The sequence below is a fragment of the Kitasatospora sp. NPDC036934 genome (genome assembly GCF_055608425.1).
The window spans coordinates 168,938-284,280 of sequence record NZ_JBVJQR010000010.1 but is presented as its reverse complement, the minus strand read 5'-3'; the positions used below and the strand labels follow the sequence as shown (position 1 = coordinate 284,280).

At 72.3% G+C, this 115,343-nt stretch carries 90 protein-coding genes, 1 pseudogene and 1 riboswitch (2 of these 92 running past the window's edge); of the genes and pseudogenes, 38 read left to right on the top strand and 53 right to left on the bottom strand.

Annotation, left to right across the window (positions count from 1 at the left end; all coding sequences use genetic code 11):
* From ACZ7BZ_RS18005 to ACZ7BZ_RS17920, 18 genes and pseudogenes are all read right to left on the bottom strand, one after another.
* Positions 1–30: the start of a hypothetical protein gene (locus ACZ7BZ_RS18005; protein ID WP_470359137.1), read on the bottom strand. Its footprint begins 132 nt before the window's first position; 30 of the gene's 162 nt are visible here — the first part of the coding sequence; the start codon lies at positions 28–30; its stop codon lies beyond the left edge, outside the window.
* Positions 31–376: 346 nt separating this feature from the next.
* Positions 377–1,963, bottom strand: a complete 1,587-nt coding sequence (gene serA / locus ACZ7BZ_RS18000; RefSeq protein ID WP_465740882.1) for a phosphoglycerate dehydrogenase — start codon at positions 1,961–1,963, stop codon at positions 377–379.
* A 234-nt stretch (positions 1,964–2,197) separates the two neighbouring features.
* Positions 2,198–3,196 (bottom strand): ketol-acid reductoisomerase, encoded by a 999-nt coding sequence (gene ilvC / locus ACZ7BZ_RS17995; RefSeq protein ID WP_380460523.1) that lies wholly within the window; start codon positions 3,194–3,196, stop codon positions 2,198–2,200.
* A gap of 104 nt (positions 3,197–3,300) precedes the next feature.
* Positions 3,301–3,825, bottom strand: a complete 525-nt coding sequence (ilvN, locus tag ACZ7BZ_RS17990) for an acetolactate synthase small subunit (protein WP_030286969.1) — start codon at positions 3,823–3,825, stop codon at positions 3,301–3,303.
* A gap of 35 nt (positions 3,826–3,860) precedes the next feature.
* On the bottom strand, positions 3,861–5,708 hold the full coding sequence (locus tag ACZ7BZ_RS17985; RefSeq protein ID WP_470359136.1) for an acetolactate synthase large subunit: 1,848 nt from the start codon (positions 5,706–5,708) through the stop codon (positions 3,861–3,863).
* A gap of 329 nt (positions 5,709–6,037) precedes the next feature.
* Positions 6,038–9,076 (bottom strand): putative bifunctional diguanylate cyclase/phosphodiesterase, encoded by a 3,039-nt coding sequence (locus ACZ7BZ_RS17980; protein WP_470359135.1) that lies wholly within the window; start codon positions 9,074–9,076, stop codon positions 6,038–6,040.
* Between the two features lie 374 nt (positions 9,077–9,450).
* Positions 9,451–12,498, bottom strand: coding sequence for a helix-turn-helix transcriptional regulator (locus ACZ7BZ_RS17975; RefSeq protein ID WP_470359134.1), 3,048 nt, complete (start codon positions 12,496–12,498; stop codon positions 9,451–9,453).
* 134 nt (positions 12,499–12,632) lie between these two features.
* Positions 12,633–12,791: a hypothetical protein gene (locus ACZ7BZ_RS17970; protein WP_380460528.1), complete on the bottom strand. Its 159-nt coding sequence runs from the start codon at positions 12,789–12,791 to the stop codon at positions 12,633–12,635.
* A gap of 363 nt (positions 12,792–13,154) precedes the next feature.
* On the bottom strand, positions 13,155–14,666 hold the full coding sequence (gatB, locus tag ACZ7BZ_RS17965) for an Asp-tRNA(Asn)/Glu-tRNA(Gln) amidotransferase subunit GatB (protein WP_470359133.1): 1,512 nt from the start codon (positions 14,664–14,666) through the stop codon (positions 13,155–13,157).
* Positions 14,667–14,739: 73 nt separating this feature from the next.
* Positions 14,740–14,997: a hypothetical protein gene (locus ACZ7BZ_RS17960; protein WP_380460531.1), complete on the bottom strand. Its 258-nt coding sequence runs from the start codon at positions 14,995–14,997 to the stop codon at positions 14,740–14,742.
* Positions 14,994–16,487 carry an Asp-tRNA(Asn)/Glu-tRNA(Gln) amidotransferase subunit GatA gene (gene gatA / locus ACZ7BZ_RS17955; protein ID WP_380460533.1) on the bottom strand — a complete coding sequence of 498 codons (1,494 nt, stop codon included), beginning with the start codon at positions 16,485–16,487 and terminating at the stop codon, positions 14,994–14,996. Before gatA ends, ACZ7BZ_RS17960 begins: the two co-directional genes overlap by 4 nt.
* Positions 16,488–16,492: 5 nt before the next feature.
* Positions 16,493–16,789: an Asp-tRNA(Asn)/Glu-tRNA(Gln) amidotransferase subunit GatC gene (gene gatC, locus ACZ7BZ_RS17950; RefSeq protein WP_470359132.1), complete on the bottom strand. Its 297-nt coding sequence runs from the start codon at positions 16,787–16,789 to the stop codon at positions 16,493–16,495.
* 173 nt (positions 16,790–16,962) lie between these two features.
* A pseudogene (locus tag ACZ7BZ_RS17945) lies at positions 16,963–18,714 on the bottom strand (putative bifunctional diguanylate cyclase/phosphodiesterase); the annotation flags it as partial.
* A gap of 385 nt (positions 18,715–19,099) precedes the next feature.
* The gene (ligA, locus tag ACZ7BZ_RS17940) at positions 19,100–21,388 is read right to left on the bottom strand and encodes an NAD-dependent DNA ligase LigA (protein WP_470359131.1); all 2,289 of its coding nucleotides are present in this window, start codon (positions 21,386–21,388) and stop codon (positions 19,100–19,102) included.
* A gap of 19 nt (positions 21,389–21,407) precedes the next feature.
* Positions 21,408–22,418 (bottom strand): methionine synthase, encoded by a 1,011-nt coding sequence (locus ACZ7BZ_RS17935; protein ID WP_470359130.1) that lies wholly within the window; start codon positions 22,416–22,418, stop codon positions 21,408–21,410.
* A 35-nt stretch (positions 22,419–22,453) separates the two neighbouring features.
* The gene (locus ACZ7BZ_RS17930) at positions 22,454–23,143 is read right to left on the bottom strand and encodes an SDR family oxidoreductase (RefSeq protein WP_465740584.1); all 690 of its coding nucleotides are present in this window, start codon (positions 23,141–23,143) and stop codon (positions 22,454–22,456) included.
* Between the two features lie 13 nt (positions 23,144–23,156).
* Positions 23,157–23,681 (bottom strand): LOG family protein, encoded by a 525-nt coding sequence (locus ACZ7BZ_RS17925; RefSeq protein ID WP_380460541.1) that lies wholly within the window; start codon positions 23,679–23,681, stop codon positions 23,157–23,159.
* Positions 23,682–23,784: 103 nt separating this feature from the next.
* A complete protein-coding gene (locus tag ACZ7BZ_RS17920) occupies positions 23,785–24,246 on the bottom strand; it encodes an NUDIX hydrolase (RefSeq protein WP_470359150.1) in 462 nt (153 codons plus the stop codon).
* Positions 24,247–24,263: 17 nt separating this feature from the next.
* Here ACZ7BZ_RS17920 and ACZ7BZ_RS17915 point away from each other — a divergent pair, with 17 nt between their 5' ends.
* The 4 genes from ACZ7BZ_RS17915 (at position 24,264) to ACZ7BZ_RS17900 (ending at position 27,155) form a co-directional block, all read left to right on the top strand.
* Positions 24,264–25,043 (top strand): GntR family transcriptional regulator, encoded by a 780-nt coding sequence (locus ACZ7BZ_RS17915; RefSeq protein WP_470359129.1) that lies wholly within the window; start codon positions 24,264–24,266, stop codon positions 25,041–25,043.
* Between the two features lie 165 nt (positions 25,044–25,208).
* Complete coding sequence (locus tag ACZ7BZ_RS17910) at positions 25,209–25,334, top strand: hypothetical protein (protein WP_470359128.1); 126 nt, start codon at positions 25,209–25,211, stop codon at positions 25,332–25,334.
* Entirely contained in the window at positions 25,334–25,651 is a 318-nt protein-coding gene (locus tag ACZ7BZ_RS17905) for an ATP-binding protein (protein ID WP_470359127.1), read from the top strand. The genes ACZ7BZ_RS17910 and ACZ7BZ_RS17905 overlap by 1 nt, the downstream gene beginning before the upstream one ends.
* A gap of 346 nt (positions 25,652–25,997) precedes the next feature.
* The gene (locus ACZ7BZ_RS17900) at positions 25,998–27,155 is read left to right on the top strand and encodes a methyltransferase domain-containing protein (protein ID WP_470359126.1); all 1,158 of its coding nucleotides are present in this window, start codon (positions 25,998–26,000) and stop codon (positions 27,153–27,155) included.
* Positions 27,156–27,195: 40 nt separating this feature from the next.
* Here the strand turns inward: ACZ7BZ_RS17900 and ACZ7BZ_RS17895 are convergent, their stop codons facing one another.
* The 3 genes from ACZ7BZ_RS17895 to ACZ7BZ_RS17885 all read right to left on the bottom strand — a co-directional run bounded on the left by ACZ7BZ_RS17895 (position 27,196) and on the right by ACZ7BZ_RS17885 (position 30,915).
* Positions 27,196–28,377, bottom strand: coding sequence for an alpha/beta hydrolase family protein (locus tag ACZ7BZ_RS17895; RefSeq protein WP_470359125.1), 1,182 nt, complete (start codon positions 28,375–28,377; stop codon positions 27,196–27,198).
* Between the two features lie 122 nt (positions 28,378–28,499).
* The gene (gene mnmA, locus ACZ7BZ_RS17890) at positions 28,500–29,636 is read right to left on the bottom strand and encodes a tRNA 2-thiouridine(34) synthase MnmA (protein ID WP_470359124.1); all 1,137 of its coding nucleotides are present in this window, start codon (positions 29,634–29,636) and stop codon (positions 28,500–28,502) included.
* 97 nt (positions 29,637–29,733) lie between these two features.
* The gene (locus ACZ7BZ_RS17885; RefSeq protein ID WP_470359123.1) at positions 29,734–30,915 is read right to left on the bottom strand and encodes a cysteine desulfurase family protein; all 1,182 of its coding nucleotides are present in this window, start codon (positions 30,913–30,915) and stop codon (positions 29,734–29,736) included.
* A gap of 157 nt (positions 30,916–31,072) precedes the next feature.
* Between ACZ7BZ_RS17885 and ACZ7BZ_RS17880 the strand changes: the two genes are divergently transcribed.
* Positions 31,073–31,849: an IclR family transcriptional regulator gene (locus ACZ7BZ_RS17880; RefSeq protein WP_470359122.1), complete on the top strand. Its 777-nt coding sequence runs from the start codon at positions 31,073–31,075 to the stop codon at positions 31,847–31,849.
* Here the strand turns inward: ACZ7BZ_RS17880 and ACZ7BZ_RS17875 are convergent.
* From ACZ7BZ_RS17875 to ACZ7BZ_RS17840, 8 genes are all read right to left on the bottom strand, one after another.
* Entirely contained in the window at positions 31,755–32,414 is a 660-nt protein-coding gene (locus ACZ7BZ_RS17875; protein WP_380460550.1) for a trimeric intracellular cation channel family protein, read from the bottom strand. The genes ACZ7BZ_RS17880 and ACZ7BZ_RS17875 overlap by 95 nt on opposite strands.
* Positions 32,415–32,641: 227 nt before the next feature.
* Entirely contained in the window at positions 32,642–33,688 is a 1,047-nt protein-coding gene (locus tag ACZ7BZ_RS17870; protein ID WP_470359121.1) for an ABC transporter ATP-binding protein, read from the bottom strand.
* Positions 33,689–33,722: 34 nt separating this feature from the next.
* Positions 33,723–34,793: an ABC transporter ATP-binding protein gene (locus ACZ7BZ_RS17865; protein WP_470359120.1), complete on the bottom strand. Its 1,071-nt coding sequence runs from the start codon at positions 34,791–34,793 to the stop codon at positions 33,723–33,725.
* Complete coding sequence (locus tag ACZ7BZ_RS17860) at positions 34,790–35,800, bottom strand: ABC transporter permease (RefSeq protein WP_470359119.1); 1,011 nt, start codon at positions 35,798–35,800, stop codon at positions 34,790–34,792. The genes ACZ7BZ_RS17865 and ACZ7BZ_RS17860 overlap by 4 nt, the downstream gene beginning before the upstream one ends.
* A 99-nt stretch (positions 35,801–35,899) precedes the next feature.
* The gene (locus tag ACZ7BZ_RS17855; RefSeq protein WP_470359118.1) at positions 35,900–37,678 is read right to left on the bottom strand and encodes an ABC transporter substrate-binding protein; all 1,779 of its coding nucleotides are present in this window, start codon (positions 37,676–37,678) and stop codon (positions 35,900–35,902) included.
* Positions 37,679–37,745: 67 nt separating this feature from the next.
* Positions 37,746–38,735 (bottom strand): ABC transporter permease, encoded by a 990-nt coding sequence (locus tag ACZ7BZ_RS17850; RefSeq protein WP_470359117.1) that lies wholly within the window; start codon positions 38,733–38,735, stop codon positions 37,746–37,748.
* Between the two features lie 479 nt (positions 38,736–39,214).
* A complete protein-coding gene (locus ACZ7BZ_RS17845) occupies positions 39,215–40,150 on the bottom strand; it encodes an enhanced serine sensitivity protein SseB C-terminal domain-containing protein (protein ID WP_470359116.1) in 936 nt (311 codons plus the stop codon).
* A 115-nt stretch (positions 40,151–40,265) separates the two neighbouring features.
* Positions 40,266–41,072 (bottom strand): enhanced serine sensitivity protein SseB C-terminal domain-containing protein, encoded by an 807-nt coding sequence (locus ACZ7BZ_RS17840; protein ID WP_470359115.1) that lies wholly within the window; start codon positions 41,070–41,072, stop codon positions 40,266–40,268.
* Positions 41,073–41,259: 187 nt separating this feature from the next.
* Positions 41,260–41,365, top strand: a riboswitch (glycine riboswitch).
* Between the two features lie 243 nt (positions 41,366–41,608).
* Here ACZ7BZ_RS17840 and gcvT point away from each other — a divergent pair.
* From gcvT to ACZ7BZ_RS17815, 5 genes are all read left to right on the top strand, one after another.
* Entirely contained in the window at positions 41,609–42,730 is a 1,122-nt protein-coding gene (gcvT, locus tag ACZ7BZ_RS17835) for a glycine cleavage system aminomethyltransferase GcvT (RefSeq protein ID WP_380459172.1), read from the top strand.
* 99 nt (positions 42,731–42,829) lie between these two features.
* The gene (gene gcvH, locus ACZ7BZ_RS17830; RefSeq protein WP_380459175.1) at positions 42,830–43,210 is read left to right on the top strand and encodes a glycine cleavage system protein GcvH; all 381 of its coding nucleotides are present in this window, start codon (positions 42,830–42,832) and stop codon (positions 43,208–43,210) included.
* 82 nt (positions 43,211–43,292) lie between these two features.
* Complete coding sequence (gene glyA, locus ACZ7BZ_RS17825; protein ID WP_470359114.1) at positions 43,293–44,561, top strand: serine hydroxymethyltransferase; 1,269 nt, start codon at positions 43,293–43,295, stop codon at positions 44,559–44,561.
* A 182-nt stretch (positions 44,562–44,743) separates the two neighbouring features.
* Entirely contained in the window at positions 44,744–46,111 is a 1,368-nt protein-coding gene (locus tag ACZ7BZ_RS17820) for an L-serine ammonia-lyase (RefSeq protein ID WP_470359113.1), read from the top strand.
* A gap of 309 nt (positions 46,112–46,420) precedes the next feature.
* Positions 46,421–47,092: a hypothetical protein gene (locus ACZ7BZ_RS17815; RefSeq protein WP_470359112.1), complete on the top strand. Its 672-nt coding sequence runs from the start codon at positions 46,421–46,423 to the stop codon at positions 47,090–47,092.
* A gap of 4 nt (positions 47,093–47,096) precedes the next feature.
* On the opposite strand, the gene ACZ7BZ_RS17810 is transcribed toward ACZ7BZ_RS17815, so the two are convergent.
* Both ACZ7BZ_RS17810 and ACZ7BZ_RS17805 read right to left on the bottom strand, forming a co-directional pair.
* The gene (locus tag ACZ7BZ_RS17810) at positions 47,097–48,659 is read right to left on the bottom strand and encodes an MDR family MFS transporter (RefSeq protein WP_470359111.1); all 1,563 of its coding nucleotides are present in this window, start codon (positions 48,657–48,659) and stop codon (positions 47,097–47,099) included.
* Between the two features lie 23 nt (positions 48,660–48,682).
* The gene (locus ACZ7BZ_RS17805; RefSeq protein WP_470359110.1) at positions 48,683–49,276 is read right to left on the bottom strand and encodes an NADPH-dependent FMN reductase; all 594 of its coding nucleotides are present in this window, start codon (positions 49,274–49,276) and stop codon (positions 48,683–48,685) included.
* A 142-nt stretch (positions 49,277–49,418) separates the two neighbouring features.
* Between ACZ7BZ_RS17805 and ACZ7BZ_RS17800 the strand changes: the two genes are divergently transcribed.
* Positions 49,419–50,165, top strand: a complete 747-nt coding sequence (locus ACZ7BZ_RS17800) for a TetR/AcrR family transcriptional regulator (RefSeq protein WP_470359109.1) — start codon at positions 49,419–49,421, stop codon at positions 50,163–50,165.
* A gap of 92 nt (positions 50,166–50,257) precedes the next feature.
* On the opposite strand, the gene ACZ7BZ_RS17795 is transcribed toward ACZ7BZ_RS17800, so the two are convergent.
* On the bottom strand, positions 50,258–51,118 hold the full coding sequence (locus ACZ7BZ_RS17795; RefSeq protein ID WP_470359108.1) for a DMT family transporter: 861 nt from the start codon (positions 51,116–51,118) through the stop codon (positions 50,258–50,260).
* A gap of 305 nt (positions 51,119–51,423) precedes the next feature.
* The gene (locus ACZ7BZ_RS17790) at positions 51,424–51,858 is read right to left on the bottom strand and encodes an ATP-binding protein (protein WP_470359107.1); all 435 of its coding nucleotides are present in this window, start codon (positions 51,856–51,858) and stop codon (positions 51,424–51,426) included.
* On the opposite strand from ACZ7BZ_RS17790, the gene ACZ7BZ_RS17785 reads away from it, so the two are divergent.
* The 3 genes from ACZ7BZ_RS17785 (at position 51,851) to ACZ7BZ_RS17775 (ending at position 54,093) form a co-directional block, all read left to right on the top strand.
* Positions 51,851–52,837, top strand: a complete 987-nt coding sequence (locus ACZ7BZ_RS17785; RefSeq protein ID WP_470359106.1) for a helix-turn-helix domain-containing protein — start codon at positions 51,851–51,853, stop codon at positions 52,835–52,837. The genes ACZ7BZ_RS17790 and ACZ7BZ_RS17785 overlap by 8 nt on opposite strands.
* Entirely contained in the window at positions 52,834–53,034 is a 201-nt protein-coding gene (locus tag ACZ7BZ_RS17780; RefSeq protein WP_470359105.1) for a DUF397 domain-containing protein, read from the top strand. The genes ACZ7BZ_RS17785 and ACZ7BZ_RS17780 overlap by 4 nt, the downstream gene beginning before the upstream one ends.
* Positions 53,035–53,244: 210 nt before the next feature.
* On the top strand, positions 53,245–54,093 hold the full coding sequence (locus tag ACZ7BZ_RS17775; protein ID WP_470359104.1) for a hypothetical protein: 849 nt from the start codon (positions 53,245–53,247) through the stop codon (positions 54,091–54,093).
* Between the two features lie 267 nt (positions 54,094–54,360).
* Here the strand turns inward: ACZ7BZ_RS17775 and ACZ7BZ_RS17770 are convergent, their stop codons facing one another.
* The 4 genes from ACZ7BZ_RS17770 to ACZ7BZ_RS17755 form a co-directional block, all read right to left on the bottom strand.
* Positions 54,361–54,858: an ATP-binding protein gene (locus tag ACZ7BZ_RS17770; protein WP_470359103.1), complete on the bottom strand. Its 498-nt coding sequence runs from the start codon at positions 54,856–54,858 to the stop codon at positions 54,361–54,363.
* Positions 54,859–55,056: 198 nt separating this feature from the next.
* On the bottom strand, positions 55,057–56,292 hold the full coding sequence (locus ACZ7BZ_RS17765; RefSeq protein WP_470359102.1) for a L,D-transpeptidase: 1,236 nt from the start codon (positions 56,290–56,292) through the stop codon (positions 55,057–55,059).
* Between the two features lie 163 nt (positions 56,293–56,455).
* Positions 56,456–57,685, bottom strand: a complete 1,230-nt coding sequence (locus ACZ7BZ_RS17760; protein WP_470359101.1) for a L,D-transpeptidase — start codon at positions 57,683–57,685, stop codon at positions 56,456–56,458.
* Between the two features lie 173 nt (positions 57,686–57,858).
* On the bottom strand, positions 57,859–59,085 hold the full coding sequence (locus ACZ7BZ_RS17755) for a L,D-transpeptidase (RefSeq protein WP_470359100.1): 1,227 nt from the start codon (positions 59,083–59,085) through the stop codon (positions 57,859–57,861).
* A gap of 193 nt (positions 59,086–59,278) precedes the next feature.
* On the opposite strand from ACZ7BZ_RS17755, the gene glgX reads away from it, so the two are divergent.
* A complete protein-coding gene (glgX, locus tag ACZ7BZ_RS17750; RefSeq protein WP_470359099.1) occupies positions 59,279–61,486 on the top strand; it encodes a glycogen debranching protein GlgX in 2,208 nt (735 codons plus the stop codon).
* A 39-nt stretch (positions 61,487–61,525) separates the two neighbouring features.
* Here the strand turns inward: glgX and ACZ7BZ_RS17745 are convergent, their stop codons facing one another.
* Positions 61,526–62,959: a family 2B encapsulin nanocompartment shell protein gene (locus ACZ7BZ_RS17745; protein ID WP_470359098.1), complete on the bottom strand. Its 1,434-nt coding sequence runs from the start codon at positions 62,957–62,959 to the stop codon at positions 61,526–61,528.
* 292 nt (positions 62,960–63,251) lie between these two features.
* Between ACZ7BZ_RS17745 and ACZ7BZ_RS17740 the strand changes: the two genes are divergently transcribed.
* Positions 63,252–65,081, top strand: coding sequence for an ABC transporter ATP-binding protein (locus ACZ7BZ_RS17740; RefSeq protein ID WP_470359097.1), 1,830 nt, complete (start codon positions 63,252–63,254; stop codon positions 65,079–65,081).
* Entirely contained in the window at positions 65,078–66,946 is a 1,869-nt protein-coding gene (locus ACZ7BZ_RS17735; RefSeq protein ID WP_470359096.1) for an ABC transporter ATP-binding protein, read from the top strand. Before ACZ7BZ_RS17740 ends, ACZ7BZ_RS17735 begins: the two co-directional genes overlap by 4 nt.
* 96 nt (positions 66,947–67,042) lie before the next feature.
* Here the strand turns inward: ACZ7BZ_RS17735 and ACZ7BZ_RS17730 are convergent, their stop codons facing one another.
* Together ACZ7BZ_RS17730 and glgP are read right to left on the bottom strand one after the other, a co-directional pair.
* Positions 67,043–67,942, bottom strand: a complete 900-nt coding sequence (locus ACZ7BZ_RS17730; RefSeq protein WP_470359095.1) for a COG1361 family protein — start codon at positions 67,940–67,942, stop codon at positions 67,043–67,045.
* A gap of 90 nt (positions 67,943–68,032) precedes the next feature.
* Positions 68,033–70,729 (bottom strand): alpha-glucan family phosphorylase, encoded by a 2,697-nt coding sequence (gene glgP / locus ACZ7BZ_RS17725; protein WP_470359094.1) that lies wholly within the window; start codon positions 70,727–70,729, stop codon positions 68,033–68,035.
* Positions 70,730–71,814: 1,085 nt separating this feature from the next.
* On the opposite strand from glgP, the gene ACZ7BZ_RS17720 reads away from it, so the two are divergent.
* The 7 genes from ACZ7BZ_RS17720 to pyk all read left to right on the top strand — a co-directional run bounded on the left by ACZ7BZ_RS17720 (position 71,815) and on the right by pyk (position 84,669).
* Positions 71,815–73,770, top strand: a complete 1,956-nt coding sequence (locus tag ACZ7BZ_RS17720) for an alpha-1,4-glucan--maltose-1-phosphate maltosyltransferase (RefSeq protein ID WP_470359149.1) — start codon at positions 71,815–71,817, stop codon at positions 73,768–73,770.
* On the top strand, positions 73,767–75,491 hold the full coding sequence (gene treS / locus ACZ7BZ_RS17715) for a maltose alpha-D-glucosyltransferase (protein WP_380459232.1): 1,725 nt from the start codon (positions 73,767–73,769) through the stop codon (positions 75,489–75,491). The genes ACZ7BZ_RS17720 and treS overlap by 4 nt, the downstream gene beginning before the upstream one ends.
* A 253-nt stretch (positions 75,492–75,744) precedes the next feature.
* On the top strand, positions 75,745–77,235 hold the full coding sequence (locus tag ACZ7BZ_RS17710; protein ID WP_470359093.1) for a maltokinase N-terminal cap-like domain-containing protein: 1,491 nt from the start codon (positions 75,745–75,747) through the stop codon (positions 77,233–77,235).
* A gap of 61 nt (positions 77,236–77,296) precedes the next feature.
* Positions 77,297–79,633 carry a 1,4-alpha-glucan branching protein GlgB gene (gene glgB, locus ACZ7BZ_RS17705; protein ID WP_470359092.1) on the top strand — a complete coding sequence of 779 codons (2,337 nt, stop codon included), beginning with the start codon at positions 77,297–77,299 and terminating at the stop codon, positions 79,631–79,633.
* Positions 79,634–79,782: 149 nt separating this feature from the next.
* A complete protein-coding gene (gene pta / locus ACZ7BZ_RS17700; protein ID WP_470359091.1) occupies positions 79,783–81,927 on the top strand; it encodes a phosphate acetyltransferase in 2,145 nt (714 codons plus the stop codon).
* On the top strand, positions 81,924–83,147 hold the full coding sequence (locus ACZ7BZ_RS17695; RefSeq protein WP_470359090.1) for an acetate kinase: 1,224 nt from the start codon (positions 81,924–81,926) through the stop codon (positions 83,145–83,147). The genes pta and ACZ7BZ_RS17695 overlap by 4 nt, the downstream gene beginning before the upstream one ends.
* Before the next feature lie 94 nt (positions 83,148–83,241).
* Positions 83,242–84,669 carry a pyruvate kinase gene (gene pyk, locus ACZ7BZ_RS17690; RefSeq protein ID WP_470359089.1) on the top strand — a complete coding sequence of 476 codons (1,428 nt, stop codon included), beginning with the start codon at positions 83,242–83,244 and terminating at the stop codon, positions 84,667–84,669.
* 85 nt (positions 84,670–84,754) lie between these two features.
* Here the strand turns inward: pyk and ACZ7BZ_RS17685 are convergent, their stop codons facing one another.
* From ACZ7BZ_RS17685 to ACZ7BZ_RS17670, 4 genes are all read right to left on the bottom strand, one after another.
* Entirely contained in the window at positions 84,755–86,170 is a 1,416-nt protein-coding gene (locus tag ACZ7BZ_RS17685) for a hypothetical protein (protein ID WP_470359088.1), read from the bottom strand.
* Positions 86,167–86,883: a DUF6114 domain-containing protein gene (locus ACZ7BZ_RS17680; protein ID WP_470359087.1), complete on the bottom strand. Its 717-nt coding sequence runs from the start codon at positions 86,881–86,883 to the stop codon at positions 86,167–86,169. Before ACZ7BZ_RS17680 ends, ACZ7BZ_RS17685 begins: the two co-directional genes overlap by 4 nt.
* 177 nt (positions 86,884–87,060) lie before the next feature.
* Positions 87,061–87,732, bottom strand: a complete 672-nt coding sequence (locus tag ACZ7BZ_RS17675; RefSeq protein WP_380452975.1) for a DUF6230 family protein — start codon at positions 87,730–87,732, stop codon at positions 87,061–87,063.
* 725 nt (positions 87,733–88,457) lie between these two features.
* Positions 88,458–89,444, bottom strand: a complete 987-nt coding sequence (locus tag ACZ7BZ_RS17670; protein ID WP_470359086.1) for a tetratricopeptide repeat protein — start codon at positions 89,442–89,444, stop codon at positions 88,458–88,460.
* Positions 89,445–89,827: 383 nt separating this feature from the next.
* Here ACZ7BZ_RS17670 and ACZ7BZ_RS17665 point away from each other — a divergent pair, with 383 nt between their 5' ends.
* Complete coding sequence (locus ACZ7BZ_RS17665) at positions 89,828–90,457, top strand: TetR/AcrR family transcriptional regulator (RefSeq protein ID WP_470359148.1); 630 nt, start codon at positions 89,828–89,830, stop codon at positions 90,455–90,457.
* A 128-nt stretch (positions 90,458–90,585) separates the two neighbouring features.
* Here the strand turns inward: ACZ7BZ_RS17665 and ACZ7BZ_RS17660 are convergent, their stop codons facing one another.
* The 3 genes from ACZ7BZ_RS17660 to ACZ7BZ_RS17650 all read right to left on the bottom strand — a co-directional run bounded on the left by ACZ7BZ_RS17660 (position 90,586) and on the right by ACZ7BZ_RS17650 (position 93,463).
* Positions 90,586–92,271 (bottom strand): acyl-CoA mutase large subunit family protein, encoded by a 1,686-nt coding sequence (locus ACZ7BZ_RS17660; RefSeq protein ID WP_470359085.1) that lies wholly within the window; start codon positions 92,269–92,271, stop codon positions 90,586–90,588.
* 222 nt (positions 92,272–92,493) lie between these two features.
* On the bottom strand, positions 92,494–92,832 hold the full coding sequence (locus ACZ7BZ_RS17655; protein WP_380452969.1) for a DUF3817 domain-containing protein: 339 nt from the start codon (positions 92,830–92,832) through the stop codon (positions 92,494–92,496).
* 94 nt (positions 92,833–92,926) lie between these two features.
* Positions 92,927–93,463: a MarR family winged helix-turn-helix transcriptional regulator gene (locus ACZ7BZ_RS17650; RefSeq protein ID WP_380452967.1), complete on the bottom strand. Its 537-nt coding sequence runs from the start codon at positions 93,461–93,463 to the stop codon at positions 92,927–92,929.
* A gap of 498 nt (positions 93,464–93,961) precedes the next feature.
* Here ACZ7BZ_RS17650 and ACZ7BZ_RS17645 point away from each other — a divergent pair, with 498 nt between their 5' ends.
* Both ACZ7BZ_RS17645 and ACZ7BZ_RS17640 read left to right on the top strand, forming a co-directional pair.
* The gene (locus ACZ7BZ_RS17645; RefSeq protein ID WP_470359084.1) at positions 93,962–95,605 is read left to right on the top strand and encodes a M4 family metallopeptidase; all 1,644 of its coding nucleotides are present in this window, start codon (positions 93,962–93,964) and stop codon (positions 95,603–95,605) included.
* A gap of 428 nt (positions 95,606–96,033) precedes the next feature.
* Positions 96,034–97,656 (top strand): M4 family metallopeptidase, encoded by a 1,623-nt coding sequence (locus ACZ7BZ_RS17640; protein WP_470359083.1) that lies wholly within the window; start codon positions 96,034–96,036, stop codon positions 97,654–97,656.
* 112 nt (positions 97,657–97,768) lie between these two features.
* On the opposite strand, the gene ACZ7BZ_RS17635 is transcribed toward ACZ7BZ_RS17640, so the two are convergent.
* Positions 97,769–98,086 carry a DUF3817 domain-containing protein gene (locus tag ACZ7BZ_RS17635; RefSeq protein ID WP_380452961.1) on the bottom strand — a complete coding sequence of 106 codons (318 nt, stop codon included), beginning with the start codon at positions 98,084–98,086 and terminating at the stop codon, positions 97,769–97,771.
* Positions 98,087–98,332: 246 nt separating this feature from the next.
* Here ACZ7BZ_RS17635 and ACZ7BZ_RS17630 point away from each other — a divergent pair, with 246 nt between their 5' ends.
* The 5 genes from ACZ7BZ_RS17630 to ACZ7BZ_RS17610 all read left to right on the top strand — a co-directional run bounded on the left by ACZ7BZ_RS17630 (position 98,333) and on the right by ACZ7BZ_RS17610 (position 102,108).
* A complete protein-coding gene (locus ACZ7BZ_RS17630; protein ID WP_380452959.1) occupies positions 98,333–99,130 on the top strand; it encodes a DUF2127 domain-containing protein in 798 nt (265 codons plus the stop codon).
* 73 nt (positions 99,131–99,203) lie between these two features.
* Positions 99,204–99,842, top strand: coding sequence for an AIM24 family protein (locus tag ACZ7BZ_RS17625; protein ID WP_380452957.1), 639 nt, complete (start codon positions 99,204–99,206; stop codon positions 99,840–99,842).
* Positions 99,842–100,492 (top strand): AIM24 family protein, encoded by a 651-nt coding sequence (locus ACZ7BZ_RS17620; RefSeq protein ID WP_380452955.1) that lies wholly within the window; start codon positions 99,842–99,844, stop codon positions 100,490–100,492. Before ACZ7BZ_RS17625 ends, ACZ7BZ_RS17620 begins: the two co-directional genes overlap by 1 nt.
* A 263-nt stretch (positions 100,493–100,755) precedes the next feature.
* Positions 100,756–101,553 (top strand): AIM24 family protein, encoded by a 798-nt coding sequence (locus ACZ7BZ_RS17615; RefSeq protein WP_470359147.1) that lies wholly within the window; start codon positions 100,756–100,758, stop codon positions 101,551–101,553.
* Positions 101,554–101,592: 39 nt separating this feature from the next.
* Entirely contained in the window at positions 101,593–102,108 is a 516-nt protein-coding gene (locus tag ACZ7BZ_RS17610; protein WP_470359082.1) for a MarR family winged helix-turn-helix transcriptional regulator, read from the top strand.
* 72 nt (positions 102,109–102,180) lie between these two features.
* Here ACZ7BZ_RS17610 and meaB read toward each other — a convergent pair whose 3' ends face one another.
* A complete protein-coding gene (meaB, locus tag ACZ7BZ_RS17605) occupies positions 102,181–103,137 on the bottom strand; it encodes a methylmalonyl Co-A mutase-associated GTPase MeaB (RefSeq protein WP_470359081.1) in 957 nt (318 codons plus the stop codon).
* A gap of 115 nt (positions 103,138–103,252) precedes the next feature.
* Positions 103,253–104,446, bottom strand: coding sequence for an acetyl-CoA C-acetyltransferase (locus ACZ7BZ_RS17600; RefSeq protein WP_350504354.1), 1,194 nt, complete (start codon positions 104,444–104,446; stop codon positions 103,253–103,255).
* 254 nt (positions 104,447–104,700) lie between these two features.
* On the opposite strand from ACZ7BZ_RS17600, the gene mce reads away from it, so the two are divergent.
* The 3 genes from mce (at position 104,701) to ACZ7BZ_RS17585 (ending at position 111,416) form a co-directional block, all read left to right on the top strand.
* Positions 104,701–105,144: a methylmalonyl-CoA epimerase gene (gene mce, locus ACZ7BZ_RS17595; RefSeq protein WP_380452946.1), complete on the top strand. Its 444-nt coding sequence runs from the start codon at positions 104,701–104,703 to the stop codon at positions 105,142–105,144.
* A gap of 497 nt (positions 105,145–105,641) precedes the next feature.
* On the top strand, positions 105,642–110,369 hold the full coding sequence (locus ACZ7BZ_RS17590) for a hypothetical protein (protein ID WP_470359080.1): 4,728 nt from the start codon (positions 105,642–105,644) through the stop codon (positions 110,367–110,369).
* A 117-nt stretch (positions 110,370–110,486) separates the two neighbouring features.
* Positions 110,487–111,416, top strand: coding sequence for a coiled-coil domain-containing protein (locus tag ACZ7BZ_RS17585; protein ID WP_188306039.1), 930 nt, complete (start codon positions 110,487–110,489; stop codon positions 111,414–111,416).
* Between the two features lie 84 nt (positions 111,417–111,500).
* Here ACZ7BZ_RS17585 and ACZ7BZ_RS17580 read toward each other — a convergent pair whose 3' ends face one another.
* Together ACZ7BZ_RS17580 and ACZ7BZ_RS17575 are read right to left on the bottom strand one after the other, a co-directional pair.
* On the bottom strand, positions 111,501–111,812 hold the full coding sequence (locus ACZ7BZ_RS17580; RefSeq protein WP_380452942.1) for a hypothetical protein: 312 nt from the start codon (positions 111,810–111,812) through the stop codon (positions 111,501–111,503).
* Entirely contained in the window at positions 111,809–112,606 is a 798-nt protein-coding gene (locus ACZ7BZ_RS17575; protein ID WP_470359079.1) for an alpha/beta fold hydrolase, read from the bottom strand. The genes ACZ7BZ_RS17580 and ACZ7BZ_RS17575 overlap by 4 nt, the downstream gene beginning before the upstream one ends.
* 183 nt (positions 112,607–112,789) lie before the next feature.
* On the opposite strand from ACZ7BZ_RS17575, the gene ACZ7BZ_RS17570 reads away from it, so the two are divergent.
* Positions 112,790–113,794 (top strand): ABC transporter ATP-binding protein, encoded by a 1,005-nt coding sequence (locus ACZ7BZ_RS17570; protein WP_470359078.1) that lies wholly within the window; start codon positions 112,790–112,792, stop codon positions 113,792–113,794.
* A gap of 1 nt (position 113,795) precedes the next feature.
* Entirely contained in the window at positions 113,796–114,563 is a 768-nt protein-coding gene (locus ACZ7BZ_RS17565) for an ABC transporter permease (RefSeq protein WP_380452936.1), read from the top strand.
* Positions 114,564–114,589: 26 nt separating this feature from the next.
* On the opposite strand, the gene ACZ7BZ_RS17560 is transcribed toward ACZ7BZ_RS17565, so the two are convergent.
* Entirely contained in the window at positions 114,590–114,913 is a 324-nt protein-coding gene (locus ACZ7BZ_RS17560) for an ATP/GTP-binding protein (protein ID WP_380452934.1), read from the bottom strand.
* A gap of 229 nt (positions 114,914–115,142) precedes the next feature.
* Here ACZ7BZ_RS17560 and ACZ7BZ_RS17555 point away from each other — a divergent pair, with 229 nt between their 5' ends.
* Positions 115,143–115,343: the 5' end (the start) of an LLM class flavin-dependent oxidoreductase gene (locus ACZ7BZ_RS17555; RefSeq protein ID WP_470359077.1), read on the top strand. 1,110 nt of this gene lie beyond the right edge of the window; 201 of the gene's 1,311 nt are visible here — the first part of the coding sequence; it begins with the start codon at positions 115,143–115,145; its stop codon lies beyond the right edge, outside the window.

Here is a 115,343-nt window from a genome sequence, read left to right as displayed (position 1 = left end):
AGTGGCGTGGCGGTCGGCGGTGGTGGGCATACCGGGCTCCTTGGAAGCGGCGCGCGGGGCGCGGCGGGAGGGACGGGAGAACCAGGGGTGTCGCGCGCGGCACGCCCCGAGAAGGGTGGTGACGGACGACGGGGAGGGCGCGCGGGGCAGGGGTCGCCTGCCCGTGGGGGCGCACGCGCACACGGGCCGCAGGCCCTGGCTACAGGGGCGGCACACCGTATGGCCCTTCCACGGTACGACCCCGGCCCGGCCGTGTCTGCACGAATACTTGGATTTCCTAGTATCTGAGACGGGGGCCACCCGGGAGGACGCAGCAGGGCCCGGACCGCCGTCGGAACGGCGGTCCGGGCCCTGGTCAGCGCCGGGGCGGGGTGGCTCAGCCCAGGTCGACCGAGCGCGCGAAGCGGGCGCCGATCTCGGCGGCGATCACGGTCAGCACGTCCTGCGGGATCTCGCTGTCCACGGTGATGGAGGCGAGGGCGCCGCCGCCGTCCCGGGCGACCTGCATGCCCGCGATGTTGATGCCGGCGTCGCCGAGGTGGCGGCCGAGCACGCCGACCACGCCGGGGCGGTCCTCGTACTTGAAGAAGGCCATGTGGTCGGTGAGCGCCACGTCGACGTCGAAGGTGTCCACGCCGACGATCTTCTGGGTCTGCTTCGGGCCGGCCAGGGTGCCGGAGATGGCGATCTCCTCGCCGTTCGCCAGCGTGCCGCGCACGGTGATCACGTTGCGGTGCTCGGCGCTCTCGCTGGAGGTGGTCAGCCGGACCTCGACGCCGCGCTCCTGGGCGAACAGCGGGGCGTTGACGTAGGACACCGTCTCCGCCACCACGTCCTCGAACACGCCCTTCAGCGCGGACAGTTCGAGTACCTTCACATCGTGCTGGGTGATCTCGCCACGGACCTCGACGTCCAGCCGGACGGCCACCTCGCCGGCCAGCGCGGTGAAGATCCGGCCGAGCTTCTCGGCCAGCGGCAGGCCCGGGCGCACGTCCTCGGCGATCACGCCGCCCTGGACGTTGACGGCGTCCGGCACCAGCTCGCCGGCCAGCGCCAGGCGCACCGACTTGGCGACCGCGATGCCGGCCTTCTCCTGCGCCTCGTCGGTGGAGGCGCCCAGGTGCGGGGTGGCGACCACGTTGTCGAAGGCGAACAGCGGGGAGTCGGTGCACGGCTCCTTCGCGTACACGTCCAGGCCCGCGCCGGCCACCCGGCCCTCGCGCAGGGCGCTGGCGAGCGCCTCCTCGTCCACGATGCCGCCGCGGGCGGCGTTGACGATGCGCACGCTCGGCTTGACCTTGTGCAGCGCCTCGTCGCCGATCAGGCCGATGGTCTCGGGGGTCTTGGGGAGGTGGACGGTGATGAAGTCCGAGACCTCCAGCAGCTCCTCCAGCGAGACCAGCTTGACACCCATCTGCGCGGCGCGGGCGGCCTGGATGTAGGGGTCGTACGCGACGATCTTCATCCCGAACGCGGACATCCGCTGGGCGACCAGGACGCCGATCCGGCCGAGGCCGACCACGCCGAGGGTCTTCTCGCTGAGCTCGACGCCGGTGTACTTGTTGCGCTTCCACTCGCCCTGCTTGAGCGCCGAGTTGGCGGGGGCGATGTTGCGGGCGACGGAGATCAGCAGGCCGCAGGCGAGTTCGGCGGCGGTGACGATGTTGGAGGTCGGCGCGTTGACGACCATCACGCCGGCCTTGGTGGCGGCGGCCACGTCAACGTTGTCCAGGCCCACGCCGGCCCGGGCGACCACCTTGAGCCGGCGGGCGGCGGCCAGCGCCTCGGCGTCGACCTTGGTGGCGGAGCGGATCAGGATCGCGTCCACGTCGGCGATCGCGGTGAGCAGCTCGGTGCGGTCGGCGCCGTTGCAGTGGCGGATCTCGAAGTCGGGGCCGAGGGCGTCGACGGTGGCGGGCGAGAGCTCTTCGGCGATCAGTACGACGGCGCTTTTGGAGGTCACAGTGCTCACGACAGTGTTGTCCTTAACTGTCCGGTTCCCCCGGGCACGTAGGTGGCGTGGAGGGCGGGGGAAGGTGGCATGGCCGCGTAGGTAGACGCACGACGCTGTGGGCCTGACGCGCACTCGGGAGTGTATCGGCGGGCAGAGTACGGGGCTGCTCCCGTCCGGCGAAATCACCCGGACGAGAGCAGCCTACTTGTACAAGGGAGTTACACGAGAGAGGGGCGAAGAGCCTCAGGCCTTCTCGTTGACCCAGCTCATCAGCGAGCGCAGCTTCTTGCCGGTGGTCTCCAGCAGGTGGTCCTCGTCGGCCTTCTTGTACTCGTTGTACTTGGGCAGGCCCGCCTTGTACTCGGCGATCCAGGTGTTGGCGAAGGTGCCGTCCTGGATCTCGGCCAGGACCTTCTTCATCTCGGCCTTGGTGTCGGCGGTGATGATGCGCGGGCCGGTGACGTAGTCGCCCCACTCGGCGGTCTCGGAGACCGACCAGCGCATCTTCTCCAGGCCGCCCTCGTACATCAGGTCGACGATCAGCTTCAGCTCGTGCAGGCACTCGAAGTAGGCGATCTCCGGCTGGTAGCCGGCCTCGACCAGGGTCTCGAACCCGGCCTTCACCAGGGCGGCGGTGCCACCGCAGAGGACGGCCTGCTCACCGAACAGGTCGGTCTCGGTCTCCTCGGTGAAGGTGGTCTTGATGACGCCGGCCTTGGTGGCGCCCAGGCCCTTGGCGTACGACAGCGCCAGGGCGAAGGCGCCGCCCGAGGCGTCCTGCTCGACCGCGACGATCGCGGGGACGCCGCGGCCCTCCTCGTACTGGCGGCGGACCAGGTGGCCCGGGCCCTTCGGGGCGACCATGCAGACGTCGACGTCCGCCGGGGGCTTGATGAAGCCGAAGCGGATGTTCAGGCCGTGGCCGAAGAACAGGGCGTCGCCGGCCTTCAGGTGCGGGGCGATGTCCGCCTCGTAGACGTCGGCCTGGATCGGGTCCGGCACCAGGATCATGATGACGTCGGCCTCGGCCGCGGCCTCGGCGGGGGTGACCACGCGCAGGCCGGCCTCCTCGGCCTTGGCACGGGACTTGGACTCCGGCTTCAGGCCGACCCGGACGTCGGCGCCGGAGTCGCGCAGGGACAGCGCGTGGGCGTGGCCCTGGCTGCCGTAGCCGATGACCGCGACCTTGCGGCCCTGGATGATGGACAGGTCGGCGTCGTCTTCGTAGAACAGCTCGGCCACGGGGGCACATCTCCTTGCGTGATGGGTGCCGGGGTTCCCAGCCTAGGTCGGCCCGGCGGGGTACGGATCGTTGCTTCAGAAGGTGAGACGGTTACGCGCTGCGGTTACGCGCTGCGGTCGAGGGCGCGCAGCGAGCGGTCCGTGATGGAGCGCGCGCCGCGGCCGATGGCGACCAGGCCGGACTGGACCAACTCCTTGATGCCGTAAGGCTCCAGCATCCGGAGCATGGCCTCCAGCTTGTCCGAGCTGCCGGTGGCCTCGATGGTCACCGCTTCCGGCGACACGTCGACGGTCTTGGCACGGAACAGCTGGACGATCTCGACGATCTGCGACCGGGTCTCGTTGTCGGCGCGGACCTTCACCAGGACCAGTTCCCGCTGGATCGCAGCGGACTGGTCGAGTTCGACGATCTTTATCACGTTCACGAGCTTGTTGAGCTGCTTGGTGACCTGTTCCAGCGGGAGGTCCTCGACGTTGACCACGATCGTCATCCGGGACACGTCCGGGTGCTCGGTCGGGCCGACGGCGAGGGAGTCGATGTTGAAGCCCCGACGGGAGAACAGCGCGGCGATGCGGGCGAGCACGCCGGGCTTGTTCTCGACCAGGACGGAGAGGGTGTGCTTGGACATGTGGTTCCTCAGTCGTTCTGGAGGGTTCGGGGCGGTCAGTCGAGATCTTCGCCGAAGTCGGGCCGGACGCCCTTGGCGAACTGGATCTCGTCGTTGCTGGTGCCGGCCGCGACCATGGGCCACACCATCGCGTCCTGGTGGACGATGAAGTCGATGACCACCGGGCGGTCGTTGATCGCCATCGCCTGCTCGATGACCGCGTCCAGGTCCTCGGGGCGCTCGCAGCGCAGACCGACGCAGCCCATCGCCTCGGACAGCTTGACGAAGTCGGGGATCCGGGTGCCCTGGGCCGGCGGGGCGATGCCGTCGTGGTCCGGACCGGAGTGCAGCACGGTGTTGGAGTAGCGCTGGTTGTAGAACAGCGTCTGCCACTGCCGGACCATGCCCAGCGAGCCGTTGTTGATGACCGCGACCTTGATCGGGATGTCGTTCAGGGCGCAGGTGACCAGCTCCTGGTTGGTCATCTGGAAGCAGCCGTCGCCGTCGATGGCCCAGACCACCGACTCCGGACGGCCCGCCTTGGCACCCATCGCCGCCGGGACGGCGTAGCCCATGGTGCCGGCGCCACCGGAGTTGAGCCAGGTGCCGGGCTTCTCGAAGCGGATGTACTGCGAGCTCCACATCTGGTGCTGGCCGACGCCCGCCGCGTAGATCGCCTCCGGGCCGACGATCCGGCCGATCCGCTCGATGACCTGCTGCGGGGAGAGCTGGCCGTTCGGGGCCGGCTCGAAGCCCAGCGGGTAGGTCTTCTTCCACTCGTCGAGCTTCTCCCACCACTCCGTGTAGTCGCCCTTGTGGCCGGCGTCGAACTCGGCCTGGACGGCGACGATCAGGTCGGCCAGGACCTCGCGGGCGTCGCCGACGATCGGCACGTCCGCCGGGCGGTTCTTGCCGATCTCGGCCGGGTCGATGTCCGCGTGCACGATCTTGGCGTACGGGGCGAAGCTGTCCAGCTTGCCGGTGACCCGGTCGTCGAAGCGGGCGCCGAGGGTGAACAGCAGGTCCGACTTCTGCAGCGCGGTGACGGCCGGGACGGAGCCGTGCATCCCGGGCATGCCCAGGTGCTGGGGGTGGCTGTCCGGGAAGGCGCCGAGGGCCATCAGGGTGGTGACGACCGGGGCGCCGGTCAGCTCGGCGAGGATCCGCAGCTCGGCGGTGGCCTGCGCCTTGAGCACGCCGCCGCCGACGTAGAGCACCGGGCGCTTGCTGCCGACCAGCATCTTCGCGGCCTCGCGGATCTGCTTGGCGTGCGGCTTGGTGACCGGGCGGTAGCCGGGCAGCGCGGTCTCGACCGGCCACCGGAAGGTGGTGGTGGCCTGCAGGGCGTCCTTGGCGATGTCGACCAGGACGGGGCCGGGCCGGCCGGTGGCGGCGATGTGGAAGGCCTCGGCGATCACCCGGGGGATCTCGGCCGGGTCGGTGACCAGGTAGTTGTGCTTGGTGATCGGCATCGTGATGCCGCAGATGTCCGCCTCCTGGAAGGCGTCGGTGCCGATCGCCTTGGAGGAGACCTGGCCGGTGATGGCGACGACCGGCACGGAGTCCATGTAGGCGTCGGCGATCGGGGTGACCAGGTTGGTGGCGCCGGGACCGGAGGTGGCCATGCAGACCCCGACCTTGCCGGTGGCCTGGGCGTAGCCGGTGGCGGCGTGGCCGGCGCCCTGCTCGTGCCGGACGAGGATGTGGCGCACCTTGACCGAGTCCATCAGCGGGTCGTACGCGGGAAGGATGGCCCCGCCCGGGATGCCGAAGACGGTGTCCGCGCCCACGGCCTCGAGCGAGCGGATGAGCGACTGGGCTCCGGTCATGGTCTCGGCGACGTGCTGGGGAGCATGGGCGGCCGGGTTGTCCCCGCGGCGGGGGGATGCGGCGTGCTCGGTCATCTGCCTGTCTCTTCTCGGGTTTTGCCGGTCCGGTACTGCGGGCCCCGGTGGTGCGAGGGTGGGGTCCCGGTCCGGGCCGATCGCCGGCTCTGCCTCAATCGTCCCGCTCGATCCGACAAGTCGGACTCTTCGGGCCGGTCGGGGCCAGGGGTCTTGCGGAGGGAACAGCGTCAGTGCAACAAAAAACCCCTCGTGCCCAAGGGCATGCGAGGGGTGGCGCGTCGGTCTGTCACGAGCGGGGCGTGTGAACCCACTCAGCCGACGCGCCCGCCAAGTACGAGAATTCGGGTGCGCATGGCAACGACCATCCTCCCGTCCGGGGTGGCGTGTCAAGCAGGTGGGATGACCGTCTCGCCATGCGGACCTGCTCCCGGACCGGCCACGGCCCGGTGTTCGGGCAGGTCGGAGGCCCCGTGGTGATGTACGACACGTCCCCCCGGGGAGTCCGGCCGGCCACTCGTACGGGGGTCCGCGGCCAGGTAGCCGCGGCGGGCGGAGAGCGAACCGAGCGGCTTGGGCAGCGGGTAGCCGCGGCGGCCCAGTGCCCGGCGCAGCCGGGTCTCGTCCAGCGGCGGGGCGAAGGCCGAGCCCTGGGCCAGCCGGCAGCCCAGCTCCTGCAGCGCGGCGACCTGCCGGGGCAGGTCCACCCCCTCGGCGGCGGTGGCCATCCCGAGGTCCCGGCCGAGCCGCAGGACGTGCCCGGCCAGGGTGCGGCTGAGTCCGGACTCGCCCAGGTCCTGGACCAGCGTGCGGTCCAGCTTCAGCCCGTCCAGCGGCAGCCGGGCGAGCGCTCCGAGCGAGCCGCCGCCCGCGCCGTAGCCGGCCAGCCAGGTGGAGACGCCGAGCCTGCGCAGCGCGGCCAGTCGGCGGCCGAGTTCGTCGGCGAGCCGGTCCGGGCCCATCCGGGCCACCTCGATCACCAACCCGTCGGCCGGCAGTCCGCTGTCGCGCAGCGCCGCGGCCACCGTCTCGTACAGGCCGGGCGAGCAGAGCCGCTCGACGGAGAGCCGGACGGCCACCGGGACGGGCGCCGGCGCGCCTCGGCCGCGGGCGGACGGGTCGCGTCGGCCGGCCGCGGCGGTGACCGCCTCGTGGATCAGCCAGCGGGAGAACCGGGCGCCGGCGTCACCGTGCTCGGCCGAGCGCAGGAACTCGGCCGGGGTGAGCAGCAGTCCGCCCGCCGAGCGCCAGCGCGCCTGCGCCTCGACGGCGGTGATCGCGCCGCTGGCGAGGTCCACCACGGGCTGGTGGAGCAGGGCGAACCCGCCCTCCCGGACAGCCACCCGCAGCCGTTCCTCCAGGTCGCTGCGGCGCTCCAGGTCGGCCCGCATCGCGGGGGTGTAGAGCACCACCCGGCCCTTGCCCTCGGACTTGGCCCGGTACATCGCCAGGTCGGCGTTGCGCATCAGCTCGTCGGCGGCGGCCCTGGGGTCGGCGGCCGGACCGCGTTCCGGGGTGCCGAAGGCGATGCCGATGCTGGCGGCGACGCCGAGTTCCACGCCGCCGATCCAGTACGGCTCGGACAGCGCGACCCGCAGCCGCTCGGCCAGTTCCTGGACCTGCAGCTTGCCGAGCGGGCCGCAGACCAGCGCGGCGAACTCGTCGCCGCCGAACCGGGCGACGGTGTCCCCGCAGCGGACGGCGCCCTGCAGCCGGCGGGCGGCCTGCACCAACAGTTCGTCGCCGACCTGGTGGCCGGCGGTGTCGTTGACCGCCTTGAAGCCGTCCAGGTCGAGGAAGAGCACCGCGATGCCGGCGCCGGTGCCGCCCTGCTGGCCGCGGGTGCCGAGGGCGCCGCGCAGCCGCTGGGTGAACAGTGCCCGGTTGGGCAGGTCGGTGAGCGGGTCGTGGAACGCGTTGTGCTGCAACTGGGCCTGGAGCATGACGCGTTCGGTGACGTCCCGGCTGTTCAGCAGCAGCCCGTCGCGGTGCCGGCTGACGGTCGACTCGACGTGCAGCCACTCGCCGACGCCGGAGCTGATCCGGCACTCCACCCGCGCCGAGGACTCGACGGTGCCCGGGGTGCGGTGCGCGGCGAGCCGCACCCGCGCCAGGTAGCGGCGGACCTCCGAGAGCACCCGGCCCACGTCCTCGGGGTGGACGAGGTCGAGCAGGTTGCCGCCGACCAGTTCCTCCGGGTCCCGCCCGTAGACGCCGAGCGCCGCCGGGGAGACGTACGAGAGCACGCCGTTGGCCCCGGCGATCATGATGACGTCGCTGGAGCCCTGGACCAGGGAGCGGAAGTGCGCCTCCTTGTGGGCGAGCTCCTGGGCCAGCGACAGGTTGTCGAGCAGCATGACGCCCTGCCTGAGGATCAGCGCCAGCCCGACGGTGCACGCGGCCGCGGCCACCACGCGGTCCAACTGCCGTCCGCCGAGGGCGTTGTAGAGGATGCCCGCGGTGCACACCGCGGCGGCCGCGTACGGCGTGAGCGCGCTGAAGGTGGTGGCCACCCGGCGGCGCGGCAGGCCGCCTGCCGAGGGGTGCTCGCGCAGCGGTCGGCGCCAGCGCGAGGACCACGGCGCCCACGCCAGCAGCAGGCTGCCGGCGAACCAGCCGGCGTCCAGCAGTTCGCCGGAGTGGTAGCTGCTGTGCAGCTCCGGGGAGGTGAACAGGGCGTCGCAGGTCACGGTGACGGCGAGCGCGAGCATCGCGGTGTGCACCGCCGCCCGGTTGCCGTCCCGGCCGCCGAAGCGCAGTCCGACCACCAGGCTGACCAGCAGGATGTCCAGCACCGGGTAGGCCAGGTTGAGCGCCAGGTCCAGCGGGGAGCCGGTCTCGCCGGCCGCGATCCGGCCCAGCGCCAGGCTCCAGCCGAGGGTGAACAGCGAGCCGGCGATCAGCCAGCCGTCCAGCAACAGGCACAGCCAGCCGGCCGCCGAACGCGGGTGCTGGGCGAGCACCAGCACGCCGGTGATGGCGAGCGGGGGGAAGAGCAGGAAGGCGTACTGGGCGAGCGAGCCCTGCGGCACCGTGGCGGTGCGCACGACCACCTCGTACCAGCCCCAGGTGCCGTTGCCGAGGGAGACCATGAACGAGGAGAGGCCGAACAGCAGCCAGGCCGGGCGGGCCTGTCCGCCGACCGTGCAGCCGTACACCAGGCAGGACAGCGCGGCCGCCAGGGCCGCCGCGGCGAGCCCGAAGTCGCCCATGAACTGGGCGAGTTGGTGTGATCCCCAGCCGGTGGAGGCGCCCAGGGCATAGGCCAGGCAGAGCCCGCCGAGGGCGAGGCCGGGCAGCGTGCGGCCAGTCCGGAGCCGGCCCAGCGGGCCGCGCCCGGCAGGTGCGGGCGGGTCGGCGGCGGACGCGTCGGCGGGCGGCGCGCCCGGTCGTCCGGCTCCGGGCAGCACCGTATCGGTGGAGCTCACTCGGCCTCTCCCCCTCCGGCCCGGGGCCTGGCGCCCCGGCCACGGACCACCGGCCGCGTACCTCTCGGCCGTACGCGGCGGCCTGGCGCCCCGTCAGGACGGCGACCCAGGGGGTGGGCGACCTTTCGGCCACCGCACCGCACCGATGCTCCCGCTCGGGACCCTACACCAAATCCGTCACTCAATGACACGCACACTCAACTTAGAGTAATGGCGACAAGGTGGGGAAACGGAGCGGAATCCGACCGATCGGCCCGGTTGGCGGCGGCGCGCGGGCGGGGGCTCACGCGGCGCGCACGGGAGCACGCGACGGCGCCCGCCCACCCGGGGCGGCCCGTCGCCGACCGTCCGGGAACGGTCGGCGACCTGCGGATTCACCGGCCCGAGGGGGCCAGGTCATCGGGGAACAGCCGTAGCCGGTGGGCCAGCGCGGCGGCCTCGCCTCGACCGCCGACCTCCAGCTTGCCCAGGATGTTGGACACGTGCACGCTTGCGGTCTTCGGAGAGATGTACAGCTCCTCGGCGATCTGCCGGTTGGTCCAGCCCCGCGCGAGCAACCGGAGCACGTCCCGCTCACGGGGGGTGAGCCCGAAGGAGTCCCCGACGGCCTGGACCGGCACCGCCGCGGCCGGCGGGCGCTCGGCCGGGGCCAGCACCAGCCCGGCCCGCTCGGCCAGCGCGGTGACCTGCGCCCCGAGCGGTCGGTCGCCGCGGACGGCCGCCAGTTCGCCCGCCTCGCGCAGCAGTTCGGTCGCGGGCTCGCGCCGCCCGGCCCGCACCTCCGCCTCGGCGGCCCGCAGCAGGGCCAGCGCCAGGGGGTACGGCAGCCCGGTCGGCCGCAGCTCGGTGACGGCCCGGGCCCACTGCTCGGGGGTGTCCGCGGCCGCGGCCCGGGCCAACTCGGCCTCCAGCAGCCGGGCCCAGCCGTGGTGCAGCGGCGACTGGGGCCGCAGGTCGGCGGCGGCCGCGGCGATCGCGGCCAGCACCCCGGCCCGGCCCGCCTCGGTCTCCGGCCGCCCCAGGTTGTCCGCCTCCACCCCGGCGGCCTCCACCAGCAGCGGGTAGACGTCGGACTCGTAGCCGAGCCGCCCGTCCTCGGCGAGCGCGGCGAGCAGTTCGGCCCGGACGTCCAGCGGCCGCCCGTTGTGCGCGGCGATCCGCACCGCCAGCCGGCTGATCGGCACGGCGTGCTGCGCCTGGCCGACCCGGTTGGCGGCCCGGGCCTGCGCCAGCATGGTCGCCGCGCTCGCGAAGTCCCCGTGCAGTACGGCGAGGTCGCCGCGCATCCGGTCCAGGAACTCGCCGTGGGAGCCGGGCAGTCCGATCAGTTCGCTGGCGGCGAGCAGTTCCTCGGCCTCCCGGAGCCGCCCGAGGTCGGTCAGCGCCTCGACCAGGTTGCCGGTGAGGATGTTGCCGATGTTGCGCTGCAGCCCGTTGCCGTCCGCGAACTCCAGCCCCTCCCGGGCCAGTCGGACGGCCTCCTCGGCCCGGCCGAGGCCGCGCTGCATGCTGGCCAGGTTGTTGATGCCGCGCAGCAGGAGGTCCGGGATGCCCAGCAGCCGGGCCCGCTCGATCGCCTCGGTCAGCTCGGCCAGCCCGCCCTCGGCGTCGCCCAGCAGGTCGTAGCGCAGGCTGCCGAGGGTCATCCGGGCGTGCACCTCGACCGAGTGGGCACCGACCTGCCGGGCGATCCGGATCGCCCGCTCGGCCAGCTCCAGGTGCTCCGTGCGCGGGGTCCTGACCACCGCCACCCCGGCGGCCAGCGCGAACACCTCGGCCTGCACCGCGGACGGCGGCAGGTCCTCCACCAGCCGGTGCGCGCGGGTGATCTCCTCGTCGTCCCCGGAGCGGCGCAGGTTGCCCAGCATCCGGGCCCGGTTGATCCGGAACCAGGCCGAGCGCACCGGGTGCTCCGCCTCGTCGACCAGCCGGAGCCCGCGCTTGGCCAGGCTCAGGCCGCGCTCGCGGTCGCCGCAGCGCCGGGCCGCGACCACCGCCTCGGCCAGCACGTCGACCAGCTGGATCCGGTCGCAGTCGGCGTCCGCGGGGCTGTGGTCACAGGAGCCGGGCGGGTAGGTCTCGGCCCAGTCGTACGGGCGCAGGGTGTGCGTCAGCACCTCCTCGGAGACCTGGTCCCAGAGCTCCAGGGCCCGCTCCAGCATGCCGAGTTGCTCGGCGAAGGCGTTGCGCCGACGGGCCGCCCGGGCGGCGTCCAGGGCGGTCGGCAGGGCCCGGGCCGGGTCGTGCGCGTGGTACCAGTAGTTGGCCAGCCGGGCGGGCAGCGCGTCCGCCGGGACGAGCTGCGGCCGGGCCTCCACGGCGAGCGCGAACTTGCGGTTGATCCGGTGCCGTTCGCCGGGCAGCAGGTCGTCCGAGACGGCCTCGCGGACCAGCGCGTGCCGGAACCGGTAGCCCTCGCCCTCGCTGTCCGGGCGCAGGATGTTGGCGCCGACGGCCGCCCGCAGCGCCTCGATCAGCGCCTCCTCGTCGTCGGCCAGGACGGCGGCCAGCAGGGCGTGTTCGACGTGCGAACCGCCCTCGGCGGCGATCCGCACCACCCGCTGGGCCTCCTCGTCCAGCCCCTCGACCCGGACCAGCAGGATGTCCCGCAGCGAGTCGGTCAGCCCGGCGCCGCAGCCGTCGTCGAAGGCGGTGGCCAACTCCTCGACGAAGAACGGGTTCCCCTCGGAACGGCGCAGGATCCGGTCCACCAACTGGCGGTCGGGCACGGCGGTGCCGAGGATCCCGGCCAGCTGGGCCGCCACCTCGCGGCGGCCGAAGCGTGCCAGCTCCAGCCGCTGGACGGTGCGCAGCCGCTCCAGCTCGGCCAGGAAGGGGCGCAGCGGGTGGCGGCGGTGCAGGTCGTCGGTGCGGTACGTGGCGACCAGCAGCACCCGGGAGCGGTGCAGGGTGCGCACCAGGAAGGCCAGCAGCTCGCGGGTGGAGCGGTCGGACCAGTGGAGGTCCTCGACGGCGAGCACGAGGGTACGTTCCGCGCCGAACCGTTCGAACAGTCTCGCCGTGTGCTCGAACAGCCGGGCCCGGCCGTACTCGTCGTTGGGTTCGCCGTCCGCCTCGCCGAACTCGGAGAGCAGTCTGGCCAGGTGGCCCTCGCTGCCGGCCGCCGCGGCCTCGAACTCGGCGCCCAGCGAGCGGTGCAGTCGGCGCAGTGCGGCCGCCAGCGGTGCGTACGGCAGGCCCTCGGCGCCGACCTCCAGGCAGCTGCCGAGCGTGGTGACCGCTCCCCCGTCGGAGGCCCGCTGCAGGAACTCCTCCAGCAGCCGGGTCTTGCCGATGCCGGCCTCGCCGCCGATCAGCACGGCCTGCGGGCTGCCGGTGCCTGCTCGGCGCAGCGCGTCGGTCAGTTCGGTGATCTCGCTGCCGCGGCCGACGAAGACGGGACTGACCGATATCTGCTGCATGGAGGCGAGCATGCCATAGCCGGAGCCGCCGGTGAGAGGGGTTATCTCGGCGGGCGAACGCCCGGAGGGGGAGGCGCTGACTCGCGGCGCCTCCCCCTCCTGAACTGCGTCGGCACCGTCGTGGTGCCGACCCGTCAGCATCCCGGCTGACGCACGGGGCGCCGCTGGAAGCGGGCGGCCACCGGACGGCGGCGCAGCCGGCCGGCCTGCTTGGCCTCGCGGACCAGACGCTCGTGCTCGGCGCGGGCTTCGAGCTCGTGGGCCTGCTGCTGAATGAGCTGGTACTCGATCACTTCGGGTTCCCCCTCGGGTTTCACCTTCGTTTCCCTGACAAGTAAGAGCTTCCTCCCCCAGTGGGGGGTGCCACATCGGGAGCGTGCCCCATCTTCCGAAGGCCGAGGGCCTTAGATGGGGCGCCAGAAAAGGTTTAAGGCCCTGCCTCACCTAGATACATAGGTGAGACAGGGCCTTAGGCCTTACTTAGGGGGCCTTAGATGCCTTAGATGCCTTAGGAAGGCGGGCTTGACGGCCTAGGCACCCGAACCTTCTCAGGCGGAGACACCCAGCTTCTCCAGGCGGTGCCTACTGTCCTTCCGCGGCAAGCCGCTCCAGACGGTGCCTACTGTCCTTCCGCGGCAAGCCGCTCCAGACGGTGCCTACTGTCCTTCCGCGGCAAGCCGCTCCAGGATCAGGTCCTTGACCCGGGCCGCGTCCGCCTGGCCGCGGGTGGCCTTCATGACCGCGCCGACCAGCGCGCCCACAGCCGCCACCTTGCCGTCGCGGATCTTGGCGGCGACCGCCTCGTTCTCGGCGATGGCCTGGTCCACGGCGGCACCCAGCGCGGAGTCGTCCGAGACCACGGCCAGGCCGCGCTTCTCGACGACCTCGTCCGGCTCGCCCTCGTCGGCCAGCACGGCCTCGATGACCTGGCGGGCCAGCTTGTCGTTCAGCTTGCCCTCGGCGACCAGCGCGGCGACCCGGGCGACCTGCGTCGGGGTGATCGGCTGCTCGCTCAGCTCGGTGCCGGTCTCGTTGGCGCGGCGGGCCAGCTCGCCCATCCACCACTTGCGGGCCTGGTCGGCGGGGGCGCCGGCCGCGATGGTCTCCTGGATCGGCTCGACCGCACCGGCGTTGAGCACCGACTGCATGTCCTTGTCGGACAGGCCCCACTCGGCCTGCAGCCGGGCGCGACGCACCCGCGGCAGCTCCGGCAGCCCGGCCCGCAGCTCCTCGACCCACTCCCGGGCGGGGGCCACCGGCACCAGGTCCGGCTCGGGGAAGTAGCGGTAGTCCTCGGCGTTGTCCTTGATCCGGCCCGAGGTGGTGGACCCGTCGTCCTCGTGGAAGTGGCGGGTCTCCTGGACGATGGTGCCGCCGTCGGTCAGCACGGTGGCGTGCCGCTGGATCTCGAACCGGGCGGCCCGCTCCACGCTGCGCAGCGAGTTGACGTTCTTGGTCTCCGAGCGGGTGCCGAAGGTCTCGGTGCCGTTCGGGCGCAGCGACAGGTTGACGTCGCAGCGCATCTGGCCCTTGTCCATCCGGGCCTCGGAGACGCCCAGCGCCTTGATCAGCTCGCGCAGCTCGGCCACGTACGCCTTGGCGACCTCGGGGGCCCGCTCGCCGGCGCCGACGATCGGCTTGGTGACGATCTCGATCAGCGGGATGCCGGCCCGGTTGTAGTCGAGCAGCGAGTGGGTGGCGCCGTGGATGCGACCGGTGGCGCCGCCGACGTGGCTGGACTTGCCGGTGTCCTCCTCCATGTGGGCGCGCTCGATCTCCACGCGGAAGGTCGAGCCGTCCTCCAGCTGCACGTCGAGGTAGCCGTTGAAGGCGATCGGCTCGTCGTACTGCGAGGTCTGGAAGTTCTTGGGCATGTCCGGGTAGAAGTAGTTCTTCCGCGCGAACCGGCACCACTCGGCGATCTCGCAGTTCAGCGCCAGGCCGATCTTGACGGCCGATTCCACGCCCACCGCGTTGACCACCGGCAGCGAGCCCGGCAGGCCCAGGCAGGTCGGGCAGGTCTGGCTGTTCGGCTCGGCGCCCAGCTCGGTCGAGCAACCGCAGAACATCTTGGTCTTGGTGCCCAGCTCGACGTGGACCTCAAGGCCCATCACCGGGTCGTACGACGCGAGAGCGTCCTCGTAGGAGACCAGGTTCATGACGCTCACAGCGTCCCTTCTCACTTGAAGCTTGGGAGGTACGGGCCCGGCCCCGCACGGCACGTGGGACCGGGCCGGGGCGTCAGCCCAGCAGCACGTCGTCGGAGCCGAGCTGGCGCAGCTCGCGGACCAGCAGGGCCGTGCCGGTGATCAGCGCGGCGGCACCGACCAGGGCGTTGACCAGCTTGAGGGTGTCACTCTCCTCGCGGGCCTTGCGGACGTCCTTGACGATGGAGACCGCACCGAACGCGCTGGTGCCGATGGACAGCCACAGGCCGGGCTTCGAATGCTTCCACCCCTTGACGGAGCTCGGGGCCTTGGCCTTCTCGATCTTGCTCACAGTGCCGGTACCTCCTCCAGCAGGGTGTGCCCCCACTTGTCGTTGAGTGCGGCCTCGACGGCGCCGCCCACGCGGTACAGGCGGTCGTCCGCCATCGCGGGAGCGATGATCTGAAGGCCGACCGGGAGATTGTCCTCCGGAGCCAGGCCGACCGGCAGCGACATGGCCGCGTTGCCCGCCAGGTTGGACGGAATCGTGCACAGGTCGGCCAGGTACATCGCCATCGGGTCGTCGGCGCGCTCGCCGATCGGGAAGGCGGTGGTCGGCGTGGTCGGCGAGACCAGCACGTCCACGCCGGCGAAGGCGGCGTCGAAGTCGCGCGAGATCAGCGTCCGGACCTTCTGGGCCGAGCCGTAGTAGGCGTCGTAGTAGCCCGAGGAGAGGGCGTAGGTGCCCAGGATGATGCGGCGCTTGACCTCGTCGCCGAAGCCGGCCTCGCGGGTCAGCGCGGTGACCTCCTCGGCCGAGCGCGAGCCGTCGTCGCCGACCCGCAGGCCGTAGCGCATGGCGTCGAAGCGGGCCAGGTTGGAGGAGCACTCCGACGGCGCGATCAGGTAGTACGCCGGCAGCGCCAGGGTGAAGGACGGGCAGGACACCTCGACGACCTCGGCGCCCAGCTCGCGCAGCAGCTCCACCGACTCGTCGAAGCGCTGCATCACGCCGGTCTGGTAGCCCTCGCCGGCGAACTCCTTGACGACGCCGATCCGCATGCCGCGGACGTCGCGCATCCTCGCCGCCTCGACCACGGCCGGGACGGGCGCGTCGATCGAGGTGGAGTCCAGCGGGTCGTGCCCGGCGATGGCCTCGTGCAGCAGCGCCGCGTCCAGCACCGTACGGGCGCAGGGGCCGCCCTGGTCCAGGCTGCTGGAGAACGCGACCAAGCCGTAGCGGGACACCGAGCCGTAGGTCGGCTTGACGCCCACGGTGCCGGTGACGGCGCCGGGCTGGCGGATCGAGCCGCCGGTGTCGGTGCCGATCGCCAGCGGAGCCTCGAAGGCGGCCAGCGCGGCGGCCGAGCCACCGCCGGAGCCGCCGGGGATGCGGGTGAGGTCCCACGGGTTGCCGGTCGGGCCGTAGGCGGAGTTCTCGGTGGAGGAGCCCATCGCGAACTCGTCCATGTTGGTCTTGCCGAGGATGACGACGCCGGCGTCCTTGAGACGGGTGGTCAGGGTGGCGTCGTAGGGCGGGATCCAGCCCTCCAGCATCTTGGACCCGCAGGTGGTCGGGATGCCCTTGGTGGTGAAGACGTCCTTCAGCGCGAGCGGGACGCCGGCCAGCGGGCCCAGCTCCTCGCCCTTGGCGCGCTTGTCGTCGACGGCCTTGGCGGCGGCCAGCGCGCCCTCGGTGTCGACGTGCAGGAAGGCGTTGACCTTCTTGTCGACGGCCTCGATGCGGTCCAGGTGCGCCTGGGCGACCTCGACGGCGGAGACCTCACCCTTGGCGATGGCGCCCGCGGTCTCGGCAGCGCTGTAACGGATCAGCTCGGTCATCTCGGTCAGTCCTCCCCGAGGATCTGCGGTACACGGAAACGCTGCTCCTCGGCGGCGGGGGCGCCGGACAGCGCCTGCTCCGGGGTGAGCGACGGCCGCACCTCGTCCGCGCGCATGACGTTGGTCAGCGGCAGCGGGTGGGAGGTCGGCGGGACGTCCTGTCCGGCGACCTCGGAAACGCGGGCGACCGCGCCGATGATCACGTCGAGCTGCGCGGCGAAGTGGTCCAGCTCTTCGGGCTTCAGCTCAAGACGCGACAGCCGGGCGAGGTGGGCGACCTCCTCGCGCGTGATGCCAGGCATGCAGCGATCCTCAGGGTGAGTTCTGGTGAGACCCGGCGACGCCTGCGGCGCTGCCGGGCCCGGGCAGGAGCAGCCTGGTTCGGCGCTCCGTCCTCGTGGTCTTTGGACCCCATCCTATGGGGCCCGGCCCGTCCACCGGCCAACGAGTGGAGCCGTGCCCCCGTTACCGACCTTCACTGGGGCCTGGTCCGGGCCCACCCCTGCGCACCCGGCGCCTGGAAGCCGATCTGCGCGGCCGGCAGCGCCGGGCCGCGCTGGACGCCCTGGACGGCGGGCGGCAGCACCGGCGGGAGGGTCGGCGGCAGCGCCGGGGGCAGCGCGCCGGGCTGGACCGCCGGCTTGACCGCCGCGGACCGGTCGACCGGCCTGATGATCGACGGGAGCTGCGAGGCCGGACCGAAGCGCTCCACCGTCGGGGCGCCGGTGGTGCGGTGCACCCGCAGCCAGGCGGTGGCCTGATCGGCGGGCAGCGCGGCCGACACCAGCCAGCCCTGGACGGCGTCCACGCCCATGCAGTGCAGCCGCTCCCAGGTCTCGTCGTCCTCGACGCCCTCGGCGACCACGGTCAGGCCGAGCGAGTGGGCCAGCTCCACCGAGCAGCGGACCACCGCCGCGTCGTGGTCGTCGGCGACCATCCGGGAGACGAAGGAGCGGTCGATCTTCAGCTCGCCGACCGGCAAACTGCGCAGCCGCACCAGCGAGGAGTGGCCGGTGCCGAAGTCGTCCAGGGACATCCCGACGCCGTAGCCGCGCAGTTCGGCCAGGGTGTCGGCGGCGCGCCGGGAGTCGTCCAGCAGCAGCCGCTCGGTGATCTCCAGCTGGAGCGCGTGGGCCGGCACCTGGTGGCGGACCAGGTGGCCGGCGACGCGCTGGGCGAAGCCGGGGTTGAGCACGTCGCGCGGCGAGACGTTGACCGCGACCTGCACCTGGAGTCCCTGGTCGCGCCAGTAGGCGAGTTGACCGACGGCCGCCTCCAGCACGTAGTCGGTGAGCCGGGGCATCAGGCCGCTGGACTCGGCGAGCCCGACGAACTCGTCCGGGGATACGTTCCCCTGTCCGGGCCGCTCCCAGCGCAGCAGCGCCTCCAGGCCGACCACCCGGCCGTCGAAGGCCACCTTCGGCTGGTAGTGCAGCTGCACCTCGCCGGTCTCCAGGGCCCGGCGGAGGTCCCCGAGCAGGCCGATCCGGTACGGGGTGTCGGCGTCCTGGGTCTCGTCGTACTGGGCCACCCCGCTGCACTCGCGCTGGGCGTGGCCCATCGCCACGTCGGCGCGGCGCAGCAGCGATTCGGCGTCCTGGGCGCCCTGCGGGTAGACGCAGACGCCGGCGCTGGCCTCCAGCACCAGCAGCAGCCCGTCCAGCCGGATCGGCGCGGCGAGTTCGGCGATCAGCGCCTTGGCGACGCGCTCCAGGCTGTCCGGGCAGTTGATGCCGGGCAGTAGGACGGCGAACTCGTCGCCGCCCATCCGGGCCACCATCGGGCGGCCGCGCCGGTAGTGCCGGGGCAGGCCGGCGAAGACGTCGTCGATGGACTCCCGGGTGGCGCTGCCGGCCGGGCCGCCGGAGCGCAGCGCCCGGTGGAGCCGACGGGCGATGTGAACCAGAAGGCGGTCACCGGCCGTATGACCAAGTGTGTCATTCAGTGATCGGAAGCGGTCGAGGTCAAGCAGGATGAGACCGACGCTGCAGCCCTCCTCGCGCTCGACGATCGCCTCCTGGGCGGCCAGCAGTAAGGCCTGACGGTTGGGCAGATCCGTCAGGGGGTCGGTCAGCTGGTCGCGGGCGCGGTCGCGGGCGATCCGCCAGGCCGCCACCAGGACGGCCAGCGGGACCGCGAACAGCGGCAGCAGTTCGGGTTCGTACCGGTAGACCAGGACGGCCAGCGGGATGAGCGGCGCGGCTCCGGCCAGCAGCACGCCGAGCAGCAGGACCGCACCCGCCACCCCCTGCGGCGGGCGTGTGGGCGCGCCGCCGGTCGTACGATCCATAAGCCCTGTCCTCCGTCGGGCCCGCCCCGTCAGGCCGCCTTACGGTGAGGCACCGTGCTGGTACCGACAGCTGCCGGGCATGGAGCGACCCCGAGGAGCACCGGCTCAGCCGGTGCCCCCACCCCTGCTGACACTCTGTTGCGCTCCAGGGTATGCCGGGGTCCACCCGGTGGGCAGACTTTCGGACAACCGGAAACGCGCCACCGCGTCCGGGTGTCGCACAGTGACACAATGCCCGCTTTCACTGAACGGCACCCGGTGACGCCGCATCAGGACGATAACAACACGGATCCGGCCACCGGCCGCTCGGGTCCGATCCGGATCAGCCCTCGGCGGGGGCCTCGACGGGCTCGGCGGCGGCCTCCGACTCCGGAACTCCCAGGTGGGCGCGGGCGGCCGACGGCCCGTCGGCGAGCAGGACGGCGAAGCCCGCGTCGTCCAGCACGGGCAGTCCGAGCTGAACGGCCTTGTCGTACTTCGATCCTGGGTTGTCACCAGCGACCACAAAATCGGTCTTCTTCGAAACCGAACCGGTCACCTTCGCTCCGCGCGAGGTCAGCGCCTCCTTGGCGCCGTCCCGGGTGTGGCCGGCCAGCGTCCCGGTCACCACCACCGTGAGCCCCTCCAGCGGACGTTCCGCCTCCTCCTCGTCCGCGAACTCCTCGACGAAGCGCACACCCGCGGCGCGCCACTTCTCCAGGATGTCCCGGTGCCACTCCTCCTCGAACCACTCCTTGATCGAGCGGGCGATGGTCGGACCGACGCCCTCGACCGCCGCCAGCTCCTCCTCGGTGGCCGAGAAGATCCGGTCCAGGTCACGGAACTCCCGGGCCAGCTCCTGCGCCGCGACCGGGCCGACGTGCCGGATCGACAGGCCGTTGAGGAAGCGCCAGAGCGGGCGGTCCTTCGCCCCCTCCAGGTTGTCCAGCAGGGTCTGCAGCGACTTCTTGGGCTCGCCCTTGGTGGTCGCGAAGAAGAAGACCTCCTTCTCCTTGCCCGTCTTGTCGTCCAGCTTGGGCATGCCGGTCTTCTGGTCGCGCACCAGCACCTTGATCGGCAGCAGCTGCTGCTCCGTCAGCCCGAAGACGTCGCCCTCGTTGCCCACCGGCGCCTCGGCGGGCTCCAGCGGCTGGGTCAGCGCGGTGGCCGCCACGTAGCCGAGCCCCTCGACGTCCAGGCACTGCCGCCCGCCGAGGAAGGCGATCCGCTCCCGGATCTGGGCCGGGCAATGCTGGGCGTTCGGGCAGCGCAGGTCGATGTCCCCCTCGGACATCGGGCGCAGCTCGGCGGCGCACTCCGGGCAGTGCGAGGGCATCACGAAGGCCTGCTCGGTGCCGTCCCGCAGGTCGTAGACCGGGCCGAGGATCTCCGGGATCACGTCGCCGGCCTTGCGCAGCACCACGGTGTCGCCCAGCAGGACGTCCTTGGCCTTGACGATCTCCTGGTTGTGCAGCGTCGCGTACTGCACCATCGAGCCGGCCACCTTCACCGGCTCGGCCAGCACCGCGTACGGGGTGGCCCGGCCGGTACGGCCGATTCCGACCTTGATCTCCGCCAGCTTGCCGGTGACCTCCTCCGGCGGGTACTTCCAGGCGATCGCCCAGCGCGGGGACTTGGAGGTGGCGCCGAGCCGGCCCTGCAGGGCGATCTCGTCCACCTTGACCACGACGCCGTCGATCTCGTGCTCGACCGAGTGCCGCTGCTCGCCGAAGTGCTCGATGAACGCCCGGACTTCGGCCAGCGTGCCGACCACCTCGTTGTGCCGGGCGGTGGGCAGGCCCCAGTCGTGCAGCAGCCGGTAGGCGTGCGACTGGTTGTCGATGTCGAAGCCGACCCGGGCGCCGATGCCGTGCACCACCATGTGCAGCGGCCGGGACGCGGTGACGTGCGGGTCCTTCTGGCGCAGCGAACCGGCGGCGGCGTTGCGGGGGTTCATGAAGAGCCGGATCATCGCCCGGGGCCGCTTGCCCTCCTTGGCGCGCTCCTCGTTCTCCTGCCGTCGGCGCTCGTTCTCCTCCGAGAAGGAGGCGTTGAGCGCGAGGAACTCCTCGGTCGGGAAGTAGACCTCGCCGCGGATCTCCACCAGCTCGGGGACGTTCTCGCCCTTGAGCCGGTGCGGGATCTCCTTGATGGTGCGGACGTTGGCGGTGATGTCCTCGCCGACCCGGCCGTCGCCGCGGGTCGCCGCCTGCACCAACTGGCCGTTCTCGTACGTGAGGTTGACCGCCAGGCCGTCCACCTTGAGCTCGCACAGGTAGTGGTACTCGATGCCGTCCAGCTCGGTGGCGACCCGGTCCGCCCAGGCGCCGAGCTCTTCGTCGTCCATCGCGTTGTCCAGGCTGAGCAGCCGCTCGCGGTGCTCGACCTCGGCGAACAGCGCGGTGGGCGCGCCGCCGACCCGCTGGGACGGCGAGTCCGGCGTCACCAGGGCCGGGTGCTCGGCCTCCAGCGACTCCAGCTCGCGCATCAGGGCGTCGAACTCGGCGTCGCTGACGACGGGCGCGTCCTGCTCGTAGTACCGGGTGCGGTGGTCGGTGATCTCCTTCGCCAACTCGGCGTGCCGCCGGCGCACCTCCGCCGGGACGTCCTCCCAGCCCTCGACAGCCGTCACCGCAAGCCCTCCTACGTTCTCATTCCGGGTTGTCCACCAGGCTCTGCGCCGCCCGCGCCGCGAGCGACAACGCCCTGCGCGCGTACGCCGGGGAGGCCCCGGCCAGACCGCAGGTCGGCGTCACCAGCACACGACGGCCCAGCAGCTCCGGAGCGAACCCGAGCCTGCGCCACAAGGTCCTGACTCCCTGGACACTACCGGCCGGGTCGGACACCGCCTGGTCAGTGGAGGGGACGACACCAGCGAGGATCACCGTGCCGCCCTCCACCGCCTCGCCCAGGTCGTCGTCCTGGCGCTCGGTGAGGAGCGAGAAGTCCAGCGAGATCCCGGCGACCCCGGCCCGGCGCAGCAGCGGGACCGGTACGTCCGGGGCGCAGGAGTGCACCACGACCGGCGCGTCCAGGCCGCGGATCAGCTCCCGCAGCACCTCCTCGGCGACCTGCCGGTCCACCGCGCGCAGCCGCTGGAAGCCGCTGGCGGTCTTCACCGACCCGGCCAGCACGGCGGGCAGCGAGGGCTCGTCCAGCTGGAGCACCACCTCGGCGCCCGGGATCCGCTTGCGGACCTCGGAGAGGTGGCGGCGCAGACCCTCGGTGAGCGAGCCGGCGATGTCCCGGCAGGCGCCCGGGTCGGCGAGCGCCTTCTCGCCGTGCCTGAGCTCGATGCTCGCCGCGAGCGTCCACGGGCCGACCGCCTGGACCTTGAGCGCGCCCTGGTGGCCCTGGGTGAACTCCTCCAGGGCGTCCAGGTCCTCGCCGAGCCAGGAGTGGGCCCGCCTGGTGTCCCGGCCGGGGCGGTCGGCGAACCGCCAGCCGCTGGGCTCGGTCTGCGCGAACAGCTCGACCAGCAGGCCGGCGCTGCGGCCGATCATGTCGGCGCCCGGGCCGCGCGCGGGCAGCTCGGGCAGGAAGGGCAGGTGCTCCAGCGCGCCGGTGGCGGTCTTGGCGGCCTCCCGGGCGTCGGTGCCGGGCAGCGAGCCGACGCCGGTGGCGGCGCCGCGCAGGTCGGGGAAGGGGTGTCCGGTACTCACCCGCCCGAGCCTAGTGCGCGGCACCGCTCCGTCGGTCAGCGCCCGGGGCGGACGGTGATGTCGGTGATCTCGGCGTCCCGGGAGGCGTCCAGGGCGGCGAGGACGGCCTTGGCGACGGACTCCGGATCGATCCAGCGGTCGGCGTCGTACTCCTTGCCCTCCTGCTGGTGCACCTTGGCCTGCATCGCGGTGGCGGTGCGGCCCGGGTATACCGAGGTGACCCGCACGCCGTTCGGGTGCTCCTCCTGGCGCAGCGCGTCGGCCAGCGCCTTCAGGCCGTGCTTGCTGGCCGCGTACGCCGACCACTCGGCGTGGGCGGTGAGGCCGGCGCCGGAGTTGACGAACACCACGTGGCCCTTGACCAGGCGCAGCGAGGGCAGCAGCAGCCGGGTCAGCTCGGCGGGAGCGACCAGGTTGACGTTCAGGGTGTCCTGCCAGGCCTTCACCGGCAGGTCGCCCACGGTGCCCAGCTCCACCGTGCCGGCGACGTGCAGCAGCGAGTCCAGCTCGACGGGCAGCGCCTGGTGCCCGAAGGCCCAGGACAGCTTGCCCGGGTCGCCGAGGTCCCCGACCAGGGTGCGGGCGCCCGGGAAGCGGTCGCGCAGTTCGCCGGCCCGCCGGGCGTCCCGGGCGAGCAGCCAGAGCTCGTCCCCGCGCTCGGCGAGCTTCTCGGTCAGGACGGCGCCGATGCCGGAGCCGGCGCCGGTGATCAGATGTGCAGCCATGGCCCCGATCCTCTCAGGCCTTGAGCAGCGTAAACACCTCGGCGGGCGTGTCGGCGAAGCCGATCAGCTCGGCGAGCGGGCGCGGCAGGAAGCCCTCGGCGTCCATCCGCTCCAACTGGGTGCGCAGGCCCGCGTAGAAGCCCTCGGTGTCCAGGACGACCACCGGCTTGTCGAAGATCCCGTGCTTCTTGAGCTCCAGCACCTCGGTGACCTCGTCCATCGTGCCCAGCCCGCCGACCAGCACCACGACGGCGTCCGCCCGGGCGGCCAACTCCCGCTTGCGCTCGGCCAGGTCGGCGGTCATCACCAGTTCGTCGGCGCCGACGTAGCCCTTGTGCTTGAGCATCTCGACCATCACCCCGACGAGTTGGCCGCCCGCCGCCTTCACCTCGTCGGCGAGCAGGCCCATCAGCCCGGCGTTGGAGCCGCCCCACACCAGGGTGTGCCCGCCCTCCCCGAGGAGCCGGGCGAACTCGGCGGCGGGGGCGGAGTAACGGTCGTCGAGCGAGTACGCGGAGCAGAAGACGCAGATATTCATGATGCCGACTGGTCTATCACGCCCCGCCGCGCCCGCTCACCGGCATTACGAGCGGAGCCCCGGCCACTGCCGCCTTCGTCCTCCTGTCGTCTTCCCGCCTGGGTCACATCAGCTGTCGGCCGTCGTGGGTCCGGACGGTCGGCGCCAGGTCGTCCCGAAGCGCGTCCAGTAGGCGCACGGCGTAGACCTCCGCCATTCGATCGGAGACCTCAGTCGGCGTGAGCCAGTCGACTTCAACCGACTCGTCCGAGGGTCGCTCCGCCCCGCTCTCCGGCCGACAGCGGAAGACCAGGGCAACGATCCCGCGACTCACGTTCTTGTAGACGCCGGTCAGCCGCTCCACGCCGACCTTGATCCCGGTCTCCTCGTAGACCTCGCGGCGCACGCCGTCCTCAACCGACTCGGTCAACTCCAACACCCCGCCCGGCGGCTCCCAGGTCCCGTTGTCAGCCCGCCGAATCGCCAGCACCCTGCCGTCCTCACGTACCACCGCCCCGGCGACGGACACCGAGTGGAGCGGCGTTGACTGGGGCTTCCCGGCGCTGTTACTCATGTGCAGGAGGATAGGAGCCCTGAAGGACTATGGCGAACGGTGAAGTGGCCTCGTCGGCCACGGCGAAGTACCTGCAGATCGCGGCTGATCTTGCGGCACGGATCAGATCAGGCGCACTCGCTCCTGGAGCGACCGTGCCCAGCGAAGCCGAACTCATGCAGCGGTACGGAGTCGCGTCCGGGACGGTTCGCAAGGCCATCGCCGAACTCCGCACATCTCAGTTGGTCGAGACACACCACGGCCGAGGCTCGTTCGTCCGCTCCCGCCCGCCGGTTCAGCGAAAGTCTGCGGACCGGTTTCGCCGCGCCCACCGCAACGCGGGCAAGGCCGCATACCTCGCGGAGGCCGAGAACTCCGATGGCGTCCCGTCCGTCACCGTGCTGTTCGTGGGCCCGACTCCGGTGCCGCCGGAGATCGCCAATCGCCTGGACCTTCCCGCCGGCACCCAGGTCCTCGCCCGGAAGCGGCGGTACTTCCGGGATGGAGTACCAACTGAGGAGGCCACGTCCTACCTGCCGTGGGATGTGGTCAAGGACATCCCCGAGGTCTTCGCCGAGAACCCCGGTGGCGGCGGCATCTACGCTCGACTCGAAGAACACGGTCACTCCCTGGCCGAGTTCACCGAGTCCGTTCGGGCCCGGCTCGCGACCAAACCGGAGAGCAGGGCACTCGACCTGAGCCCCGGTGCGCCGGTGATCCATCTTGTTCGCAACGCCATTTCCACGGATGGCCGGGTGGTGGAGGTGTGCGACACCGTCATGGCCGCCGACCAGTTCGTTCTCGAATACCGCTTCCCCGCACAAGACTGACGTTCAGTCGGTTCCGTCGACCCGTCGCGAGGACCCTCTCGCGACGGGTCGACTCATGTACAGGAGTCGGGCACCCTTTACCTCGTCACTCATGTACATGAGTGACGTGCAATGCCTCATCTAGAGGAGCTGGCCATGTGCGAAGGCCTACACCGTGGAGTTCCCATGCGGCGCGCTTTGCTGGAGGCCCGCGAGTCCCCCGACGCCGGTTCGGTGTCGGACTCCGCCCAGGTGCTGCTGCCCTACCTGCCCGAGTCGGCGGGCCACGTCGATTCCTCCGGAAGGCGCTGATGGAGTGGGGCCTGGCCGAGCTGATCGATGCGGCCGAGCTGGTCACCTGCGAGTTGGTCACCAATGCTGCGAAGACCGGATGCCGACGACAAATGACGGTCACCATCCGGCGCGTCTCGAGCTTGACCGTGCGGATCTCGGTGCGCGACGGATCGCGTGCACCGCCAGTCCTGATCCAGGCTTCTCCGGATGAGGAGTGCCATCGCGGACTGGCGCTGGTAGATCGCCTGACTGGCGGTCGGTGGGGCGTGAGCCTCGAGCCCCTGGGAAAGGTCGTCCACGCCGAGCTCAACATGCCTAAGCCGGCTCCCCAGTGAATCGGGAGCGGTCGGAGAACGGTTCCGGACCCGAGGATCCTCCGCCCTGCGGGTCCGATCCGGTCCAGGTCTGGACCGCCTACGGAGTGTCGGCGGCAGGCGTCCTGCATGTCATCGCTGCGGCTCTGGTGCTGATCAACCGCAGCCACTGACCCCCGGCCGCCGGACCGGTAGAGGCACACCGGCCACCAACGATCGACCGAACTGGAGGAGTTATGGGCTGGGGAACCGACAAGCCGAGCGGTGGCAAGCACGGGGGCAAGAAGGACCCGGGTACGAGCAAGCCGTCGCCGGACGGGTCTCGGCCGGCGCCCGATCCGAAGCACAAGAAGGGTGAAGGCGAGAAGTGACGGAACCCGTGCATCGACCGGAGCAGACCGCCGTTCGCGGCCTGCTCCGGGCCGTCGGCGAGGCGCTTGACAGCCCCGTCCCGCGCGAATGGAAGGAAGCGATCAAAGCGGTCCCCCGCCATCGTTTTCTGCCGGAGCGGATCTGGCTGGAGGACGGCAAGGGAGGCTACGGACCTTGCGACCTCCAAGCCGATTGCGGACGCTGGTTCGAAGCGGCGTACTCGGACGTGCCGATCGTGACGCAGGTCAACGATGGTGAGGAGCCGATTGACGCGGCTGATGCCTGGCCGTCCTCATCGGCGTCGGCGCCCTCGATCGTCGCCAGGATGCTGCGTGACCTCGACGTCCGGCCGGGGATGAATGTGCTGGAGGTGGGCACCGGGACCGGGTGGAACGCGGCGCTCTTGGCGCACCGCCTCGGCGCCGGGCAGGTGGCCTCGGTCGAGATCGACGCCGAGGTTGCCCGTCAGGCGTGGGCCTCGCTCAACGCGGCGGGGCTGAACGTGAGCGTGATCTGCGGGGACGGTGCTCGCGGTTGGCCCCGCCGCCAGCCGTACGACCGGATCGTGTCGACCTGCTCGGTTCGGCGGGTGCCGTGGTCGTGGATCGAGCAGACGAAGCCCGGCGGAATCATCCTCACACCATGGGACAGCCCGATGCTCTGCTGGGGGCTGCTCAAGCTCACCGTCGAACGCGACCGCGCGCAGGGGCGGTTCGGCCCGCACTCCGCGTTCATGCTGATGCGCAACCAGCGGCGGGACCTCCGCATCTTCCGGGATGTCGTGCGCGACGAGCACGTTCCGGAGGAGTCGGGGACGTCGCTGCCACCCTCGCGGATCGCGGGAGACCAGTGGGAGGCCCGGTTCGCACTCGGGCTCAGGCTGGGCGATGTGTGGACCGCCTGGGAGGACGACGAAGAGCGCCTCTGGATCGCGACGACGGACACCCTCTCCTGGGCGGCCGTCGATCGCGATGACGAGCATTACACCGTCTGGCAGTACGGCCCACGTCGCCTCTGGGACGAGGTGGAGACCGTCCACCGGTGGTGGCAGACCCAAGGCAGTCCAGGACCGGAGCGGTTCGGCCTCACCGTCACCTCGGAGGGCCAGTGCGTCTGGCTGGACTCCCCGGACAACCCTGTTCCGCAGCACTGAACGGGCCCGGCCGCACCGCGCGGCCGGGCCCCGGATCCGGTCACGGGTGCTGGAACTGCACTTCCGGGTTCGCGGCCGAGGGGCCGTCCAGCAGGGGCTGGTGGACGCCCTTGAGGGTCCGGTCGAAGAACGCCCCGACGTACTCCCGGGTCAGCTGCATGCCGCGCTGCGGCGAGGTGGTCGTCCCGGGAGGGGACGGCAGGCCGGCCGCGGCGGCCAGGACCGGGACGTCCGTGAAGCTGGAGTGGTTGTCGCCCGCGACGGCCAGCCAGGGCTTGTAGCCGTCCCAGCCCGCCCAGGTCTCGCCCCAGGACTTGTCCTCGCCGCCGACGGCGTGGTCGCTCTGCTTGCCGAGCAGGAGGAACGAGCGTCCCTCCAGCTTGTCGGTCGGAATCGGCGGGTAGAACGTTCCGTCCATGTTCACCCCGGCCAGGATCCGCCGGTCCTCGGCCATCGCGTTCAGCGTGGAAGCCCCGCCGATCGAGTGCCCGGCCATGCCGATGCGGTCGCGGTCGATCAGGTGGGAGAACCGCCAGGCCGGGTGCTGCCCGGTCAGCTGGTCCAGGACGAAGGACACGTCCTTCGCCCGGCTGTCCGGCAGCGAGTCCGGCGCGCCGGTGTCGCACAGCGCGCAGCCCGGGGTGCTGCCGTCGGCGAGGGTCTCGCCGGAGTCCTCGTAGGTGTGGCCGACCAGGGCGACCACGTAGCCGTGGCCGGCCAGGTCGGTCGCCAGGCCGGTCAGCGTGGCGCGGGGGTTCTCGAAGCCGGGCGAGAGCACGACCAGCGGGAACTTCCCGCCGACGGCCTTCGCCCCGGTGTAGGCGTGGGTGTCGACGCCCACGACGTCCTGCGGCCGAAGCCCGGTCCCGGCCGGGACCCTGGTCGCCACGAAGCCCTGCGCCTCGCCGGGGGTCATGTACGGAGCGGGCTTCCCGGTGCCCTGCCGGGCCGGGTAGAACATCGACACCGCCAGCTGCCGCGGCCCGGCCGAGGGCACCCAGGGGTCGGTGCGGCTCTGATCGGTGAGGTGCAGCACCTCCTCGCCGGCCGCGTACCGCCCGGTCGGGGAGGGCAGCTCGGCGTGGAAGGCGGCGGGGGCGCTGGAGACGGCCGCGGCGGCGGCCGGCGCGGGCGAGGGTGAGGCCATGGCGGCCCCGGCCAGCGGAAGGGGCAGGGCGAGTGCGAGGGCGGCGACGGCCGCGACACGACGGATTCGGTTCATGCCCCCGACGGTAGGTCCGGGCCCCGAACCCCCGAATCAGCCCGCCGAATGCCCTCTCCGGCCCCCGTCATCCGCCCGGTTCAGCCCCGTCATCCCTCCGGATGACCCCGGCCATGGCCCACTCAGGCCCGGACCGCCGGGCGTTCGGTGGTGGCGATGGTGGCGGAGCCGATGACCCGGGTGCCGTCGTAGAGGACGACGGCCTGGCCGGGGGCGATGCCGCGGGCGGGGGTGTCGAGGCGGACGTGGAGGGTGCCGTCGACCATGGCGGCGGTGACGGGCACCTCTTCGCCGTGGGCGCGGAGCTGGGCGGTGTAGCGGCCCTCGACCAGCGCCTCGGTGCCGCACCAGCGGGGGCGGATGGCGGTCAGGGCGGTGACGTCCAGGCCCTCGACCGGACCGACGGTGACGGTGTTGTTCACCGGCGAGATGTCGAGGACGTAGCGGGGCTTGCCGTCGGCGGCCGGGCGGCCGATCCGCAGGCCCTTGCGCTGGCCGATGGTGAAGCCGTAGGCGCCGTCGTGCTCGCCGAGCTTGGTGCCGTCGACGTCGAGGATGTCGCCGGTGGCGGTGCCGAGGTGCTGCGCCAGGAAACCCTGGGTGTCGCCGTCGGCGATGAAGCAGATGTCGTGGCTGTCGGGCTTCTTGGCGACGGCCAGGCCGCGGCGCTCGGCCTCCTCGCGGATCTGCTCCTTGGTGGTGTCACCGAGCGGGAAGAGCGAGTGGGCGAGCTGGTCGGAGTCCAACACGCCGAGGACGTAGGACTGGTCCTTGGCGGCGTCCACGGCGCGGTGCAGTTCGCGCTCGCCGGAGGGCAGGTCGACGATGCGGGCGTAGTGGCCGGTGCAGACGGCGTCGAAGCCGAGCGCGATCGCCTTGTCCAGCAGCGCGGCGAACTTGATCTTCTCGTTGCAGCGCAGGCACGGGTTCGGGGTGCGCCCGGCCGCGTACTCGGCGACGAAGTCGTCGATCACGTCCTCGCGGAAGCGCTCGGCGAGGTCCCAGACGTAGAAGGGGATGCCGATCACGTCGGCGGCCCGCCAGGCGTCCCGGGAGTCCTCGATGGTGCAGCAGCCGCGCGCCCCGGTCCGGAAGGACTGCGGGTTGGCGGACAGCGCCAGGTGGACGCCGGTCACCTCGTGGCCGGCTTCGACGGCGCGGGCGGCGGCGACGGCGGAGTCGACTCCGCCGGACATCGCCGCGAGCACGCGCAGACGGCCGGTGGACGGAGTGGTCGGGGCACCCGGGAAGTCAGTCATGATGGCAACAAGGGTACGGGGTGGCCCGGCTGTTCCCGGAAGCCGCGGAAAAGCCGGGGAAAGCAGGGGAAGCCGCCGGGAGCCGGGGAACCCGCCGTCAGCGCCGTACGGACGCCAGTCCCGCGTTGCGCGCCCGCCGCACCGCCGGGCCGATGGCCTCCACCAGCGCCGTGACGTCCGCCCGCACCGAGGTGTGCCCGAGCGAGAACCGCAGCGAGGCGCGGGCCAGCAGCGGGTCGACGCCCATCGCGAGCAGCACGTGGCTGGGCTGCGGCACCCCGGCGGAGCAGGCCGAGCCGGTGGAGCACTCGATGCCCTGGGCGTCCAGCAGCATCAGCAGGGCGTCGCCCTCGCAGCCGGGGAAGGAGAAGTGGGCGTTGGCGGGCAGCCGGCCCTCCTCCGCCGGGTCGCCGTTGAGCACGGCGTCCGGGACGGCGGCCAGCACTCCGGCGACCAGTTCGTCGCGCAGCGCGCCCAGCGTCTCCGCGTGCTCCGCCCGCCGCTCGACGGCGAGCGCCGCGGCGGCCGCGAAGCCGGCGGCGGCGGGGGCGTCCAGCGTGCCGGAGCGGACGTCCCGTTCCTGGCCGCCGCCGTGCAGCAGCGGTACGGGCGTGGCGCCGCGGGAGAGCAGCAGCGCGCCGATGCCGAACGGGCCGCCGATCTTGTGCCCGGTGACGGTGAGCGCGGTGAGCCCCGAGTCGGCGAAGTCCACCGGGACCTGCCCCAGCGCCTGCACCGCGTCGGCGTGCATCGGGATGCCGTACTCGGTTGCCACGGCGGCGAGTTCGCGCACCGGCTGGACGGTGCCGACCTCGTTGTTGGCCCACATCACGGTGACCAGGGCGACGGAGGAGGGGTCGCGCTCGATCGAGGAGCGCAGCGCCTCGGGGTGCACCCGGCCCAACGCGTCCACCGGCAGGTACTCGACCTCGGCGCCCTCGTGCTCGGACAGCCAGTGCACCGCGTCCAGCACCGCGTGGTGCTCGACCGGACTGCACAGCACCCGGGTGCGGGCCGGGTCGGCGTCCCGGCGGGCCCAGTACAGGCCCTTGACCGCCAGGTTGTCGGACTCGGTGCCGCCGCCGGTGAAGACGATCTCGCTGGGGCGGGCGCCCAGCGACTCGGCCAGCGACTCGCGGGCCTCCTCGACCACCCGGCGGGCCCGGCGGCCGGCCGCGTGCAGGGCCGAGGCGTTGCCGACCACCCCCAGGTGCGCCGTCATCGCGGCGATCGCCTCGGGCAGCATCGGCGTGGTCGCCGCATGGTCCAGGTATGGCATAACCCCCCGATTGTAGAGGGAGCCCCGGCGGGACCGATCCAGAGCCTGCACCGATCCGGCCACCCGCCGGACGCCGGCGTCCGGCACTGGTTTGTACCACTGCGCCGGGCAGCGGTTAGCCTGACGAACACTTCTCAAGCCAGTCCAGGGGGGCACCATGTCGCAGTCGGTCGACCGCGCACTGACCCTGCTCGGCTCGCTCGACGACGGGCCGCTCTCGCTGGAGCAGGCCGCGAGCCGCCTCGGGGTGCACAAGTCCACCGCGTTGCGCCTGCTGCGCACGCTGGAGGAGCACGGTTTCGTCCGGCGCCAGCCCGACCTGCGCTACCGGGTCGGCGGCCGGGTGCTGTCGCTGGCGCACCGGGCGCTGGAGGACTTCGACGTCCGGCAGGTGGCCGCGCCCTACCTGGCCGCGCTGAACGCCCGCTGCGGCTACACCGTCCAACTGGCCGTGCTGCAGGACGGCGAGGTGCTCTACCTGGACGAGGTGGCCGGGCCGTCGGCCGCCCGGCCGCCCCGGATCGGCCGGCGCGCCCCGGTGACCGGGACGGCCGTCGGGCGGGTGCTGCTCGCCGGGCTGCCGGCCGACGGCGCCCGCGAGGAGGAGCTGCCGCCCGAGCTGGCGGCGGTGCGCCGCCGGGGCTGGGCGGCCGAGTCGGCCGAGCACCGGGAGCCGGTGACCTGTGTGGCCGCGCCGGTCGCGGGCATCGGCGGGCGGACGGTCGCGGCCTGCGCGCTGAGCGCCCCGGCCGGCCAGGTGCCGCCGGCGGAGCTGGCCCGGATGCTGCCGGAGCTGCTCTGCACGGCCGAGGCGATCTCGCTCGCGTACGGCGGCTCGCCTACTCCTCGCTGGTGCGAGAACCGTTGCGGTGCCAGGCCCGCGGGGCGCGCCAGCCGTACTTCAGGGCCAGCATCCGGAGCCCGAAGGCGGTGAGCGCGGCGGCGGTGCCGGTGGCGCCGGTGAGCCGGTTCGCGCCGATCAGCACGGCCACCAGGGCGGCGCCGACCAGGGCCGGGACGGCGTAGATCTCACGGTCCCAGCGCAGCAGCGAGGGGATCTCCCCGGCCAGGACGTCGCGGATCACCCCGCCGCCGGCCGCGGTCACCATGCCGAGCGCGACGGCGGCGACCGCCCCCAGCCCGTAGTCGTGCGCCTTGGCGGTGCCGGTGACGCAGAACAGGCCGAGGCCGAGGGCGTCCAGGGCCTGCACCGCCCGGTTGATCCGCTCGACCTCGGGGTGCAGGAAGAACACCACCAGCCCGGCGGCCAGCGGGGTGAGGAAGTAGCCGAGGTTGGTGAAGGCGGCCACCGGGGTCGCGCCGATCACCAGGTCGCGCATCACCCCGCCGCCGAGCGCCGTGACCTCGGCCAGGACGCAGATCCCGAAGATGTCCATGTTCTTGCGGACGGCGAGCAGCGCTCCGGAGAGCGCGAAGACGAAGATGCCGACGAGGTCCAGCGACTGCTGCACGTCGGAGGGGAAGATCTGCGAGGTCACCACACAACTATGACCTGCGCGGAACCTCCCCCTCCGCCCACCGTCCGCTCAGCCCTTGTTCTCCGGGTTCTCCAGGTTCTCCGGACTGTGCCTGACCGTTCCCCTCGCCCCGCTCGGAGCTGCGCCTGACCGTTCCCCTCGCTCCGCTCGGGACTGTGCCTGACCGTTCCCCTCGCTCCGCTCGGGACTGTGCCTGACCGTTCCCCTCGCTCCGCTCGGGACTGTGCCTAACCGTTCCCCTCGCTCCGCTCGGGGAAGTGACAAGCCACCTGGTGCCCGGTCTTCAGCGCCGCCAGCGGCGGCTCCTGCGAGGCGCAGACGTCCTGCGCCTTCCAGCACCTGGTCCGGAACCGGCAACCGCTGGGCGGGTTGATCGGCGAGGGCACGTCGCCCTTGAGCAGGATCCGCTCGCGCCCGCCCTGCTGGCGCCGGCGCGGGTCGGGCACCGGGACGGCCGACATCAGGGCGTTGGTGTACGGGTGCATCGGGCTGCGGTAGAGCGAGTCGCGGTCGGCGATCTCGACGATCTTGCCGAGGTACATCACCGCCACCCGGTCGGAGACGTGCCGGACCACCGAGAGGTCGTGCGCGATGATCAGGTAGGTCAGGCCCAGCTCCTGCTGGAGGTCGTCCAGCAGGTTGACCACCTGCGCCTGGATCGACACGTCCAGGGCCGAGACCGGCTCGTCCGCGATGATCATCTTCGGCTTGAGCGCGAGCGCCCGGGCGATGCCGATGCGCTGGCGCTGGCCGCCGGAGAACTCGTGCGGGTAGCGGTTGTAGTGCTCGGGGCTGAGCCCGCACAGCTCCAGCAGGTCCTGGACGGCCTTCTTGACGCCGCCCTCCGGCTGGACGCCCTGGAGCTTGAACGGCGCGCTGACGATGGTGCCGACGGTGTGCCGGGGGTTCAGCGAGGAGTACGGGTCCTGGAAGATCATCTGGATGTCGCGGCGCAGCGGCCGCAGCGCGCCGGCCCCCAGGTGGCTGATGTCGGTGCCCTCGAACTCGATCGTCCCGCCGGTGGGTTCGTCGAGCCGGGTGACCAGCCGCCCCATCGTGGACTTGCCGCAGCCGGACTCGCCGACGACACCGAGCGTCTCGCCGGCGTTGACGGTGAAGTCGATGCCGTCGACGGCCCGCACCGCGCCGGTCTGGCGCCGCAGCAGTCCGCCGCGGATCGGGAAGTGCCGGGTGAGGCCGGTCACCTTCAGCAGCGGCTCGCGGTCGGGGGCGGGCGCCGGCGAAGGGATCGTGGCCCCCTGAGTGTCCGTCATCGGTTCTCTCCAGAAAGGTGGTACGAGGCCGGGCTCACAGCCTGGGCGCGATCTCTTCGGCGAAGATGCGGTGCCGTTCGCCGGCCGGCAGGTGGCAGGCCGCCACGTGCCCGGGCGCGGCCTCGGTCAGCACCGGGACCTCGCTCGCGGAGCGCCCGCCGGTGAGGGCGGCGTACGGGCAGCGCGGGTGGAAGGCGCAGCCGGACGGCACGTTGATCAGGCTGGGCGGGGTGCCCTTGACCGGCACGAGCCGTTCCTGCAGTTCCCGGTCCAGGCGCGGCATCGAGCCCAACAGGCCCCAGGTGTAGGGGTGTTCGGGCGCGTCGAAGAGGCTCTCGGCCGGACCGCGCTCGATGCACTTGCCGCCGTACATGACCAGGATGTCGTCGGCGAGCTCGGCGACCACCCCGAGGTCGTGGGTGATGATGATGACGGCGGAGCCGAACTCCTGCTGGAGGTCGCGGATGAGGTCCAGGATCTGCGCCTGGACGGTGACGTCCAGGGCGGTGGTGGGCTCGTCGGCGATCAGCAGCGAGGGGTCGTTGACCAGGGCCATGGCGATCATCGCGCGCTGGCGCATGCCGCCGGAGAACTGGTGCGGGTAGTCGTCCAGCCGGCGGTCGGGCTGCGGGATGCCGACCCGGTCGAGCATCTCGATCGCGCGGGTCCTGGCCTGCTTCTTGGTGGCCTGCGGGTGGTGCACCCGGTACGCCTCGACGATCTGCGCGCCGACGGTGTAGTAGGGGTGCATCGCGGTCAACGGGTCCTGGAAGATCATCGCCAGTTCGCGGCCGCGCAGTTGGCGCACCCGGTCCGGTCCGGCCGCGATCAGGTCCTCGCCGTCCAGCCGGATCTCGCCGCTGATCCGGGCCCGCTTGGAGCGGTGCAGGCCCATGATGCCGAGTGAGGTGACGGACTTGCCGGAGCCGGACTCGCCGACGATGCCCAGGGTGCGGCCCTTGTGCAGGTCGAAGCTGACCCCGTCCACCGAGCGGACCAGGCCGTCGTCGGTGTCGAAGTGGATCCGCAGGTCGCGGACGGACAGGAAGGGGTCACCCAGAGGAGCGGGAGCCGCGTCCGCCGGGGTCTTCTGGAGGTCGGTCACGAGAGCCTCACGCGGGGGTCGACGAGCGCGTACAGGAGGTCGACCACGAGGTTGCAGACGACGATGAAGAAGGCGGCGAGCAGGGTGACGCCGAGGATCTTGGGCAGGTCGTTGTCGGAGATCGCCTGGACGGCGAACTGGCCGATGCCCTTGAGCGAGAAGACCTGCTCGGTGATCAGCGCACCGCCGAGCAGCAGGCCGAGGTCCATGCCGAAGATGGTGACGATCGGGGTGAGCGCGGAGCGCAGCCCGTGCTTGACCACCACCTTGCGCTCGACCAGGCCCTTGGCCCGGGCGGTGCGGATGTAGTCCTCGCTCATCGTCTCCAGCATCCCGGCGCGGGTGAGCCGGGCGTAGAGCGCGGAGTAGAGGAAGGCCAGCGAGATCCACGGGAGGATCAGGTTGCGGGCCCACATCAGCGGGTCGGCGGTGAAGTCGACGTACTCCAGGTTGTCCAGGATCGGCCACTCGTAGCTGAACACGGTCAGCAGCAGGGCGCCGGTGAAGAAGACCGGCAGCGAGACGCCGGCCAGGGCGATGCCCATGGACAGCCGGTCGAAGATCGACCGCGGCTTGAGGGCGGAGATCACGCCGGTGGTGACGCCGGAGACCAGCCAGAGCACGGCCGCGCCGATGGCGAGCGAGATGGTGACCGGGATCCGGCTGGTCATCTCCGGCCAGACCTCCAGGTGGTTCTTGAAGGAGTAGCCGAAGCAGGGCACGTGGCAGGTGGCCGGTTCCGGGCCGAACTTGTACTCGGCGCCGCTGACCAGCGCCTTCAGGAAGTTCCAGTACTGGGTGTACAGCGGCTGGTCGAAGCCGAGGTTCTGCTTGACCGCCTGGATCGCCTCGGGCGAGGGGTTCTTCCCGATGTACTGCGCGGCCAGCTGGTCGGTGGTCTCGCCGGCGATGCGCGGGAGCAGGAAGAAGATCGCGAAGGTGACCGCGCTGACGACGACCAGCAGCGCCGCGGCCGCGAGGATCCTGCGGATGATGTAGGCAAACACAGTTGGGCGGCTCCGGCGGCCCGCCGCCGTCCGGGATCTGCCGGACGGCGGCGGGCGCCGCTGCCTTCACCTGCCTTCAGGGATGCGGAGCCAGGCTCTTTACTTGGTGGTGCCGATGTTCAGGTAGTCGTACTCACCCGAGAAGGCCGGGGTGGAGGCGATGTTGGTCGCGCTGTCCGGGCGGTACAGGAAGACCTTGAAGTCGGTCAGCGGGACGTACACCGCGGACTCCATGACCTTCTTGTCGATGTCGCCGTAGAGCTTCTCGCGGCCGGCCCGGTCCGGGTTGACCGCGGCGTCGTCGATCATCTTGTTGACGGCCGGGTCGTTCAGCTGGGCCAGGTTGCTGTTGCCGGAGGCCTTGATCGCGCGGCCGTCGACGATCTGCTGCAGGAAGCCGTAGCCGGTCGGCCAGTCGGCGCCCCACTGCATCATCATCAGACCGATGTTGTGGTCCTCGGTGTACTGCGGGGCACCGGCCGAGTCGGTCAGGTACTTGCCCTGCGGGAACTGCTGGATCTCGGCGTCGATGCCGATGTTCTTCAGCTGCGCCTGGATCGCGGTGGCCGCGGCGACCTCGGTCGCGCGCTCGGTGCGGGCGGACAGCACGGTCTTGAAGCCGCCGTCCTTGCCGCAGGCCTTCAGGGCGTCCTTGGCCTTGGCCTGGTCGCCCTTGTTGCCCGGGGTCTCGTACAGGTTGAAGTCCTGGTGGCCCGGGATGTCCGGCGGGAGCACGGTGCTGGCCACCTGGCCGCGGATCGGGCCGCCGAGCGCGGTCTGCACCGCGACCTTGTCGATCGCGAACTGGACGGCCTTGCGGCAGTCGATGTTGTCGAACGGCGCGACCTTGCTGTTGATCGCCATGTAGACCAGGCGGCCGCCGTAGGCGTTGTCGGTCTTGGCCTTGAGCTTCGGGTCGCGCAGGATCTGCGCCTGGGTCTGCGGGTCGACGCCGCCGCCCACCAGGTCGACCTGGGCGTTGCCGGCCAGCAGGTCCTTGTCGATGGTGGCCTGGTCGATGTTCATCTTGAGCACGATCTTGTCCGCGAGCTGCTTGCGGATCGGGTCGGTGCTCGGGTCCCAGTTGGGGTTCGGGACCAGCACGGCCCCCTTGCCGTCGTCGTAGGACTCGAACTTGTAGCTGCCCGAGGCCGCGATGTGCTTCACGTAGTCGGCACCGGTGTCCTTGGCCTGCGGCACCGGCACGGTCTGCGGGGCGCTGACCAGGTAGTCGAAGTCGGCGAAGGGGTGCTGCAGGTGGAAGATGATCGTGGTGTCGTCCGGCGTCTCGATCGACTTGAGGTCGCCGGTCTTGTCCTTGTACGGGCCCTGGTACTTGTCCGGGTTGTCGACCAGGTTGTCGTGGAAGTACGTCGGGCCGTTGGAGTTCACCTCGGGCGCGTAGTTCGAGCGCTCCACGGCGTACTTGACGTCCTTGGAGGTGATCGCGGTGCCGTCGTCGTACTTGAGGCCCTTGCGCAGCTTGTACGTCCAGGTCAGGCCGTCCGGGCTGACCTGGCCCAGCGACTCGGCGAGGTCCGGGACCAGCTTGTTGCCGTCGGCGCCGGCCGCCGGGTTGAAGGTGGTCAGCGGACGGCCGTACAGGCGCGAGAAGTTGTAGATGTACGCGTAGTACGTGTTGCCCGGGTCGAGGGAGTCCGGGGTGCCCTTCATCTCGTAGGTGACCGTCCCGCCCTTCTTGTCCGAGGCGTTGACGATCTGCTTGGTGGCCGCGTCGGCGCCGCCGCCGCTGCTGTCGTTGGAGCCGGCCGAGGAGGAACTGCCACCGCTGCTCTTGGAGCTGGAGGAGCAGCCGGTGACGACCAGGACCGCGGCGGCAGCCACGGCGGTCAGCACGGCGGTACGGGACCTACGCATGGGTGAGATCAACCCCTTGAGGATGTGGAGGAGGGAGGGCCTGACGATCGGGTCAGTTGCTCTCGGGTCAGTTGCTCTTGGGATCGAGGGCGTCACGCAGCCCGTCGCCGAGCAGGTTGAACGCGAGCACGGTGATGAAGATCGCGACACCGGGGACCACCATGTACTGGGGGTCCACCTGGTAGTAGTTCTTCGCGTCGGCCAGCATGCCGCCCCAGGAGGACTGCGGGGGCTGGATGCCGACGCCGAGGAAGCTCAGCCCGGCCTCGAAGAGGATGTTGGTCGGGATCAGCAGGGTCGAGTAGACCAGGATCGGGCCGACCAGGTTGGGCAGCAGCTCCTTGAACAGGATGAAGGGGCCGCGGGCACCGAGGCTGCGGGCCGCGTGCACGAACTCCCGCTCGCGCAGCGAGAGGGTCTGTCCGCGCACGATCCGGCCCATGTAGGGCCAGTTGAAGAAGCCGATCACGAAGATCAGCACCAGGATGTGCAGCGGGAGGCCGTGCAGGCCGAACGCGCCGCCCTGGAGCGAGGCCGAGATCGCGATGGCGAACAGCAGCAGCGGGAACGCCAGGAAGACGTCCATCAGCCGGCTGATCAGGGTGTCCACCCAGCCGCCGTAGTAGCCGGCCATCACGCCGAGCACGGTGCCGATGGTGTTGGACAGCAGGGTCGCGCCGAAGGCGACCAGCAGGGAGACCCAGGAGCCGTCGACCACGCGGGCGAGCAGGTCACGGCCCTGCAGGGGGTCGACGCCGAGCAGGTGGTCCCCGCTCATCCCTCCCCAGTCCCCGAGCGGGAGTCCGCCGAGGTTGGCGTCCAGCAGGTCCGGGTTGGGCTGGTCGGGGTCGAGCCCGAACAGCGACTCCAACGGCCCGGACAGGACGGCCAGGAGGATCAGCAGGATCACCACGATGCCGCCGGCGACAGCGGCCTTGTCCCGCTTGAAGCGGGTCCAGGCGATCCGACCGAGGGAGCGGCCCTCGATCGTCTTGGCCGGGCTCGGGGAGGCGGGTGCCTCGGGTTCGTTCCCGGCGGTAGTGATGGGTGCGGTCATGGTCAGTTGGTCCCCTCGCCGACGGTGGCCGGCCCACGGGTGCCGGGCGCCGGTTCGGCGGTACGGCTGCGGACGTGCGGAGGTGCTAGGAGCAGGTGGTCGCGGCAGTGCGTCGTGCACGGGCACTGCCTCCATGCGGGATGGGCGTCGCATGGATCGAGCGGTCGGCTTGCGCGTTCACCTTCGTGGGGTTCCCAGTACGCGCGTTGCGTTGCGCAGAACTCTCTGCCATCCGAACTGGCTTGCGCCAGCCCTGACAACCGACAGATGCCCAACTGTGATCTGCCCGCATGCACCTTCCCGGTCTTCGGCATATACCTCTTCACACGGGTGCGCGAGCCATGTCAAGATGCGTCATCGGCGACGGCGGATGATTCGTCCGGAAAGCACCGAAGCCGACCTGATTGCTAATCAAGTCGGCTTTGTGTCGGAGATTTTGGCAACCGGTTCGGCAACCGATCGGCAACCGGTTTCGGCGATCAGCGGCCCGGGTAGCCGGGCCACTGTCGCTGGGGCTGGTGACCCCAGCCCGGCGCGGACTGTTGGGCGCCGTGCGCCCACCCCGGGGTCGGCTGCCCCGGCATCGACTGCCCCGGGTACGGCGGCGGCACCGGCGGGTACGGGCCGGTCGGCGGCCGGCCCGCCTCCCGGTCGAAGAACGGCCGGGCGTTCGCGCGCATCCACAGCGCCACCGGGTCGTACTCGTCCGCCATCGCCACCGTGGACACCGCGAGCCCCTCCGGGGCCACCGCGATCGCCCGCTGCATCAGCGCCCGCACCGCCTCCACGGCCGGCGGCGAACTCTCGTACAGGTCCAGGCCGATCGCCAGGTACGGCTCCCCCACGGCCGGCTGCACCCAGGCCCGGCGCAGCGCCCGCACCGCGCGCACCTCGCCGGCCTGGCGCTCCAGCAGCGCGAAGAACTGTTGGGCGTTCACCTGCGGCTCGCTCAGCTTCAACGGCCCGGCCGGCAGCCGGTCCAGTCCCGCGGCGACCCGCCGCAGGTCCGCCCACGGCACCCCCACCCCGCCGCCCGGCGCGTGCGGGTTGAGCCACAGGCCCCAGCGGGTGCGGTACAGCGAGGCGGCGATCTCGCGCCCGGAGACGACCTCGTGGGCCCGCGCCCAGCCGGAGGCCGTCAGCTGCTCGGGCGAGGTGACGGCGGGCGCGTAACCGTGGCCGCTGATCTCCATGTTCCCGTACTGAGCGTCCGGGCTGCCCGGCGTGCCGTGCCAGAGCAGCATCCAGACCCGGCCCTCGGCCAGCGCGTGCAGCAGCCGCTCGTACGCGTCGTAGCGCTCCGGCGCGACCTCGCGCAGAGCCTGCTCCAACACGCCCGGATCCGCTGCCGGGTGCCCGGCCGGTGCCTGGCCCCAGGGCCCCGGCACCCCGCCCGCTCCCGTTCCCGCACTCATGCGCCCACCTCGCCGCGCCTCTTTCCTGAACCCGCCGGCCCGTCAGCCGCCTGCACGCACCCTATGGCGCCGCACCGGCCGCCGCCACGGCGACGTGCCTGTGAACGATCCCCGCTCACACCCGCGAGTAGAAGGGCATGACCCGGGTCAGCAGCCACTCGACCACCGGGTCGTCGGCGAGGTCGAGCAGCACGAGGTGGACGCCCCCCGGCAGCGGCGCGGTTCCCAGCGCCCGCCCGAGCGCCTCGTTCACCGCGCCCGGGTCGGCCGGGGCCGCCGGATCCAGCTGGACCCCCACGAACATCACCGTCGGCTCGCCCTCGATGCTGGCCAGTGCCCGGCGCGCGGTCAACACTCCGGGCAGGGCCGACAGTTCGGCCCGGCACGCGGCCAGGAAGTACTCCGGGTCCTCGCCCGGCACCGGCTCGCGCAGCGCCACCCGGCCGCCGGTCGGCCCCTCCGGGGCGTTCTCGGCGTGCTCCCAGCGGTCCCCGCGCGGGCCGCGGCGCAGCTCGGCCACCCCCTGCGGCGGCACCGGGATGCCCACCGCCGCCTCGGGGTTGACCGCGATGCCCACGCCCAGCGGCAGCCCGCGGGCGAACTCCCAGGCCGGCGCGACCGCGAAGGCCATCCCCGGCGCCTGCTGCAGGAACACCTCCTGGGAGGAGAACACCGGCACGTACGGTGCCCCGGCCAGCTCGATGGTCGGCAGGTCCAGCCCCTGCCCGGTCGGGTCGCCCCCGGCCGGCAGCGGGATCCACACCTGGCTGCGGGCCAGCACCTCGACCACCCGCGGGGTCGCCCCCGGGTCGCCCAGCGCGGCCGTCAGCACCTGCTCCAGCTCGTTCGCCGGCCACGCGCCGCCCGACGGCGCCGCCTCCGGCCCGCCCCACCCCTGCTGCTGCTCCACCGGGTACTCCATGCGCCGCCGATCCGGCCTGCCGCCGGGTCGGCCGCCCACTGCTGCGCCGACGCGCAAGAGTTTAGGGCCCGTGTTCGCCTTGGCGTCGTGTGACCGGGTCCCCTCTCCCCTCCTCCGCGAGGACGTGCCATGATGTGCGCGTCCGACGGCATGCGCCGCGGGCCCCCACAACTCCACACCGGCCGCTCGAACCCGCGCGGGAGAGCCCGGAGTGCCCCTCATCGGGGCACGGCCGGCGCCGAAGGAGCAAGTCCTCCCCGGAATCTCTCAGGCCCCCCTACCGCGCGGGTTAGGCACATCTGGAAAGCGGCGTACGGCCCCGCCGTACGCCCACCCACGGTGCAAGCCGCCGCCCTGTCCCCGATGCTGGAACCAGCCGATGCTGGCACCGGCTGAGGGCAGGCGGGCGGTGAAGCTCTCAGGTTCGACGACAGATGGGGAGACCCACGCCGCCGCATGCCCGCGCGCGGGGTCGGTCCCGAGCGGGTCCGGTCCGGCGCGCGCCCCTGAGTGCCCCGACCGAGGAGTTCCTGGCCATGTCGTCCCTCCGCCTGACCGCGCTCGACGCGCTGCACCGCGCCCTCGGCGCGACCATGACCGACTTCGCCGGCTGGGACATGCCGCTGCGCTACGGCAGCGAGCGCGAGGAGCACCTCGCCGTCCGCACCAAGGCCGGCCTGTTCGACCTCTCGCACATGGGCGAGATCACCGTCACCGGCCCGCAGGCCGGCGAGATGCTGGACCACGCGCTGGTCGGCTTCGTCTCCGCGCTCGGCGAGCTGCGCGCCCGCTACACCATGATCTGCGCCGAGGACGGCGGCATCCTGGACGACCTGATCGTCTACCGCCTGCGCGCGGACGCCTTCCTGGTCGTCGCCAACGCCTCCAACGCCCAGCTGGTGCTGGACGAGCTGATCGCCCGCGCCAAGGGCTTCGACGCCGTCGTCACCGACGACCGCGACACCTACGCGCTGATCGCCGTCCAGGGCCCGGAGGCCACCGCCATCCTGGCGGAGACCACCGACGCCGACCTGCCCGGCCTGAAGTACTACGCGATCCTCCCGGCCCAGGTGGCCGGCAAGGAGGTGCTGCTGGCCCGCACCGGCTACACCGGCGAGGACGGCTTCGAGATCTTCTGCCGGCCGGTCGACGCCGAGCCGGTCTGGCAGGCGCTGACCGCCGCCGGCGAGGGCCGCGGCCTGGTCCCGTGCGGCCTGTCCTGCCGCGACACGCTGCGCCTGGAGGCGGGCATGCCGCTGTACGGGCACGAGCTGTCCACCGACCTGACCCCGTTCGACGCCGGCCTGGGCCGGGTCGTCCGCTTCGACAAGACCACCAACGAGGGCGCGTTCGTCGGCCGCAAGGCGCTGGAGCAGGCCGCCGCCGCGGCCGAGTCCAACCCGCCGAAGGTGCTGGTCGGCCTGGTCTCCGAGGGCAAGCGGGTCCCGCGCGCCGAGTACACCGTGGTCTCCGCCGACGGCGCCCCGATCGGCCGGATCACCTCGGGCGCGCCGTCCCCGACCCTGGGCAAGCCGATCGCGATGGCCTACGTCGACGCGGCCCACGCCGCCCCCGGCACCGCCGTCGCGGTGGACGTGCGCGGCAAGCACGAGCCGGTCGAGGTCGTGGCGCTGCCGTTCTACAAGCGCGCCCGCTGAGGCCCCTGCCGACCCCGGTTTTCCCATAGGCGCACGTCGGAGCCGTCCGCGCGGCGGCCCGCTGCGTCGTACCCGCTTCCCATCCTGGAGAATGACGCCATGAGCAACCCCCAGCACCTGCAGTACACCAAGGAGCACGAGTGGCTGACGGCCGCCGAGGACGGTGTCTCGACGGTCGGCATCACCAAGCACGCCGCCGACGCCCTCGGTGACATCGTCTATGTGCAGCTCCCCGAGGTCGGCGACGCCGTGACCGCCGGAGAGACCTGTGGCGAGCTGGAGTCGACCAAGTCGGTCAGCGACCTGTACTCCCCGGTGACCGGCGAGGTCACCGAGGTCAACCAGGACGTCCTGGACGACAACAGCCTGGTCAACAGCGCCCCGTTCGAGGGCGGCTGGCTGTTCAAGGTCCGCGTGGAGGCCACCGACACGCTGCTCAGCGCCGCCGAGTACGACGCGCTCACCCACGCCGAGGGCTGAGCCCCCGCCGGGACGGGCCGCAGCACGGCGGTCCGTCCCGCCCCCACCGTCCCTCCGCTCTCCTCCCCGGGAAGACCACACCATGACGGTTCTCAACCAGTCCCTGCACGCCCTCGACCCGGAGATCGCCGCCGCGGTCGACGCCGAGCTGCACCGCCAGCAGACCACGCTGGAGATGATCGCCTCCGAGAACTTCGCCCCGGTGGCGGTCATGGAGGCCCAGGGTTCGGTGCTCACCAACAAGTACGCCGAGGGTTACCCCGGCCGCCGCTACTACGGCGGTTGCGAGCACGTCGACGTGGTCGAGCAGATCGCGATCGACCGGATCAAGGCCCTGTTCGGCGCCGAACACGCCAACGTCCAGCCGCACTCGGGCGCCCAGGCCAACGCCGCCGCGATGTTCGCGCTGATCCAGCCGGGCGACACCATCCTGGGCCTGAGCCTGGCCCACGGCGGTCACCTGACCCACGGCATGAAGATCAACTTCTCCGGCAAGCTCTACAACGTGGCCGCGTACCACGTCGACGAGAAGACCGGCCAGGTCGACATGGCCGAGGTCGAGCGCCTGGCCAAGGAGCACCAGCCGAAGCTGATCATCGCTGGCTGGTCCGCCTACCCGCGCCAGCTCGACTTCGCCGCGTTCCGCCGGGTCGCCGACGAGGTCGGCGCGCTGCTCATGGTCGACATGGCGCACTTCGCGGGCCTGGTCGCCGCAGGCCTGCACCCGAACCCGGTGCCGTACGCGGACGTGGTCACCACCACCACCCACAAGACCCTGGGCGGCCCGCGCGGCGGCGTCATCCTGTCCAAGGCCGAGTACGCCAAGAAGATCAACTCCGCGGTCTTCCCCGGCCAGCAGGGCGGTCCGCTGGAGCACGTCATCGCGGGCAAGGCCGTCGCCTTCAAGGTCGCCGCCTCCGAGGAGTTCAAGGAGCGCCAGCAGCGCACCCTGGACGGCGCCAAGATCCTCGCCGAGCGCCTGCTGCAGGCCGACGTCGCCGAGGCCGGCGCGTCCGTGCTGTCCGGCGGCACCGACGTCCACCTGGTCCTGGTCGACCTGCGCAACAGCCAGCTCGACGGCCAGCAGGCCGAGGACCGGCTGCACGAGGTCGGCATCACCGTCAACCGCAACGCCGTCCCGAACGACCCCCGCCCGCCGATGGTCACCTCGGGCCTGCGGATCGGCACCCCGGCGCTGGCCACCCGCGGCTTCCAGGCCGAGGACTTCCGCGAGGTCGCCGACGTCATCGCCGAGGCGCTCAAGCCCGCCTTCGACGAGACCGTCGCCGCCGCGCTGAAGGCCCGGGTCACCGCCCTGGCCGAGAAGTACCCGCTCTACCCCAACCTCTGATCGCCTGATCCTCCGACCGTCTGATCTCTCGATCGCCTGATCGCCGGAGGAGGGTGACCGGCCTCACGGCGGCCGGCCACCTGCCGTTTCCGGGGCACCGCGCACACTGGACAGTACGCGCGCGGTGCCCCGTCCCATGTACCCGCTTTGTCCTTCCACGAGACCCAGACAAGGACGTCCCCGTGGCCATCAGCGTCTTCGACCTCTTCTCCATCGGCATCGGCCCGTCGAGCTCCCACACCGTCGGCCCGATGCGCGCCGCCCGGATGTTCGCCCGCCGCCTGCGCTCCGAAGGCCTGCTGGACCGGGTGACCGGGGTGCGCGCCGAGCTGTACGGCTCGCTGGGCGCCACCGGCCACGGCCACGGCACCCCGAAGGCCGTCCTGCTCGGCCTGGAGGGCAACTCGCCCCGCACCGTCGACGTCGACCAGGCGGACAAGGACGTCGAGCGGATCACCGCCGAGAAGCGCCTCAACCTGCTCGGCGAGCACCCGATCGACTTCGACACCGACGACCAGCTCGTCCTGCACCGGCGCCGCTCGCTGCCGTACCACGCCAACGGGATGACCCTGTGGGCGTACGCGGCGGACGGCTCGACGCTGCTGGAGAAGACCTACTACTCGGTCGGCGGCGGCTTCGTCGTGGACGAGGACGCGATCGGCGCGGACCGGGTCAAGCCCGACGACACCGTGCTGAAGTACCCCTTCCGCACCGGCGACGAACTGCTGCGGCTCAGCCGGGAGACCGGGCTGTCGATCTCCGGCCTGATGCTGGAGAACGAGAAGGCCTGGCGCAGCGAGGAGGAGATCCGCACCGGGCTGCTGGAGATCTGGTCCGTGATGCAGGAGTGCGTGCGGGCCGGCATGAGCCGCGAGGGCATCCTGCCGGGCGGGCTGAAGGTCCGCCGCCGGGCCGCCGCGGGCGCCCGGGCGCTGCGCGCCGAGGGGATCGGGCCGGCCAACGCGATGGAGTGGGTCACCCTCTACGCGATGGCGGTCAACGAGGAGAACGCCTCCGGGCGCCGGGTGGTCACCGCCCCGACCAACGGTGCGGCCGGGATCATCCCCGCCACCCTGCACTACTACCTGAACTTCATCCCGGGCGCCGACGACGACGGCATCGTCCGCTTCCTGCTCGCGGCCGGCGCCATCGGCATGCTCTTCAAGGAGAACGCCTCCATCTCCGGCGCCGAGGTCGGCTGCCAGGGTGAGGTCGGCTCCGCCTGCTCGATGGCCGCGGGCGGCCTCGCCGAGGTCCTCGGCGGCACCCCCGAGCAGGTCGAGAACGCCGCCGAGATCGGCATCGAGCACAACCTCGGCCTCACCTGCGACCCGGTCGGCGGCCTGGTCCAGATCCCCTGCATCGAGCGCAACGGCATGGCGTCGGTCAAGGCCGTCACCGCGGCCCGGATGGCGCTGCGCGGCGACGGGCGCCACCACGTCTCGCTGGACAAGGCGATCAAGACGATGAAGGAGACCGGGGCCGACATGAAGATCAAGTACAAGGAGACCTCGCGCGGCGGCCTCGCCGTGAACGTCATCGAGTGCTGATCACCGTGCCCTGATCAGCGTGTGCTGCTCAGGACCCGTGACGAGTGGCCCCCGGGCGGAACCCCGTACCGTCCGGGGGCCACTCGGGTCTCTTGGCGCTCCCCGGGCACTCCCCGGCCGCCCTCTGGTCGTGGCGGGGCCGGCGGCGCGATAATCGCGGCGGGTCGGTCCACGCCGGAGGGGAGACGGATGTCGTTCCAGCCGCCGGAGCCGCACCGACCGCCGCCACCCTTGGCAGCGCCGCCCTTGGCACCGCCGCCGCCCTTGGCACCGCCGCTGGTCGGGCCGCCGCGGCGCCGGTGGGTGCGGGTGCTGATCGCCGCCGGCACCGGGGTGCTGGCCGGGGTGCTCGCGGGCGGTGGCTGGTACCTGCTGGACCGTCCCGACGACGTCGACCGGCCGGCCGCCGCGGCCACGCCGCCGTTCCCCGCCGGGGGCGCCCGCACCGTCGCCCCGGGGCCCACCTCCGGCCTCGGTCCGACCGACTCGACCGACCCGGCCCCGCCCGCCCAGCCCGCCGCGCCGACCGGCCCCGTCGGGCCGCACCTGACGCCGGTGCCGGACCCGGCCGGGTTCACCCTCCTCGTCCCCGACGGCTGGCAACGGCGCGTCGACGGCGCCTCGGTGTTCTACGACTCCCCCGACCACCGCAGTCTGATCCAGGTGTTCGTGATGGACGGCAGCCCCCCGTACCAGCAGGCCGTGGAAACCGACGACGACCTGGCCCGCAACCCGGCCCGGTTCCCCGGCTACCACCGGATCCGGCTGGAGCGGACCGCGGGCGGCAGCGCCGAGCTGGAGTACGCCTACGAGCTGGCCGGCTCCGGTGTCCGCCGGGCTGTCGAACACGTGCTGGTCGGGCCTGACGGCACCGCCTGGTCCGTCCTGGTGGCGGGCCCGGAGGACGGCTGGCCCACCCCGCTGCGCGAGCTGCTGCAGTCGGAGGTCGCCTCCTTCTGCTTCGCCGGCCGGTGCCCGTGAGGCCTCAGGGCCGTGAGGCCGTCTGCAGCTCCGGGCTCGGCTCCGGACTCGGGCCCGGGTTCAGGCCCGGCTTCGGGCCCGGGTCCGGCCGGGCCAGGCAGGCCACCGCCGTGGCCACCGCCGCCAGGGCGACGCCGCCCGCCACCGTGCCGTGCAGCCCGCTGGTGACCGCCGTGCCGACGGCGTCCCGGACGGCCTGCGGCAGCCCGGTCAGCGCGGCCGGGGTGAGCCCTCCGCCGCCGGTCAGGTGGGCGGCCGCGGCCGGGCTCAGCCGGGCCTCCAGGTCGGCGGTCAGCCGCGCGGTGTAGACCGCGCCGAGAGCGGCCATGCCGAGCGAGCCGCCGATGCTGCGCAGCAGGGTCACCACGCCCATCGCCGCGCCCATGGACTCCCGCGGCACCGCGCCCATCGAGGTCAGCATGGTGCTCTGCATCAGCAGTCCGATGCCGACCCCGGCGACCGCCGTGAGCCCGGAGGCCAGTGCCACCGGGGTGTCCGTGCCCAGGAGCAGCAGGAGCGCGGCCCCGGCCAGGGCGAGTGCCCCGCCCAGCAGCGGGTAGCGCCGTTCGCCGCCGGGCCGGTTCATCAGCCGGGCGGTGACCAGCTGGGTGCCCATCATGCCGAGCATCAGCGGCAGCAGGAGCAGTCCGCCGGTGGTCGGTGACGCGCCCTGGACGAACTGCAGGTACTGCGGCAGGTAGCCGATCAGGGCGAGCATGACGGCACCGGTGAGGAAGCCCAGCACCTGGGCCACCGTGAAGTTGCGGTTGCGGAACAGGGCGGGCGGGATCAGCGGCCCGGGGGCGCGCAGTTCGGCGCGGGCGAAGCCGACCAGCGCGACCGCCGCGACCGCGACCGTCCCGAGGATCACCGGCGAGGCCCAGGGGTACGTCGTCCCGCCCCAGCTGCTGACCAGGGTGAGCCCGACGATGCCGGTGGTCAGCAGGGCGACCCCGGCCCAGTCGAAGGGGGCGCGGACCCGTTCGGCCTTCGGCAGCCGCACCGCGGCGCCGACCGCGAGCACGGCGAACACCCCGATCGGCAGGTTGACGTAGAAGGCCCAGCGCCAGCTGAGCCGGTCGGTGAGGAAGCCGCCGAGCAGCGGCCCGCCGACGAAGGCGATCGGCATCAGCACCCCGATCACCGACTGCACCCGGCCCCGGTCGGAGGCGGGCACCAGCACCCCGATGACCGACAGCGCGCCGACCATCAGCCCGCCCGCGCCGACCCCCTGGAGGGCCCGGAAGGCGATCAACTGGCCCATGTCCTGCGAGAGTCCGGACAGCACCGAGCCGATCAGGAAGACCGCCACCGCCCACTGGTAGGCACCCTTGCGCCCGTACAGGTCGCCGAGCCGGCCCCACAGCGGGGTGGCGGCGGCCGAGGTCAACAGGTAGGCGGTGACCGCCCAGGAGAGGTGCTCCAACCCGCCGAGGTCGCCGACGATGGTCGGCAGCGCGGTGCCGATGATCTGCCCGTCGAGGGCCGACAGGAAGATGCCGAGCATCAGCCCGATCACGCCGAGCAGCGGCGGCTTGGGGCGTTCGTCCGCCGGTTCCGTGGTCATGGCCGTGTCCCCCTTCTCCGGGTTCAGGCGGCGAACGGACGGGCCTGCCGGGCGTCCCGCAACGCCCGTGCCCACCAGTCCAGTTGGTCGAGCATGGTCTTGGCGGCGGCGTCCGCGGCCGGGTCCTTCGCCTTGCCGTCGGCGTCGAAGCACTGGGCGGCGCCGTGGAAGCTGACCGTGTTGCGGATCGTCACGCTGTTCAACTCGGCCATCACCACGCGCAGCTGCTCGACGGCCCGGAGGCCACCGGAGAGTCCGCCGTACGAGACGAAGGCGATCGGCTTGCCGTGCCACTGCTGGTTGTGCCAGTCGATGGCGTTCTTCAGCGCGGCCGGGAAGCTGTGGTTGTACTCGGGCGTGACGAACACGAAGGCATCGGCTGCGGCCAGCCGGGGCGACACGGCCTCCAGCAACTCGACGTCGCCGGGCGGAAGTTCACCACCCCAGGAGGGCATGACGGTGGGCAGCGGGGTGGCGGCCAGGTCGACCAGGTCGGCGGTCATGTCCTCGCGGACGTCGAGGTGGCCGAGCAGCCAGTCGGCGACGACCGGGCCGAAACGACCGGCCCGGGTGCTGCCGAGGACGACCGCGACCTTCAGGTTCTGCTCCGTGGACATGGGGATCCCCTCCAAGACGTTGTGTACGCCGTATCGGCGATGGATACAACGTACACACTGGCGCGTACGTCGTCCACTCCCCAGATACGCCGTACACGCGGGTGGTACGGTGGACCCTCCCAGCCGGAAGGAGCCCGCCCCCATGCCCGCTCAGCAGGCCCCCGCCGGGGACGACGACCGCGACCAGCCCCAGGCCTCACTCTGGGAGCGGCTCGACCGCCCGGCCCCCGCACCGCGCACCGCCCTGACCCCGCACCGGATCGCCGAGGCCGCCGTCGCCCTCGCCGACGCCGAGGGCCTGGACGCCGTCACCATGCGCCGCCTGGCCACCGCCCTCGGCGTCGCCCCGATGGCCGCCTACCGGTACGTCTCCGGCAAGGACGAACTCATCGAGCTGATGGTCGACTTCGTCTACGGTCGGCTCCCGCTGGACACCCCCGCCGTCGGCTGGCGCGGAGCCATGCGCTCACTCGCCGTCCACCTGCGCGCGATGAACCTCGCCCACCCCTGGATGGTCCGGGCGGCCACCCCGTTCTCCCTCACCCCCAACCAACTCGCCGTTCCCGAGCGGTCCTTCGCCGCCCTCGCCGAGCACGGCCTGGACGCCGACACCACCATGGCGATCTTCCGCACCGTCGCCGGCTACGTCCACGGCTCGGTCGCCTCCGAAGTCGCCCTGGCCGCCCTGCGCCGCGACCACAACTGGTCCGACGGCGACGAGACCCGCGCCGGCCTGGCCCCCCGGATGACCTACCTGATGGGCACCGGCCGCTACCCCGCCTACCAGCAGTACCTCCACCAGGCCACCCGCAAGGACGACCCCGCCTGGCACTTCGAAACCGGCCTCGACTGCGTCCTCGACGGCATCGCCACCCACTTCGGCATCTGACTCCCGGTTTCCCCGCTTGGATCACGGTGCCCGGTCGGCCCACCCCGCTGCGCGGGAAGTCGGCCGGTCCGGCTTCCCGCGCAGCCCGGCGGCTACCGCCTACTGGGGAGGGTCAGGAACGCCAGGCCGCCCGCCAGCACCGCGAGGCCGCACCAGGAGAGCGCCGGGAGCCGCTCGCCCAGGGCGGCGACGCCGAGGACGGCGGCGACCGCGGGTTCGGCGAGGGTGAGGGCGGTGGCGGTCTGGGCGGAGGTGTGACGCAGGCCGTGGCCGAACAGCCGGTAGGCGAGGAAGGTGGTGACGACTCCGAGGTGCAGGACGATGCCGGCGCCGCGCGCCGAGAGCAGCCGGCCCAGCGGCTCCAGCACGAGCACGGGCAGCACCAGTACCGCCGCGCCGCCGAACATCGCGCCCATCACCCCGCCGGACGGGTGCCCGGCGGTGATCAGCCGCCCGGCGATCAGCGAGTACACCGCGTAGGAGAGCCCGGAGAGCGCCGCCAGCAGCACCCCGACGGGGTCCACCGCCCGGCCGCCGCCGGTGAGTTCGGGCCCGAGCACCAGCACCCCGCAGCCGAGCACGGCCAGTGCCGTGGCCCCGGCCCACCGGCCGCTCGGGCGCCCCTGCCGGGCGAGCCATCCGAGGAGACCGGTGAACACCGGCGCGCCCCCGAGGGCGATCACCGTGGAGACGGCGACTCCGGTGCGGGGCACCGCCGGGTAGAAGGTGAGCGGGTACCCCACCACGGCCACCGCCCCGGCCGCCAGTAGCCACCGCTCACGCGCCCCGCACCTCCGGGGCAGCGACCAGGCGGCACGGTCGGTGAGGAACAGCAGCAGCCCGCCGAGCACCAGGGCGGCGGCCCCGATCCCCACCGCCGGAGCACCCCCGGGCGCCAGTGAACTGGCCGTCCCGGTGGTGCCCCACAGCAGGGCGCTGGCCAGGATCGGCACCGGCCCGTCGATCGGGCGGGTACGGCGGGGAGCGGGGGCCAGGAGAGCACGCGCAGGCGCGGGCAAACGATTCGGCACAGTCGTGAACTTCCGTCGTCGAAGACCGTCAAGGGGACAGGTTCCGAGAACGGGCGCGCGCCACAGGCCCCCTGAACGGGGCTGCGGGGATCAAGCCACCGAAGCGAGCGCCCGATCAGGCGCCGAGCGGTGGCAGTACGACGTGCCAGTACGAGTTCACGACCCCGATGGTACTCAGCCCGCGCAGGAAGTCGACGGGCCCGACTTCCTGCGCAGGTGCGGAAGGGTCAGTCGTGCGGGTTCACCGGAGTGGGAAGGGCGAGTTCGCACCAGGTGGTCTTGCCGATGCAGCCCTCGCCGCGCGGGTGGGCACCCCAGGAGGTAGCAAGGGCGGCGACGAGTTCCAGGCCCCGGCCGGACTCGTCGTCGGGAGCGGCGTGGCGGGGGACGGGCAGGTCGGGGCTCGCGTCGGAGACCTCGACGCGGAGGAGGGTGGGGGTGGGGAGGACGAGGCGGACGCCGATCAGGCGGTCGCGCGGGCCCCTGGCGTGGCGGCAGGCGTTGGTGACGAGTTCGCTGAGGAGGAGCAGGGCGATCTCGGCGGACTCGACGTCGATCTGCCACTCGAAGGCCTGCCGGAGGAGCCGGATCCGAGCGCGGCTCGCACTTCGGGGGTGGCGGGGGAGCATCCACTCGACGACGTCGACGGGCTGAGTGATCATCAGAATCCTTGAGGGGGGGGAGGCAAGGAGGCCTTCACTCACAAGAACGAGTTCGGCCATTTCGCTCTTCAAGGGTCGGCAGGCGGGCATAGCCTCAGGAGTAACGCCGCTGGTACAGCGAGAGCTTGAACCGCCCTTTGACCAGGGCAGGGAGGGGCACGGAGCCGTGGGGACGCCGAAGCAGAACCCGATGTCGTGGAGCTACTGCGGCGATCAGCTCAAGCGGTGGCGTGAAAAGGCGGGCGTGACCCGGGAGCAGTTGAGCCAGGCGGCCAACTACGACATCGAGAGCGTGCGGTCGATGGAGGCGGGGAGGCGGAAGCCCTCGCTCAAGTTGCTCCAGGTCGCGGATGAGTTGTGCGACGCGAGGGGGATGCTGGTCGGGGCCGTCGAGTTCCTGAAGCCGGAGAAGTTCCCGTCCTACTTGCAGGGCTACACGGACGCCGAGGACGTGGCGATCGCGATCCACACGTACGAGGCCCTACTCATCCCGGGTTTGCTTCAGACCGAGGAATACGCCCGGGAGTTGATCAGCCACGTCTGCCCACCGCTGGACGACGAGACGGTCGAAGCGCGAGTCGTAGGTCGGATGCAGCGCCAGGAGAAGCTGAGGCATTCGCCGACAGTGCTGTTTGGTTTCGTGATCTACGAAGCGGCGCTGCGTGCGAAAGTCGGCAGTTCAGCTCTAATGAAGAGGCAGCTCACACACATCATCGAGATGAGCGCTCTGCGCAATGTCTCTGTCCAGGCACTCCCTGCGAACCGTGCGGCATATCCGGCACTCACGGGCCCAATCATCCTGCTGGAAACTGCCGATCACGAACAGCTGGCCTACGTAGAGGGGCACCGAACTGGCGTGTTGCACGCCGATCCGGACAAGGTCAACGTGCTCACACAACGACATGGCATGATCCGCATGCAGGCCCTCAGCACCGAGGAGTCCGCAGAGTTCATCAGAGAGGTCGCGGAGGAGCTATGAGCGCTGGGGCCAACTGGTTCAAGTCCAGCTACAGCAACGACGATGGCGGAGCTTGCGTCGAGGTCGCCTCCTGTCCGTCCGCCATCCACGTCCGGGACTCCAAGGACAAGGCCGGCCCGACCCTCACCTTCTCGCCCGAGGCCTGGTCCGCCTTCGTCTCGTTCGCCTCCGAAGCTCAAGCGGCACCGGCCGAGTGACCTTTTAGTCGAACGGGTGGGTAACCACCTTCCAACCACCCCTGCACGCAGCAGATATGACTTATCGTCATGACTTCGCCACAGCCGGTCCCCCCGTGTAGCGTGCGCAGCAACGAAACAACCCCCGCCGGTGCTACCAACACCGAACGGGGGTCTGACCGGCACGATCGAAAGAGACTCGATCCTGTGGCTACCCACGACTCTACCGCCATGGCCGCGCCCGGATACGGCAAGCAGTCCGCCCCGGAGCAACTCCCCCGTTCCGCCGCCGACTTCTCCCACCTCCCGGCACGCGAGGCATACCTCGCCTCGCTCATCGACCACCTCCCCGACGGCGCCGCGATGGACGTCAAGACCCTCGCCGCCCTCCAGCCCCACTACGGGCAGATGGCCTGCCGCACGGTGCTCAACAACCTCTCCACCGCAGGTCACCTGCGCCGTGTCCGCGAGCGCCTCGAATCCAGGAACTGCCGCTGGGTGTTCCGCACCTACTTCTCCCGCACCCCTCGCTCCGACGCGTGGTGGACGCGCTTCATCACCACCGGCAACACCGGCGAGGCGTCAACGTCCGGAGCACCCGATCCCCCCGAGGAGCGAAAGCTCAACCGCACTTCGCCCACCTCGGCGGCCTACGCGGCCCTCGCCGGCCTCGGCCTCGCCGACGCCCGCCTCGCGCTCTCCGCCGCCGACTGCACCGCCCTGGAGCCGCTCGCGGCCGAGTGGCTGGCCCGGGGCACCACCCCGGCCCTCTTCACCGCCGCCCTCACCGCAGGCCTGCCGCCGGACGGCGTCCACAGCCCGGCGGCCTTCACCCGCCGACGCCTGCTCGACAAGATGCCCCCGGAACGACCCCTCCCGGAGCCTCCCACCACCCGCATCGTCGAGTGCACGGACTGCCGCATCCCCTGCCGCCCGCACGCCCTCCTCGGCGGCCTCTGCCGCGCCTGCCGTGGCACTCCGACGCCTCCGCCGCTCCACCCCCGGCGCCTCTCCGCCGCCGCCGTCCGCGCCCACGCCGCCCGGACCCGGCAAGCGATGATCACATCGCCGAGATCGTGAATATTCACAGGCCACACCGTGAACCTATGCAAAATCCAAAGGTGAACTAGGTTACAAACCTTGTAATCCAAGACGCCCGGTTTGCCCACATGCTGAGATCCGTGCAATAGTCAGGACATCGAGACCTCGGCGGGCCCGACCTGGCACCGCCGACGCCCATCGCGCGACACGCACCCCCTTGGCCGCGCGATGACTTGCAGGGGCCCCCACCGCCGACCACGGCGATTCCGGGGGCCCTGCGCGTATCCGGACCCGGGGCCCGGCCCCTCAGTGCCGCTCGCGCACCTTCAGCTCGAACCAGACGCCCTTGCCCCGCGGCAGCAGGTCCGCCCCCCAGCGGTCGGCGAGGTCGTCGACGATCCTCAGCCCGCGCCCGCGCTCGTTCACCGGCCGGGGCTCGGCCAGGATCATGCAGGGCAGCGCCCGGGAGGAGTCCCGGACCTCGACCCGCAGCCAGCCGGGCTTGCGGCTGACGTGCAGTCCGATGGTGCGCCCGGCGGCGTGCCGCACGGCGTTGGAGACCAGCTCGCTGGTGAGCAACTCACCGGCCTCCAGGTGCTGGTGCAGCTCCCAGGACTCCAGGACGTTGAGCACCAGCCGGCGGGCCACCGGCCCGGACTCCGGGCGGGACGGCAGCCGCACCTCGTTGGGCGCGGACTGGTCGCACAGTCTGGCGGAGTACATCGCCTGCAACTCCTCGGAGCTGAGCCCTTCCAGCGCCGAGAGCGCACCCTGGACGTCGATCCACGACGCCTGCGCGACCACGCCGGCCGCGGGAACCGATGTCTGATCTGCTTCGCCCCAACCCGCCATGCGGTCCATCATTGCGGAACGCAAGCGGGCGCGTACGGACAATGAGCAAACGATCTCGCCCGCGTCGGCATATGCCGCATGCAAGAAGGGGCCGACCCGAGCCGACCGAAGTCAAGCCCGGGTTGACCCCAAGCAGCCCCTACCAGGCGGTTACCACTTGCTCCACGGCAGGTTCCAGCCGCTCAGCCCGTTCGCCGGGTCGAGCGTCTCCTTCTTGGTGGAGTTCTTCACGGTGACGACGTCGCCGACCAGGGTGCCCGCGTAGAACTTGCCCATCGAGGTGGACTCCCCGCCGCCCTTGACGTCGCGCAGGCCCACGCAGCCGTGGCTGACGTTGTCCTCGCCGAAGGCGGAGCCGCTCCAGTAGTTGCCGTGCACGTACGTCCCGCTGGTGGTCAGCCGGATCGAGTGCGGCACCTGGAGGTCGTACGGCGCGCCGGTCATGCCGGGCAGGGTGCTGGACTGCATCCGCACCGTGTCCTCCTTGGCCATGACCACCATCGTGCCGTTCCAGGTGGGGTGCTGGTCCGACCCGGAGGTGATGTCGATGTCGTTCGACTGCCCGTCCCGGACCACCGTCATCCTGTGCGCGGCGGCGTCAACCGTCGAGATCTGGGATCGCCCGATCGTGAAGGGCTCGTCCCGGTCGGCGCCGTACACCCCGGGGGCGATCTCCACGCTCTTGAGGCGGTACTGCACCGTCACCTTGGTGCCCGGCTTCCAGTACTGCTCCGGACGGAAGTCCAGCCGGCGGTCGTCGAACCAGTGGCCCTTGACCACGGTGCCGTTGTCGGTCTGGAAGGTGATGCCCTTGAGGACGGCGTCCTTGTTCTTGACGTCCTTGCTGAAGTCCACCGAGACGATCATGCCGACGCCGTAGGTGGCGTCGTTGTCGACGTTGTCGGAGGCCTTGGCCAGCGCCGCCGGGGTCAGCGTGGTGAAGCTGCTGTCCGCCGTGGCGACCGCGCCGTCGGCGTCCGCGGCCATCGCGCTGACCTGGTAGGCGGTGCCCACCGCGAGCCCGGTGGACGGGGTCCAGCTGGTGCCGTCCGCGGCGATCGTGCCGGGGACCTCCTTGCCGGTCTTGTCACTCACCTTGACGGTGGTCAGCTTGCCGCCCGTCGCACCGATCTTGAGCGCGCCCGGCGCCACGTCCACCGCGCCGTTCTTCGGCTCGATGCTCACCGCGGCCGTGGACACCTTCGACGGGTTCGGCGCCTTCGACGCGGAACCCGCGGGCGCCGACGCGGTGGCGCCCGCACCGGCCCCCAGATCGGCCTTGGCGGCACCGCTCCCGCTGCCGCCGCCGCTGCCACCGCACGCGGCGGTCAACGCCATCGCCCCGCCGACCAGACCGACGGCCACCACCCTGCGTATCGACCTCACGCCGATTCCCTCCCTTGCTCCCCGCGGTCACGACGGACCCGACCCATAGATGTGTCGAACCATGGGAAAGGTTGCGCCGTCCGAGGGACTTTCCGCCCCGAAAACCGGGCGGCCCGACCCCAACGAGTGAGGTGCGGGCCGCGCGGTGACGAGCCTGCCGGGCCTACCAGTTGGCCCAGGACACGTTCCAGCCGCCCAGCCCGTTGGAGGGCGAGACGGTCTTCTCCTTGGTGTTCACGATCTTCACGACGTCGCCGACCATCGAGTCGTTGTAGAACTTGCCGGCGACCGAGGAGTCGCTGCCGCCCTTCACGTCCTGCATCGAGATGCACCCGTGGCTGCCGTTGGACTTGCCGAACGGGCTGGACCAGTAGTTGCCGTGCAGGAAGGTGCCGGAGGTGGTCAGCCGCATCGCGTGCGGCACGTCCTGGATGTCGTACTCGCCGCCGAGACCGACGGTCTGCGAGTTCATCCGGGTGACCTTCTCCTTGTCCATGATCACCATCGTCCCGCCCCAGGACGGCGTCGCGTCCGCGCCCAGGGTGACCGGCAGGGTGGTGCTCTTGCCGTCCCGCTCGACCGTCATCTGGTGCGACTTGGCGTCCGCGGTGGAGATCATCGAGCGGCCGATGGTGAACGGCTCGTCCTTGTCCACGTCGCCGTAGACGCCCGGTGCGACCTCGACGCTCTTCAGCCGGTACTTGATGGTCACCTTGGTGCCCGGCTTCCAGTACTCCTCCGGACGGAAGTCCACCCGGCGGTTGTCGAACCAGTGGCCCTTGACCACGGTGCCGTTGTCGGTCTCGAAGGTGATGCCCTTGAGGACGGCGTCCTTGTTCTTGACGTCCTTGTTGAAGCCCACCGAGACGATCATGCCGACGCCGTAGGTGGAACCGTCGGCGATGTTGTCGTTGGTGGAGACCTTCTTGTCCGGCGTCAGCGTGGTGAACGAGGTGGTGGACGCGGCCACCAGGCCGGCGTCGTCCTTCGCCTGGGCGTTCACCTTGTACGCCATGCCGACGGCGAGCGCCGCCGCCGGCTTCCAGCCGGTGCCGTCCGCGGTGATCGCGCCCTCGACCGGCTTGCCGTTCTTGTCGGTCACCTCGACCGTGGTCAGCTTGCCGTTCGACACCGACACCTGCAGCCCGCTCGGCGCGACGTCCTGGGCACCGTCCTTCGGCTCGACCGCGAGCACGGCCGCCGAGGCCTTCGGCGTGGCCGAGCCGCCGCCCGCGGCCGTCCCGTTCGCGTCCGCCGGCGCCGTCGCGGCGGCGTCGCCCGACGTCCCGCCCTTGTCGTCGTTGCAGGCCGCCGTGAGCAGCAGCACCCCACCCATGACCAGTGCCGTCGCACCGCGGCGTATCGCGGTGCCGGCCGTCTTCCCCGTCTTCACGGAATCTCCCCTCCCGGTATTCACTCAGTTGACGCGATGAGCGCCCCCGTGAGTTGCACCGGGCGCCGATCTTTCGCGCCGGGCCCCGACGCGCCGGAGCAGGATAACTGGGCCGTCTGAGTGAATTCCGGGGGGAGTGGGGTGGAGCCCGCGTGAACCGGGCGTGAAGGCGGTTACCGCAGGGCGCTCCCGGCCACCCACTGGTCCCACGGGACGTTCCAGCCGTTCAGCCCGTTCGACGGCGGCACGAAGTCCCCGGCCGAGGCCCGTACCTCCAGCACGTCCCCCGGGACGGTGTGCTCGAACAGCCAGCCCGCCGGGGTGTCCTTGCCGCCGCCCTTGGTGTCGGCCAGGCCGATGCAGCCGTGGCTGGTGTTGGCGGTGCCGAACACCCCGGGGTCGGCCCAGTAGTTGCCGTGCAGGAAGGTGCCGGAGGTGGTCAGCCGCATCGCGTGCGGGACGTCCTTGATGTCGTACTCGTCGCCCATGCCGACGGTCTGCGAGTTCATCCGGGTCAGCTTGTACTTCTCCGACACCACCATCACCCCCCGGTAGGTGGAGTGGTCGGGGCTGCCACCGGACACCTTGAGCACCCGCAGCACCTTGCCGCCCTGCCCGGCCCGGACGGTCAGGGTGTGCGCGTCGAGGTCCACGGTGGACACCTGCGCCCGGCCCACCGTGAAGTGCAGGTCCCGGCTCTGGCTGCCGAACTCCCCGGGCGCGCCCTGGACGTCCTTCAGCCGCAGCGCCACCGTCACCCTGGTACCGGCCGCCCAGTACTGCTGCGGACGGAAGTCCAGCCGCTGGTTGCCGAACCAGTGCGCCGCCACCGGCACCGGCGGGTCCGCACCGACCTGGACCGCCCGCTCCACCGCCGCCCGGTCGGTGATCGGGCGGCTGAACCGCAGCGAGACCGGCATCCCGACCCCGACCGTGGAACCGTCCTCCGGGGTGAAGAACGCCACGAAGGTGTGCGCCCGGGCCACCGTGGAGAACGCCGAGTGCTGGGCCGCCCGCTGCCCCTGGTCGTCCTCGGCGACCGCGTCCACCGTGAAGGCCGTCCCGAGCGGCAGCGGCCCCTCCGGCGACCAGCCGGTACCGTCCGCGCTGATCGCCCCCGGCAGCTCCACCCCCTTCGCGTCCGCCAGCCGCACGGACACCAGCCGCCCCTGGGCCACGGTCACCCGCACCGGCCCCTCCGGCGGCACGTCCTGCGCCCCGTCCGCGGGCACCGCGGTCAGCACCGCCCGGGACGGCGGCGCGGGCGCGGTGCGCGGACCACCCGGCACGGCGTCCCCCGCCGCCCCGCCCGGGGCCCCGCCCCCGCACCCGCTGAGCACGGCCAGACAGCACACCGCCGCCGCCACCCGCCGCGCCCACATCCCCACTCGGCGCCGCATCCCGGGGCCTCCCACTGTTCACGTCCGATGCGCCCGGCTCAACGAGACGCGGCCCGACGGGGACACGCCGGACGCCTCGGAATCCACCCCGCCACCCTCCGGCAAGCCCCCGTTCAGCCGCTTCCCCCCACCACAATCCGGGAAAGAGAAGGTGAACGGGGTCCGGGACACCCCGTCCAGGGAGGACACGACCATGGCGTCAGGGCAGGAGCTGGAAGCCGGGGCACGGCCGAACGGCGGCCCGCACACCGCCGAACCACCGTGGCCCGGCAGCTGGCAGCCACTCGGCGCCCGCTTCCGGACGGACCAGCACGGCGGCCCCGGCACCAACTTCGCACTCTGGGCGGCCGGCGCCGAGGCCGTCGACCTGTGCCTGTTCGACGAGGACGGCCGGGAGCACCGGCACCACCTCACCGAGCAGGACTTCCAGATCTGGCACGGCTTCCTGCCCGGCGTGCGCCCCGGCACCCGCTACGGCTTCCGGGTGCACGGCCGCTGGGACCCGTGGACGGGCGCCCGCTGGAACCCGGCGAAGCTGCTGCTCGACCCGTACGCCCGCGCCGTCGACGGCTCCTACACCTCCCACGACGCGACCTGCTCGGCCGTTCGCAACTGGCCCGAGGCCGACGTCGCCGACACCGTCCGGGACAACCGGGACTCCGCCCCCTACGTGCCCAGATCCGTGGTCGTCCACGACGACGACGACTGGTACGACGACCACCGCCCGAAGACCCCGTGGGCCGAGACGGTGCTCTACGAACTCCACGTGCGCGGCTTCACCATGCGCCACCCCGACATCCCGCCGCAGCTGCGCGGCACCTACGCGGGCCTGGCCCACCCCGCCGCGATCGCCCACCTCACCCGCCTCGGGGTGACGGCCGTCGAGCTGCTGCCGGTGCACCAGTACGCCAGCGAGGACCACCTCCAGGCCCGCGGCCTGGTCAACTACTGGGGCTACAACACCATCGGCTACTTCGCCCCGCACGCCGGCTACTCCGCCTCGGGCTCGCGCGGCGGCCAGGTCGGCGAGTTCAAGCGGATGGTCCGCGCCCTGCACGCCGCCGGGATCGAGGTGATCCTCGACGTGGTGTTCAACCACACCGCCGAGGGCGCCGAGCTGGGCCCGGCGCTGTCGCTGCGCGGCATCGACAACGCCGCCTACTACCGCCTCGCCCCGCACCGCCCGCGGAGCTACGCCGACTACACCGGCTGCGGCAACACCCTGGACACCCGCCGCCCGCAGGTGGTCCGGCTGATCACCGACTCGCTGCGCTACTGGGTCACCGAGATGGGCGTGGACGGCTTCCGCTTCGACCTGGCGACCGCCCTGGCCCGCGGCTCGGACGGCGTCGACATGGACCACCCGTTCCTCGCCGCGGTCTCCCAGGACCCCCTGTTGAGCCGGGTGAAACTGATCGCCGAGCCCTGGGACGTCGGCCCGGGCGGCTACCGGGTCGGCGGCTTCCCGCCGCTGTGGGCCGAGTGGAACGACCGCTACCGCGACACCGTACGGGACTTCTGGCGCGGCGCCCGCCCGGACGTCCGCGAGCTCGGCTACCGGCTGTCCGGCTCCTCCGACCTCTACCAGGGCGCCGGCCGCCGCCCGTACGCCTCCGTCAACTACGTGACCGCGCACGACGGTTTCACCCTGCGCGACCTGGTCTCCTACGACCGCAAGCACAACGAGGCCAACGGCGAGGCCAACCGGGACGGCACCGACGACAACCGCTCCTGGAACCACGGCACCGAAGGCGAGACCACCGACCCGGAGGTCAACGCCCTGCGGCTGCGCCAACTGCGCAACCTGATGGCCACGTTGCTGCTCTCCGCGGGCGTCCCGATGATCACCGCCGGGGACGAGCTGGGCCGCACCCAGGGCGGCAACAACAACGCCTACTGCCAGGACGGCGAGCTGAGCTGGCTGGACTGGTCGCTGCTGGAGCAGCCCGGCTGGCGGGAGCTGTGCGAGCTGACCGGCCGGCTGGTCCGGCTGCGCCGGGCCCACCCGGTGCTGCGCCGGCGGGCGTTCTTCTCCGGCCGGGCCGCCGTCCCCGGCGGACAGCCGGACCTCGCCTGGTTCACCCCGCTCGGCAAGGAGATGACCGAGGCGGACTGGTACGCCCCGACGGCCTGCCTGGGCATGCTGCTGTCCGGCACCGCGATGTCGGAACGGGACGACACCGGGCGCCCGTTGGCCGACGACAGCTTCCTGCTGCTGCTCAACGCGGGCCACGAACCGGCCGTGTTCACCCTGCCCGGGGAGCCCTGGGCCGAGCCGGAGGCCGCCTGGGAGACGGTGCTGGACACGGCCGCCGCGGGCACGGGTGAGCCGTACCCGCGGGGCGCGGTGGTGCTGGGCGGGCGCTCGCTGCAACTGCTGCGCGCCCCCGTCCACACCTAGCGGGCCGGCCGCCCGCGCCTGGCCCTGCCCCCCAGGGCCTCAGCCGCGGGCGTGCCCGACCTCGACGTTCTCCAGGACACCGATCGCGTCCGGCACCAGCACCGCCGCCGAGTAGTAGGTGCTGACCAGGTAGGAGGCGATCGCCTTCTCGTCGATGCCCATGAAACGGACGTTCAGGCCCGGCTCGACCTCGTCCGGGATGCCGACCTGGGTCAGGCCGACCACGCCCTGGTTCTCCTCGCCGACGCGCATCGCGATGAACGAGGTGGTCTGGTCGGCCGCCACCGGGATCTTGCCGCAGGTGAAGATCGGCACCCCGCGCCAGACCGGCCGCTGCTTGCCGAGGACGTCGACCGTGCCCGGGTAGATGCCGCGCTTGTTGCACTCCCGCTCGAAGGCGGCGATGGCCCGCGGGTGAGCGAACAGGTAGTCGGTGTCACGGCGCATGGCGAGCAGCTCGTCCAGGTCGTCCGGGGTGGGCGCGCCGGAGTGGGTCTGGATCCGCTGGTCGAAGTCGGCGTTGGCGAGCAGGCCGAACTCCGGGTTGTTGACGAGCTCGTACTCCTGCCGCTCGCGCAGCGCCTCGATGGTCAGCCGCAGCTGCTCCTCGGTCTGGTTCATCGGCTTGTTGTAGAGGTCGGCGACCCGGGTGTGGACCCTGAGGACGGTCTGGGCGACGCTCAACTCGTACTCGCGCGGCTCCAGTTCGTAGTCCACGAAGGCGCCGGGCAGCTCGAACTCGCCCTCGTGGCCGGCCGAGAGGTCGATCTCCGCCTCGCCGTGGGCGTTCTGCGCCTGGGCCGCGTCGGCGGCGAAGCCCAGCAGCTGCTCGCGCAGCGTCGCGGAGCGGTCGATCAGGTCCTGCAGCCGCGAGGCGTTCAGCGTCAGCGCGACGCCGGCGGTGGCGGCCTTCACGGTGTACGACCAGGTGCCGCCGGGCTCGGTGATCACCTCGTCGCCGACGTGGTCGCCGTCCGCGAGGGTGCCGAGCACCGTCTGCTCGCCGTACTTGCCGGTGCCGATCCGGTCGACCTTGCCGTGCGCGACCAGGAGCACCTCCTCGATCGGCGCCCCCTCCTGCACCAGGACCTCGCCCGCGGCGAAGTCCCGCTGCACGAACCGGCCGGCCAGTTCGGTGAGCACCTCCTGGTCCTGGTAACCGCGCAGCGCCGGAACCTCCGCCAGCGAGGGGGCGATGACCGTCACGGTGGACCCGGTCTTCGCGAAGCCCACCCGGCCGCGCCCGGCCGCGTAGCTCAACCGCCGGTTGACCCGGTACGTACCGGCGCTGACCTGCACCCACGGCAGCATCTTGAGCAGCCAGCGGGAGGTGATCTCCTGCATCTGCGGCTTCGACTTGGTCGTCGTCGCCAGATTGCGCGCGGCGGTGGTGCTGAGGCTGAGCCGGGCCCGCACCTGCACTCTCGCGGCCCCGGCGCCGGGGCCGGGGGTGGGGCCGGTGTCGACCGTCATGTCCGCACTCCTGTCACTCGCATCTCCATGGACATCCGTCAGGAGATGTAATCGGCCGTTCGGCAGGCGCTCGCAAGAGGCGCGCGGCGCACTCCTTCCTACACGAACGGATCCGCGCGCCCCCTTCGACTCGGGGCTGCTGTTCGCCCGCTCGCCTCCGGGGCTCCTTTGGCCCGGTGCCGACGGTCGGCGGGCGCTGCGCCCGGCCGGGTGGCCGGTTCTCGCCGGGCGGCGCCGACAGGGGCGAAAAACCGGATGAGAAGTGACGGTCTCTCTGCCTACCCTCACCGCGATGGCCGAGAACAGACAAGACGCCGACCGCCCGACCGGAAGCCACCGCTCCACGGTCCGCTCACTGCTGCGCCTGTGGCCGTACGCCCGGGCCGTGCGCGGCCGGCTGGTCGTCTCGGTGACGGCCGCCTCGCTCGCCATGATGAGCACCCTCGCCGTCCCGGTGGTGCTCGGCCGGATCGTCGACGGCCCGCTCGCCCGGCACGACCTCGCCGCGCTCTGGCCGCCGGTCGGCCTGCTGCTGCTCCTCGGTCTGGTCGAGGCCGCACTGTTCTACACCCGCCGGGTGGTCCTGTCCCGCCCCCTGGGCCGGCTGGAGGCGGCCATGCGCGCCGACCTCTACGCCAAGCTCCAGCGGCTGCCGGTCGCCTTCCACGACCGCTGGGGCTCCGGCCAGATGCTCTCCCGGGCCACCACCGACATGAACGCCATGCGGCTCTTCCTGGCCTTCCCGCTGGTGTTCCTGGTCGTCAACTCGGTGACTTTCCTGGCCGGCACCCTGCTGATGTTCGCCCAGGACTGGCGACTCGCCCTGATCGTGCTGCTGCCGGCCGCGCCGCTACTGGTCCTCACCCGGCGCTTCGAGGCCGGCTACTCGGTCACCGCCCGGCTCGCCCAGGACCAGAACGGCGACCTCGCCACCGTGGTCGAGGAGTCCGTCCTCGGCATCCGCATCCTCAAGGCCTTCGGCCGGCACCGCTCGATGGCCGAGCACTTCCGCGAACAGTCCCACCGGCTGCGCCGCACCGAACTGCGCAAGGCCCACCAGCTCGCCAACCTGTGGGCGGTCATCGTCGGCCTGCCGGAGATCGCCCTCGGCTGCGCCCTGGCCGTCGGCGCCTACCTGGTCGCCCACGACGAGCTGAGCGCCGGCACCCTGGTGGCCTTCCTGTCCACCGCGCTCGCCCTGCGCTGGCCGGTCGAGTCGCTCGGCTGGCTGCTGGCCTACGCCAACGAGGCCGCCACCGCCACCGACCGGTTCTTCGAGGTCATCGACGAACCCGAGCCCGAGGACGCGCCCGCCGCGCCCACCGTGCCCCCTGCGGGCAGCCCGGACGGCATCCGCTTCACCGGCGTCCGGTTCCGCTACCCCGACGCCCCCGACGGCACCCCCGACCTGCTGGCCGGCATCGACCTGCACATCCGCAGCGGCGAGACGATGGCCCTGGTCGGCGCCACCGGCAGCGGCAAGACCACGCTCACCGCGCTGCTCCCCCGGCTGTACGAGACCACCGGCGGCCGGATCACCCTGGACGGCCGGGACATCGCCGGACTGCCCCGGGAGGAGCTGCGCCGGCTGGTCTCGGTCGCCTTCGAGGAACCCACCCTGTTCTCCGCCACCGTCCGGGAGAACGTCCTGATGGGCGCCCCCGGCGCGGACGACCGGCAGCTGACCGCCGCCCTCGCCACCGCCCAGGCCGACTTCGTCGAGCGGCTCCCGGCCGGGGTGGGGACCGAGGTCGGCGAGCAGGGCCTGAGCCTGTCCGGCGGGCAGCGCCAGCGCCTCGCCCTGGCCCGCGCGGTGGTCGGCGACCCGCCCTTCCTGGTGCTGGACGACCCGCTGTCCGCCCTGGACGTGCACACCGAGGCGCTGGTCGAGCGGGCGCTGCGCGAGGTGCTGGGCACCACCACCGCGCTGGTGGTCGCCCACCGTCCCAGCACCGTGCTGCTCGCCGACCGGGTCGCGGTGCTCGCGGACGGCCGGATCGAGGCCGTCGGCACCCACCAGGAACTGCTGCGGGACTGCCCGCACTACCGCGAACTGATGTCGGGCGAGGCCGCCCTCGTACCCGAGGGCCCCTTCGTCGCCGAGAAGGAGCCCACCCGATGACCACCACCGTCGAGTCCGCCGGAGCGGAGTCGCTCGGCGCGGAGCCCGCCGGGGCGGAGCCCGCCGAGGAGGAGCTGCCCCCGCCCCCCGCCGACGAGGACGACATCCCCGTCCCGCCCGGCGCGCCGCGGGCGCTGCTGCGCTCGCTGCTCGGCGCGCACCGGGCCCGGATCGCCGTCGCGATGGTGGTGATCCTGGTCCAGCAGGCCGCCCTGCAGTCCGGCCCGCTGCTGGTCGCGGTGGCGATGGACCGCGGCATCCCGGCGCTGCGCGCGCACGACTCCGGTCCGCTGGTGGCGGTGGTGGCCGGTTACCTGTTCTGCGCGCTGCTCAGCCCGGTGCTGCAGTGGACGTTCATCAAGATCAGCGCCCGGGTGAACCAGGACGTCCTGCTGGACCTGCGCGGCCGGATCTTCCGGCACGCCCAGCGGCTCAGCCTGGACTTCCACGAGCGCTACACCTCGGGCCGGATCATCTCCCGGGCCACCAGTGACATCGACGCGCTGCGCGAGCTGCTCTCCGAGGGCCTCCAGGAGCTGCTGACCGTCTTCCTGTCGGTCTGCTACATCTCGGTGCTGCTGGTGGTGCTGGACTGGCGGCTCGGCCTGGCCTCGCTGGTGGCCTTCCTGCCGCTGGCCCTGATCGCCCACTCGTTCCGCACCCGCTCCCGGCGGGTCTACCGCCGCTCGCGAACGGCCGCCGCCTCGATGATCGTGCGCTTCACCGAGACCATGAACGGCATCCGCCCGGTGCAGGCCTTCCGCCGCGAGCAGGCCAACGACGCCGCCTTCGGGGTGGTCAACCGGCAGTCGTCCACCGCCAACGCGGAGGGCTTCCTGGAACTCGCCCGGTACGTCGGGCTGTCCCGGGCCACCGCCAACGTCTGGTTCACCGGCATCGTGCTGCTGGGCGCCTGGCTGGTCTCCGACGACGCGCTGGAACTGGGCGTGCTGACCGCCTTCGCGCTCTACCTGCGCCGCCTGTTCGACCCGCTCGACCAGCTGGCGATGTTCCTGAACAGCTACCAGGCCGCCGCCGCGGCCCTGGAGAAGATCGCCGGCCTGCTCGCCCACGAGCCGACCGTCGCCGAGCCGGCCGAGCCGGTGGAGCTGCCGCAGGCCGCGGGGAAGGGCCGCGAGGTCTCCTTCGAAGCAACGCGCTTCGCCTACCGCACCGGCAAGGAGGTGCTGCCGCCCTTCGACCTGCTGATCCCGGCCGGGCAGACGGTCGCGGTGGTCGGGGCGACCGGCGCCGGCAAGTCGACGGTCGCCAAGCTGCTGGCCCGTTTCTACGACCCGACCGAGGGCCGGATCCGGCTGGACGGCGTGGACCTGCGCGACCTCGCCACCCCGGACCTGCGGCGCGGGGTGGTGATGGTGACCCAGGAGTCCTTCCTGTTCTCCGGCACCGTCGCCGAGAACATCGCGATCGGCCGCCCGGGCGCCACCCGCGCCGAGGTCGAGCAGGCCACCCGGGACATCGGCGCGTACGAGTTCATCGCCGCGCTCCCGGACGGCTTCGATACCGACGTGCGCAAGCGCGGCGGCCGGATCTCGGCCGGTCAGCGCCAGCTGGTCGCCTTCGCCCGCGCCCTGCTGGCCGACCCGGCCGTGCTGATCCTGGACGAGGCGACCAGCTCGCTGGACGTGCCCGGCGAGCAGGCCGTGCAGCGGGCGATGCGCACGGTGCTGGCCGGCCGCACCGCGATGATCATCGCCCACCGGCTCTCCACCGTGGAGATCGCCGACCGGGTGCTGGTGATGGACCAGGGCCGGATCGTCGAGGACGGCTCCCCGCAGCAGCTGATCGACCGCGCGGGGCGTTTCGCCACCCTGCATCGTGCCTGGCGGGACAGCCTGGTGTAGAACTCCCCCAGTGGTGCCCGTCCAGGAAGCCCCACAGTTGTGCCCGTCCGGGTGCGCCGTCACGCACCCGGGCGGGCATCCTCTTTTCCGGACCGGTCAGTCCACGGTCACCACGTAGTCGGTGTGCCAGTCGGGCGACGGGCAGTCCTCCTGCGCGGCCACCACGTCCAGCGTCCCGCCCGGCAGCACCTGCCCGGCGACGACCGAGGAGTCGATCACCACGGCCGGGTCGATGAAGACCACGTTCTCGAACCGCGGCCCGACCCCGTAGTGACAGGCCAGCGTGCGCGGCCCGGTGGCGGTGCAGTTGTACGGCGGCGTGCCGGTGAGGGTGGTGTGCTCGGGCACGGTGATCGCCACGTCGATCGGGTGGGTCGAGTACGAGGGGCCCGCGTTGTACACCCACAGCGGCAGGTTGACGGTCGCCCCGGGCTTGCCGGTGAGGTCGCCCGGCTGCGGGACCGGGTGCCCGGCCTGCCAGGCCGAGGAGGCCCCGACCATGAAGTGGGCCCTGGTGTCGGCGGTGGTGAAGCCGTACGGGGTGGTGTGGCCGGACTGGTCCGGGTCACCGGGGTAGAAGACCTGGACGTCGCCGCTGATGGTGGTGAACGGCGAGGTGATCGGCGCGACGTGCAGCGCCAGCCGCTCGACCGAGGTCGCTCCCGGCGCCAGCCCGGCCGGGACGGCGTACGAGCTGCCGGTGCCGAAGTACGTCAGGGTGACGGCCGGGTCGGCCGACTGCACCACGCCCGGCGACGGGAGGTGCACCACCACCAGGGTGTCGTCGGTGGTGGTGGCCGGCCCCCGGTTGGTGACCTTGACCTCCAGGGTGCCGTTCTCGCCCGGGACGACCGGGTCCTGCGGCGGGCAGATCTCCAGGGACAGCTGCGCGGTCGCCGGTGGCGCCGCGAGGGGGGCGGTGGCGGCCTGGGCCGGCCACGCCAGGAGGAGCACGGAGAGCGCGGCCAGGGCGGCCGAGCGCACGGTTCGCATCATGACCATCACGCTCCCCCCGGCCGACACGCGGGGCAACCGGATGACTGCCGTCCGTAGCACGCGCGGACGGCAGTCGTCCCGTTCGGGGGCTCAGCGCAGCAGCCCGGTGTCCATCCCGTTGGACTCGGCCGGGAGGGCGACCAGCCCGAGTTCGGCCGGCGAGGCCAGCCGGGGGTGCGTCGGCAGCACCCGCACGGTGTAGCCGAACGGGCCGGTGCGGGAGAGCTCCAGCGAGCCCTCGTAGCGGGTGCGGCCGTCCAGGTCCGGGCCGCCGACCGGCTTGAGGGCGAGCACCGCGGCGTCCGAGATGCCGTCCGTCTCGTCCACCCGGCCGGAGACCACCTGCACCTCGACGTCGCCCGGCTCCAGCGGGCCGAGCGCGACCTGCACCCGCAGCGCCAGCGAGCTGCCCAGCTCCTGGGCCTCGGCCGGGCAGTCGGCCTCGACGTGCTCGACCCGCACGGCCGACCAGCCCTCCCGGACCTTGGCCTTCCACACCGCCAGCTCCCGGGCGCCATTTGCTCGGCCGCCCGCCTCCGCCCGGGGCGGGACCGCGACCGCCAGCTCGCGCTGGGCCAGCGCCGCCGGGGCGTACAGCCGCTCGACGTACTCGCGGACCATCCGCCCGGCCAGCACCTTGGGCCCGAGGGTGACCAGGGTGTGCCGGACCATGGCGATCCAGCGGTGCGGCAGCCCGTCGTCGCCCCGGTCGTAGAACCGGCCGGCCACCTGCTCCTCGATCAGGTCGTACAGTGCGGCGGCCTCGATGTCGTCGCGCCGCTCGGCCTCGCTGCTCTCCGGGTCGAGCACACCGGCGCCCTCGTCGGCGGTGGGGATCGCCCAGCCGTTCTGGCCGTCGTACCACTCGTCCCACCAGCCGTCCAGGACGGACAGGTTGAGGCAGCCGTTGAGCGCGGCCTTCATCCCGGAGGTGCCGCAGGCCTCCAGCGGGCGCAGCGGGTTGTTCAGCCAGACGTCGCAGCCCGGGTAGAGGTGCCGGGCCATCGCCATGTCGTAGTCCGGCAGGAAGACGATCCGGTGGCGCACCGTCGGGTCGTCGGCGAAGGCGACCATCTGCTGGATCAGCCGCTTGCCGCCGTCGTCGGCCGGGTGGGCCTTGCCGGCGACCACGATCTGCACCGGCCGGGTGGGGTGCAGCAGCAGGGCGCGCAGCCGGGCCGGGTCGCGCAGCATCAGGGTGAGCCGCTTGTACGAGGGCACCCGGCGGGCGAAGCCGATGGTGAGCACGTCGGGGTCGAGCACCGAGGAGACCCAGCCGAGCTCGGCCTCGCCGGCCCCGCGCTGGCGCCAGGAGGCGCGCAGCCGGCGGCGGGCCTCGTCCACCAGCTGGGCGCGCAGGCTGCGGCGCAGGTCCCAGATCTCGGTGTTGCCGATCCGCTCCAGGCCCGTCCAGCGCTGGGTCTCGCCGGTGGTCATCGCCTCCTCGGCGCGTTCGACGCCGATCTCGGCGGCGCCCAGGCGCACCACGGCCGGGTCGATCCAGGTGGCGGCGTGCACCCCGTTGGTGACCGAGGTGATCGGCACCTCGGCGGGGTCGAAGCCGGGCCACAGGCCGTTGAACATCGAGCGGCTGACCTCGCCGTGCAGGGTGGAGACCCCGTTGGCGCGCTGGGCCAGCCGCAGGCCCATGGCGGCCATGTTGAAGAGCTTCGGGTCCCCGCCGCGCCAGGTCTCGGCGCCGAGCGCGAGCACCGGCTCGACCGGGACGCCGGGCAGCGCGGCGTCGCCGCCGAAGTGCCGGGCGACCAGCTCGCGGTCGAAGCGGTCGATGCCGGCCGGGACGGGTGTGTGGGTGGTGAACACGGTGCCGGCCCGGACGGACTCCAGGGCGGCGGCGAAGTCCAGCCCTGCCGCCCGGTCGGCGACGAGTTCGCGGATCCGCTCGACGCCGAGGAAGCCGGCGTGGCCCTCGTTGGTGTGGAAGACCTCCGGGGCGGGGTGCCCGGTGAGCCGGCAGTAGGCGCGCACGGCCCGGACGCCGCCGATGCCCAGCAGCATCTCCTGGAGCAGCCGGTGCTCGCTGCCGCCGCCGTAGAGCCGGTCGGTGACGTCGCGCTCGGCGGGCGAGTTGGCCTCGATGTCGGAGTCGAGCAGCAGCAGCGGGACCCGCCCGACCTGGGCCTTCCAGATGTGCGCGGCCAGGGTGCGGCCGCCGGGCAGCGCGAGGTCGACCCGGCTGGGGGTTCCGTCGGCCTCCCGGAGCAGGCTGACGGCCAGTTCGTCCGGGTCCAGCAGGGGGTAGCGCTCCTGCTGCCAGCCGTCCCGGTCCAGGGACTGCCGGAAGTAGCCGTGCCGGTAGAAGAGTCCGACGCCGATGACCGGCACGCCGAGGTCGCTGGCGGCCTTGAGGTGGTCGCCCGCCAGGATGCCGAGGCCGCCGGAGTACTGGGGCAGCGCGGCGGCGATGCCGTACTCGGGCGAGAAGTAGGCGATGGCGGCGGGCGGCGGGGCGGCTCCGGCGCCGTCCTGCTGGGCCTGGTACCAGCGCGGGCCGGTGAGGTACTCGCGCAGGTCGTCGGCGAGGTCGCCGAGTCTGCGCAGGAACCGCCGGTCGGTGGCGAGGGCGGCGAGCCGGGCGGCCGGGACCTCCCCGAGCAGCCGCACCGGGTCCTCCCCGGTCGCGGCCCAGACCTCCGGGTCCACGGACCGGAAGAGGTCCCTGGTCTCGGGGTGCCAGGACCAGCGCAGGTTGAGGGCCAGCTCGTGCAACGGCTGGAGTTGTTCGGGCAGGACGGTGCGGACGGTGAATCTGCGGATTGCCTTCACAGCGGTGAAGCGTAGCCTCGCCGATCCTCCTGACTACGGGTCAAGCGGACTATTGGGCATCCGTTCGGCCTATTGATGAGATCGCATTCGGCGCATTGGTCTGCGCGGGGGGCGCGCGAGGCGCACATTCCGGGGCGCCGCGCTACCAATGCGTGAACTCTGCGGAACAGATCGATTTCCGGCGGCTCATCCCCTCCGACAAAACCCGAAACTACTGTCGTACCGCTGCGAAAACCTTGTCCCCGGTGCGAGGATGACCGAAGGTCGTTGATGCCGCGGGGACCACGACGGCGGGTGGCGTCCCCCCGTGGAGCAGCACGTCCGGATCCTTTTCGCGTTGGCCCTTCCCCTTCTCCTTAGCCCGTTCGGCGCTCACCGCGCACCGACGCGTGTCCTCGCGCCCGGTCGACTCGTTCACGGGTCGACCGGGCCGCCCAGGGGCGTGCCCCCGGAGGCGTGCGCCGGGACGCGCACGGGTTCCGGGGCGCCCCGCCACCGGTTCGGCGGGCGCCGGGCAGGTTGCCGGGGACAGCGACGCGGGCAGGCTCCGGTCGCACGTCCACCCCACCCAGCAGTCCTCCCGGTACTCCCCCGGCCCGACCCCCTCCGGCCCGCGGGGAGCTGCCGCTGATCTCGGGCAGGAGTTTGGCATGCACGGCGACACGCGGGACCAGTCCACACCGGTGGCCGACACCGTCGACGCAGCGGTCGCGGAATCCGCCGGACGGATGGATTCTGACACTCGGACAGACCCGGCGATGCCGTCGCCCCGGGCGTCCGGGGCGGTCCGTACCGAATCCTCCGAACCCCAGGCCTCCACCACACAGGCCGCCCCCGCGCAGGTCGCCACCACGCAGGTCGCCACCGAACCGCCCGCCACCGCGGCCCGGAAACCCGGGGCCGAGGAGGGCCCGGCGGCACCGCGCCGGCGCACCACCACCACGCGCCGCAGCACCGCGAAGGCCACCGCAGAGACCGCCCCCGCGGACACCGCCGCGAAGCCCGCCCGCCGGGCCCCCGCGCGCACGACCGCCGCCAAGACCGCCGCCAAGCCCTCCGCCCGCAAGACGACAGAGAGCGACACCGTGATCGGCCGCATCCCCGTGCTGGACGTCAGCCCCCAGATCGACGCCGGCCGCCGCCCGGCCAAGGCCGTCGTCGGCGAGACCTTCCTGGTCACCGCGACGGTCTTCCGCGAGGGCCACGACGCCGTCAACGCCAACGTGGTGCTGCGCGACCCGCGCGGCCGCAGCGGCCCCTGGACGCCGATGCGCGAGCTGGCCGAGGGCACCGACCGCTGGGGGGCGCGCATCACCCCGACCGCGCCCGGCCGCTGGTCGTACCTGGTGGAGGCGTGGAGCGACCCGATCGCCACCTGGCGGAAGACCGCCGCGGTGAAGCTGCCGGCCGGGATCGACACCGCGCTGGTGCTGGAGGAGGGCGCCCGGCTGCTGGAGCAGGCCGCCGCCGGGGTGCCGAAGAAGGACGGCCGGGCGCACGTGCTGGCCGCCGCCGACGCGCTGCGCGACCCGGGGCTGCCGCCGCTGTCCCGGCTGGCCGCCGCGCTCGCCCCCGAGGTGCTGGAGCTGCTGGCCCGCCACCCGCTGCGCGAGCTGCTCAGTGCCTCCCGCCCGCTGCCGCTGCAGGTGGACCGCGAGCGCGCGCTGTTCGGGTCCTGGTACGAGTTCTTCCCCCGTTCGGAGGGGGCGGTACTGGACCCGAACGGGGTCGAGCCGCCGCGTTCGGGCACCCTGCGCACCGCTGCCGAGCGGCTGCCGGCGATCGCCGCGATGGACTTCGACGTGGTCTACCTGCCGCCGGTGCACCCGATCGGCCGAGCCTTCCGCAAGGGCCCGGACAACACCCTGACGGCCGGTCCGCACGACGTCGGCTCGCCCTGGGCGATCGGCTCGCCCGAGGGCGGCCACGACGCCGTCCACCCGGACCTCGGCACCATCGAGGACTTCGACCACTTCGTCGCCGAGGCCAAGGCGCTGCACCTGGAGGTGGCGCTGGACTTCGCCCTCCAGTGCTCCCCCGACCACCCGTGGGTGAACAAGCACCCGGAATGGTTCAGCCACCGCGCCGACGGCACCATCGCGTACGCCGAGAACCCGCCGAAGAAGTACCAGGACATCTATCCGGTCAACTTCGATCAGGACATGGATGGAATCGTCAAGGAAACCGTCCGGATCCTCCGGTTCTGGATGTCGCACGGCGTGCGGATCTTCCGGGTCGACAACCCCCACACCAAACCGGTGGTGTTCTGGGACAAGGTGCTCGGCGACATCGCCCGCACCGACCCCGACGTGGTGTTCCTGGCGGAGGCATTCACCCGCCCGGCGATGATGCACACCCTGGCGAAGATCGGTTTCCACCAGTCGTACACGTACTTCACCTGGCGCAACACCAAGAACGAACTCACCGAGTACCTCACCGAACTCACCGGCGACGCGGCCGCCTACATGCGCCCCAACTTCTTCGCCAACACCCCGGACATCCTGCACGCCTTCCTCCAGAACGGCGGCCGCGCCGCCTTCGCGATCCGCGCCGTGCTCGCCGCCACCCTCTCCCCCAGCTACGGCGTCTACGCCGGCTACGAGCTGGCCGAGAACGAGCCGGCCCACCCGGGCTCCGAGGAGTACCTCCACTCCGAGAAGTACGAGCTGCGCCCCCGCGACTGGAACCGCACCGACACCCTCGCCCCGCTGCTCACCGTGCTGAACCGGCTGCGCCGGCGCCACCCCGCCCTGCAGCAGCTGCGCGACCTGCGCTTCCACTCCACCGACAACGAGCAGGTGCTCGCCTACTCCAAGACCGCGACCACCCCCGAGGGCCTGACCGACCGCGTGATCACGGTGGTCAACCTCGACCCGCACCACGTCCAGGAGGCCACCGTCACGCTCGACGACGACGGGCCCCACGCGGTGCACGACGAGCTCACCGGCGCCGTCTACACCTGGGGCCGGCACAACTACGTCCGGCTCGATCCCTCAGCCGAGCCGGCTCACCTCCTCACGGTTCGGAGGAACCCCACGTGACAGTGAACGAGCCCGTCCCCGACACCTTCCCGGAGACCTCGAAGAAGAACCTGGACCCGGAGTGGTTCAAACGTGCGGTCTTCTACGAGGTGCTGGTGCGGTCCTTCCAGGACAGCAACGGCGACGGGGTCGGGGACCTCAAGGGGCTCACGGCCAAGCTCGACTACCTGCAGTGGCTCGGCGTCGACTGCCTCTGGCTCCCGCCCTTCTTCGCCTCGCCGCTGCGCGACGGCGGCTACGACGTCGCCGACTACAAGTCGGTGCTGCCGGAGTTCGGCGACATCGCCGACTTCATGGAGTTCACCGACGCCGCCCACGCCCGCGGCATGCGCGTGATCATCGACTTCGTCATGAACCACACCAGCGACCAGCACCCGTGGTTCCAGGCGTCCCGGGCCGACCCGGACGGGCCGTACGGCGACTTCTACATGTGGGCCGACGACGACAAGCAGTACCCGGACGCCCGGATCATCTTCGTCGACACCGAGACCTCCAACTGGACCTACGACCCGGTCCGCAAGCAGTACTACTGGCACCGGTTCTTCTCCCACCAGCCGGACCTCAACTACGACAACCCCCGCGTCCAGGACGAGATGATCGCCGGGCTGCGGTTCTGGCTCGACCTCGGCATCGACGGCTTCCGGCTGGACGCGGTGCCGTACCTGTTCGCCCGCGAGGGCACCAACTGCGAGAACCTCCCGGAGACCCACGAGTTCCTCAAGCGGCTCCGCAAGGAGATCGACGCCGACTACCCGGACACCGTGCTGCTCGCCGAGGCCAACCAGTGGCCGGAGGACGTGGTCGACTACTTCGGCGACTTCACCGCGGGCGGCGACGAGTGCCACATGGCGTTCCACTTCCCGGTGATGCCGCGGATCTTCATGGCCGTGCGCCGGGAGTCCCGCTATCCGGTGTCGGAGATCCTCGCCAAGACCCCGCGGATCCCCGGCGGCTGCCAGTGGGGCATCTTCCTGCGCAACCACGACGAGCTGACCCTGGAGATGGTCACCGACGAGGAGCGCGACTACATGTACGCGGAGTACGCCAAGGACCCCCGGATGCGCGCCAACGTGGGCATCCGCCGCCGGCTCGCCCCGCTGCTGGAGAACGACCGCAACCAGATCGAGCTGTTCACCGCCCTGCTGCTCTCCCTGCCCGGCTCGCCGGTGCTCTACTACGGGGACGAGATCGGCATGGGCGACAACATCTGGCTGGGCGACCGGGACGGCGTGCGCACGCCGATGCAGTGGACCCCGGACCGCAACGCGGGTTTCTCCTCCGCCGACCCGGGCAGGCTCAGTCTGCCGCCCATCATGGACCCGGTGTACGGCTACCAGGTGACCAACGTCGAAGCGCAGCAGAGCAGTTCGAGTTCACTGCTGCACTGGACGCGTCGCATGATCGAGATCCGCAAGCTCAACCCGGCGTTCGGTCTGGGCACCTACACCGAACTGCCGTCCAGCAACCCCGCCGTGCTGGCCTTCGTGCGCGAGTACGAGGGGGACCTGGTCATGTGCGTGAACAACTTCTCGCGGTTCGCACAGCCGACCGAGCTGGACCTGCGGCAGTACGGCGGGCGGTACCCGGTCGAGCTGATCGGCGGGGTGCGCTTCCCGTCGATCGGCGAGTGGCCCTACCTGCTCACGCTCGCCGGGCACGGCTTCTACTGGTTCCAGCTCCGGCAGCCCCCGCGCCTGAGCGGGACCAGGCGATCGAAGTAACGATCCGCCGCACCCTGCCACCCGCGGCCCGCACAGCACCACCAGACCCTCCGGGGGCGCGAGTTGATCCCCGCGCTCCCGGAGTTCTCTGCACCACCGCGTACGGAGAACAGCCCAACGGCTACCCACACGAAGGCGTGACACCCGAGCCGTGCTCGCGTGCCGCGACCGCCGCGCCGCCGAAATCCGGAAGACTGACGGACCCCGGCCACGACCCGTCGGGCCGTCCGTGTGCTTCCGGGGAAAGGGAGTCATGTCCGAAACCTCCCGTTCTCAAGCCCATGTGCAGCACGACGCCCCGGCCGGCTCAGCCGCGCACCCGGGCGCGCGGGGCACCGGGGCCCGGAGAGCCGCCCCGGGGGTCAGCGAACTCATCCAGGCGGCCCTGCCGCTGATCGCCGAGTGGCTCCCCACCCAGCGCTGGTACGCCGGGAAGGGGCGCCCCATCACCGGACTCGTCCCGGCGGTCGGCACCCCGCTGCAGGTCGGCGACCCGGCCCTGCTACACCTGCTGCTGCGCGTCGAGCACGCCACCACGGCCGGCCTCCCGCACGGCGACACCTACCAACTCCTGCTCGGCATCCGCTCCCAGGGCCCCGCGGACATCGAACCCGCCGCCGTCCTCGGCCGGCTCAGCCAGGGCCCGTACGACGGCGCCACCCTCTACGACGCGGTGCACGACCCAGAACTCACCGGGCGGCTGCTGGAACACCTGGCCACCGGCGACCGGTTCGGCTCGCTGTCCTTCCGCCGCACCCCCGGCTCCGGACTGCCCGCCAACCTCCCCGGCCGCGCCTCCACCGCAGAGCAGTCCAACAGCTCCGTCATCTACGGCACCTCGTACATCCTCAAGCTGTTCCGGCGCATCCACCCCGGCACCAACCCCGACCTGGAACTCTCGCTCGCCCTCTCCAGGGCCGGCTCCACCCGCATCCCCCGGGTCGCCGCCTGGTTCGAGAGCCGGATGGAACGCGCCGAACCCGCCACCCTCGGACTGCTCCAGCGCTACCTGCCGGACGCCGAGGACGGCTGGGAACTCGCCCTCGACCAGGTCGGCCGGCTCAAGGGCGACCGCTCCCCCGGGAACTTCGCCATCGAGGCCCACCGGCTCGGCCGGGCCACCGCCGAAGTCCACCGGGTGCTCGCCCGCTCCATGCCCGTCGCCCGGCTCGACCGCACCCAGACCGGTCGGCTCGCCACCGCCATGGCCGACCGGCTGGACAGCGCCGTCGCCGCCGTCCCCGGACTGCTGCGCTTCCGGGCCGCCCTGCGCACCGCGTTCCAGCAGCTCGCCGACGCCCACCCGGACGGCCTGCCCGTCCAGCGCATCCACGGCGACCTCCACCTCGGCCAGGCCATGCGCACCCCGCACGGCTGGGTGCTGCTCGACTTCGAGGGCGAACCCGCCAAGTCCGTCAACGAACGGCGCGAACCCCAGCCCGCCCTGCGCGACGTCGCCGCCATGCTGCGCTCCTTCGACTACGCGGCCGCCCACCTGCTGGCCGGCGGCCCGGTCGACCCGGAACTCGCCCACCTCGCCGCCACCTGGGCCCAGCGCAACCGCACCGCCTTCTGCGCCGGCTACACCGCCGGGGGCGGCGCCGACCCGGCGGCCTCACCCGAGCTGATGCGGGCGCTGGAGATCGACAAGGCGGTGTACGAGGTGGTCTACGAGGCCCGGCACCGGCCCAGCTGGCTGCCGATCCCGCTGGCCGCGATCAACCGGCTCGCCCTGTCCGTCTGACCGCCCCGCCGAACCCCCGCCCGCCACGAGTTCGCCCACCCCGCCGCTGGAGGACCACGCCGTGACGCCGCCCGACCCGACCGGCCGCCCCACCCGCCCCGTTCCGGCCACCTTCCTGGCCGGGACCCCCGAACGGGGCGAGCCCCGGAAGGCCGCCGAGCCCGCTCCGCCGGGCGGCGTCCCGGCGGACACCCCCGTCGGGGCCCTGCGCCTCCCCGAGGCGCCGCTGCCCCCGGCCGAGGTGGACCGGCTGGTGAACGGCCAGCACCACGACCCGCACGCCCTGCTCGGCGCCCACCCGGTGCACGGCGGCACGGCGATCCGGGTGCTGCGCCCGTTCGCCGAGCGGGTGGTGGTCGAGACCGCCCACGGGCCCGCCGAACTCACCCACCAGCAGGGCGGGTTGTTCACCGGCCTGCTGGCGGGCGGCGAACTCCCCGACTACACCCTGCTGGTGGGCTACCCCGACGGCGAGCCCCTGCGCCAGCACGACGGCTACCGCGCCCGGCCCACCCTCGGCGAACTCGACCTCCACCTGATCTCCGAAGGCCGGCACGAGCAGCTGTGGCAGGCGCTCGGCTCCCACCTGCGCACCGTCGACGGCGTCGCCGGCACCGCCTTCGCGGTCTGGGCGCCGAACGCCGTCGGGGTCCGGCTCATCGGCGACTTCAACCACTGGAACGGCACCGGGCACCCGATGCGCTCGCTCGGCTCCTCCGGCATCTGGGAGCTGTTCGTCCCGGGCCTCGCCGAGGGCGCCACCTACAAGTACGAGATCCACACCCGGCAGGGCTGGGTGCTCGACAAGGCCGACCCGCTGGCCCGGGCCGCCCAGTGCCCGCCCGGCACCGCCTCCGTAGTCACCTCCTCCACCCACCGCTGGCAGGACGACGAGTGGATGGCCCGCCGGGCCCGCACCGCACACCACCGCGCACCGATGTCGGTGTACGAGCTGCACCTGGCCTCCTGGCGGCCCGACCTCACCGACTACCGCGCCATCGCCGAGGAACTCCCCCGCTACCTCAAGGAGTTGAACTTCACCCACGTGGAGTTCATGCCGGTGATGGAACACCCCTTCGGCGGCTCCTGGGGCTACCAGGTCTCCGGCTACTACGCCCCCACCGCCCGGCTCGGCAGCCCCGACGACTTCCGCCACCTGGTCGACACCCTGCACCAGAACGGCATCGGCGTGATCGTCGACTGGGTGCCCGCGCACTTCCCCAAGGACGACTTCGCCCTCGCCCGCTTCGACGGCGAACCGCTGTACGAGCCCGCCGATCCGCTGCGCGCCGAACACCCCGACTGGGGGACGCTGGAGTTCGACTACGGCCGCACCGAAGTCCGCAACTTCCTCGTCGCCAACGCCGTCTACTGGTGCGAGGAGTTCCACATCGACGGCCTGCGGGTCGACGCCGTCGCCTCGATGCTCTACCTCGACTACTCCCGCGAGGGCGGCGCCTGGACCCCCAACCAGCACGGCGGCCGGGAGAACCTGGACGCGGCCGCCTTCCTCCAGGAGATGAACGCCACCGTCTACCGGCGCTGCCCCGGCGTGATCACCATCGCCGAGGAGTCCACCGCCTGGGACGGCGTCACCCGCCCCACCGACGCCGGCGGCCTCGGCTTCGGCCTGAAGTGGAACATGGGCTGGATGCACGACTCGCTGGTCTACATGTCCAAGGAGCCGGTGCACCGCAAGTACCACCACAACGAGATCACCTTCTCGATGGTGTACGCCTACTCCGAGAACTACGTCCTGCCGATCTCCCACGACGAGGTCGTCCACGGCAAGCAGGCCCTGGTCTCCAAGATGCCCGGCGACTGGTGGCAGCAGCGCGCCAACCACCGCGCCTACCTGGGCTTCATGTGGTCCCACCCCGGCAAGCAACTGCTCTTCATGGGGCAGGAGTTCGCCCAGGGCGCCGAATGGGACCACGAGCAGGGCCCGCAGTGGTGGGTGCTCGACGAGCAGTGGCCCGCCCACCGGGACCACCTCGGCGTGCGCCGCCTGGTCCGCGACCTCAACCGGATCTACCGGGACACCCCCGCCCTCTGGGAGCTCGACACCACCCCCGACGGCTTCCGCTGGCTCGACGGCGGCGCCGCCGAGGACAACCTGCTCTCCTTCGTCCGGTACGCCGCCGACGGCACCCCGCTGGTCGCCGTCTGCAACTTCTCCCCCGTCGTCCGCCACGGCCACCGGGTCGGCCTGCCCGCCCTGGACGGCCGCGAACAGCTCTGGGAGGAACTGCTGAACACCGACGCCGAGACCTACGGGGGCAGCGGCACCGGCAACTCCCACCCGGTCAAGGCCGAAGCCGTCGAGTGGAACGGCCAGCCCCGCTCCGCCGAACTCGTCCTCCCCCCGCTCGCCACCCTCTGGCTCCGCCCGGCCTGAGCCCGCTCCTCCCGGGTGCCCGAACGGACGCCCGGGAGGACCTTCGTCCCTTGCCTCCCCGGCCGCCCTCTGCTCGCGGACGCCAGTTCGGGGTGCGAAGGTATGGTCGACATGACGACCTTCCGAGACGACGGGACGGAGACACCCACGTGGCGCGCAGCGTGTACGTGACCGGAATCGACCGGGGGGACGGCCGGCAGGCGGTCGAGCTCGGGGTCATGGAACTGCTCACCCGCCAGGTGGACCGGGTCGGGGTGTTCCGTCCGCTGGTGCACGCGGCGGCGCCCGGGGAGCCGGGGTCGGACCACGTGGTGGAGCTGCTGCGCGGACGCTACCGGATCGAGCTGCCGAGCCAGGAGCTGTACGGGCTCACCTACGAGGAAGCCGCCGCGCTGCAGGCCGCCCAGGGGCAGGACGAGCTGGTCTCCGCGCTGGTGGACCGGTTCCGCGCACTGGAGCGGCGCTGCCAGGCGGTTCTGGTGCTCGGCACCGACTTCGCGGACACCAACATCCCGGACGAGCTGGCCTTCAACGCCCGGCTCGCCAACGAGTTCGGCGCCGCGGTACTGCCCGTGGTCGGCGGGCAGGGCAAGGAGGCGGAGGCGGTGATCGCCGAGGTGCGCAACGCCCACCGGGCGTACACCGACCTCGGCTGCGCGACCCTGGCGATGATCGCCAACCGGACCGCCCCGGCCGCCAAGCAGCGGATCCAGCGCACGCTCACCGAGAAGCTGCCGATCCCCGCCTACGTCATCCCGGAGGAGCCGGCGCTGGCCGCCCCGACCGTCGCCCAGCTGGTCGAGTCGACCGGCGCCGAGGTGCTGCTCGGCGACGCGGCCGGGCTGGCCCGGGACGTCCGGGGCTTCGTCTTCGGCGGCGCCATGCTGCCCACCTTCCTGGACGCGCTGACCGAGGGCGCCCTGGTCGTCACCCCCGGGGACCGCGCCGACCTGGTGATCGGCTCGCTGGCCGCGCACGCGGCCGGTGCCCCGCCGATCGCCGGCGTGCTGCTGACCCTCGGCCAGCACCCCGGCCCCAACGTGATGGCGCTGGCCGCCCGGCTCGCCCCCGGCACCCCGGTCGCGGTCGTCCCCGAGGGCAGCTGGCCCACCGCCGCCACCCTGACCCACCTGGAGGGCAAGCTCACCGCGGCCAGCCCCCGGAAGGCCGAGATCGCCCTCGGTCTGTTCGAACTGCACGTGGACACCGTCGAGTTGACCAACCGGATCGAGGTCGGCCGGTCGGAGCGGGTCACCCCGATGATGTTCGAGCACGAGCTGCTGGAGCGGGCCCGGGCGGGCCGCCGGCACGTGGTGCTGCCGGAGGGCACCGAGGAGCGGGTGCTGCGCGCGGCCGAGATCCTGCTGCGCCGCAACATCTGCGACCTCACCCTGCTCGGCGAGGTCGACGCGGTGCGCCGCAAGGCCGCCGCCCTGGGCATCGTCCTCCCGCAGGACGGGCCGGGCGCCGACCGGGCCCAGGTGCGGATCGTCGACCCGGCCACCAGCCCGCTGCGGCGCCAGTTCGCCGAGCTGTACGCCCGGCTGCGGGCCCACAAGGGGATGACCGTCGAACTGGCCCTGGACGTGGTCACCGACGTCTCCTACTTCGGCACCCTGATGGTTCAGGAGGGCATCGCCGACGGCATGGTCTCCGGGGCGGTGCACTCCACCGCGGCGACCATCCGGCCCGCCTTCGAGGTGATCAAGACCTCGCCGGGCGCCTCGATCGTCTCCTCGGTCTTCTTCATGTGCCTGGCCGACAAGGTGCTGGTGTACGGCGACTGCGCGGTCAACCCCGACCCGGACGCCCAGCAGCTGGCCGACATCGCGATCCAGTCCGCCGCCACCGCCGCCCAGTTCGGGGTGGAGCCGCGGGTCGCGATGCTCTCGTACTCGACCGGCACCTCCGGCTCGGGCGCGGACGTCGACAAGGTCCGCAAGGCCACCGAGCTGGTCCGCGCGCTGCGGCCGGACATCCTGGTCGAGGGCCCGATCCAGTACGACGCGGCGGTGGACGCCCACGTCGCGGCGACCAAGCTGCCGGGCTCGCCGGTGGCCGGACGGGCGACCGTGCTGATCTTCCCGGACCTCAACACCGGCAACAACACCTACAAGGCCGTCCAGCGCTCGGCCGGGGCGATCGCGGTCGGCCCGGTGCTGCAGGGGCTGCGCAAGCCCGTCAACGACCTCTCGCGCGGGGCGCTGGTGGAGGACATCGTCAACACCGTGGCGATCACCGCCATCCAGGCCCAGGACGACAGGAACGACAACGGCAAGGAGCCGCAGGCATGACCGCAGGGACCCGCGTCCTCGTTCTGAACGCCGGCTCCTCGTCGGTGAAGTACCAGCTGATCGACATGCTGGACGGCGCCCGGCTGGCCTCCGGCCTGGTCGAGCGGATCGGCGAGGCCGGTGGCCGGCTGGTGCACACCCCGCGCGCCGGTGAGCGGCGCGAGCTGGTGCAGGCCTTCCCGGACCACTCGGCCGCGCTGAAGGCCGTCGCCGAGGAACTGTCCGCGGACGGCCTCGGGCTGGACTCCCCCGAGCTGGCCGCGATCGGCCACCGGGTGGTGCACGGCGGCAAGCGGTTCACCGAGCCGACCGTGATCACCGACGAGGTGCTGAAGGAGATCCGCCGGTTGATCCCGGTCGCGCCGCTGCACAACCCGGCCAACATCACCGGCATCGAGGTGGCCCGCGCGCTGCGGCCGGACCTGCCGCAGGTGGCCGTGTTCGACACCGCCTTCCACGCCTCGATGCCCGAGTACTCGGCCCGCTACGCGATCGACAAGGCCGTCGCGGACGAGCACCGGGTGCGCCGCTACGGCTTCCACGGCACCTCGCACCAGTACGTCTCGCGGGCCACCGCCCGGCTGCTCGGCAAGGACCCGGCCGAGGTCAACGTGATCGTGCTGCACCTGGGCAACGGCGCCTCCGCCTCGGCGGTCAGCGGCGGCCGCTGCGTGGACACCTCGATGGGCCTGACCCCGCTGGAGGGCCTGGTCATGGGCACCCGTTCGGGTGACATCGACGCCGGCGTGGTGTTCCACCTGCACCGGGTCGGCGGCCTGTCCGTGGACGAGATCGACGACCTGCTCAACCGCCGCAGCGGCCTGCGCGGCCTGTGCGGCGAGAACGACATGCGTGAGATCATGCGCCGCGCCGACGAGGGGGACGCGGACGCGAAGCTCGCCTTCGACGCGTACGTCCACCGGCTGCGCAAGTACATCGGTGGCTACTACGCGGTGCTCGGCCGGGTGGACGCGATCGCTTTCACCGCGGGCGTCGGCGAGAACGCGGCGCCGGTGCGCGCGGCGGCCACCGCGGGACTGGAGGAGCTGGGCATCGCCGTGGACCCGGAGCTGAACTCGGTGCGCTCGGGCGGGGCCCGGATCATCTCGCCCGCGTTCTCCCGGGTGGCGGTCGCGGTGGTGCCCACCGACGAGGAGCTGGAGATCGCCCGGCAGACCTTCGCCCTGGTGCACCGGGAGGGCGAGCTGTCCGAGGACTGACACGGAAATGTCTCGCCCCTCGGGATCCTTCGTCGGCGATTCCTCCCGGTCCGTGCCGAATGCACCTATAACACGAACGGATAGACTGATCCATATGCGCCGAGCGAAAATTGTCTGCACCCTGGGTCCGGCCACGGACTCCTACGAACAGCTGAAGGCCATCGTCGAGGCGGGCATGAACGTCGCCCGACTGAACATGAGCCACGGCAACCACGCGGACCACGAGGAGCGGTACCGCAAGGTCCGCCAGGTCTCGGAGGACACCGGCAAGGCCATCGGCGTCCTGGCCGACCTCCAGGGTCCCAAGATCCGTCTGGCGACCTTCGCCAACGGCCCGGTGACCGTCGACAACGGCGACGAGTTCACCATCACCACCGAAGACGTCCCCGGTGACCAGCACATCTGCGGCACCACCTACAAGGGCCTGCCCGGCGACGTGAAGCCCGGCGACCCGATCCTGATCAACGACGGCGTCATCGCCCTGGAGGTCGTCAGCGTCGACGGCCCGCGGGTGAAGACCGTGGTGGTCGAGGGCGGCGTGCTCTCGAACAACAAGGGCATCAACCTGCCCGGCGCGGCCGTGAACGTGCCCGCCCTGTCCGAGAAGGACAAGGACGACCTGCGCTTCGCGCTGCGCCTGGGCGTCGACATGGTCGCCCTGTCCTTCGTCCGCAACGCGGACGACATCAAGGACGTCCACGAGGTCATGGACGAGGTCGGCATCCGGGTGCCGGTCATCGCCAAGATCGAGAAGCCGCAGGCCGTCGAGGCCATGGAGGAGATCGTCCTCGCCTTCGACGCCATCATGGTCGCCCGCGGCGACCTGGCCGTCGAGTACCCGCTGGAGCGGGTGCCGCTGGTCCAGAAGCAGCTGATCACCCTGGCCCGCCGCAACGCCAAGCCGGTCATCGTCGCCACCCAGATGATGGAGTCGATGATCCACGCCTCGCGGCCGACCCGCGCCGAGGTCTCCGACGTCGCCAACGCCATCCTGGACGGCACCGACGCGGTGATGCTCTCCGCCGAGTCCAGCGTCGGCAAGTACCCGGTCGAGACCGTCCGCACCATGAGCCGGATCTGCGAGAAGGCCGAGGAGGAGCTGGTCTCCCAGGGCCTCCAGCCGCTCAACCCGGGCCGCAAGCCGCGCACCCAGGGCGGCTCCGTCGCCCGCGCCGCGTGCGAGCTGGGCGACTTCCTCAACGGCAAGGCGCTGATCGCGTTCACCAAGTCCGGTGACACCGCTCGCCGGCTGTCCCGCTACCGCTCGCCGATCCCGGTGATCGCGTTCACCCCGGACGCGGCCACCCGCAACCAGCTCACGCTGAGCTGGGGCGTCGAGTCGTACGTCACCGAGCAGGTGGCCACCACCGACGCGATGGTCGCGCAGGTCGACCGCGAGCTGCTGAAGATGGGCCAGCTGGCCGAGGGCGACACCGTGGTCGTCACCGCCGGCGTCCCGGTGGGCATCCCCGGCACCACCAACCTGGTGCAGGTGCACCGCCTGGGCTCGCACGGCGAGTAACCGGCCTCCGGCACGACGCCCGTGGGGCGGCCCTCCGTCGAGGAGGAGCCGCCCCACGGGCGTCGTGGCACCTGCTACTCGTCGCCTACTTGTCGCTGTAGGGCGCGTTGTCGTTGAACATGTGCATCCCCGGGATGTGCAGGGTGCCGCCGAACTGGCCGGCCTGCTTGGCGGTGACGCCGGTCAGCTCCAGGTCCAGCGGGATCGGGATGGCGCCGATCAGGTCGTACAGCCAGCGCGGCAGGGTGTCCGGGGTGAGGGTGATCTCGCCCAGGTCGATCGGGATCGGCAGGCCGAGCAGCTTGGAGAGGTGGCCGGACAGCCGCTCCACGTACATGGTGACCGAACCGTTGCGCATGGTCGAGGTCGAGCCCGGGGCGCCCTGCACGTGGAAGGTGACGCCATTGCCCTCCAGGGTCGACATGTCGAGGTTCTCGATGTCCACGCTGTCGACCACGAACTTCAGCACCCGCTTGGTACCGGTCGGGGTCTTCACGTCGTAGACGCCGTGGAAGACCGCGCCGTGCAGACCGAGCCGGCTGGTCTGCAGCGTCCAGTTCTGCTCCGGGACGACGTGCTCGGACGAGGCCGTGCCGGCGGTCAGATTGCGGGCGTCCACGTCGCAGTTGGGGTTCGCGGTGGGCGAGGCGGACGGGGTGGCGGTGGCCGACCCGCCCGTCGACGGGGTCGCGGACGGCGCCGCCTTGGCGCCCGGCTTGCCGCCGGTGGCGGTGGCGGCCGGCGAGGGCTGCCCGCCCGAGGGCTGGGCGGCGGACGACTGGGCGGCGGAGGGCTGGGCGGCGGGCGGCGCGGCCTGCTGGGTGCCGGCGGCCGGGGCTTGCGGCTGGGCGGGCTGCGCCGGGGCACCGACCCGCGGAGCCGGGGCGGCTGGCCCCTGGGGGGCGGCACTGGGTGTCGCGCTCGGCGCCGGGGTGGCCGAACTCCCCGGGTTCAGCAGGTGGTTGATGCCGCCGACGAGGTCGTCGATCAGCCCGGCCTGGCTCGCGGTGGCCGTCCCGTCACCGGTGCCCCGGTAGACCGCGCTCACCGCGCCCGAGCCACCGGTGGTGGCGGTACGGGCGGCGGGCGGCGCGGTCGTGGTGGCCGACGGCTTCGCCGGAGCGGTGGTCGGCGCCTGGGTCGGGGCTGTCGTCGGCACCTGGGTCGGCGCGGTGGTCGGCACCGAGCTCGGGCCGGTCGACGGCGTGCCGGACGACGCGGGCGGCGGCTCGGGCAGCTCGCTCTTGGGGACGGGCGTCTCGATCGGCGTCACGTCCGGGACGGCCACCGGCGCGTTGCCGCAGGGCTTGCCCGCCGCGGACTCGGCGACCGCCGGGTTGGGCGTGTAGGCGGCGGCCATCAGCAGCGCGGTCGGCACCGCGGCCATCGCCAGGGCGCGGCCTCTCAGCCGGACCCGGACCGGCGTCCGCGGCGCGGCGTGCCGGCCGGAGCGCTGCGCGGGGACGGCCGTGCCCTCTGCTTGCTCGGCCGGCCCGCTCACCGCGCCTCCTCCTGCGACCCGGCTGCGGGCTGCTGCGGGACGGCGGCCTCGGCGGCCCGCTCGGCGGCGGGTTCCTTCGGCGCGGCCTGGGCGGGCAGCTTGGCGGTGGGGGCCTCGGTGGCTTCAGCAGCCGTCGGCTCGGCGGCGGTCGGCTTGGCGGTGGGGGCCTCGGTGGCTTCAGCAGCCGTCGGCTCGGCGGCGGTCGGCTTGGCGGCGGTCGGCTGGGTGGCGACACTCTCGGCCACCGCGTTGTCCGCCTGCTTGCCGCGACGGGCGCGCCGTCCCCTGGCCGGGGCGGTGGACGGCGCGGGCAGCGGCGCCCAGGAGACCATCAGCCCGCCGCCGATCAGGCCCGGCAGCAGCGAGAGGCCGAAGCCCGCGAGGTTGGAGACCGGGATCGAGACCAGCGTCAGCAGGATGGTCGCGATGCCGGCGAAGACCCGTACGGCGGGCTGGAACCAGGCGGTCAGCCCGAGGATGATCATCAGCACCCCGATGATCAGCGACCCGGCGCCCGCCGTGGTGGACATCGCGATGGTCAGCCCGCCGAACGTGAGGTGCGCGTACGGGAAGTAGAGGATCGGGACGCCGGCGATCATGGCCAGCAGGCCGCCCCAGAAGGGCCTGGTGCGGCGGAATTCACGGAAGTGCCGCCAGAGCCACCCGACGGGGTTCTGCTGACGGGGCCGCGTTTCGACCGTTGCGCTGGACATGGTGCAGCTCCTCGACGTCGCTACGAGGGAAGAACAAGGGGGGATGGGGCCTGTCGCTCGGCCCCGGCAAGGACCCGAGCGACAGGCTCCCGAGCCGGAAGGCGGCGGTGTGCCCGCCGCCCCCGGCCCGAAGTGGCCTCACCCGGGCACGCCGGTCGGCGTGCCGTCAGACGGGGCTCAGAAGCACTCGTTGCCCGGGCCGTCGCCGCTCTTCAGCGCGAGGTTCAGGCCGTTCAGCTTGAAGGTGCCGGCCGAGGTGGCCCGCGCGGTCTGCTGAACGCCGCTCAGGTCTGCGGTCTTGGCGGACTGGGCGAAGCCGGTCGCGCCGGACGGCAGGCCGGCGCCGCCGCCCGCCTTGGTGACACCCGCGTGCGGGGCCCAGCCCTGGGTGGCCGTACCCGAGAGGGTGGAGGCGTCCTGGCCGATGTTCATCTGGCTGAAGGTCGCGTCCGCCTTCAGCTGCTCCAGGTCGATCAGCAGGTTGTCGGCCTGAACCGGCTTGCCCGCCTCGGTGCCGGCGTGCAGCTGGAGGGTGATCTTGCCCAGGCCGAACGCGGACAGGTCGGTCACCACCGACTGGCACAGGTTGGTGATGTCGGCGTGGTCGAAGGCCGAGACCGCGACCGGGTGCGGCTTGCCGCTGGCCTCGATGTCGACCGAGCCGAACTGGGCGAAGTTGGTGCCGTGCAGCTGGTCGGTACTGACCTTGAACTGCTGGCCGGAAATGCTGAACGAGGCGGCGAGCGCGCTGTTGGCGATCGAGACGCCGACCATCGCGGTGGCCGCGACGCTCGGCACCATCACCAGGGCGAAGCGCTTCCAGCGGGTCTTGCCGTAGGTCTTGGACATGCGAGTCCTCCTTCTAGGACGTACATCTCCGGCTCCCCGGCGGCGCGTCCCGCGCCGGTGGGGGCCTGGGATGGGAGAGAGCTACGTCCTCGGTAGCGGAGAGCGCCTCGGGCGTCGGCGGAGGCGGGAGCGGCCTGCGTGCTGCGGCACTCCCGTCCAGGAACCGGCCGTCCTTGCGGGACGACGGGTCGGACCGACGACATCGGCGATCACCCCCGAGCGACAACCAGCGACCGCGCAGGGCCGCGCGGCCGGTCGAGGACAGGAACCGCCGTGGGACCGCGGATACCCCCCTGCCCTCCCTACCGCCGGCCTGGGGCCGACGGATCACCCGGTGGGGATCCCGCGCTCCGCTTGGCCGACCGGCTGTCGGAGGGTGTGGAGTCTGGGACCGGGCGTGGCCGATCGTGCTTGAATCCCGGGCGAAGCACAAGGGGTGCCTTACTGACGGGTAATGCAACAGCAGGTGGCGTTGATCATGAAATTGACCCGAGTTGCACCGTGCGTGACGTGTTGAAGGAAGCGTGACGAGGAAATCCGCCGGAAACACCAATGAAACACCCGTGGGTGGTCACGGAAAGTGACCACCCACGGGTGAAATCAAGATTTGGTAAACCTCTGTCCGGTTGACCGGATTGTCGCCAAATCACCGGGCGACACCGCAGGTCATCCGACGTGCCAGGCACTCGGTGCCAGGCCCTGGCCGGAGCCGACGCGAACCCGGATCAGAACAGCACGCGGGCCAGCGCCGTACGGGCCGCGACGACCCGCGGGTCGTCCGGGCCGATCACCTCGAACAGCTCCAGCAGGCGCAGCCGGGCGGTGTCCCGGTCCTCGCCGAAGGTCCGGCCGACGGTGTCCACCAGTCGCCCGAAGGCGTCCTCGACGTGACCGCCCACCAGGTCCAGGTCGGCGGCCTGCAGCTGGATCGCGACGTCCTTCGGGTCGGCGGCGGCGGCCGCGCGGACCGCCTGGAGGTCCAGCCCCTCGATCCGCTTGAGCAGCTGGGCCTGGGCCAGGCCCAGCTTGGCCTCGGTGTTGCCCGGCTGGTCGGCCAGCACGTTCCGGTAGGCCTGGATGGCGCCACCCAGGTCGCCGGCGTCCAGCGCGTCGTGCGCGGCGGACAGCGCCGGGTCCTCCGGCCGCTGCGGGGCGGCGTCGGCCTCGCCCGGGGCACCCGCGCCACCGGAGATGCCGAAGCGCTGCTCGGCGACCAGGATCAGCTGGTCCAGCACCTTGCGGACGTTGGCGGCGCTCTCCGCGCCCTGGAACAGCGGCACCAGCTGGCCGGCCACCACGGCCATCACGGCCGGGATGCCCTGGATGCCGAACTGCTGGGCGATCAGCTGATTGGAGTCCACGTCGATCTTGGCGAGCACGAAGCGGCCGGCGTACTCCTCGGCCAGGCCCTCCAGGATCGGGCTGAGCTGCTTGCAGGGCCCGCACCACTCGGCCCAGAAGTCGATGACGACCGGCACCTCGTTGGAACGCTGGACGACCTCGGTCTCGAAGGTGTCCTCGGTGACGTCGATGACGAGTTCGTAGGCGGGCTGGGGGGCGACTCCGTCCGCTTCGGCGGCGGCCGCCTGGCGGGCCCGCTCGGCCCGGGCCTGCTCGGCCTTCTGGGCGGCCTCTCCAGCCGCCTTCACTGCGGCGAGGTCGACCGCACCGCGCAGGGCGGTGTTGTTGGGACGCGAATTCCGTGGCTGCATGACACCATCCTCCCCCGTCCGCGCTGCTCGCGGGCACCATCCTCCGGAAAGTCGCCCCGCGCGGGCTGCGCGGTGCGGGTTCCCGGCCGGCGCGCCCTTCCCCCGGTAGCCTGAACCGTTCGGCGCGGATCCCCACCCGCACCCGCGCCGCCCCGTCCCACGGGTGCGGCGCCTGGTTGTCACTGCTTTCGCTACAGGTCGTAGCGTAACTGCAGCCGGTGCCCCGGCCGCAAGCCCCACCGGCGCTTCGGGGACGTGACCTGCCCCACTTTCCCGGTCCGCCCGGCTGCCCGAATCGGCGAACGTCGCTACCGTTACCAGCCCCACCCAAGTTACTTACCAGTAAAGCGCAAGGAGATCCGGTGCCGGCCGCCCAGCCCTCCGTGAGCCCGGACGACGCCGTCCGGGACGGCACCGTCCGGGCCAAGGGCCGCCCGCGCAGCGCCGCCGCCGACCTCGCGATCCTCGACGCCACCCGCGAGGCCCTCGCCGAACTCGGCTGGGGCGGACTGACCATGGGCCACGTCGCCAGCCGCGCCGGGGTCGCCAAGACCACGCTCTACCGCCGCTGGCCCTCCAAGAACGAACTGGTGGTCGACGCCGTCGCCAGCCTCTTCGACGAACTCGTGATGCCCGACCTCGGCAGCCTGCGGGCCGACATCGAGGCCGTGGTGGGCCAGTTCGCCGGCCTGCTGGCCCGCCCCGAGACCCAGACCGCCCTGCTCGCGCTGTTCGCCGAGGGCACCCGTGACCCCCAACTGCGCCGCCGGATCCGGGAGGCGATCGTGGACCCGCAGAAGCGGCTGGTCCGGCAGGGCCGGGCCGCCGCCCAGGCACGCGGCGAACTCGGGGCGGACGCCTGCGTCGAGTCGGCCCACGAGGAGGTCGACATCATCTTCGACACCATCGCCGGCACCGTCGAGCACCGGGTCCTGGTCAGCGGCGAGCCGATCACCCCCGAGTGGACCCGCCGCTTCACCGACCTGCTGCTCGGCCCGCTCACCACGGGCTGAGCGCACGGCGAAAGGGCAACGAGCGCACGGCGAAGGCGCAACGAGCGCACGGCGAGACCCCGAACGAGCGCACCACGAGGCCGCCCCGTACGGGAGTTCCGTACGGGGCGGCCTCGTTCGTCAGCCGGTCAGAACGTCGCGTTCTCCCGGTACGTCCCCCACTCCTCCCGCAGCACGTTGCAGATCTCGCCCAGGGTCGCCTCGGCGCGCACCGCGTCCAGCATCGGCGGGATCATCGACTCGCCCGAGCGCGCCGCCGCCAGCATGGCGTCCAGCCCGGCCCGCACCGCCGCGTCGTCCCGGGCCGCCTTGCGCTCGCCCAGCACCCGCACCTGCTCGCGCTCGACCTCGTGGCTGACCCGCAGGATCTCCAGGTCGGGGGTGACGCTGCGGGGGTGGCAGTTGACGCCGACCACGCGCTTGTCGCCCTTCTCCACCGACTGCTGGTACTGGAAGGCCGCCTCGGCGATCTCGCCGGTGAACCAGCCCTCCTCGATCCCGCGCAGGATGCCGGAGGTGATCGGGCCGATCCCGTGGTCCTCGCGGCCCTTGTTCAAGATCTGCCGGAAGATCGCCTCGGCCTGCTGCTCGATCCGGTCGGTGAGCGCCTCGACGTACCAGGAACCGCCCAGCGGGTCGGCCACATTGGTGATGCCGGTCTCCTCCATCAGCACCTGCTGGGTGCGCAGCGCGATCTCCGCGGCCTGCTCGGAGGGCAGCGCCAGGGTCTCGTCCAGCGCGTTGGTGTGCAGCGAGTTGGTGCCGCCGAGCACCGCGGAGAGCGCCTCGACGGCGGTGCGCACCACGTTGTTGTACGGCTGCTGGGCGGTGAGCGAGACGCCCGCGGTCTGGGTGTGGAAGCGCAGCCACTGCGCCTTGTCGGTCTTGGCACCGAAGCGGTCGCGCATCCAGCGGGCCCAGATCCGGCGCGCGGCGCGGAACTTGGCGATCTCCTCGAAGAAGTCCAGGTGCGCGTCGAAGAAGAAGGACAGGCCGGGCGCGAAGACGTCCACGTCGAGGCCGCGGGACAGGCCCAGCTCGACGTAGGCGAAGCCGTCGGCGAGGGTGTACGCCAGCTCCTGCGCGGCCGTCGCCCCGGCCTCGCGGATGTGGTAGCCGGAGACGGACAGCGGCTTGTACGCCGGGATGCCCTGGGCACAGTGCTCCATCAGGTCGCCGATCAGGCGCAGGTGCGGCTCGGGGGCGAAGAGCCACTCCTTCTGGGCGATGTACTCCTTGAAGATGTCGGTCTGCAGGGTGCCGTTGAGCACCGCCGGGTCCACGCCCTGGCGCTCGGCGGCGACCAGGTACATGCAGAAGATCGGTACGGCCGGGCCGCTGATCGTCATCGAGGTGGTGACCTCGCCGAGCGGGATGCCGGCGAACAGCACCTCCATGTCGGCGGCCGAGTCGATGGCGACGCCGCAGTGGCCGACCTCGCCGAGCGACTTGGGGTCGTCCGAGTCGTAGCCCATCAGGGTCGGCATGTCGAAGGCGACCGAGAGGCCGCCGCCGCCCGCGTCCAGGATCATCCGGTAGCGCTCGTTGGTCTGCTGCGCGTTGCCGAAGCCGGCGAACTGGCGGATGGTCCAGGTGCGGCCGCGGTAGCCGGTGGGGTGCAGGCCGCGGGTGAACGGGTACTCGCCCGGCCAGCCGATCCGCTCGAAGCCCTCGACGGGCTGCCCGGGGGCCGGGCCGTAGACCGGCTCCACCTCGTCACCGGAGAGGGTGGTGAAGTCCGCGTCGCGCTTGCGGGCCTTGTCGTACCGCTGCTGCCAGCGCTGACGACCGCGCTCGATCTCCTCGGCGTCCATGGGCCGAACTCTCCGCTCCGTACGGCCGCCACGGCACCGGGCGGCACAGCTATTAGGACGTCCTACCAATTTACTCGGACGTCCTAGTAGTTGTCGATGGAGGCCCGCCCGGAGAACGGGGGACGGCCGGGGACGGCCGGGGAGAGCCGGGGAGAGCCGGGAAACGCCCAGGGCGCCCCTCCCCCCGGCGGGGAAGGGGCGCCCTCGCGGTGCGCGTGCGACTCAGACGCCGGCCGGCTGGCGGGCGCCGCCCGCCGGGAGCTGCTCGGCGGCCTCGCGGGCCACCTTGCGCTCGAAGACGAAGGAAAGGAAGGGGATGCAGCCCGCCGCCAGGGTCAGCACCAGCCGGCCGAGCGGCCACTTCAGCTTCTGCCCGAGCATGAAGGTCACCACGAAGTACCCGATGTACAGGTAGCCGTGCAGCATCGCGACGTAGGTGGTCAGGTCCGCGGCGGTGTCGAAGCCGTACTTCGCGACCATGAAGCCGCAAAACACCAGCAGCGCGCAGCCGGTCGCAATGGCCAGGCCGCGGTACCAGCCCAGCAGGGGGGTCGCCTTCATTCTCTTCCTCGCCTCGCTCGGCAGTTTCGGCCGGTACGCCCGGATCCGCCGGTACGCCCGGATCCGCGCACCGCTCCCATGAGGGTAGCCGTCCTCACGGCCGCTCCCGAGCAGCCCCCTCGCCCGGCTCGGTGAAGTCCCCGGCCGCCACGCGCAGCGGCTTGAGCAGGTCGAACACCTGGCGGCACTGGTCGGGGCCGTACTCCTCCAGCCCGAACTCCATGGCCATCAGCTCCCGGGTGGCCTCCTCGACGACCTCGCGGCCCCGCTCGGTGATCGCGGCGAGCACACCGCGGCCGTCCAGCGGGTTGGGGCGGCGGGCGACCAGCCCGGCCCGCTCCAGCCGGTCGACGGTGTTGGTGACGCTGGTCGGGTGGACCATCAGGCGCTCGCCGATCTTGGACAGCGAGAGCTCCCCGGTCCGGCTGAAGGTCAGCAGCACCAGCGCCTCGTACCGGGCGAAGGTCAGGCCGTACGGCTTGAGCACCGCGTCGACCCGGGAGAGCAGGATCTGATGGGCGCGCATGATCGAGGTGATCGCCGCCATCGAGGGCACGGCGCCCCAACGGCGGGCCCACAGTTCGTCGGCGCGGGCGATCGGATCGAAGTCGAGTGCGAGGGGCTTGGCCACCTCCTTACCGTACCGGCGGACGGGACCTCTGCTACCAGCCGTCCTGATGGCGGACAAGCGCGACACGTGGCGGGAACCCGCCAATCGGACGGCCAGGTCCATACCTGGACATTGCGCCGGTGTGAATGGACGGCAACGGGCGTCCGGCGCAACGGGGTTGGCCGTCGAACGCCCGAACGCCCCGGTACCAGGCCTCGGTTCGAGTTGAAACCCGCTGAAAGTCCGGGTGGAAGATCCTGGTTTGTCCGTCCGTTCACAATCCTTCTCCTTGGCGGGACTTGGCCAATTCATGAGGAAGACCTGTCATTTGATTTGCTCGATTGTCATGCTTTCCGCCAACCCCGTTCGACCGCCACCACCCCCACCCAACCGGTGGCAGCCGCCTGACCGTTCGGGGTCCTCGCACGTCAGCGCCCGTCCCGCCCCGAAGGTGCCGAACCCGGCCCCCGGGACGCGGCGCGACCGCGCCCACACGCGGTTTCCCGGAAGGACTCGTCCGTGAAGCGAAAGCTCGCCGCAGTCGCCGTACTCTCCGCCACCGCACTGCTCACCGGTGTCGTCCAGGCCGGCGCGGCCCAGGCCGGCGCGGCCCAGGCCGGCCCCGCCCCGCAGGCCCGGAGCACCCAGCAGCTCGCCGACCTGCTGGTCCAGGCGAACGGCCAGGCCGGCAAGGTCGCCCACGCCCTGGCCCTCGGCGGCCAGGAGCAACTGGTGGCCAAGGACGTCGTGGTGGACGCCGACGGCACCCGCCACCTCCGCTACGAGCGCACCCTCGCCGGACTCCCCGTCCTCGGCGGCGACCTGGTCGTGCACCAGAAGGCGGACGGCACCACCACCGCCGTCGACAAGGCCGTCGGCGCCACGCTCGCGCTGCCCAGCCTCACCCCGCAGATCCCCGCGGACAAGGCCGCCGCCCAGGCCACCGGTGCCGTGCAGTCCACCGTCGGCATCACCGTCGACGAGGACGAGGCGCCGCTGACCGAGGTGCACCAGGCCGGCAAGGCCGAGCTGGTCGTCTGGGCCGCCGACGGCAGCCCGCGGCTGGCGTACCGCACCACCGTCGAGGGCCTGCGCGCCGACGGCACCCCGAGCAGCCAGCTGCTGGTCACCGACGCGGCCACCGGCCAGGTGCTCTCCACCCACGAGCAGGTGCAGACCGCCTCCGGCAGCGGCAAGGGCGTCTTCGTCGGCAGCGTCCCGCTGACCACCACCCAGAGCGGCAGCTCCTTCCAGCTGAAGGACGCCACCCGCGGCGGCCAGGCCACCTTCACCCTGAAGAACAAGACCTCCGGCAGCGGCACGCTGGTCGCCAACAGCACCAACAGCTTCGGCAACGGCCTGGTCTCCAACCCGGAGTCGGCCGCCGTGGACGCCCAGTACGGCGCCGCCGCGACCTGGGACTTCTACAAGAACACCTTCGGCCGCAACGGCATCAAGAACGACGGCGTCGGCGCCGTCAGCCGGGTCCACTACGGCTCCAACTACGTCAATGCGTTCTGGAGCGACAGCTGCTTCTGCATGACGTACGGCGACGGGGCCAGCAACACCCACCCGCTCACCGCGCTGGACGTGGCCGGCCACGAGATGACCCACGGCGTCACCTCCGCCACCGCCGGCCTCAACTACTCGGGCGAGTCCGGCGGCCTCAACGAGGCCACCTCGGACATCTTCGGAACCATGGTCGAGTGGTACGCCAACCTGGCCGCCGACAAGCCGGACTACCTCATCGGCGAGCAGATCAACATCAACGGTGACGGCAAGCCGCTGCGCTACATGGACAAGCCCTCCAAGGACGGCCGCTCGGCCGACTACTGGTCCTCCTCGGTCGGCGGCCTGGACGTCCACTACTCCTCCGGCGTGGCCAACCACTTCTTCTACCTGCTCGCCGAGGGCAGCGGCGCCAAGACCGTCAACGGCGTCAGCTACAACAGCCCGACGTACGACAACTCCACCCTCGCCGGCATCGGCCGGGACAAGGCGGCCGCGATCTGGTACCGCGCGCTGACCACCTACTTCACCTCCACCACCAACTACGCGGCGGCCCGCACCGGCACCCTGAAGGCCGCGGCCGACCTGTACGGCGCCGGCAGCGCCGAGTACAGCGCGGTCGCCGCGACCTGGACCGCCGTGAACGTCAACTGACCCACGGCGGAAGGTGAGCAGGACGCCCGGGGCCCCGTTGGAGGGCAGGCCCCGGGCGTCCGTCCGCGCCCACCGCCGCCCGTCCGCCCCGGCCCGCCCGCTGTCAAGCGGCGCCGGTTGGCGGAGTCCCGCCAGCCGGCGCGAACCGGCCGATAGCGGACAGCTGGCGGCATCCGAACCATCCGCACCGGCCCTGGCGACTCCTGGCCAATCCGTGCGGGCGCCCTGTCCCTCCCCGAGCTCGATTGTCATGCTTATGACCAAGCTCCCGCCCGACACCCCGCCACCCCCACCCAACCGGCAGGGCGTCAGAAGCCGCACGGGAGCCGCACGTCCGCGCCCTACCGCCCCAACGGCGCCACCCCCGGCGCCCCGGTACGCGGCGCACCCGCAGGCACCCGCGGGTCTCGTGGAAGGAACAGGCCTCCATGAAGCGAAAGTTGGCCCTCCCCGCCGTACTCTCCGCCACCGCACTGCTGGCCGGCGTCGTCCAGATCGCCGCCCTGCCCGCCGCCCAGGCGGCCGTACCCGGCCCGCCGTCGGCCGCCCCGCTCGCGCTGGCCGCCGCACAGAGCGCCCCGCTCGCGCAGCAACTGGCCCTCGGCAGCCAGGAACGGCTCGTCGTCAAGGACGCCCTGGTGGACGCCGACGGCACCCGGCACCTGCGCTACGAGCGCACCTACGCCGGCCTGCCGGTCGTCGGCGGCGACCTGGTCGTCCACCAGCGCCCGAACGGCTCGGTGGCCTCGGTGGACCGGGCCTTCGACGGCCGGCTGACCCTGACCGCCACCACCCCGGACCTCACCGCCGGCCAGGCCGCCGAGCAGGCCACCGCGGCGGTGCGGGCCACCCTCGGCCCGGCCGCCGACGAGGACGAGGCCGCGCTCAGCCGGGTGGACGGCGCCGGGACGGCCGCACTGGTGGTCTGGGCGGCCGACGGCAGCCCGCGGCTGGCGTACCGCACCACCGTCGAGGGCCTGCGCGCCGACGGCACCCCGAGCCGCCAGGAGGTGGTCACCGACGCCGCGACCGGCGCGGTGCTCTCCAGCCAGGAGCAGGTGATGACCGCGACCGGCACCGGCAAGGGCGTCAACGTCGGCACCGTCACCCTGACCACCACCCAGAGCGGCTCGACCTACTCGCTCAAGGACGCCTCCCGGGGCAACCAGTCCACCACGGACCTCAAGGGCGGCACCTCGGGCAGCGGCACGCTGTTCAGCAAGACCAGCAACTCCTGGGGCAACGGCTCGCCGTCCAACCGCGAGTCCGCCGCGGTGGACGCCCAGTTCGGCGCCGCCGCGACCTGGGACTTCTACAAGTCCACCTTCGGCCGCAACGGCATCAAGAACAACGGCGTCGGCGCCGCCAGCCGCGTCCACTACAGCACCAACTACGTGAACGCGTTCTGGGACGACTCCTGCTTCTGCATGACGTACGGCGACGGCTCGGGCAACACCCACCCGCTCACCGCCATCGACGTCTCCGGCCACGAGATGAGCCACGGCGTCACCTCCGCCACCGCCGGCCTGATCTACTCGGGCGAGTCCGGCGGCCTCAACGAGGCGACCTCGGACATCTTCGGCACCATGGTCGAGTGGTACGCCAACCTGCCCGCCGACCCGCCGGACTACCTGATCGGCGAGAAGCTCAACATCAACGGCAACGGCACGCCGCTGCGCTACATGGACAAGCCCTCCAAGGACGGCGCCTCGGCCGACTACTGGTCCTCCACGGTCGGCAACAAGGACGTCCACTACTCCTCGGGCGTCGCCAACCACTTCTTCTACCTGCTGTCCGAGGGCAGCGGCGCCAAGAGCATCAACGGGGTCAGCTACAACAGCCCGACCTCCAACGGCTCGAAGCTGACCGGCATCGGCCGGAACAAGGCGGCCGCGATCTGGTACCGCGCGCTGACCGTCTACATGACCTCCACCACCAACTACAAGGCCGCCCGCACCGCGACCCTCAAGGCCGCGGCCGACCTCTACGGCGCGACCGGCGCCGAGTACAAGGCGGTGGGCGCGGCCTGGAGCGGGGTGAACGTCAACTAGCCACCCCCGGTGAGAAGCGGCGACAGGCTGCCGCGGCCCTTTGGGAGAGGAGGCCGTGGCAGCCTGTCGACCGTCCGCACGGAGCCGGGCGGAGGCAGGAGAGGCGGCGGGATCAGGCGGAGGCGGCGGCGGGCCGCAGCTCCCCGCGCTCCTCGCGGCCGAGCATCCGCTCGGCCACGAAGCCGCCGAACGGCAGCACCGAGAGCACGAACAGCAGGACGCCGCGCTTGGCGTCCCACTTCTGCGTCTGCCAGGCCTGGATCCAGAAGACCACGTACAGGATGAACAGGATCCCGTGGACCATGCCCATCACCGGCACGGCGTCGAAGGACGTGGTCCGCTTCAGCACCGAGCAGATCAGCAGCAGGATGAAGGAGATCCCCTCGGGGGCGGAGATCAGGCGCAGGCGGTGGACGGCACTGCTGTTCACGTTGGATACCTCTGTACGGGGGTCGGCGGCGCGGGCACGCTTGTGAAGCGACTCACAAGCCTTCCGGTCATTATCACCGAGCACATGTCCGAGCCCCGGGCCGGGGGTGGCCACCGTGCCGGATGTCACAGCCGCGCGCCAGAACCCGGCCGGATGCGGCGAAGCGTCGTCGGCACCCCCTATCCTGCTGCCCGCGCGCCCACCGAACCGGGCGCCGACGGCATCGCACACGGGGGTAGCCACCACATGTTCAAGCGCGACTGGGACCGCAGGACCTGCGCGAAGCGCGGCCACATCACCTACCGGCCGACCGAGCCCGAGCTGGCCGGTCGGCTGCACGCAGCCACCGCCCTCGGCGACGCCTGGCGCTGCCTGCGCTGCGGCGACTTCGCACTCGGCGCCCCGCACGGCTCCGGCCCGGCCGCGAACGCGCCGCTGGTGCCGCGCGGCAAGGCGCTGCGGGACCTCTTCATCCTGCGCTTCCTGGCCATCGAGCGGGTACTGCGCGGCGTGATCATCATCCTGATGGCCTGGGGCGTCTGGAAGTTCTCCAACAGCCAGGAGGCGGTCCAGCGGATCTTCGACGAGGACCTCACCGTCTTCAAGCCGGTCGCCGACCACTTCCACTGGGACCTCGACCACGCCCCGATCGTCGAGACGATCCGCAAGACCTTCGGCTACGAGAAGAAGACCCTGCTGATCGTCGCGGGCGCGATGATCGCCTACGCGCTGATCGAGATCGTCGAGGCGGTCGGCCTCTGGCTGGGCCGGCGCTGGGCCGAGTACCTGACCGTGGTCGCCACCGCCGCCTTCCTCCCGCTGGAGGGCTACGAGCTGCACGAGCACGTCAGCGCGGTGAAGATCTGCACGCTCGCCCTGAACATCGCCGCGGTGCTCTGGATCATGCTCTCCAAGCGGCTGTTCGGCCTGCGCGGGGGCGCCGCGGCCTTCGAGGCGGAGCGCCACTCGGCCTCGCTGCTGGAGGTCGAGGAGGCGGCCGGAACGGTCCCGCAGCCCGGCCACGGGGCGCACGCGCGCCACTGAGGTTTGTCCCGAACCGGTAGCAGTTCGTCCACGCCCTCTCCCCCACCACCACCGCGCCGGATAGATTGCGGCCGTGGCACAGTTCAGACTCCAGGGATCACGGGTCCTCGCCGTCGAGTTGGGCGGGGACGCCGTCAAGGCCCGGCACGGCTCGATGGTCGCCTACACCGGCCAGATGACCTTCAAGAAGCTGACCGGCGGCGGGGACGGCCTGCGGGGCATGGTCGCCCGCAGACTCACCGGCGAACGGATGACCGTCATGGAGGTGAAGGGGCAGGGCACCTGCTACTTCGCCGACAAGGCCACCGAGATCAACCTGGTCCGCCTCGACGGGGAGACTCTCTACGTCGAGGCGGACAACCTGCTCTGCACCGAGGCCGGCCTGCACACCGGCACCAGCTTCACCGGGCTGAACGGCGTCTCCTCCGGCAACGGCCTCTTCACCACCAAGGTGGAGGGCCACGGCTGGGCCGCGGTGACCTCCAACGGGCCCGCCGTCATCCTGCGGGTCGGCAAGGACATGCCGCTGCGGGTCGACCCGGGCGCGTACATCGCGCACACCGGCGACCTGCACCGCAGCGTGAAGTCCGGCGCGGGCTGGACCACGGTGATCGGCGAGGGCGGCGGGGAGGCCGTCCAGGTGGAGTTCACCGGCGAGGGCCTGGTGTACGTCCAGCCCTCGGAGAAGGTCACCCTCGGGGGTGACGTCTGATGGGCTTCACCCGGATCAACGGAAAGATGGTCGAGGCCCAGGTGGTGCCCGGCCAGCGGCTGTTCAGCCAGCGCGGGGCGATGCTCGGGTACACCGGCGACGTCCGGTTCACCCCGAACATCACCGGCGGCCAGGGCGGGGTGATGTCGATGATCGGCCGGCGGGTCGCCAACGAGGACACCCCGCTGATGACGGTCGAGGGCCAGGGCCGGGTGATGTTCGGCCACGGCGGCCACCACGTGCACGTGATCGACCTGACCGGCGACACCCTGTTCGTCGAGGCGGACCGGCTGCTCGCCTTCGAGGGCACCCTGCGCCAGTCCACCGTGTTCCTCGGCTCGCAGGGCGGGGTGATGGGCATGGTCCGCGGCCAGGTCAGCGGGCAGGGCCTGTTCACCACCCGGCTGGAGGGCCACGGCGCGGTCGCGGTGATGGCCCACGGCGGCGTCTTCGAACTGCCCATCACCCCCGGCCAGTCGGTGCACGTCGACCCGCAGGCGTACGTGGCGCACCGCGGCGAGGTGCGCAACAAGCTGTCCACCGCGATCGGTTGGCGCGAGATGATCGGCCGCGGCTCGGGCGAGGCGTTCCAGCTGGAGCTGTCCGGGCAGGGCACGGCATACGTCCAGGCGAGCGAGGAGAAGCTCTGATGTCCCACCCGCCGCAGCCGCCGTACGGGGGGCAGTCGCCGCACGACCAGCCGACCCAGCCGGGCTTCACGGTGCCGCCGGACTACGGCCGCTCCGCGGACCACCCGCCGCCGCCTCCCCCGCCGCCGGCCTACCAGCCGCAGCCGGCGCCCCAGCCGCCGTACGGCCAGCAGCCTCCGTACGATCACCAGCCTCCGTACGACCACCAGCCGTACGCCCAACAGTCCTACGCCCAGGAGCAGTTCGGCGGCGTCCAGGCCCCGCTGCCGACCGCCCACGGCGGCACCGGCCCGGTGGTGTACGACGCGCACACCCTGCCGGTCAACGACAACGTCAACCCGTACGCCTTCGCCGTCGAGCTGAACGGCTCCTACTTCCTGCAGAAGGGCAAGATGGTCGCCTACTACGGCGACATCACCTTCCGCGGCGTCGGCGCCGGAATGGTCGACCGGGTACTCGGCCAGCACTTCAACTCGCCGCTGCACGCGGCGGACTGGGTGGTCGCCCAGGGCCGCGGCCGGCTGCTGCTGGCCGACCGCGCCTTCGACCTCAACTCCTACGACCTGGACGACGGCAACCTGACCGTCCGCTCCGGCAACCTGCTCGCCTTCGACCCGACGCTGCGGCTCAAGCAGTCGATCATCCCGGGCTTCCTGACCCTGATCGGCACCGGCCGCTTCGTGGCCGCCTCCAACGGGCCGGTGCACTTCGTGGAGCCGCCGGTCCGGGTGGACCCGCAGGCCCTGGTCGGCTGGGCGGACTGCCCGGCGCCGTGCCACCACTACGACCACGACTACCTGCACGGGGTGGTCGGCGGCCTGCGGCGGCTGACCGGCATCGGCGGCGCCTCCGGCGAGGAGCACCAGTTCGAGTTCATCGGCGCCGGGCAGGTGCTGGTGCAGTCCAGCGAGAAGCTGATGGCCGAGCGGTCGGTCGGCCGGGTGGACGCCGAGGCGGGCGTCCCGGCCGGCGGGGTGCCGTCCCAGCCGCACGGCGCCGGCCAGCCCGGTGCTCCCGGCCTCGGTAACCTGGGCGAACTCGGGCGGCGTTTCGGCCTGTAAACTTGTCCAAGATTGAACTAAATCGGCTATGCTGGGCCCATGGATACGCACACGATCGACACTGCGGACAACCCTCCGCCGCAGCCCGGGGAGGAGACTCCCTGGCTGACCGCCAGGGAGCAGCGGATGTGGCGCGCCCATCTGGAGGTCGCCAAGCTGCTGGACTACCAGCTCAGCCGCGAACTGCAGCCCCACAACCTGGCGATCAACGACTACGAGATCCTGGTCGTGCTCTCCGAGGCGCCCGACCACCGGATGCGGATGACCGACCTCGCGACCGCCACCCTGCAGTCCAAGAGCCGGCTCTCCCACCAGATCACCCGGATGGAGAACGCCGGCCTGGTGCTGCGCCAGGAGTGCCCCGGCGACCGCCGCGGCCTCTACGCCCACCTCACCGAGCAGGGCTGGGAGACCATGCAGCGGGTCGCCCCCGACCACGTGCGCAGCGTGCGGGCCCACTTCATCGACCGCTTCACCCCGGAGCAGCTCGACGCCATCTACGAGGCCCTGGCCCCGGTCGCCGACCACCTGCGCGGCCTCCGCGGCCGCTCGTAGGGCGCCGGAAGACGTCGGAGGGCATCGGTGGGGCGCCGGACCGGGTCCGGCGCCCCACCGTCATCGCTCGGCTCAGCTCGCGGTCAGCCCCGCCACCAGCTCGTCGGCCGCGCCGTACGGGTCCAGCTCGCCGCTGACCACCCGCTCGGCCAGGCCGGCCAGGTGGCGGTCCCCGGAGAGGTCGCCGATCCGGGCGCGCAGCTCGGCCAGCGCGATCGCCTCGATCTCCTGGGCGGCCCGGCGCCGGCGGCGCGCCGCCAGTTCACCGTGCTCCTCCAGCCAGGCGCGGTGCTTCTCCAGCGCCTCGACCAGCTCGTCCACGCCCTCGCCGCGCGCCGCGACGGTCTTGACGATCGGCGGGCGCCAGTCCCCCGGATCGCGGGCCTCGCCGAGGCCCAGCATGTGGTTGAGCTCCCGGGCGGTCGCGTCCGCGCCGTCCCGGTCGGCCTTGTTGACCACGAAGACGTCGCCGATCTCCAGGATGCCCGCCTTGGCGGCCTGGATGCCGTCACCCATCCCGGGGGCCAGCAGTACCACGGCGGTGTCCGCCTGGGCGGCGACCTCGACCTCGGACTGGCCCACGCCGACGGTCTCCACCAGGATCACCTCGCAGCCGGCCGCGTCCAGCACCCGCAGCGCCTGCGGCGCCGCCCAGGACAGCCCGCCCAGGTGCCCGCGGGTGGCCATCGAGCGGATGAACACCTCCGGGTCGGTCGCGTGGTCCTGCATCCGGACCCGGTCGCCCAGCAGCGCCCCGCCGGAGAACGGCGAGGACGGGTCGACGGCCAGCACCCCGACCCGCTTGCCGAGCCGCCGGTAGGCGGAGACCAGCGCCGAGGTGGAGGTCGACTTGCCGACCCCGGGCGAGCCGGTCAGGCCCACCGTGTACGCCTGCCCGGTGTACGGCGCGAGCGCGGCCATCGCCTCCCGCAACTGCGGGGCCGCGTTCTCGACCAGCGTGATCAGCCGGGCGACCGCCCGCGGCCGGCCCTCCCGCGCCTGCTCGACCAGCGTGGCGACATCGATCATCGGGATCTCCTTGCACAGATGCCGGCGGTTGTCGGCAGCTGCCCGTGGGGCAGATGCCGAAGGGGCTGCGGACCACTCGTGGCGGTCCGCAGCCCCGGGGTCGGGACGGAGCAGATCAGGCCTTCGGCACGCGCACGATCAGCGCGTCGCCCTGGCCGCCGCCACCGCACAGCGCGGCCGCGCCGACCCCGCCGCCGCGGCGCTGCAGCTCCAGCGCCAGGGTCAGCACCACGCGGGCGCCGGACATGCCGATCGGGTGGCCGAGCGCGATCGCGCCGCCGTTGACGTTGACGATGTCGGCGGAGACCCCGAGGTCCTTCATCGACTGGTGGGCGACGGCCGCGAAGGCCTCGTTGATCTCGATCAGGTCGAGGTCGGAGACCTCCAGGCCCTCCTTGCCCAGCGCGTGCTTGATCGCGTTGGACGGCTGCGACTGCAGCGAGTTGTCCGGGCCGGCCACGTTGCCGTGGGCGCCGATCTCGGCGATCCAGGTCAGGCCCAGCTCCTCGGCCTTGGCCTTGCTCATCACGACGACCGCGGCAGCACCGTCGGAGATCTGCGAGGAGGTGCCGGCGGTGATCGTGCCGTCCTTGGTGAAGGCCGGGCGCAGCTTGGCCAGGCCCTCGACGGTGGTGTCGGCGCGGATGCCCTCGTCCTGGCTGAACAGCACCGGCTCGCCCTTGCGCTGCGGGATGGCGACCGGGACGATCTCGGCCTCGAAGACGCCGTCGGCCTGCGCCTTGGCGGCCCGCTGGTGGGAGGCGGCGGCGATCTCGTCCTGCACCTCGCGCGGGATGCCCAGGCGGGTGTTGTGCTTCTCGGTGGACTCGCCCATCGGGATGTTCTCGTAGGCGTCGGTCAGACCGTCGTGGGCCATCGCGTCGAGCACCTCGACCGCACCGTACTTGTAGCCCTCGCGGGACTTCGGCAGCAGGTGCGGGGCGTTGGTCATGGACTCCTGGCCGCCGGCCACCACGATGTCGAACTCACCGGCCCGGATCAGCTGGTCGGCCAGCGCGATGGCGTCCAGACCGGAGAGGCAGACCTTGTTGATGGTCAGCGCCGGGACGTTCATCGGGATGCCGGCCTTGACCGCCGCCTGGCGGGCCGGGATCTGGCCGGCGCCGGCCTGCAGCACCTGGCCCATGATCACGTACTGGACCTGCTCACCCGTGATGCCGGCCCGCTCCAGCGCGCCCTTGATCGCGAAGCCGCCGAGGTCGGCACCGGAGAAGCCCTTGAGGGAGCCGAGCAGGCGACCCATCGGGGTCCGTGCACCGGCAACGATCACTGAGGTGGTGTTGGTCATGGGACGGGCCCCTTCGCACGTCGTGGCCAGGTGAGGATGCGCTCAGGGTACTGACCCGTTTTCCGCCCGTCACCGGAGCGACGGTGTGATCGAGCGCACTGGCACCTTCCAGTCAACACCGTGTCAACACGGTCAGGGTGAACGTCCGGGTGAAAGCCGGTGTGTGAGCAGGCTCGCACCTCCGGCACTGGCGCCGGCTCCGGACCGTACGCTGCACTGGGTGCCACTTTCCGTCCACCGCCCTGGAGGTCATCGTGCTGACCCGAATCGACCACATCGGCATCGCCTGCCGGGACCTCGACAAGACGGTCGAGTTCTACCGCGCCACCTACGGCTTCGAGGTGTTCCACAGCGAGGTCAACGAGGAGCAGGGCGTCCGCGAGGCGATGCTCCGGATCAACGGGACGGACGACGGCGGCGCCTCGTACCTCCAGCTGCTGGAGCCCACCCGCCCGGACTCCACCGTCGCCAAGTGGCTGGAGAAGAACGGCGAGGGCGTGCACCACATCGCCTTCGGCACCGCCGACGTGGACGGTGACGCCGAGGCGATCCGCGGCAAGGGCGTGCGGGTCCTGTACGACGAGCCGCGGATCGGCTCGATGGGCTCCCGGATCACCTTCCTGCACCCGAAGGACTGCGGCGGCGTGCTGACCGAGCTGGTCACCTCGGCCCTGCCGGGCGGGCCCGAAGAGCACTGAAACCACCCCGGTGGGCCGCCCGCCCCGGGCGGCGCACCGGATTCGGCCCCTAGCGACCCGTCAGTAACGTGGTCCGACAGCCGGAAAACCCCTACGCGGCCATTCCCCCGTGGTGCGCTCCCACTACAATGCCCAGGTGCGCGAAGACTCCGGGGGACGGAGACGACGGGCACGGCCGATGACAGGCCCGTCCGCCCTCCGGTGGTCGGCCCGTCGCAGGGGAGTCCAGTACGCGGGCACGGCTGCACAGTCGCAAGACGGATCTGTCACCATTCTCCACAGGCAAGAGTTCGCCCAGGAGTCCACCCGGACGGGGGAACGCGGCACACCCGCGCTCCCGTGGCCAGGATTCCGACGACCGCGGCGGACGCCCCCGGCTTGGCACGGGGTCGTCCGGTGGCTGCGGATGCAAGGACCAGTCGGACCGGCTCCCGCTACACGGGAACCCCGGACCGGCCGGGTCGAGGACGCAACCAGGAGATGGATGGGACCGCGGAGTGCGGGGCAACGACCGCTACGAGGTTGACGATCACCTCTCCCAGTTCGAGGCCGAGATGGGTCGGACTCGGAAGGAGCGGGACAAGGCAGTCGAGCATGCCGAGGACCTCGCCTACCAGGTGGAGGTGCTCCGGGCCAAGCTGCACGAGTCCCGGCGCATGCTTGCCCAGCCGCGCGCCTTCGACGCCGTCTCCGGCCAGGCCGAGCAGATGCTCCGGACCGCCGAGATGCAGGCCCAGCAACTGCGAGCCGACGCCGAGCGCCAACTGCGCGACTCCCAGGCCGCCACCCAGCGGATCATGGCCGAGGCCGCCGAGCGCACCGCCCGGCTGGAGGCCGAGCTCACCGCCCGCCGCCGCCAGCTGGAGGAGGAGCTCGCCGAGCTGCGCCGCTCCGCCGAGCAGCACGTCAACGGCTGGGCCGAGCAGACCCGGGCCGGCTCCGAGCAGGAGGCCCAGCGCCTGCTGCAGGACGCCCGTGCCGAGGCCGAGCGGATGGTCGCCGCGGCCCGCGCCGAGGCCGCCGCCCTCTCCGACCACGCCCGCGCCCAGACCGCCGCCGACGTGGACGCCGCCCGCGGCGAGGCCCAGGCCGCCGCCGAGGCCGCCCTGCAGAAGGCCCAGAACGACGCCGAGCGACTTCTGCGCGCCGCCTCCGAGCACGCCCAGCAGGCCGGCGCCCAGGCCGCCGCCGACGTGGACGCGGCCCGCGGCCAGGCCCAGCAGGAGCTGGCCGCCGCCCATGCCGCCGCCGAGCAGCAGCTGGCCGCCGCGCAGGCCGAGATCGGCCGGCTGAAGGAGCAGGCCGCCGCCGAGCAGGCCCGCGCCGAGCAGCAGCTCGGCGCCGCGAAGACCGAGATAGAGCGGCTGCGCGCCGAGGCGATCGCCGAGGCCGAGCGCACCCGCCGGGAGGCCACCGAACTCCGCGCCCAGGCCGAGCAGGCCGCCGAGCAGCTCCAGGCCGACGCCGAGGCCGCCGCCGTGCGCAAGGTCGCCGACGGCGAGGCCGCCACCGAGCAGCGGTCGCAGACCGCCCGGGCCGAGATCGCCCGACTGGTCGCCCAGGCCACCAAGGAGTCCGAGGCGATCCGCGCCGAGGCTGAGGCCGTCCGGGCCGAGGCGGCCACCAGGCAGGCCGAGGCTGACGCCGCCAAGGCCGCCGCCGCCGAGGAGAGCGAGCGGCTGCGGGCCACCGCCGAGTCGGTCGCCGCCCAGCTGAAGGCCGAGGCCGAGGCCGCGATCGCCGAGCTGCGCGCCCAGGCCGACCGGGAGGTGGCGGAGCTGCGGGCCCAGGCCGCCGCCGACGCCCAGCGACTGCGCGGCGAGGCCGAGGAGCAGGGCCGGGCGGCCGGCGCCAAGGACGCCACCGTCCACCTCGCCAAGGCCGCCAAGACCGCCGAGGAGGTGCTCGGCCGGGCCAACCAGGACGCCGAGGCCGCCCGCGGCGAGGCCGCCGCCGAGGCCGAGCGGATCCGGGCCGAGGCGCACGCCGAGGCCCAGCGACTGCGCGAGCAGGCCCAGGCCGCCGTGGAGCAGGCCCAGAACGCCGCCCTGGACGACGCCGCCGCGATCCGCGAGCGGATCGAGCAGATGCAGGACGAGGCGGCCCGGCTGCGCGCCGAGGCCGAGGAGCTGCGCGCCCAAGCCGCCGCCGAGGCCGACCGGGTCCGGAGCGAGGCCCGCCGCCAGGCCGTCCTGCAGATCGAGGAGTCGGCGAAGAACGCCGAGGAGCTGCTCACCAGGGCCAAGGCCGACGCGGACGAGCTGCGCTCGGGTGCCGCCGGGGAGATCGAGCGGCTGCGCGAGCAGGCCCAGGAACAGGCCGCCGAGACCCAGGGCCGGGCCGAGCAGACCCTGGCCCGGGCCCGCGCCGAGGCCGCGAAGATCACCTCCGCGGCCGAGCAGCAGGGCCAGGACGCCCTGTCCGCCGCCAAGGCCGCGGCCGCCGAGAACCGCACCGCCGCCGAGCGCGAGACCGCCGAACTCCGGCGCGAAGCCGCCGAGTTCGACCAGCAGGTGCGCTCCGAGGCGACCGCCGCCGCCGAGGCCGTCACGACCGAGGCGCAGGCCGAGGCGAACGCCGTCCGGGACGCCGCGGTCGCCGACGCCGAGCGGGTGCGCTCCGAGGCCGACACCGAGGCCGCCCGGACCAGGGCCGAGGCCGAGGCCGCCGCCGACGCGCTGCGCGAGGAGAGCCGGCGCGAGCACGAGGAGGCCGCCGCCGGGCTGCAGCGCGAGCGCGAGGAGACCGCCGAGCAGCTGGCCGCCGCCCGGACCGCCCGCGAGCAGGCCGAGCAGGACGCCGCCGAGCTGACCGAGCGCACGGCACGGGAGACCGCCGAGGTCCGCGAGGCCGCCGAGGCGTACGCCGGTCGCGTCCGTACCGAGGCCGAGCAGGCCGCCGTCGAGCTCACCGAGCGCACCGCCGCCGAGACGACCGCCCAGCGCACCGACGCCGAGGCCTACGCCGACCGCGTCCGCACCGAAGCCGAGCAGGCCGCCGTCGAGCTGCGCGCCCTCACCCAGCGGGAGACCGCCCAGCACCGCGAGAGCGCCGAGGCCTACGCCGACCGCGTCCGCACCGAGGCCGAGCAGCACGCCACGGAGCTGCGCACCGAGGCCGAGCAGTACGCCGTCGACCGCCGCACCGAGGCCGACGAACTGCTGGAGCAGGCCGGCGCCGCCGCCGAGCAGCGCCGGACGGAGGCCGCAGAGGACGCCAAGGCCACCCGGGAGAAGGCCGCCGCCGAGCTGGCACTGGCCACCGAGCAGGCCGAGACGGTCCGGGCCGAGGCCGGCCGGGAGCTGTCCGAGGCCCGTGCCACCGCCGAGGCCGTCCGCGCCGAGGCCGCCGCCGAGCTGGAGCAGGCACGCGCCGACGGCGAGGACGTGGTGGCCGCCGCCCGCGCCGAGGGCGCCGAGCTGATCGCCGCCGCCGAGGAGGAGGCCGCCGAGGTCCGCCAGGCGGTGGCCGGCCTGCACGAGGCCGCCGCCGAGCAGATCGCCGCGCTGCGGGCCACCGCCGAGCAGGAGGCTGCGGACACCCGCGCCCGGGCCGAGCAGGACGCCGCGGAGCTGACCGAGCGCACGGCGCGGGAGACCGCCGAGGTGCGCCAGCTCGCCGAGGCGTACGCCGCCGAGGTCCGCGAGCTCGCCGACCGCGAGACCGCCGAGCAGCGCGAACTCGCCGAGCGCGAGACCGCGGAGCAGCGCGAGTCCGCCGACCGCTACGCCGCCGAGGTCCGCGAGCTCGCCGACCGCGAGTCCGCGGACCTGCGGGCCCGGACCGAGGCCGAGACCGCCACCCTGCGCGAGCAGACCGAGCTGGAGCTCACCGCCGAGCGGGAGGCCGCCGAGGCCGAACTCGGCCGCCGCCGGGCCGAGGCCCAGGCCTACGACGAGCAGCTGCGCTCCGACGCCGAGGCCGAGCTGCGGGCCGCCCAGGAGGCCGCCGAGCAGCAGCGCGCGGACGCCGAGGCGCAGGCCGCCCGTACGGTGGCCGAAGCCGAGGCCCAGGCCCTCCGGACGGTCACCGACGCCGAGGAGCTGGCCGCCGTACTGCGCGCCGAGGCCGAGGAGTACGCCCTCGCCACCCGCACCCTGGCCGACGAGTACGACACCGCCGCCCACGCCCGCGCGGACGTCTACGACGCGGAGACCCGGGAGGCCGCCGAGCAGTTCGACAAGGCCACCCGCGACCGGGCCACGGCCGTCCTGGAGAAGGCCTTCGCGGACGCCGAGTCGCTCGGCGAGGACGCCCAGACCACCGCGCTGGCCACCACCGCCGCCGCCGAGGAGCAGGCGGACGCGATGGTCGCGGCCGCCCGCAAGGAGGCCGACCGGCTGGTCGCGGCCGGCGAGGCGGCCGGTCAGGCAGCGGTCGAGAAGGGCCGTTCCGACGCCGACGCGCTGCTCGCCGAGGCCCGCCGGGACGCCACCGCGATCCGCGAGCGCGCCGAGGAGCTGCGCGAGCGCACCGACGCCGAGGTGGAGGCGCTGCACGAGCGGGCCCGCAAGGAGAACGCGGCGGCCATGAAGTCGGCCGGCGAGCGGGTGGACGCGCTGGTGACGGCCGCCCAGGAGCAGCTGACCGAGGCCGAGGAGCAGGCGGTGGCCACCGTCGCCGAGGCCGAGGACCGCGCCGCCGCCCTGGTCGCGGCCGCCGAGGAGCGGGCCGGCGAGCTCACCTCGGAGGCCTCCGCGGAGGCCAGCAAGGTCCGGCTGTCCGCCGTCCGCAAGGCGGAGGGCCTGCTCAAGGAGGCGGAGACCAAGCTCGCCAACTCCACCGACCGGGCCGAGTCGCTGATCGAGAAGGCCGAGGCCAAGCTGCGCGCGGCCGAGGCGGAGGCCGAGGAGCGGCTGGACGGCGCGGCCACCGAGGCGGAGAAGCGGCTGCGCGACGCCGACCGCACCGCGGACGAGCAGGTCGAGCTGGCCAAGGCGGAGGCCGAGCGGCTGGTCGCCGAGGCGAAGGCCGAGGCCAAGCGGGTCACCGACGAGGGCCGGCGGGAGCTGGACGAGCTGGTGCGCCGCCGCAAGGACATCAACACCGAGATCTCCAGGGTCCAGGACGTGCTCTCGGCGCTGGAGGCGTTCGAGGCACCGTCACCGGTCGCCCAGGCCAACGGGGGAAGCAACAGCAAGAAGGACGGGGGCGCCAAGGCCGGTGCCGGAGTCGGCTCCCCCCGGTCGGGTGGCAATCGTTCCAAGAACGCACCACCCGATTGAGCGGACATTGACGGTCATTGTCCGTGAGAGAACGGCATTTCGCCGTCGACACTCCGGTACCGTGTCAGGATTCCCTCAACCACCTCAGCGGTTTGACGACAGGAAGCCCAGAGTCCCATGAGCGACAGTCACTCCCCTCACGGCTTCGACCTGGTGCGCCGTGGGTACGAGCGCGCCCAGGTCGACGAGCGGATCACCAAGCTGGTGGCCGATCGTGACAGCGCACTGACCCGCATCAGTGCGCTCGAGAAGCGCATCGAGGAGCTCCACCTGGAGACCCAGACCGCGCAGGCGGCGGTCGCCGAGCAGGAGCCCTCCTACGCCGGGCTCGGCGCCCGGGTCGAGAAGATCCTGCGGCTCGCCGAGGAGGAGGCCAAGGACCTGCGCGACGAGGCGCACCGCGCCTCCGAGCAGCACCGCGAGCTGGCCGAGGCCGCCGCCCAGCAGGTCCGCACCGAGGCCGAGAACTACGCCAAGGACCGCAAGGCCAAGGCGGAGGACGAGGGCCTGCGGATCGTCGACAAGGCGAAGAGCGACTCCGCCCAGCTGCGCGCCGAGGCCAACAAGGACGCCCAGAACAAGCGTGAGGAGGCGGACGCCCTCTTCGAGGAGACCCGCACCAAGGCCGCCCAGGCCGCGCTGGAGTTCGAGACGAACCTGGCCAAGCGCCGCGAGCAGTCCGAGCGCGACCTGGCCGCCCGTCAGGCCAAGGCCGAGAAGCGCCTCGCCGAGATCGAGCACCGGGCCGAGCAGCTGCGCCTGGAGGCCGAGAAGCTGCGCACCGACGCCGAGCGCCGGGCCCGCCAGACCGTCGAGACGGCCCAGCGCCAGTCCGAGGACATCGTGGCGGACGCCAACGCCAAGGCGGACCGCATCCGCAGCGAATCCGAGCGCGAGCTGGCGGCGCTGACCAACCGCCGCGACAGCATCAACGCCCAGCTGACCAACGTCCGCGAGATGCTGGCGACGCTGACCGGCGCGGCCGTGGCCGCCGCTTCGCTGCCGAACGACGACACCATGGGCGTGCCCGCCCAGCAGTCGCGCTGACGCAACCGCAGCCGTAACCGCGGACGCCGTCACGGACAGGCCCTCACCCCGGCGGGTGAGGGCCTGTCGCGCGTCACGGTGTCACTACCTCGGGTAGGCCCCGTCGGGCCGCTGGTGCCCGCTGCTGAGCTGGTTCCCCTCGTCGTCCGAGACGGTGCCGAACCAGGAGGTGCACCAGACCGACACCGAGTCGGGCCAGTACTGCACCTCGAACGGGTGCCCGGATCCGTAGTCGCCGTACGAGGTGACGATGAAGGTCTCTCCGGGGCGCATCCAGTAGTCCTCGCCGAGCGGCTCCAGGGTCAGCTCCACCAGTCCCTCGCCGCGGTTGGTCACCGGCATCCGGCCGGTCACCTCCAGTGCGGAGAAGTCCCAGCCCGCCGCGTCCGGGCTCATCCGGCCGCCACCCGGAGGAGCAGCCGGCGGACGGCGGCGTCGAACGCCCCCGGGGACTCCAGGGCGCTCAGGTGGCCCACGCCGGGGACGACGATCAGCTCGGCGTCCGGGCGGGTCCGGGCCATCAGCTCGGCCTCCTCCAGCGGCACCAGGGCATCCAGGGCGCCCGCCAGGAGCGAGACCGGCACCCGGAGCCCGGCCAGGACGTCCAGCGCGTCGGGGCGGGCTGCCATCGCCCGCTGGGCCCAGGCGACCGCGGCCGGCGACGCCGCGGCCACCATCGTCTCCACCCGCTCCACCAGGTGCTGCGAGTCGGGCCCGAGCTGCCCGGCCGCCACCTGCTCGTCCAGCAGCAGCCGGACGCTGTCCCGGGCGGTGACGGCGGCGGCGATCCGCTCCCGGTTGCCCCGGACGGCGTCGGTGTCGGCGGTGGCGCGGGTGTTGGCCAGCAGCAGGCCGGACAGCCGGTCCGGGTGCCGGCGGGCGAAGGCGAGCGCCACGTAGCCGCCCATGGAGAGCCCGCCGACCACCGCGCGGTCGATCCCGGCCGCGTCCAGCAGCAGCGCCAGGTCGTCCGCGACGAGGTCCAGCGAGGGCTCGTCGGTGCCCAGTTCGGTGCCGCCGAAGCCCCGCTGGTCGGGGGCGAGCACCCGGACCTCGTCCCCGCCGAGGCCGGGCAGCGCGTCCAGCTGGGCGGACCACATCGAGGAGTTCAACGGGAAGGCGTGCAGCAGCACGACGGGTGTTCCGGTACCGCTCTCACGAACGGAAACTGCCGAGGGGAGCTCGCTCATGCGCCCACCTCGCTACGCTCGGCAGGGGCATTCGCCAACGCGCACCTCACATCGATTCGCTCGCTCTGCTCGCTCATGCCGCCCACCGTATTCCGGTGCGCCCGGTGAGCCCACTCAGCGGGCCCACTCGACGGGCCACGCCATCCGCTTTGTCCTAGCCTGACAGAGAGTAAGGGAGCGCGAATGATCGAGTTGCACGACCTGACAAAACGTTACGGCAAGACTCTCGCGGTGGACCGGCTGAGCTTCTCGGTCCCCCAGGGCGTGGTCACCGGCTTCCTCGGCCCCAACGGCGCGGGAAAGTCCACCACCATGCGCATGATCCTCGACCTGGACCGTCCGACCAGCGGCCGGGTCACCATCGACGGCAAGCGCTACGGGCAGCTCAGCGAGCCGCTCAAGTACATCGGTGCCCTGCTGGAGGCCAAGGCCGTCCACCCCGGCCGCACCGCCCGCGACCACCTGCTCTGGCTCGCCCAGAGCAACCGGATCCCCGAGCGCCGGGTCGACGAGGCGCTCGCCCTGGTCGGCCTCACCCCGGTCGCCCGCAAGCGGGCCCGCGGCTTCTCGCTCGGCATGGGCCAGCGCCTGGGCATCGCCTCCGCGCTGCTCGGCGACCCGGAGATCGTCATGTTCGACGAGCCGGTCAACGGCCTGGACCCGGAGGGCATCCTCTGGATCCGCAACCTGATGAAGCGCCTCGCCGGCGAGGGCCGGACGGTCTTCGTCTCCTCCCATCTGATGAGCGAGATGGCCGTCACCGCCGACCACCTGGTGGTCATCGGCAAGGGCCGACTGCTCGCCGACCTGCCGATGCCGGAGTTCATCCGGCGCAACTCCCGCTCCGCCGTACGGATGCGCACCCCCCACCCCGAGCGCCTGCTCGACGTCCTGGCCGACGCCGGCGTGCGGCACGAACCGGGCCCGGGCGGCTCCTACGAGGTGGTCGACGGCGACATCGCCCGGCTCGGCGAACTGGTCGCCGAGCACGGCGTGGTGCTGCACGAACTCAGCCCGCAGCAGGCCTCGTTGGAGGAGGCGTTCATGCAGATGACCGCGGACTCGGTGGAGTACCACGCGGGCGACGGCCCGGGCCGGGACCCGGCCGGCTCACCCGACGCCTGGGGCGCGGGCTGGAAGGCGGACGGCACCCGGCCGACCGCGGCGGCGCGGCAGGAGGAGAACTGAGATGACGTCCTTCCCGGCGATCCTGCGCTCCGAGTGGACGAAGATCCGCAGCGTCCGCTCCACCGTCTGGACGCTCGCGCTGGCCTTCGTGGTCACCGTCGGCATCGGAGCGCTGCTGTCCCTGCTCACCAACAACAACTTCACCGAGTTCAGACGCCACCAGGAGACCCCGTTCGACGCCACCGGCACGGCGTTCTCCGGCATCATGCTCGGCGAGCTGGCCATCATCGTCTTCGGCGTGCTGGCGATCGGCAACGAGTACAGCAGCGGCATGATCCGGGTCACCCTGGCCGCCGTCCCCCAGCGCGGCACCCTGTTGGCCGGCAAGGCGCTGGTGCTCGGCGGGCTGGCCTTCCTGGTCTCGCTGGTGACCGCCTTCGTCACCTTCTTCGTCGGCCAGGCGCTGCTCGGCCCGCACTCCACCACCCTGAGCGAGCCGAACGTGCTGCGCGCGGTGCTCGGCGCCGCGCTGTACCTGACGATGCTCTGCCTGTTCTCGGCCGGCGTCACCGCCATGCTGCACAACCAGACGCTCGCGCTCGGCGTGCTGGTGCCGTTCTTCTTCCTGCTCTCGCCGATCCTCTCGGCGGTGCCGAAGGTCAAGACCCTGGCCCACTACTTCCCCGACTACGCGGGCTCCCGGATGCTCCTGGTGTACGAGCAGAACGGCCAGCCGTACGGGCCGTGGGCGGGTTTCACGATCTGCCTGGCCTGGACCCTGGCAGCGCTGATCGGCGGCGCGCTGGTGCTCAAGAACCGCGACGCGTAGGGCCTGTCCGGGAGGGGAGTCCGGCTTCAGTAGCGCGGAGCGCCGCGGCCTCGCAGGACGTTGGAGGCCCGGCGCTCCCGCGCTCCCCAGCACGCTCGGTGCCAGTGCCGCCGGTCGTCCACACCGCCACCGTGCATCGGCCAGGCCACCACGTGGCCGACCCCCGGCGGGATCTCCTGGTCGCAGCCCGGGCAGCGGTAGAAGCGCCCCGCGGTGCCGGCGACCGTCTGCACCACCCAGTCGTCGCCCTGGTAGCTCTCGGTACGGCGCAGCGATCCGCCGAGCGCGGCGGCGGCCGGTTCGGCGCTCTCGCGGGGGGCGTCGCTCTTGATCCGGTTGCGGCGGGGCACGGCGGACTGCCTCTCTTCCGGGGGCTTGAGTTCGGTCCAGCCTACGGGTGTCAAACCCTTTTACCGGCCCCTATCACGGCGTCGGCCGCCCGTCCGGCCTTTTTGCCGAGATCCACCCGGTCATCGGAGAAATTAGGGGTTCCGCGTGCCATTGGCACATGACATCGGATACCCACGAGTGGACAGGCGGGGCCCGCAGACCCTGCGTGCACCCGAGGAGGCCCCCAGGATGACCAAGACCAGCCCCCGTGCCGAGACCCGCCGGCCCGTCGGCGTGCGCCCACCCGCCCCCGGCCCGACACTCACCTCCGTACCGCCGCTGACCGCCGTCACGGGCGAACCGCTGACCGCCGCACAGCGCAACGGCGCACTGCCGCCGGACACCGCCCCGGTACGGGTCGGCGCGTTCCTGTTGTCCGCCCAGTTCCCC

Coding starts and splice junctions, on each gene's coding strand:
- ACZ7BZ_RS17895 (WP_470359125.1), bottom strand. CDS start 28,377: ATGAACCGAATCCGTCGTGTCGCGGCCGTCGCCGCCCTCGCACTCGCC.
- ACZ7BZ_RS17855 (WP_470359118.1), bottom strand. CDS start 37,678: ATGCGTAGGTCCCGTACCGCCGTGCTGACCGCCGTGGCTGCCGCCGCG.
- gcvH (WP_380459175.1), top strand. CDS start 42,830: ATGAGCAACCCCCAGCACCTGCAGTACACCAAGGAGCACGAGTGGCTG.
- ACZ7BZ_RS17745 (WP_470359098.1), bottom strand. CDS start 62,959: ATGACGGTCGACACCGGCCCCACCCCCGGCCCCGGCGCCGGGGCCGCG.
- ACZ7BZ_RS17660 (WP_470359085.1), bottom strand. CDS start 92,271: ATGGACGCCGAGGAGATCGAGCGCGGTCGTCAGCGCTGGCAGCAGCGG.
- gcvT (WP_380459172.1), top strand. CDS start 41,609: ATGTCGTCCCTCCGCCTGACCGCGCTCGACGCGCTGCACCGCGCCCTC.
- ACZ7BZ_RS17675 (WP_380452975.1), bottom strand. CDS start 87,732: ATGTCCAAGACCTACGGCAAGACCCGCTGGAAGCGCTTCGCCCTGGTG.
- ACZ7BZ_RS17585 (WP_188306039.1), top strand. CDS start 110,487: ATGAGCGACAGTCACTCCCCTCACGGCTTCGACCTGGTGCGCCGTGGG.
- ACZ7BZ_RS17610 (WP_470359082.1), top strand. CDS start 101,593: ATGGATACGCACACGATCGACACTGCGGACAACCCTCCGCCGCAGCCC.
- meaB (WP_470359081.1), bottom strand. CDS start 103,137: ATGATCGATGTCGCCACGCTGGTCGAGCAGGCGCGGGAGGGCCGGCCG.
- ilvN (WP_030286969.1), bottom strand. CDS start 3,825: ATGTCCAAGCACACCCTCTCCGTCCTGGTCGAGAACAAGCCCGGCGTG.
- ACZ7BZ_RS17880 (WP_470359122.1), top strand. CDS start 31,073: ATGTCGCAGTCGGTCGACCGCGCACTGACCCTGCTCGGCTCGCTCGAC.
- glgX (WP_470359099.1), top strand. CDS start 59,279: ATGGCGTCAGGGCAGGAGCTGGAAGCCGGGGCACGGCCGAACGGCGGC.
- ACZ7BZ_RS17580 (WP_380452942.1), bottom strand. CDS start 111,812: ATGAGCCCGGACGCGGCGGGCTGGGACTTCTCCGCACTGGAGGTGACC.
- ACZ7BZ_RS17755 (WP_470359100.1), bottom strand. CDS start 59,085: ATGCGGCGCCGAGTGGGGATGTGGGCGCGGCGGGTGGCGGCGGCGGTG.
- ACZ7BZ_RS17655 (WP_380452969.1), bottom strand. CDS start 92,832: ATGAAGGCGACCCCCCTGCTGGGCTGGTACCGCGGCCTGGCCATTGCG.
- ACZ7BZ_RS17840 (WP_470359115.1), bottom strand. CDS start 41,072: ATGGAGTACCCGGTGGAGCAGCAGCAGGGGTGGGGCGGGCCGGAGGCG.
- pyk (WP_470359089.1), top strand. CDS start 83,242: ATGCGCCGAGCGAAAATTGTCTGCACCCTGGGTCCGGCCACGGACTCC.
- ACZ7BZ_RS17800 (WP_470359109.1), top strand. CDS start 49,419: ATGCCCGCTCAGCAGGCCCCCGCCGGGGACGACGACCGCGACCAGCCC.
- ACZ7BZ_RS17925 (WP_380460541.1), bottom strand. CDS start 23,681: ATGAATATCTGCGTCTTCTGCTCCGCGTACTCGCTCGACGACCGTTAC.
- ACZ7BZ_RS17905 (WP_470359127.1), top strand. CDS start 25,334: ATGGAGTGGGGCCTGGCCGAGCTGATCGATGCGGCCGAGCTGGTCACC.
- ACZ7BZ_RS17930 (WP_465740584.1), bottom strand. CDS start 23,143: ATGGCTGCACATCTGATCACCGGCGCCGGCTCCGGCATCGGCGCCGTC.
- ACZ7BZ_RS17565 (WP_380452936.1), top strand. CDS start 113,796: ATGACGTCCTTCCCGGCGATCCTGCGCTCCGAGTGGACGAAGATCCGC.
- ACZ7BZ_RS17885 (WP_470359123.1), bottom strand. CDS start 30,915: ATGCCATACCTGGACCATGCGGCGACCACGCCGATGCTGCCCGAGGCG.
- ACZ7BZ_RS17845 (WP_470359116.1), bottom strand. CDS start 40,150: ATGAGTGCGGGAACGGGAGCGGGCGGGGTGCCGGGGCCCTGGGGCCAG.
- ACZ7BZ_RS17695 (WP_470359090.1), top strand. CDS start 81,924: ATGACCGCAGGGACCCGCGTCCTCGTTCTGAACGCCGGCTCCTCGTCG.
- ACZ7BZ_RS17805 (WP_470359110.1), bottom strand. CDS start 49,276: ATGTCCACGGAGCAGAACCTGAAGGTCGCGGTCGTCCTCGGCAGCACC.
- ACZ7BZ_RS17870 (WP_470359121.1), bottom strand. CDS start 33,688: ATGACGGACACTCAGGGGGCCACGATCCCTTCGCCGGCGCCCGCCCCC.
- gatC (WP_470359132.1), bottom strand. CDS start 16,789: ATGCCTGGCATCACGCGCGAGGAGGTCGCCCACCTCGCCCGGCTGTCG.
- ACZ7BZ_RS17910 (WP_470359128.1), top strand. CDS start 25,209: ATGCGGCGCGCTTTGCTGGAGGCCCGCGAGTCCCCCGACGCCGGTTCG.
- ACZ7BZ_RS17570 (WP_470359078.1), top strand. CDS start 112,790: ATGATCGAGTTGCACGACCTGACAAAACGTTACGGCAAGACTCTCGCG.
- ACZ7BZ_RS17740 (WP_470359097.1), top strand. CDS start 63,252: ATGGCCGAGAACAGACAAGACGCCGACCGCCCGACCGGAAGCCACCGC.
- ACZ7BZ_RS17680 (WP_470359087.1), bottom strand. CDS start 86,883: ATGTCCAGCGCAACGGTCGAAACGCGGCCCCGTCAGCAGAACCCCGTC.
- ACZ7BZ_RS17850 (WP_470359117.1), bottom strand. CDS start 38,735: ATGACCGCACCCATCACTACCGCCGGGAACGAACCCGAGGCACCCGCC.
- ACZ7BZ_RS17575 (WP_470359079.1), bottom strand. CDS start 112,606: ATGAGCGAGCTCCCCTCGGCAGTTTCCGTTCGTGAGAGCGGTACCGGA.
- ACZ7BZ_RS17780 (WP_470359105.1), top strand. CDS start 52,834: ATGAGCGCTGGGGCCAACTGGTTCAAGTCCAGCTACAGCAACGACGAT.
- ACZ7BZ_RS17640 (WP_470359083.1), top strand. CDS start 96,034: ATGAAGCGAAAGTTGGCCCTCCCCGCCGTACTCTCCGCCACCGCACTG.
- ACZ7BZ_RS17670 (WP_470359086.1), bottom strand. CDS start 89,444: ATGCAGCCACGGAATTCGCGTCCCAACAACACCGCCCTGCGCGGTGCG.
- ACZ7BZ_RS17985 (WP_470359136.1), bottom strand. CDS start 5,708: ATGACCGAGCACGCCGCATCCCCCCGCCGCGGGGACAACCCGGCCGCC.
- ACZ7BZ_RS17790 (WP_470359107.1), bottom strand. CDS start 51,858: ATGATCACTCAGCCCGTCGACGTCGTCGAGTGGATGCTCCCCCGCCAC.
- ACZ7BZ_RS17710 (WP_470359093.1), top strand. CDS start 75,745: ATGTCCGAAACCTCCCGTTCTCAAGCCCATGTGCAGCACGACGCCCCG.
- ACZ7BZ_RS17735 (WP_470359096.1), top strand. CDS start 65,078: ATGACCACCACCGTCGAGTCCGCCGGAGCGGAGTCGCTCGGCGCGGAG.
- ACZ7BZ_RS17620 (WP_380452955.1), top strand. CDS start 99,842: ATGGGCTTCACCCGGATCAACGGAAAGATGGTCGAGGCCCAGGTGGTG.
- glyA (WP_470359114.1), top strand. CDS start 43,293: ATGACGGTTCTCAACCAGTCCCTGCACGCCCTCGACCCGGAGATCGCC.
- ACZ7BZ_RS17810 (WP_470359111.1), bottom strand. CDS start 48,659: ATGACCACGGAACCGGCGGACGAACGCCCCAAGCCGCCGCTGCTCGGC.
- ACZ7BZ_RS17975 (WP_470359134.1), bottom strand. CDS start 12,498: ATGCAGCAGATATCGGTCAGTCCCGTCTTCGTCGGCCGCGGCAGCGAG.
- ACZ7BZ_RS17775 (WP_470359104.1), top strand. CDS start 53,245: ATGGCCGCGCCCGGATACGGCAAGCAGTCCGCCCCGGAGCAACTCCCC.
- ACZ7BZ_RS17630 (WP_380452959.1), top strand. CDS start 98,333: ATGTTCAAGCGCGACTGGGACCGCAGGACCTGCGCGAAGCGCGGCCAC.
- ACZ7BZ_RS17915 (WP_470359129.1), top strand. CDS start 24,264: ATGGCGAACGGTGAAGTGGCCTCGTCGGCCACGGCGAAGTACCTGCAG.
- gatA (WP_380460533.1), bottom strand. CDS start 16,487: ATGACCGAGCTGATCCGTTACAGCGCTGCCGAGACCGCGGGCGCCATC.
- mnmA (WP_470359124.1), bottom strand. CDS start 29,636: ATGACTGACTTCCCGGGTGCCCCGACCACTCCGTCCACCGGCCGTCTG.
- ACZ7BZ_RS17600 (WP_350504354.1), bottom strand. CDS start 104,446: ATGACCAACACCACCTCAGTGATCGTTGCCGGTGCACGGACCCCGATG.
- ACZ7BZ_RS17730 (WP_470359095.1), bottom strand. CDS start 67,942: ATGATGCGAACCGTGCGCTCGGCCGCCCTGGCCGCGCTCTCCGTGCTC.